This is a genomic window from Stenotrophomonas sp. PI_27, from assembly GCF_027854495.1.
GTDB lineage: Bacteria > Pseudomonadota > Gammaproteobacteria > Xanthomonadales > Xanthomonadaceae > Stenotrophomonas > Stenotrophomonas pavanii.
The window spans coordinates 1-114,636 of record NZ_JAJNOF010000003.1 but is presented as its reverse complement, the minus strand read 5'-3'; the positions used below and the strand labels follow the sequence as shown (position 1 = coordinate 114,636).

Genomic DNA, 114,636 nt, shown 5'->3' with positions numbered 1-114,636 from the left:
ACAGCCGGCCGCCGCGCCCCGGCGCCGGCCGGGCAGGGCGCTCCTCGCCGTAGCGATGCATGATGAACGACTCGCCATTGCTGCCCACGCCCACGTACAGGCGGTCGCTGTAGAACAGCAGCGCGCCGCCCACGGCACCGGGGGCGATCTCCATCTCCACCTCGAACTGGTAGGCCCGGTCGCCGGCGATGGTGGTCAGCGGTGACGCATCGCGCGGCGTGCTGCCCTTGCCCTGCAGGACCAGGCCGTTGCCGCTGAAACCCAGCCGCCGGTACTCGTCCTGCGCCGGATTGAAGAACGCCCACTGCGGGCCAAGCGTGCTGCCGCGGAAATCATCCGACAGCGCCATGCCATGCGGCGACAACGCCTGTCCGGCCGGCTTGCGCAGTGGCTGGCCGAGGTCGCCCCCGGTCGCGCGGAACCAGCCGTCGGCGGTCCATTCGATCGGCTCCAGCAGGGCCTGGCGGCCCAGCGTCCAGAAGCCGTTCTCGTACCCGTGGTACATCATCCACCAGCGCCCATCGGTCCCTTCGATCACCGTCGCATGGCCACGCGACCACCAGGGCTCGGCTGCCGACTGCGTGCGCGTGATCGGGTTGTTGGGCGCGTTCTCCCACGGTCCGTGGATCGAACGCGAGCGCGCGGTGATCACCATGTGGCCGGTGGGCGGCCCGGCCGTGCCGCCCACCGCCGTGGTCATGTAGTACCAGCCGTCGCGGAGGTGGATCTTCGGGCCTTCCTGCGCATAGGCCTCGACGTCCCAGTCCTGCGGATAGCGCCAGCCGTCGTAGACGTGCTTCGGCGTGCCGGCCACGCTCAGCCCATCGTCGGCCAGTTGCACGTAATCACCACCGCTGAGGAACAGGTAGCGCTTGCCGTCTTCACCCACCGCATGGCCAGGATCGATGTAGCCGCCCAGGCCGATGTCGATCGGTGCGCTCCATGGGCCCTTGATGTCATCGGCCCAGACCACGAAGTTGCTGCGGCGCTCGCCGGTCCGCGCCGGGAAGTAGATGAAGTAGCGCCCCCGGTGCTTGACGATGTCCGGCGCCCAGATCGAGCCCACGTTGCGGGTGATCGCATGGCCCAGCGGCTGCCAGTTCACCAGGTCGCGCGAGTGCCAGATCGGCAGGCCGGGATAGGCGTCGAACGACGACAGCGTGAGGTAGTAATCGTCTCCGTCCTTGAGCACCGAGGGATCCGGATGGTCGCCGGCCAGCACCGGATTGAGGAACGTGCCATCGCCACGGTCCGCCTGGCGCTGGTGTTCCAGCCCCCGCGCCCACTGCGCCGGGGCGCGCGCGGTCTCCGCCGCGGGTGCAGGCCATGCCGGCAGCAACACGGCGAACAGGGTGGCGGCGGCGACGATACGCAGTGCACGCATGGCAGTCTCCTTGCGGCTCAGCCGCGCAGCGCGGCCGGCAGCCACAGCGACAGGGCGGGGAAGAAGGTGACCACCAGCAGCACGCCCAGCGCGGCGAACCAGAACGGCCAGATGGTGCGCATGCTCTGGCCGACGCTGATCTTGCCGATGGAGGTGCCGATGAACAGCACCGAGCCGACCGGCGGGGTGACCAGGCCGAGGCCGCCGGTGAGCACCAGCACCAGGCCGAAGTGGATCGGATCGATGCCGTAGGCGCGCGCCACCGGCAGGAAGATCGGCGTGCAGATCAGGATCATCGGCGCCAGATCCATGAAGGTGCCCAGCAACAGCAGCATCACCACGATCATCAGCAGCACCATGAAGCGGCTGTGCGCGAACGACTGCAGGAACTCGACGGCGGCAGCCGGCACCTGCAGGTACGCCAGCAGCCAGCCGAACACCGCCGCGGTGGCGATCACGAACAGGATCACGCCGGTACTGCGCGCGGCATGGATGACGGTGTCGAAGAACTCGCGCCAGCGCAGCTGCCGGTACAGCACGGTGGTCACCAGCAGGGCGTAGACCACGGCGATCGCCGCGCTTTCCACAGCAGTGAAGATGCCGGCGCGGATTCCGACGAAGATCAGCGCGACCAGGCCCAGGCCGGGCAGGGCGGAGACGATGCGCAGGGCCACGGCACGCCAGCCGGGAAAGACCTCTACGCCATAGCCGCGGCGACGTGCGACCACATAGCCGGTGACCATCAGCGCCAGCGTCATCAGCAGCGCAGGGACAATGCCGGCGGCGAACAGGTCGGCGATGGACAGGCCCCCGCCGGCGGCAGCGGAGAACAGGATCAGGTTGTGCGACGGAGGCACCAGTAGGGCCACCAGCGCGGCGGTGATGCTGACGTTGACGGCGAAATCGCGGTCGTAGCCGCGCTTGACCATCTGCGGGATCATCGTGCCGCCGACCGCCGAGACATCGGCGATGGCCGAGCCGGACACGCCGCCGAAGAACAGCGAGGACAGGATCGACACCTGGCCCAGGCCACCGCGCAGGCGCCCGACCAGCGACGAGGCCAGTGCGATCAGGCGCTCGGAGATGCCGCCGCGCATCATGATCTCGCCGGCAAAGATGAACAGTGGAATGGCGATGAGCGAAGCGGAGCCGGTACCGGCCGAGATCTGCTGCACCAGCACGATGCTGGGGATATCCAGGTACAGCAGGGTGGCCAGCGCCGCAGCGGCCAGCGCATAGGCGACCGGCACGCCGAGCAGCAGCAGCACGGCGAATACGGAGAACAGGAGGGTGATGCCCATGGATCAACGATCTCCTTCAGCGTCTTCGGCGCCGGTGGCGCGGGCCTGCAGCGCGTTCCACGCGCGGTTCAGTGCAAACATCAGCATCAGCGCGCCCCCCACCGCCAGCGGCAGGTAGTTGATGCTCTGCGGCAGGTTGGCACCGGCGGTCTTGATGTCCAGTCCGTCGACCAGCAGGTCGGCCGACCAGAACGCGATGAAGCTGCCCAGCACCGCCACCACCAGCTGCACCAGCACGTCCACCGCGCGGCGCAGGCCGGCGCCCATGTAGGCATGCAGCAGGAAGAAGCCGAAGTGGCGGTTGGTGTGCACGCCGCAGGCCGCGCCCAGGCTCATCGCCGTGGCCAGCAGCAGCAGGGTGACCGGCTCGGTCCAGCTGGGCGAATCGTTGATCACGTAGCGCGCGAACACCTGCCAGCCCTGCACCACCACCAGCCCCAGCAGGGCGGCGACGGCGCCGTAGATGGCGATGTCGGCAATGCGGTCCAGCAGGCGCTGGCCGGGTCCGGTGGTGGACGTCGTCGTTTCGGTCATGGCGGTATCCTCAGGCGGCACGGATGCGGTCAACCAGCGCGGCGATGCCAGGCTGCTGCAGGTAGTGCTTCAGCAGCGGCTGCGCCGCATCGCGGAAGGCCGCCATGTCGACCTCGTTGGCTTTCACCCCGTAGGCCAGCACCGCCCGGCGCGCGGCATCCTCCGATGCGTCCCACTGCTCACGCATCACCGCCACCGATGCGCGGGCGGTGTGCAGCAGCAGCTGGCGGTCATCCGGGCTGAGGCGTTCAAAACGGGCGCGCGACATCAGCAGCACGTCCGGCGCATACGAATGGTCGCTCTGCGACCAGTAGTGCGCGGCTTCGAAATGGCGGCTGGAATGGAAGCTGCGCATGTTGTTCTCGGCGCCGTCGATCATGTGGGTCTCCATGCCGGAGAACGTGTCGCCCAGCGACATCGGCGTCGGGTTGGCGCCGAGCAGGCGCATCAGCTGGATGAAGATGTCCGACGAGGCCACCCGCAGTTTCAGGCCGTGCAGGTCGCTGGGCGAAACGATGGGGTGCTTGGTGTTGTAGAAGCAGCGTGCACCGGAGTCGTAGATCGCCAGGCCGACCAGATCGCGGCCTTCAAAGCCACGCAGCACCGCGTCGGCCACGCCGCCATCGAGTGCGGCGCGCTGCTGCGCGACCGACCTGAAGACGTACGGCAGGCACAGTGCCTGGGTCAGCGGAAATGCGTTGTTGAGTGCACCGGCATACACGCGGGTGATGTCGATGGCGCCAAAGCGCGCCATGTCGATCGCTTCCGACTCGCGGCCCAGCTGGCCCGAGTGGTACTGCCGCAGCCGCAGGCGGCCGTTGGTCTCACGCTGCAGGGTCTCGCCGATCCACTTCACCGCAGTGACGGTGGGGTAGTCGGCCACGTGCACGTCGGTCGCGGTCAGCAGGGTGCTGCCGTCCACGTCGCCGGCGGCCCCACGCCCGCAGGCGGCGAGCATCGGCGTCGCCAGCGCAGCGGCGCCGCCGGCCAGGAAATTACGTCGTGTGATCATCTGCGCCCTCCCGCGCGTGTTCACCAGGGCTGGCCGGCGGTCATCCCGCCGGCACGGCCCGGCAGGCAATGTCACCGAAGCCGGCAAAGCGCACCAGCGCCGTTTGTCCTGCCTCGATATCGTGGATGCCGGTAGCGTTGCCGGTGGCGATCAGGTCGCCCTTGCGCAGCGGCCGGCCACGCTGCGCCGAACGGGACAGCGCGAAGGCATAGGCCGCCCGCAGGCCGCCGGGCAGGCGGGTGGCGCCACCGGTGCCGACCACCTCACCTTCGATCAGTGTCTCGGCACGCAGCGAGTTTTCGTCGCGTGCGGTCCAGTCGACGATCTCCGGGCCCAGCACCAGGCCGTTGTTGTTGCCAAAGTCGGACACCACCACGCGCGGACCAAGTTCGTTGATGGTGGCCAGCGGGCTGCTGGCCACTTCCACGCCGATATAGAGGCGCGCAGGCAGCGCTTCGGCCTGTTCCGGGGACCAGTCCAGCTGTCCGGCCGGCGCGTCCTCCAACAGCTCCAGCACGTACTCTGCTTCGACTGCGCCGAAGCCCCCGACGAAGACCGGGATGTCGGTTGTTCCACCGGTATCATTCCAGAGCTGACGTTTGAAGATCGGCCCCAGCAGGCGCTCATCGCCGGAGCCGTCGCGGCGCCCGGCAGCGATGTAACCCACCTTCCAGCCGACCACCGTATCGCTCCACAGGCCAATGGCCTGGTCCTGCACGTGGTAGGCAGCCACCAGATCGACGGGGATATCTCCGGGGAACGCGGGCAGGGCCTTGCCTGCGCGGCGTGCATCGGTGAAGGCGCGGGCGATGGCGGCTGCACCGTCCGGCGCCGGCCTCTGCCCCTGTGTGCCGTGTTCGTTGCTCAAGAAGGGTCTCCCTCTGCGTTGTTGCACTGCCCATCGACAGCGTCTGCAGGAGGTGTATATGGTAAACCGGTGTCATCACGCAAGCCGCAGCGCATCACACCCGCTTCCGGGGCGCCTGCGGCACGCTGCCCACCCTTCGCTGGAGCCCGGTCCGCCATGCGTCTACCCCCTCTTGTGCTGTTCCTGTGCGTTCTGTTGACGCTTGCCCCGGCACGTGCCAGCGACGTCCCGCTGCGCGACGGCCAGCGGCTTGCCGGGGAGGTGGCCGGCGAACGCCTGCCGCTGTGGCCGGACGGCCAGGTACCTGGCCAGAGCGCTCCGGCACGGAAGGCGCGGGTGGTTGAGCGCAGCCCCGATCCGGCCCATCCGGACCGGTTCGTGGACGGGATCGATGCGCCATACATGATCGTGCACGCGCCGCCACGTCCGAACGGGCAGGCGGTGCTGGTCATTCCGGGCGGCGGCTACCAGCGGGTGGTAATCGACAAGGAGGGCAGCGCGCTGGTGCCGGACTGGGTGCAGCGGGCAGGCTTCACCCTGTTCGTGCTTCGCTACCGCCTGCCGCAGCCGGGCAGGGACCGCCAGGCGGCGCTGGCCGATGCCCAGCGTGCGCTGCGGGTCGTGCGCGACCAGGCCGCGCGCCGCGGCCTGGAGGCGGACAATGTGGCGGTCATGGGCTTTTCCGCCGGCGGCCACGTGGCTGCGCGGCTGGCCACCGGCTTCGATGCGCCGGTCTATCCCGCACGCGATGCGATCGATCAGCTGAGCGCGCGCCCGGCACGGGCGGTGCTGGTCTACCCGGTCATCGACATGGGCGCGCATGCGCACAGTGGTTCGCGCGGGCGATTGCTGGGCGAGCGCCCTGACCCCGCATTGGCGACGCAGTACTCGGTGCAGGAGCACGTGCGTGCGGACATGCCGCCGACGATGCTGATACATGCCAACGACGATCGCGTGGTCAGCGTGCACAACAGCGAGGTGATGGCTCAGGTGCTGGCCAGGGCGGGCGTCGAGCACGAACTGCATGTGTTCGCCCATGGTGGCCACGGCTTCGGCATGCGCCTGCAGCCCGGCTCCACCCTGGCGCAGTGGCCAGCGCTGGCGCAGGCATGGCTGACAGCAGGAAAGGATGCGGAGCGCAGCCGATGACGGGAGCACCCGACGATCTGCAGCGCCGCCGTTTCCTGCGCGACAGCGCGCGCTGGGCGCTGGCCACGGCCACGCTGGTGGCATTGCCGGCAGCGGCGATGCCCGGTGCACGCGACGAACGCCTGCCGATCGTCCGCGTGCGCGGGGGGCGCCTGCGCGGCCAGCATGAACAAGGCGTGCTGGTATTCCGCGGCGTGCGCTACGGCGCCGATACCGGCACCCATCGCTTCCAGCCACCACGCCGGGAAGCGGCATGGAACGGGATCGCCGATGCACTGGACTATGGCGCGGCCGCACCGCAGGGCGGCGCGGAAGGCCCCGGCAGCGAAGACTGCCTGTTCCTCAACGTCTGGACCCCCGCACTGGGGGATGGCGGCCGCCGCCCGGTGCTGGTCTACATACACGGGGGTGGGTTCAACAACGGCTCCGGCAGCGATCCGCTGTACGACGGCAGTGCGCTGTGCCGCCGCGGCGATGTGGTGGTGGTGACCCTCAATCATCGGCTGAACACCTTCGGTTACCTGTACCTGGGCGCACTTGGCGACGCACGCTACGCCGCGTCGGGGAATGTCGGCCAGCTCGACCTGGTACAGGCGCTGCAGTGGGTTCGCGAGCACGCGGCGATCTTCGGCGGTGACGCTGGAAACATCACCGTGTTCGGCCAGTCCGGGGGCGGCGCCAAGATCGCCACGCTGATGGCGATGCCGGCGGCACGCGGCCTGTTCCAGCGCGCGTGGACGATGAGCGGGCAGCAGGTCACCGCGGCCGGCCCGCGTGCCGCCGCGCAGCGCGCTGCCATCGCAATGGAGGCAGTGGGTGCAAAGGACCTGTCTGCCCTGCTGCGGGTCCCGGCCACCGATCTGCTTGCAGCCACCCGTGCCCGCGATCCATCGCGGGTGGAAAGCACGTCGCTGTACTTCGGGCCGGTACTGGACGAAGTCTCCCTTCCGGTGCATCCGTTCTGGCCGCAGGCGCCGCGGCAGTCGGCCAGCATTCCGATGGTCATCGGCAATACGCGCGACGAGACCCGTGCGTTCCTCGGCAACGATCCGGCCAACTTCACCTTGACCTGGGAGACGCTGCCGGCACAGCTGCAACGCCAGCAGTTCGTGGATCTGCTGCCGCAGACGGTGATCGCCGAGTATCGGCGCCTGTACCCGCATTACACGCCTTCGGAGGTGTTCTTCGCGGCCACTACCGCAGGCCGTTCCTGGCGCGGCGCAGTGGAGGAACTGGAAGCGCGTGCGCGCCAGCCCAGCGGGGCCGCGCCCACCTGGGCCTACCAGCTGGACTGGGGCTCACCGGTGGAGCAAGGCCGGCTGCGCGCCTTCCACACGCTGGACATCCCGCTGGTGTTCGACAACGCCGGCCTGCCCGGCGCACGCACCGGTGGCGGCGCGGATGCGCATACGCTGGCGGCGACAATGAGCGACGCACTGATCGCCTTCGCGCGCAACGGCGACCCCAATCATCGCGGAATGCCGCAATGGCCACCCTACGCGCTGCCCCGGCGGCAGACCATGCTGTTCGATCGCCAGAGCGGCGTGGTGGACGATCCTCGTGCCGGCGAACGTGCGCTGTATGCAAAAGTACCGTTCGTGCAGCGCGGCACGCAGTGATGACACCGCGGTGCAAACATTCTGTTAACCGCTCTCAGCTAGAGTCGGGACATGGGAACGATGTCCTTGCCACCGTCATTCACCGGCCGGGAGCGGCTGTTCGCTGCGATCGATGCCGCGGTGATGCTGGGCACGCCGGAGGCCATCACCGGTGCGCTGCAGCAGGTGCTGCGCGAGGCCATCGTCGATCCGTCCATCCAGCTGCCCCCCTGCGTGCGGCGCCCGGTCGAAGGGCATTACGCACGCCGTGAACTGCACCGCAGCCCGACCCTGGGCTACAGCGTCATCGCCATGTGCTGGGGCCCGGGCCAGGGCACGCCGCTGCACGACCACGATGCGATGTGGTGCGTGGAAGGCGTCTGGCAGGGCGAACTGATCGTCACTCCCTATGCGCTGATTGAACAGGATGGCGAACGTCATCGCTTTGCCGCCCAGCCCACGCTGTACGGGCACCGCGGTAGCGCCGGCAGCCTGATTCCGCCGCACGAGTACCACACGCTGTGCAACGCCAGCGACGCGGACGTGGCCGTGTCGCTGCATGTCTACGAGGGCGTGATGGAACGCAGCGCGGTGTTCGAGCCGTTGGATGATGGCTGGTACCAGCGCCGGATGAAACGGCTGGAGACCGAGGCGTCCTGACCCACGCCGGATCACGCCCGGCGTAATGCAGGCATCATCGCGGCACGCCGACCACGTTGTTGAGCCGGGTCACTTCCTCGCCACCGTCGGCCAGCGCCACGCGCACGCGCAGGCCGCTGCGGTCACCGGCCGGCAACGGCAACCAGACCTGCACGGTCTTCGGCTGCAGGTCACTGGGTGCCCCCAGCGCCGGCACGTCCGTGCGGGCGATCTCGCGACCGCGCGCGTCTTCCAGCATTGCTACGGCCACGCCGGTGCCGACATGGCCCAGGCTGTGCACGGTCACCTGCAGCTGGCTGCCGTCGATGCGTACGTCGCCGCGACCCACGCCCAGGTCCGGCCGTGTTTCCACCGGTGTTCCCTCGGACACGCGTTCGAACTCGAACACCTCGGTACGCCCGGGACGGAACTGCAGCGCCACCGAAGCGCTGGTTTCCAGCTGTACGCGGCGTTCGGCGGGCGTGCCGTCGATGTGGCCATCGCCATCGGCATCCACGCCGCTGCGTATCCGCCAGGTCCCGCTGGCCACGTTCCAGCCGGTCATGTCGGCGCCGATGGTGCGCGTGCCCAGGTTGTAGCTGGTAACGGTGAAACGTTCACGCGACGGCGCATGCACCAGCAGGGCGACCTGTTCGGCCGCTCCATCGCGGTCGAAGCGCCAGCTGACGGTGTGGCCGGGCCAACTCTGGTTGCGCTTCAGCGCGATCCCACCCAGGCGTGCGCGCTGGAGGAATTCACTGGGCGCTTCCACGCGGTCGGACCACCAGTGGCCGTCGGTGTTCATGTACGCGCGCTGCACTTTCGCCTGCAGGCCGTCGGCATGCATCGCGGCGATGTAGGCCCTGTCGCCGCTGGCCTGCCACGCCATCAGGCTGGCGAACCCGGTCTTTCCCGCATCGGCCTCGGCGCTCAGCAGCGGATACCAGTCCTGTTGCCGCCCCAGGATGTCCACCACGTTCTCGCCCAGGTTGGCCAGCGCGCCCGGGCCGCCACGGGCCACGCGGTAGTCCAGTGCCTGCAGGTACTTCGCATCGCCGGTCCAGCGCCACGCGGCCCAGAAGGTGTGCAAGGTGTCGCCGCCGCCGGAGCCATTGTTCAACTCGCCGCCCCGGGTGGCACCGCTGGCCCAGTTGATCTCGTTGGGCAGGGTGAAGCGCCCCTTGTCGTCCTTGCCTGCGTGGGCCAGGTAGCCATCGGCCAGGCCGATCACCAGCTTGCGACCGGTCGGATCGGCGTTGTACTGGCCCAGCAAGAACGCCGGGTGCAGCACCGGGAACGAATACGGCTTCTGCCACTGCCAGTTCGGTTCGCGGTACACCTTGTTGCCACCGAACCAGTTGCTGGAGAACAGCAGGTGGCCCTGCGGGTTGCGCAGGATGATGCGCTCGTCGAAGGCCTTCACTGTTTCCATCAGGCGTTCCAGCGTCAGCGGATCGCCCCAGTTGAGGTAGAGCATGGCGCTGTTGGTGTTGATGCCTTCCTCGTACGAGTGCAGTTCGTCGGTCTCGATGGTGCTCAGGCCATTGCTGAACATGCCATTGCGGTACACCGCGTCGGACAGCGCGGTCAGCGAGGCGTTCAATCGATCCGGCCGCACGCCCATCAGGGCCAGTCCCGGCCACTGCTGGGTCAGGTCGGAATCGTCGGAGATGCCGCCACCGAAGTCACCGTAGGCCACCTGCCGTTCGTCGATCCACCAGTCGACGAACTGCCGCACCTGCGCCAGGTCCTGCACCTGGTTGAATGCCCACGCCGGCACGCCCCTGGGCACGGCAGGCGCCGTGTAGGGCGGGCGGCCCTGGCTGTTGTAGCTGATGTAGTTCCAGTACAGGCGGCCGAGTTCATGGTCCGGATCCACCCGCAGCAGGTCGCTCAGGTCCGCGTACACGCGCGCGTACAGGCGCTGGCGCTTGGACGTGGTGTGCTCTTCCACCAGGAAGCCCCAGTTGTCGCGGACCTGGTTGAAGCGGTCGGCCACGTGCTCCTTCAGTGCCTCGGCGCGCGGCTTGAACACCAGCCGGACCTGCGCACCGTCCAAGGCGCCTGCATCGAAGCCCGGCGCGGCCGAGGCGATGCTCAGCCACAGGCTGTCCGGGGTGAGGATGCGATCGCGCAGGTCCAGCCACAGCGTGCGCGCCTGCCGTGGCGGCACCGACACCGATACATCGATCATGTCGCGCGCCGGCCAGATCGGATCCTTGATGCGGATGTTCAGCGGGATCAGCCCGTCATGGGTGGCCGGCAGGTCCAGCGCGGGGATATCGAGGGCCACGCCATCCAGGCCGTCGTGCATGTTTTCCCAGCTGTAGGCCCAGCTGCGGATCAGCGGCTGGTTGGCCGGCGCGTCACCCACGCCGGAAGGAATCAGCACGTGTACGATCGGCTGCGGATGTGCGGGCAGGGTGCCGGCATCCCGGCGGCGGGAACCGGCGCCCTTCGGCAGCGCCATCACCGTGCTGCGTTCGGCGGCCGGGAAACGTCCGTCAATGTAGCGGCGCAATGCGTCCAGGTTGGTGTAGTCGGGCAGCGCCTGGCTGTCGATGATGTAGGTCTGCTTCACCGTGCCTTCCGGCTCGGTGCCCTCGCTCACGTGGTAGGCCCAGATTTCCTGGATCGGTGTTTCCTGCTCGACGTTGCTGAAACGCAGCACGCCGCCGCGCTGCGCGGCAATGTCGTCGACGCTGCGCACCACGCTGCGGGGGCGCGTCGCCAGCACGTCAGTGGCATGTGCGGCGTCGGGCCCGTGGGCGAGGGTGCCGAAGGCCGCACCACGGATCTCCACGCGGTTCACCGTTTCAGTGGCCGGCAGGGTCAGGTCCAGGTGCTGGCCGCCTTCCACATAGGTGTTCCAGTCCGGAAGCTGGAAGTAGTCATTGCGGCCGGGCAGGCGCGAGCGGTTGTACACGCCCGGCCAGGTGGTTTCGGCGATGCCATCGGTGGCCTTCCACATCCACGCCTTCAGGTCGCGGGTGTCGGCGAATTCGATCTTGCGGATGCGGGTGCCGCCGGCCGCCAACGCGGGGGGTGCAGCCCCTTCCCAGCCGAAGCGGTGGCGCCAGGCGCGCGTGCCATCGCCGATCGCCACGGCGCTGGCCGGCTCGCGCCCGCGCGCCAGCGTTGCCACCGCCGGCGCATCCAGCATGCGATCGTAGACCCGGATGTGCTGGAAATCACTCCCACGCAGGAAGTTGTAGCGACTCTGCACCTGGTACGGTGCCATCACCCGCCCGGCAAGGCCGAGCTGGTCCAGCGCCGCATCGTAGTCGCCGGTGGTCTGCGCCCGCGCCACTTCGCGCCCGTCGACAAACAGGCGCACGCCCTGGTCTTCATCCCACGCGAAGGCCAGGTGCAGCCACTGCTCGGGGCGCGGTGGCGTGTCCATGTGGAACGACACGCGGGTGCGTGCGAGGTTGGCATCGGTGACGAAGGCATCGAAACCGTGGCCGTTCCAGTCGACGCGCAGCCAGGCCATGTCCCAGCTGCTGTGGTCGGCGTAGCCGACGCGGAAGATCACGAACGGGGCTTCGCCCACCGCATAGCGCGGACGCCAGTCGAAGGCGAGGGTGCCGCGCTGGGCCAGGATGTTGCCCGGTGCGTCCCAGGCCAGTACGCCGTCGTCTTCCCACTGGATGGCCTTGCCACCGGCACCATCGTCGACCACCGCCACCCTGTCGCGGAAGTTCGGTACGGCTTCACCCTGTGCGGTCACGGCCTGCAGGCCGTGGCGGGCATCGACGTGGAAGAGCAGGGCAGGGACATCGGCGGCGGCCGTCGCGGGGCCTGCGGCCAGCGCCGCTGCCAGCAGCAGGCAGCGGAACAAGGTCGTGCGGTGCGGCATGAAGACGTTTCCTTTCAACGGGCGACGGCCGGCGGTGGGCCGCCGGACCGTAGCAAGGCCATGCCACGACGGCACCTTGCGGCGCAGCAGCGGTCACGACGTGCGGCGGCGCGCACCGGTGCGCGCCGCCGGCATTGCTCAGAACTTGTAGCGCACGCCCAGCAGGAACTGGCGGCCGGTTTCGGTGTACTGCAGCGGCAGGCGGCCGGTCGCAGGCGAGTACACCCACTCGTCGGAGGCTTCGTTGGTCAGGTTGATGCCTTCCAGGCTCAGTTCCAGCTGGTCGCTGATCCTGTAGCGGAGTGACGCATCAATGACCGTGGTGCCGGTCATGCCGTGGTAGCCGTCCAGGTTGAAGCCGGTTTCCTGGCCCGGAACCTGGGTGAGGTAGTCATCGCGGTTGGTGGCCGAGATGCGGGCGGAGAAGGTCTCGCCTTCATAGAACAGGGTTGCGTTCCAGGACGACTTGGACAGGCCCAGCAGATCGTTCTTCATCACCGGCTGGCCGGACGCGTTGATGTACTGGATCTTCGATTCCACCCAGGTGTAGTTCAACTGCACGCCCAGGTTCGACCACTTGCCCGGCAGGAAGCTGAAGGGCTGCGTGTAGTTCGCTTCGGCGCCGTACAGTTCGCCACCGGGGGTGTTGACCGGGCGGGTGAAGGTGAAGTCGTCGGTGGGCGAGGCGCCGGTACCGGTCAGCAGTTCGGCGGGCAGGCCGCTGTCGGTGTACGGGCGGTTCTCGCGCAGGGTCTGCACCGAGGTCTCGATGTCCTTGTAGAACAGGCCCAGGCCCGCCATCGCGCCTTCGGCGAAGTACCACTCGAAGCCCAGGTCGACATTGGTGGCACGTGTCGGGTCCAGGTTGGGGTTGCCGCTGGAGATGGTGCGGGCACCGCCGGCCACGGCCACGGTTGCGCCGGGCGTCAGGCTGCCCAGCCCCGGGCGCGTCATGACCTTGGCCGCCCCCAGGCGGATCAGGAAATCGGGCGTGACTTCGGCCACCAGGTTGAACGAGGGCAGGGTGTCGTCGTAGGTCCGCGTGGCCGTGGTCGAGGTGGTGCCGCTGGCCAGCGTAGACAGGCCCGTGGACGACTGCCGGGTACGCACGTAGCGCACGCCGAAGTTGCCCGACAGCGGCAGCGCGCCGATCTCGGTGCTGAACTCGCCCATCAGGTAGGCGCCGCGATCCTTCTCTTCCACGCTGCGCACGTTGTTGGCGCGGGGGGCGACGGCGTAGATGCCGCTGTTGCTGTAGATGTCGAACTGGTCGGCGATCGCATCCAGGTCCGGCACCACCCAGTTGGACGGATTGCCGTCGATGCCCTTCAGGCCCGCCTGGCTGACCATGTCCACAGGCACGATCCTGCTGCCGTTGGCGAAGGTGGGCACGGCCAGTTCACTGGCGCGGCGCAGTTCGGTGGTCTTGAACGTATAGTCCTTGGCCAGCACGCCACCCTTCAGGCGGAAGCCGGGGCTGATGTTCCAGTTGAAATCGATCTGCCCGGTATCGAAATCGTTGTCCACGTACTGCGGGCGCAGGCGGATTTCCGCCAGCTCCCAACCATTGGGGCTGGTCGGATCAATGCCGTAGTTGAGGATCGGGAAGCGGCTGTTGCCACGATAGTCGTAGCTGTAGCCCTTGACGTCGTACTTGTCCATGATGACGGTGGTCTGCACCGGGTTCTCGTGCCTGGAGCGCGAGATGCCGAGCTTGCCGTACACGGTGAAGTCGTCGCCGAAGCGGTGCTGGCCGTTCAGGCTGATCTGCTTGAACTCGGTGCTCCACTCGTCGTGCCGGTTCTCCGAGCGGATGTCGACGTTGTCGAATTCACCGTACAGCAGCGCGCCGTTGCGGATCTCGCCGTTCCTGACGATGGTCGAGGGCTTGCCCACCAGGCGCGGCGTGCTGCTGCTGCCGCGGCTGAAGGAGATCGCTTCGATGTAGTGCTCGTCGCGGGTGGCATCGATCTTCGAATACAACACGTCCAGCGAGACGTCGGTGGCGTCGGTGGGTTTCCACTGCAGCGAGCCGGTCACGCCCAGGCGCTTCTGCTCGTGCTCCATCTGCACGTAGCGCGGGAAGCGCGGATGGAAGACATCCGCGGCGCGTGCTGCGGCAAACGGCGATGACGCAGCGAAGTTGCCGTTGCTGGGGCCGTTGGCCCAGCGGCCGGTGTTGGAGCCTTCCTCCAGTGCCTGGCGCTCGGAGTAGGCTACCGACAGCAGGGCACCGAAGGTGCCATCGGCGAAGGTGTTGGAGATCAGCGCGGCCACCCGCGGATCGGCTTTTTCAGCCATCTGGTTGTAGCCGGCCTGACCGCTGGCGGCGAAGGTGAAGCCGTCATAGTCGAACGGGCGCGCGGTGCGCAGGTCGACCGTGGCACCCAGCGATCCCTCTTCCACGTCGGCCGAGGCGGTCTTGCGCACCAGCAGCTGCGAGAACAGGTCCGAGGCGAAGACGTTGAAGTCGAAACCACGGCCACGGTTGGTGCCGCCACTCTGGTCTCCGGCGCCAACGGTGGTCAGCGCTTCCATGCCGTTGATGCGCACGCGGGTGAAGTCCGGGCCGAGGCCGCGCACCGAGATGTTGCGCCCCTCGCCGGCCTCGCGGGTGATCACCACGCCGGGGATGCGCTGCAGCGATTCGGCCAGGTTGAGGTCGGGGAACTTGCCGATGTCCTCGGCGACGATGGCATCGACCACGCCGGCCTCGCCGCGCTTGATGTCCAGCGCCTTCTCGACACTGGCGCGATAGCCGGTGACGGTCACCGTGTCCAGGTCGGTTGCGGTCTGCTGCTGGGCGGTCGCGTTTGCCGACAGGGCAAGCGCCACGCCCATCGCCAGCAAGGTAACCGGTGTCTTTTTTCCATGGATCCGAGATTGCATGCCTTTCCCTCTCCCAAAGGTCTGGTATCGCGGCTGTGTAGCGGAATGACACCGCTGGTCAAAGCCGACGTTAGCAGCACCACCGGGATCGGGCATCTTGCACCGCAACAGATCTGTAATGTCTCCAAGACGCTTGCAGGACAATGGTTTCGTCATGTCGATCGAGCACCTGCAAGGCGACTTCGGTCTAGAATGACACCGATGGTCAATGCCACGCCCCCTGCGTGGTCCACTTACATGCCATGCAGTGTCCCATGCCGGCGGCACGCGTGAAGGAGCTGAGATGGGTCGTATCGTGTGTTTCGGAGAGCTGTTGCTGCGCCTGGGCGCCCCCGGCCACGAACTGCTGCTGCAGTCGCCGCAGCTGCAGGTCCATGTGGGCGGCGCCGAGGCCAACGTCGGTGTCTCGCTGTCCCGGCTGGGACATCAGGTGAGGATGGTCGGCGCGGTGGCGGGCAACCCGCTGGGTGCGCACGCGCTGGGCGAACTGCGGCGGCACGGGGTCGATACCCGGCATGTGCGCGAAGTGCCGGATGCCCGCATGGGGCTGTATTTCCTCACCACCGGCGCGGTGCAGCGCGCCAGTGAAGTGGTCTATGACCGCGCGGATTCGGCGTTCGCACGCAGCACGGCGGCCGACTATGACTGGCCTGCGCTGCTGCAGGACGCACAGTGGCTGCATCTGTCCGGTGTCAGCCCGGCGCTGGGCCCTGACGTGGCTGCCGCCACGCTGGCGGCGGCGCGCGCGGCACGCCAGGCCGGTGTCCGCGTCTCCTTCGACGGCAATTTCCGGCCCCGCCTCTGGCAGCGCTGGGGCGGCGATGCCCAGGCGGTGCTGCGCGCGCTGTTCGCGCAGGCCGACATTGTGTTCGCCGACTACCGCGACATGGAGGTCGTGCTGGGTACGCGCTTCACGCAGCCGGACCCGGTGGAGCGGGTCGACGCAGCGGCGGCGGCCGCGTTCAGCGCCTTTCCGCAGCTGCAGTGGATGGCATGCACGCAGCGGCAGGTGCTGAGCGTGGACCATCATGCGATGGGCGCGCTGTTGCTGGGCCGCGGAGGGACGCGCGCGCAGGCCCCGGTGCGTCACCTGCAGGGCATCGTCGACCGCATTGGCGGCGGCGATGCCTTCGCGGCCGGCATCCTGCATGGCATCCTGTCCGGCCTTGATGCCGACGCCACCGTGCGTTTCGGCCTGGCCGCCGGGGCGCTGAAGCACTCCATTCCCGGCGATTTCAATCCTGTCAGCGAAGCTGACGTGCTGGCCCTGATGGGCGAGGAGCAACTCGATGTCCGCCGCTGATCCGCGCGTACGCGCGGTCCTGAAACTGGCACCGGTGATCCCGGTGTACACCCCCGACGATGTGGATGAAGCGGTCAACGTGGCCCAGGCATTGTTCCGCGGCGGCCTGCCGGTGATCGAGGTGACGCTGCGCACGCCGCGGGCGCTGGACGCGATCAGGGCCATGGTCGAAGCCGTACCGGACGCGGTGATCGGTGCCGGGACCGTGCTCACCTCCGCGCAGATGCAGGCGGCGAAGCAGGCCGGTGCGCGTTTCGCGGTGTCCCCCGGCGCCACGCCGGCCCTGTACGCGGCCGCGCGCGATGCCGACCTGCCGTACCTGCCCGGTGCGGCCACGGCCTCGGACCTGATCCTGGGCCTGGAACACGGCCATGACACGTTCAAGTTCTTCCCGGCCGTGCAGGCCGGCGGTGCCGCGCTGCTGGCGGCCTGGCACGGCCCGTTCTCCGAGGTGCGGTTCTGCCCGACCGGCGGCATCAGCGCGCAGACTGCGCCGCAGTTCCTGCACCTGCCCAACGTACTGTGCGTGGGCGGCTCGTGGCTGACCACCCCGGCGCTGCTGCAGACCCGCGACTGGGACGCCATCGAGCGCCTGGCCCGCGAAGCGTCGGTCCTGGCCAGCTGAACCCGGCGCACGGATCTTCAAAGGTTTGATCGTGATCAAAGCGCCGGCCTCGCGCCGGCGTCATTCTGTGGGCAAGCGCACTACGGAGATCCGAACATGAATTCGACCATGAAGGCCGCTGTCGTGCGTGAGTTCGGCAAGCCACTGGTGATCGAGGAAGTCCTGGTACCGCGCCCGGGGGCGGGCGAGGTGCTGGTCAGGATCGAGGCCTGTGGCGTCTGCCACACCGACCTGCACGCCGCCGAGGGCGACTGGCCGGTGAAACCGAACCCGCCGTTCATCCCCGGTCACGAGGGCGTGGGGCACGTCGTGGCCGTGGGTGGCGGGGTCGGGCACGTCAAGGAAGGCGACAGGGTCGGCATCCCCTGGTTGTACTCGGCGTGTGGCCATTGCGAACACTGCCTGGGTGGCTGGGAAACGCTGTGCGAGACGCAGCGCAACACCGGCTACTCGGTCAACGGCGGCTTCGCCGAGTACGCACTGGCCGATGCCAACTATGTCGGCCTGCTTCCGAAGGAAGTGGGCTTTGTCGAGATCGCGCCGGTGCTGTGCGCCGGCGTGACCGTCTACAAGGGCCTGAAGGTCACCGACACCAAGCCCGGTGACTGGGTGGCGATCTCCGGCATCGGCGGCCTGGGCCACATGGCGGTGCAGTACGCCCGCGCGATGGGCCTGAACGTCGCCGCCGTGGACGTGGACGACAGCAAGCTGGCGCTGGCGCGGCAGCTGGGCGCGCAGGTCACCGTCAACGCGCGCAGCACCGATCCGGCTGCGTTCCTGAAGAAGGAGATCGGCGGTGCACATGGCGCCCTGGTCACGGCGGTATCGCCCAAGGCGTTCGAGCAGGCGCTGGGCATGGTCCGCCGTGGCGGTACCGTGTCGCTCAATGGCCTGCCACCCGGCAACTTCCCGCTGGACATCTTCGGCATGGTGCTCAATGGCATCACCGTGCGCGGCTCGATCGTCGGCACCCGGCTGGACCTGCAGGAATCGCTGCAGTTCGCCGCCGAAGGCAAGGTCGCGGCCACGGTCAGCACCGACCGCCTGGAGAACATCAACGACGTGTTCGCACGCATGCATGCCGGCACCATCGAAGGCCGCGTCGTACTGGACTTCGCTGCCTGACCCTCCGTGCATGGCCGCCGTCGCTCCGTCCCCCTCTCCCACGGACGCGGCGGCCATGCCGATTCATCGGTAGTGCGACCGCTGGCCGGCAAACCCCAGGCGGTTCGGTAGTGCCGGCCGCTGGCCGGCAAACCCCAGGCGGTTCGGTAGTGCCGGCCGCTGGCCGGCAAACCCCGGGCGGTTCGGTAGTGCCGGCCGCTGGCCGGCAACGCGGGCACTCTGTGGCAGCCGTACAATGCGCGCATGCCCGCCATGCTCAAGATCCTGTTCCTGTCCATCGTTGCCCTGATCGGTGGCGTGCTGTCGCTTGCACTGGTCAGCAGCGTCGCCGGCTGGCTGCCGCCACTGCTGGGCATGGCGCCTGGCAACAACAGCGTGCAGCTGGGCTGGGATCTCGCCTTCAGCGTGCTCGGCGGCATCGCGGGGATCGCCTTTGCCACCTACTACGCGCCCTGCTGGCCGCGTTCGCACGGATTCTCGATCTGGTCGCTGATCGCGCTGGGCTGCGGCTACGCGATGTGGACCACGGGCGCGGATTTCCCGTTCTGGTTCGTCATTGCGCTGCTGGCATCGCTGCCGTTGCAGTTGCTGGTGGGCTGGTGGTTCGGCCGCCGCCCCTCGCGCGACCCGCGCTGAGCGCATGCAGGGAGTGCCGGCCGCTGGCCGGCAACCTCCCATCCTGCAGCGGCCGGTACTACCGTTTCAGCGACGGCAGCGTCTGCTTCACCTGCGCGATGCCCTGCCATGGGTCACTGTCCAGCCGTTTGGCGCGGGCCAGCGCCTTTTCCATCGGGAACGCATCGGCCGCTCTGACCCGGGCCAGCTCTTCCCAGCGCAGCGGCACCGCTACGCCGGCACTGTCGCGCGCACGCAGCGACCAGGAGCACACGCTGGTGGCGCCGCGCGTGTTGCGCAGCCAGTCGATGAAGATGACGCCACCACGCTTGGCCTTGCTCATGGTCGCCACGTAGCGGTCCGGTGCCCGCTCCGCCATCGCCCGCGCAAACGCCTCGCAGAACGCCTTGGCCTGTTCCCAGTCGCCCTTGGGCTGCAGCGGCGCCACCACATGCACGCCCTTGCCACCGGACAGCCGCACGAAACTCTCCAGGCCGACCTCCTGCAGGTGGTCACGGACATCGCGCGCGGCGGCTTTCACCTGTGCCCAGCTCACCCCTTCGCCGGGATCGAGGTCGAACACCAGGCGATCGGGATGCTCGGGATCGGCCACGGTCGCGCCCCACGGATGCAGCTCCAGGGTATTCATCTGCACCAGTTGCAGCAGGCCCCGCGCATCGTCGATGTAGACATAGTCCTCGCGGCCGCTTTTCTGCTGCAGGGGCACCGCATGCACGGCGTCGCCCAGCCCGGGGCCATGGTGTTTCTGGAAGAAGCAGGCCTTGCCGACGCCATCCGGGCAGCGCAGCAGTGACAGCGGCCGGCCGGCGATTTCAGGAAGGATCCAGCGTGCCATGCGCCGGTAGTAGCCGGCCACGTCACCCTTGCGCAGCTTCTGCCTGGGATACACGACCCGCTCGGGATGCGTGATCTGGACCCCGGACCCCGCGTCGGCCTCTGCTGCGTCCACGCCCAGGTCCTCCTTCTGCTTGTCGCTGCGCAGCCGCTTGAAGCTGGCCTGGCGCAGCAGGCCTTCCTTGCCCCAGCCACGGAAGGCCACCTCGGCCACCGCCACCGGTTTGACCCAGCGCACGCTCGCCGCGCGGAACGGGACGTGTGCCGGCAGCTGCAGTACCGGCGCCGTCACTGCCAATGGCTGCAAGGCCTGGGCCAGCGCGCGAAGGCTGTCATCGTCGAAACCGGTGCCGACCCGTCCCACGTAACGCAGCCCTCCCTTGTCCGGCGCCGCCAGCAGAAGCGAGCCGAATCCTACCCGTGAACCCTTGGGTGCAGTGTGGCCGACAATCACGAACTCCTCGGTGTCCTCGTGCTTCACCTTCACCCAGCTGCGTGCACGGGTGTTCACGTACGGGGCATCCACCTGTTTGCTGACGATGCCTTCGAAACCGGCCTTGCCGCTGGCGTCGAACACCTGCGGTCCATGGTCGATCACGTGTTCGCTGAACGCCAGGATGCCCGGCGCGGGCCCGATGAGATCCTTCAGCAGCGCCTTGCGTTCCAGCAACGGTGCACGACTGATGTCCGTTCCGGCCACGCCGGGCAGGTCGAACACGATATAGCGCAGTGGCTGCTTCGAACTGCCGTCGATCACCCGCTGCAGCGCGGCGAAGTCGCTGCGCCCCTGCTTGTCCAGCACCACCAGCTCGCCGTCCAGGCGCGCATCATCCACCGGCAGAGCCTGCACCGCCTGCGCCACTTCTGGGAAGTCGGCCGTCCAGTCCAGGCCGTTGCGCGAACGGAGCTTCACCTGTCCTTCGTGCAGGTCGGCCAGCAGCCGATAGCCATCCCACTTGATCTCATGCAGCCAGCGTTCGCCGTCCGGGGCACTGTCGCGGTGATCGGTCAGCTGTGGCTTGAAGTCGCGGGGATAGGCCGTATCACGCGCGCCTTCCAGCCTCAGCGCGCGGGTACGCCAGCGCGCGCCGGCCCTGTGGCCGCGGGCGCGCGCGGCCGGAGCGGCGCGAACCGCTTTCGTCGCAGCACGCTTCTTCGACGGTCGGGCTTTCGACGCGGGTACCTCCAGCAGGTCGTCCGCCTCCGCATCGCGTGCTGCATCGTCATCGCGCTTGATCAGCAGCCATTGCACCTGGCGCCCCTTCATCGCCGTGCGCACCAGCTTCCAGGCGCCTGCCAGGCGCTGGCCATGCAGCACGAAGTCGATCTTTCCTGCGGCGAGTGCCTCAAGCGGATCCCCTTCGCAGGCCCAGGTGCCCTGATCGAATACTTCGACATGGCCCGCGCCGTAGTGGCCTTCGGGGATATCGCCCTCGAACGTGGCGTAGGACAGCGGATGGTCTTCCACTTGCACCGCCAGCCGCTTCTCGCCGGCCCGAAGTGAGGGGCCCTTCGGTATCGCCCAGCTCTTCAGCACCCCCTCCATTTCCAGGCGGAAGTCGTAGTGGCGCGAACTGGCGTGATGCAGCTGGATGACAAAGGTCGGCCGGCGCTTCGGATCGCCGTGCGCGGGGATGTCGTCAGGCTCCGGCGTCTGCCCGGCGCCACCGCCGAGCCGGCGCTTGCGCCGGTACTGGTGCAGCGACATGGCTCAGCCTGCCTTGCGCCGGGGTGCGGACTTCTTTGCAGCTTTCTTCGTTGTCTTCTTTGCGGCCTTCTTTGCCGTCGGCTTTGCGGCTGCCTTGCGCGCCGCGGCCTTCTTTGCCGGCGTCCGCTTGTTCGCATCCAGGCTCTTCTGCAGCAGTGCCATGAAATCGACCACGTTGGTGCTGGCGTCCTCACGCGGTGCAGGTTCATCCTCCACCCGCGTGGTGCCGCCCTTGGACTTGATGCGCTTGTTCAGCACCTGCTGCAGGCGCTCGCGGAACTCGTCGTGGTACTGCGACGGGTCCCAATCACCGGACATCGACTCGATCAACTGCTCGGCCATCGCCGTTTCCTTGCTGCTGATGCGGTAGTCGGCGAGCTTTCCGGTGGGCAGCTTGTAATCTTCGGGATCCACCAGTTCCTGCGGATAACGCAGGATCATCAGCACCAGCGCGTCGGCATGTGGCATCACCGCGCACAGGTATTCGCGGGTACGCACCACCACCCGGGCAATGCCCACCTTGCCGGTGCTGCGCAGTGTTTCGCGCAGCAGCACGTAGCCCTTCTCGGCCTTCTTGCCGGGAACCAGCAGATAGGGCTTCTCGTAGTAGCGCGGGTCGATCTGCGCCGCGTCCACGAACGATTCCACTTCGACCGCCTCATGGCTCTCCGGTGCCGCCGAGCGGATGTCGCCTTCCTCCAGCACGACATAGCTGCCCTTGTCGTACTCGTAGGCTTTGACGATGTCCTTCCAGGGCACTTCCTCGCCGGTGTCGGCGTTGACGCGCTCGAAGCGGATCGGTTTGCGGTCGCGTGAATCCAGCATGCGGAACTGCAGATCGACCCGGCGTTCGCCGGACATCAGCGACACGGGCACGTTGAGCAGGCCAAACGACAGCGTGCCGGTCCAGATCGGGCGGGCCATGGACGCACCTTTGCTAGGGCAGGGTGCCCAGCGTGGCCCGACGGGCGTAAACCACCCGTGTCCGTGCCGTGCACGTGGGTTCTACACACATGCGGTAGTGCTGGGCGCTGGCCGGCGAGCTCGCGGCCTGAAGTTTCCTGGGGTTGCCGGCCAGCGGCCGGCACTACTGCAGCAACGGCCTCACCGCCGCAGCGGGGATGTGGTCGAGCGCGCGCCAGGCATCCTCCACCACCGGACGCGCCTGCGACCAGCCCAGCCGCGACTGGCCGCGCATCTGCTCCCAGTGCTCGGCCAGTTCCTCGCAGGTATCGGCGGCATCACCGCGCGGCCAGTCGGCCGCATGGGTGGTCAGCGCGAACGCATAGACCGGGCACAGGTCACGCCAGTTGCGATGGCCCTGGCCGCGGCGCTCCTCGTAATCGCTGAGCATGTACTGCAGGTAGTCCTGCGCCACCGCCTGCGGGTCTTCATGCCGGCGCGTGCGGCGTTGCGCGGTGCGCTGGCCGAGCGGATCGAGCAGGGCGTTGAACACGGACGGCGCGGGTCGTTCAAGACGGGGCATGGCCGGCTCCTGCAACGGGGGCGGGTGGGCAGGAATACGCGCGGTACCGTTACCGGGGGGTGAGCGAGATGTTCATGACGCCGGGTTCGCAGCCGCTTTACCTGCGGCGCGGTGTAGTGGAGGCCCCAGCGCAGGTAGCCAGACCATGAGCCGAGAGACCTCCCGAGACCCGTTGCGGGAAAATCACCCGCCCATTCCCGGCGAGCAGCGTGGCAAGCGCGACGCCGACAACGCGGACTACCGTGGCACCGGCGCACCGTTCTTCGATGCCGAGCACGGGAGCGACCATCTGCCGGTGAAGCACGAGGCTGAACAGGCGGCCCAGGACCGCAAGGATGGCGGCGACCGCCATCGGGGCGGCCAGGAAAGCCCGCTCAAGCGCCGCGAACGCAAGCAGCGCGCGAGTGACAACCAGGACGAAGCGCTGGAGGAGACCTTCCCGGCCAGCGACCCGACATCGCCGTTCGTGCCAGCCAAGGCACCGGACTGACCGGCAACCGCCAGACGTCCCGCGCAGCGCGCTGCCGTCCAAAGCCCCCAGATTTGCGAGGTAGTGCCGGCCGCTGGCCGGCAACCTCCAGACGTCCTGCGCAGCGCCTTGCCGTCCAAAGCCCCCAGATTTGCGGGGTAGTGCCGGCCGCTGGCCGGCAACCTCCAGAGGTCCTGCGCAGCGCGCTGCCGTCCAAAGCCCCTTCAGCGCCACGACCATTGCAGGCCGACGTTGGCGCGCCGTCCCGGGCCGGGTTCGTAGAAGCGCCCGTTGCCGTCGTTGACGATCACCGAGCCGATGTAGGCCTGGTCCAGCACGTTCTCCAGCCGGGCGAAGGTGCGCAGCTCGCCACCCGGCAGGCGCCAGCGGTGGCCGGCTTCCAGATTCAGCAGTGCGTAACCCGGTGCACGTTCGGTGGCCACGTCGTTGACCACGGTGTCGCTGCTGGCCGACGCCTCCAGCGCCCACTGCCATGGACCGGGGCTCCATTGCAGCCGCGCGAAGCCCTGTTGGCGCGGAACGCCAGGCAGGCGGCTGCCGGCGGCGACCACGCTGTTGGAGGTCCGATACGGCGATCGCACCTGGGCCTGCAGCCAGGTCCAGGCCAGCTGCAGTTCCAGCTGCTCGCCCAACGGCTGGCGATACTGCAGCTCCGCGCCCTGGCGGCGGGTGCGGCCGATGTTCCGATACGTGCTACGCCCTGCGCTGCTGCTCGCAACTGCCAGCTCGTTGTCGGTATCTGCGCGGAACACGCTGACATCAAGCTGGGTGCCCTGCTGAGTACGCCACTTGCTGCCGACCTCAACGTTGCGGCTGCGCGCTGCTGCCAGATCCAGCGCCAGCCCCGCCTGACCATCTGCGCGATAGCCCAGCTCATTGAAGGTGGGGGTCTCGAAGCCACGGCCGGTGGCCACGTGCAGCCGCCATTGCGGGCTGGCCTCGAAGCTGACGCCGGCGACCGGCGTGCTGGCCGGGTAGCGACGGTGGCCGCTGTCGTCCGGGTTGCGATCGGTGATGTAGCGATCGTCCGATTCGAAGCGCACGCTGCTGTGGCGTACGCCCGCCAGCAGCGACCAGCGCGGGCTCCATTGCCACCATGCCTGGGCGAACTGGTCCACGTTCTGCACGGTATCGATCTGGTCACGGCGCAGGCGCCCGCGCACCCCCAGGGCGCTGCCCACGAAGTTCTCGTAGCCGGTGCGGTGCTGGCGCTGGCGGTCGGCGCTGAGCCCGGCCACCAGGTCCAGCGGCCGGCCGGCAAGATCACCGTGCCAGCCCCAGCGCGCGTCCAGCCCGCCATAACCGCCCTCCAGGTCGATCACCCCACCGGCATGCAACGGGTTGGCCTGTGCGGTGGGCGGAATCGGCAGGTACTGGGTCACCGCGCGCTGCCCGGCATAGCCCATGACCTGCCAGCGCTGCGCCCCGGTTTCGCGGCTCCAGCGCAGGCCAGCCTGCTGCTGGCGCACTGATTTGCGCGTGTTGTACTGGTGTGCCACGGCGGTGGCCTGGCGCGGATCCGCCGCGACCTGGGCACGGCTCAGCCCCAGCGGGTCCTGCGCGTCCGGGGCATCCAGTGCATTGAGCAGCAGCTCCAGCCGGCCTCCGCCCAGCTCCCCGCCGATGCGCGCATTGAGCGATTCACGGCGCGCACGGCTGTGGTCGCGCCAGCCATCGGTACGGAAGTGGTTGGCGGCAATGTTGTAGTCCAGCGCACGGCCTGCGCCCTTCAGTTGCGCGCCGATGCTGAGCGTATTGTCGGCACCGGCGTTGAGCCGCAGCCGCCACGGATCCCCGGCCTGGCCCTGTGCACTCCAGACCTGCAGCACGCCCCCGGAGGAATTGCCGTACAGCGCCGAGAACGGTCCGCGCAGCACCTCGATGCGCTCGGCACCCAGCAGGCTGGCGTGCGACAGCTGGCCCTGGCCGTCCGGCATGGTCGCCGGCACGCCGTCGATCAGTACCCGCACCCCGCGCACCCCGAACGTCGAGCGCGCGCCAAAGCCACGGATCGACAGCTGGGTGTCCTGGGCGAAGTTCTGCCGGTCGCGCGCGACCAGCCCCGGCACGCCGGCCAGCGCCTCGGACAGCTGCACGCCGGTGCCGGCACGGCTGGCGTCGATCCATACCGTGTCCTGGCTGGCCGGCAGCGCGAACGGGTCGATGCCCGGCACCCTCGCAGCCTGCACCTGCACGCTGGGCAGGGTGGTCGGCGCGGGCGCGGCCACCACCGCCCAGGGCGGCAGCAGCAGGACGGACAACGGCAGGCAACGGCGGCGTGCGGCAGCATTCATGATTCAGGTTGAGGGATCCGGTGGCAACGCACGCCATGGTACGGGGCCGTGGATGACGATGGCGGCGGCCAGCCCCGGCAGGCTTTGTTACGATGGGCTGTTTCCGGCCGAACGGCCGCAAGCCGCGTAGCGCACTTCCTCCCCCTTTCCGTCTACCGAACGAGTACCGCCGTGTCCTTCTTTGCAAACGTGGAACTGGTCCCAGGCGACCCGATCCTGGGCCTGACCGAGGCGTACAACGCCGACAGCCGCCCGACCAAGGTCAACCTGGGTGTGGGCATCTACTACGACGAGAGCGGCCGCATTCCGCTGCTGCGCGCCGTCAAGCAGATCGAGCAGCAGCTTGCCGCCGAAGCCAAACCGCGCGGCTACCTGCCGATCGATGGCCTGCCGGCCTATACGCAGGCCACGCGTGAGCTGGTGTTCGGCAAGGACTCGCCGCTGCTGGCCGCCGGCCGCGTCACCACCGCGCAGACCGTCGGTGGCAGCGGTGCGCTGCGCGTCGGCGCCGACGTGCTGAAGAAGCTGCTGCCGCACGCCACCGTTGCACTGAGCAACCCGAGCTGGGAAAACCACCGCGCCGTGTTCAGCGCCGCCGGTTTCGAGGTGCTGGATTACACCTATTTCGACCCGACCACCCATGGGGTTGATTTCGACGGCATGCTGGCCGACCTCGGCAAGCTGGAAGCCGGTACCGTGGTGCTGCTGCACGCCTGCTGCCACAACCCCACCGGGGCCGACCTCACGGTCACCCAGTGGACGCAGGTCGCCCAGCTGCTGAAGGACAAGCAGCTGTTCCCCTTCATCGACATGGCCTACCAGGGCTTCGACAAGGGCATCGAGCAGGACGGCGCAGCCGTGCGCATCATCGCCGAAGCCGGCATCGACAGCTTCATCGTCGCCAACTCGTACTCCAAGTCGTTCTCGCTGTATGGCGAGCGCGTGGGTGCGCTGTCGATGGTGGCGCCGACCGCCGCTGACGCCAAGGCGGTGCAGTCGCAGGTCAAGCGCGTGATCCGCACCATCTACTCCAGCCCGTCCACCCACGGTGCTGCGCTGGTGGCCGGCGTGCTGACCCACCCGGAACTGCGCGCGATGTGGGAGCAGGAACTGACCGAGATGCGCGAGCGCATCCACGCACTGCGCCAGGGCCTGGTCGAGAAGCTGGCCGCCGCCGGCGCGCCGCAGTTCGGTTTCATCAACGAGCAGGCCGGCATGTTCTCCTACTCCGGCCTGAGCCGCGAGCAGGTCGAGCGCCTGCGCGACGAGTTCGGCATCTACGCCGTCGGCACCGGGCGCATCTGCGTGGCCGCGCTGAACCAGAACAACCTGGAATACGTCGCCAAGGCCGTGGCCACCGTCGCCAAGGGCTGAAACAACGCTCCAGTGGTTTGAAGACAAAGGCGCCGAAAGGCGCCTTTGTTTTTTGAGCCCTGGTCTCTGTAGAGCCGAGCCTACGCTCGGCTTGTGCGGCATGAAGGACGAAGCGCAGCCGAGCGCGGGCTCGGCTCTACAGAAGCAGCGCGCCCCGCTTCTGCGGCGCAACGCATCTGGAAACGATTACGCCTTCCCGCGCTCACGCACGCCCCCGCCAGACGGGCGACAATAGGCGTTTTCCCGCTGCCGAGACCTGCCCGCCCATGTCCCGTACTTCGTTGACCCGCTTCCTGATCCAGGAACAGCACGCCGGCCGCATCAATGCCGACCTGCGCCAGCTGATCGCCGTGGTCGCCCGCGCCTGCACCAGCATCTCCATCGCCGTCAGCAAGGGCGCCCTCGGTGGCGTGCTCGGCGACGCCGGCACCGGCAACGTGCAGGGCGAAGCGCAGAAGAAGCTGGACGTCATCAGCAACGAGATCCTGCTGGAGGCCAACGCATGGGGTGGCCATCTCGCCGCGTGTGCCTCGGAGGAAATGGACCACAGCCAGCCGGTGCCGGACATCTACCCGCGCGGCGACTTCCTGCTGCTGTTCGATCCCCTCGACGGCAGCTCCAACATCGACGTCAATGTCTCCGTCGGCACCATCTTCTCCGTGCTGCGTTGCCCGACCAACGTCGAACTGCCGGGCGATGACGCGTTCCTGCAGCCGGGCAGCAAGCAGATCGCCGCCGGCTACTGCATCTACGGGCCCAGCACCCAGCTGGTGCTGACCGTCGGCCACGGCACCCATGCCTTCACCCTGGACCGCGAGAAGGGCGAGTTCGTGCTGACCACCGAGAACATGCAGATTCCGGCGGCCACCCAGGAGTTCGCCATCAACATGTCCAACCAGCGTCACTGGGAAGCGCCGATGCAGGCCTACGTCAGCGACCTGCTGGCAGGCAAGGAAGGCGCGCGCGGCAAGAACTTCAACATGCGCTGGATCGCCAGCATGGTGGCCGACGTACACCGCATCCTGACCCGCGGCGGCATCTTCATCTACCCGTGGGACAAGAAGGATCCGTCCAAGGCCGGCAAGCTGCGCCTGATGTACGAAGCCAACCCGATGGGCCTGCTGGTCGAACAGGCCGGCGGCGCCGCCTCGACGGGCCGTGAGCGCATCCTCGACATCCAGCCTGATCAGCTGCACCAGCGCGTGCCGGTGTTCCTCGGTTCGCGAGAAGAAGTGGCCGAAGCGGTGCGTTACCACCACGCGCACGACGAAGCGAAGGGCTGACGGCTCGACGCCTGACGGCGGTCATGGCAGTTCGATGACATGACCGCAGGGTGACACCGCGGGCGGCAAACGGCACCATCAAGCCGTTGCCGCCGAAGGAATGCACGCATGCACGAGCAGGGCCCGGTCGATTTCATCGAAGTCATCCACAACGCCGTCCCCAGTGAGGTCTGCGCGGCCATCGTCGAGCGCATGCGTGCCACGCGTGGCCTGCTGCCCGGTGCGGTGGGCAGTGGCGTGTTCCCCGAACTCAAGCACAGCAAGGATCTGCGCATCAGTGGCCTGGACGGCTGGCAGGACGTCGACCAGCAACTGCAGATCGCCGTGTTCAACGGCCTGCTGACTTATCTACGCCGTTATCCACAGGCCTTGATCGCGCCGCTGATGTTGCAGATCCAGGACAGCAACGGCCAACCGCGACGCCTGTCTGCCGAGGACTTTCCCGACATGCCGCCGCAGCAGCTGGCCGACCTGGCCCGCACCTGCCTGCGCCCGGGCGCGATCAACCTGCAGTGGTATGCGGCAGGCGAGGGCGGCTACCCGTACTGGCACTGCGAGCTGTACCCGAAGGATGCGCAGGCCGAGACCCTGCACCGGCACGTGCTGTGGACGCTCTACCTCAACGACGACTTCGACGAAGGCGAAACCGAGTTCCTGTTCCAGGGCCGCAAGATCGCGCCACGCACCGGCAGCCTGCTGATCGCCCCGACGGCGTTCACCCACACGCATCGCGGGAATCGGCCACAGGGTGGTGACAAGTTCATTGCGACGAGCTGGATCCTGTTCCAGAGTGCGCAGAGGTTGTTTGGAGCGTGACGCCGAGCTGCTCGTCGGCCTCGATGTAGAGTCGAGCCATGCTCGACTGATGGCCTCAGAACAACGACCCCTGCGGCGACTCCTTCTTCGGCGGCAGCGGCTTCTGGAACCGGCTGCAATCCAGCTTCGGCCAATGGCTGTTCTGCGCATTGAACCCAAGGCGCTTGCGCGCCAGCTTGAAGCGGTTGCTCAACAGATCGGCATACACGCCCTGGCCCCGCATGCGCGTGCCGAACTGGCTGTCGTAGTCCTTGCCGCCGCGTAGCTGCTGGATGGTGCTCATCACATGCGCGGCGCGATCAGGATGGTGCGTATCGAGCCAGTCGCGGAACAGCGGTGCCACTTCCAGCGGCAGGCGCAGCAGCACGTAGCCGGCGGTGCTCGCACCTGCGTCGTGTGCGGCCTCCAGCACGGCTTCCAGTTCGCTGTCGTTGATCCAGGGAATCACCGGCGCCACCATCACGCCGACCGGAATGCCGGCTTCATGCAGCCGCTTCATCGCACGCAGCCGTGCGTGCGGTGCCGATGCGCGTGGTTCCAGCTTCGCGGAGAGATGCGGGTCCAGCGAGGTCACCGAGAAGTGCACGCTGACCAGGTTTTCCGCCGCCAGCGGCGCAAGCAGATCGATATCGCGCTCGACCAGTGCGTTCTTGGTGATCAGCGAGAACGGATGCCTGGTCTCCAGCATCACTTCAATCAGCTGGCGGGTCAGCTTGAACTTGCGTTCGATCGGCTGGTACGCATCGGTGTTGATGCCCAGTGCGATCGGTTGCGGCACGTAACCGGGTTTCGACAGCTCCTTGCGCAGCAGCTGCGGCGCATTGGTCTTGGCGAACAGCTTGGTCTCGAAGTCCAGGCCCGGCGACAGGTTCAGATAGGCGTGCGAGGGACGCGCGAAACAGTAGGAACAGCCATGCTCGCAACCGCGATACGGATTCACCGACTGGCTGAAGCCGACGTCCGGCGAAGTGTTGCGGGTGATGATGCTGCGCGCGGTCTCGGCGCGTACCTCGGTGCGCAGGCGCGGGGCGAGGAACTCTTCGCTTTCGTCGACCGCCCAGCCGTCGTCCACCGCCTCGCTGGCGGTGCTTTCGAAGCGCCCGGCAAGGTGGGACGTGGAACCTCGGCCCTTGATCGCAATACCCATTGCGGCAGGGTACGTCGTGGCCGTCTCAATGGCTGCGACGGCCGCCTGAAGGGTTCAGGGCTCGGCCCTACAAGTCACCCGTGTCCCTTGCATCCGTCGGTCACAGCAGGGCCAGATAGCCCCGCACCGTGGCATCCAGCCCGTCATACAGCGCCTCGCCGATCAGCGCATGACCGATCGATACCTCCAGCACGTCCGGCACATGGGCCAGGAAATCGCGCAGGTTGTCCTGCGACAGGTCGTGCCCGGCGTTGACGCCCAGGCCCACCGCCTGCGCCCGCCGCGCCGCAGTGGCGAACAGTTCCAGCATCGCCGCAGCGTCGCCCGCCGCGTGCGCCTCCGCGTAGGGGCCGGTATACAGCTCGATGCGATCGGCACCGACCTCGGCCGCCTGCTCCAGCAGCGGGTTGCCCGCGTCGACAAACAGGCTGACCCGGCAGCCCATCGCTTTCAGCGCCGCCACCAGCGGACGCAGGCGCCCGGCGTCCCGCTCGAAATCGAAGCCGTGGTCGGAGGTGATCTGGCCGTCGCCGTCGGGCACCAGGGTGGCCTGCGCGGGCCGGGTCTGTTCGCACAGCGCCAGCAGCCCCGGGTAGCCCTCGCGCGGCGGCGCGAACGGATTGCCTTCGATGTTGAACTCGACCCCACGCGCGCGGGTCAGCGTGGACAGGGCCAGCACGTCCTCGGCGGTGATGTGCCGGCGGTCCGGCCGCGGATGCACGGTGATGCCATGCGCGCCGGCATCCAGGCAGGCCTGGGCGGCACGCACCACGTCCGGTTCGGCGCCGCCGCGCGAATTGCGCAGGACGGCGATCTTGTTGACGTTGACGCTGAGCTGGGTCATGGAACGGAACTACTTGGAAAGAGGGGACGGGTCGTGGTCGTTGTGGTCGTCAGTGCGGCGAGCCTGGGCCTGTTCGCGCAGGCGGCGCAGTTCCTCGGCATCGATCAGCGTGGCCGGGTCGCGCTGCAGGTCGCCGAAGCGGGCCACATAGCGGCCGCGCACCCAGGCCAGCAGGAAACCGAGCGCCGCCAGCAGGCACAGGGTCATCAACCCCGCGCTCGGGGTCTTCAGCGCGAAGGCAAAGCAGCCCAGCGCCAGCAGCAGGTACAACCAGTACATAGTCGGGCTCCCCGGATGATCGCCGCAGTGTAGCGCTGCGTCACAGCAGCGGCGAGGCCAGCCGGGCGAAGGCCTCGGGCAGGCGGTGCAGCCACAGCGAGCGACCGGCCTGGTCATGCACCCGGGTGGCGCGGTCGAACTCGCCCTGCAGCAGCTCAGCCAGGGCGGCAACGCGGCCGCGGTCGCTGATCATCATCGACAGCTCGAAATTCAGCCGGAAGCTGCGGTGGTCGAAGTTGGCGCTGCCGACGATGCAGACATCGTCATCGGCAATGAAGGCCTTGGTATGCAGCATGCGCGGCCCGTACTCATAGATCTTCACGCCGGCGTGCAACAGCTCATCGAAGTAGGAGCGTGCGGCCTGGGTCACGAACCAGGAATCGCTCATCTTCGGTACCAGCAGGCGCACGTCCAGGCCGCCCAGCGCGGCCGAGGTCAGCGCCATGCGCGCCGCTTCACCCGGCACGAAATAGGGCGTCACCAGCCACACCCGCTCGTTCGCTTCCTGGATCGCCGCCACATGCAGGCGGTGGATGGTCTCCCAGCCCGAGTCGGGCCCGGAGACCAGCACCTGCGCGTTGATCGGTCCATCCGCGCGCATCGGCACATCGGCCGGCCACAACCGGGCGATGTCGAATCGGGAGTGGTCCTGGCCGCTGGCGTACAGCCAGTCCTCGGCGAACACCAGCTGCAGGCTGCGCACCACATGGCCGCGGATACGCATGTGCAGGTCGCGGTAGGCGTCGGGCCTGCGGCGCTCGTCCTCTTCGTCGGTGATGTTGATGCCACCGGTGAAGGCCACGCGGCCATCGACGATCACCAGCTTGCGGTGCGTGCGCAGGTTCAGCCACGGACGCTTGAACGGCTTCAGCAGTTGCCGCGGATGGAACCAGATCGCCTCGCCACCGGCGTCCAGCAGCGGTTGCAGGAAGCGGCGGGGCAGGGCGGACGAGCCGACCGCATCCAGCAGCAGGCGCACCTGTACGCCGGCGCCGGCGCGTTCGACCAGCGCGTCGCGCACCGCGGTGCCGGCGTGGTCGGGGTTGAAGATGTAGTACTCCAGGTGCACATGGTCGCGGGCCTGCGCGATGGCGTCGAGCAGCGCGTCATAGGTCGCGGCGCCGTCCACCAGCCAGGTCACTTCGATGGCGCTGCTCGGTGCCAGCCCGGTGGTGGCCTGGGCGACCTTGGCCAGCTCGGTGCAGTCCGCATCGGGCGGGCAGACATCGCTGTAGTGCTCCATGCCCGAGCGCGCGCGGCCGCGACGCAGGCGCTGCCGCTTCACCTTCTGCGGGCCCAGCAGGTAATAGATGAAGAGCCCCAGGTAGGGCAGCAGTGCCAATGACAGGATCCAGCTCAGCGTGGCCACCGGCTCACGCTTCTGCAGCATGATCCAGCCCGCCAGCGCGAACAGGTACAGCAGGTAGGCCACCGCCAGGATCGAGCCAAGGTGGGCGATGCCGTCAAGCCAGTGGCGCAGGGAGTCGAAGAGGGCGAGCATCCGCCGATCATAGCGGCGCGTGCTGCCGGATGGGGTCAGATCCCTTTTTGCTCAGGAAAAGGGATCTGACCCCAAGCCGTGCGCCACGACGAAAACACAAAAAAACGCCCCTGTCTCCAGGGGCGTCTGCAGTCGCGTCATGACTGTTGTGTTGCGGTGTAGCGATTACTGCTGCACAAAACCGATCTTCTTCATCTGAGCGTTCTTCGCGGCGGCCAGAACCTTGGCCATCACGTCGTACTCGGAATCCGGGCTGGCGTCGATGCGCAGTTCCGGCTGGTTGGTCGGGTCACGCTGGACCTCCTGCTCCATCCGCTGCTGCAGCTCGCTGGTATTGATCGGGCTGTTGTTCCACGAGACCTGGTTGCTGGCGTCGATCTTCAGCTCGATCGGCGGCGGCGGTTCGACCAGCTGCGGCGGTGGGTTGAGCACGCGCTGCGGCAGGTCCACGGCGATCGGGTACGTCATGATCGGCGCGGTCACGATGAAGATGATCAGCAGAACCAGCATCACGTCCACGAGGGGCGTGACGTTGATGTCTGCCATGGGGCCCTTGCCACCACCACTACTGAATGCCATGGCTTATTGCCCCTTTTCTTTGGTTGCAACGAAGCCGACGTCCAGCATGCCCTGTTCCTGCGCGACCTTGGTCAGGTCGTTGATGACGCGCATCTTGGTGGTGCGGTCACCACGCAGGTTCAGCGGCGGCTGCGGGGTCTGCTGTGCGGCGGTCGCCAAGCGGGACTCGAGAGTCTGCTTGTTGATTTCTTCGTCGTTCCAGTAGATCGAGCCGTCTTCCTTGACTGCCAGCGTGATCGGGTTCGGACGCTTTTCAGCATCTTCCGGCTTCTGGATCAGGTTGGCTTCCGGCAGATCCACCTTGACCTTGTGGGACATCAGGGGCGCCGTGATGATGAAGATGATCAGCAGCACCAGCATCACGTCCACGAGGGGCGTAACGTTGATGTCGGCCATGGGGCCGCCGCTGTTACCACTACTGAAAGCCATAACGGGCTCCGTCTAGATCTTGGTGACTACTTACTTCGTCGCTGGGTGACGCGCGCCGCAATTAGCGGACGCGCGAACCGGTGGCGAAGAAGTCGTGCAGGTCGTGCGCGAAGGTATCGAACTTGCTGATGGTCGCGCTGTTGATCTTGCTGAAGAAGTTGAAGGCGAACACGGCCGGGATTGCGACGAACAGACCGATCGCGGTCATGATCAGCGCTTCACCCACCGGGCCGGCAACGGCGTCGATCGAAGCGGAGCCGGTGGCACCGATCTTGATCAGCGCGCCGTAGATGCCCCACACGGTACCCAGCAGACCGACGAACGGAGCGGTTGCACCGACGGTGGCCAGCAGGGTCATGCCCGACTGCAGCTTGTTGCTTTCGCGGGTCACGGCCTGGCGCAGGGCGCGGTCGACGAACTCCGAACGGCTCAGGTTCTCACCGACGCCGCCGGTAGCACCGCCTTCAGCGCGCTGGTGGTGGGCAGCGGCCTGGGCAGCGTCCAGGGCGATCTTCGAGAACGGCTCCGAAGCCGGCTGCTCTTCCATCGCACGGATGGCGTCCTGCGCGTTCGGGGTGTCCCAGAACAGGCTGACGACGCGGTCAGCGGCGCTCTTCAGGCGGGTAGCACGGAAGATGTTGATGACGGTCCAGTACCAGGACATGGCCGACATTGCGATCAGGGTCAGCAGCACGACCCAGGAAACCGCGAAATCACCCGGCTTGGTGGTCATTTCGTGGATCAGGTGCTCGAAGCCCATCTGCGACAGGGCGTTGGACGGATTGCCCCCGGCAGCAGCGGCGATGAAAATTTCCTGCAGCATGACGCTTACCTTTGTTGTGTGTGGTGATAAAGGGTGTAGCTAAGCTAAACAATCGAACCGGGAGCGGGGGTGGCCGGAGGGCCACCCGGACGCATCAGTTCAGCGCAAAGTTGACCGGGACGCGAACGCGACCTGCCGCCTTCTTACCGCCAGATTCAGCGGCGTTGAAGCGCCACTTGCGAGCTGCTTCCATCGCAGCACGGTCCAGGTCGCGGTTACGGCTGGACTTTTCCACCGTGACATTGGTGACGTTGCCGTTGGCATCGACATCAATGATCAGGATCACTTCGCCCTGGATACCGGCGCGGAAGGCGGCCGGCGGGTAGCGCGGCGGATTCATGGCCTTCGACGAGATGTCCACGCTGGCCTCGATCGAGGTCGGCGGAGCCGGCGGCGACGGGGGCGACGGCGGGGTGACGATATCGTTCGGGCGCGGCTCCGGCACGTCCACGACCGGCGCCTGCGGCGGCGGCGGTACGGGCGACGGCTTCGGCGGCGACAGATTCTTCACCGGCGGTGGCGGAGTATCCTGCGGCGGCGGCGGCGGCGGCGGCGGTGGGGGCGGCGGCGGCGCGTCGACGATGGTCACCATGACGTTGCGCTCCTTCTCCGCGACGGCCTTGGGAGCCACGGCGGGAATGAGGAGCATCATGAAGGCGGCCAGATGCAGGGCAATTACAAACGCGATGCCGACGATGCGAGGCCAGCTCAGCCCCTTGTCATCGGGTTGTTCGTACCGGTGAACGACTAGTTGTTCCGTCATGCGCCAAGAGCTCAATAGTGGGGCCGGGATGCCGGGGGCGGAATCCCTGATCAGCGGTGCATGACACCGCAGGAACCTCCAAGCTTATACCAATCCTGAGCGCCTGCGCATCAACTGAGCAGGCGTTCAGGCGTTATTCCTACTTACTTCAGGTTGATGATTTTCTTGGCATCAGCCTGGTTCTTCACACCCTTCGCCAGCGCCTGCTGGGCGGCCTGCTTGGCCTCCGGGATGCGACCTTCGGCATGCAGGACGCGTGCCAGGTTCAGGTAGGTCTCACCGTCCTTGGAGAGCGGGGCGGCCTTCTGCCACGCGTCGATCGCCTGCGGCACCTGGTCGGAGTAGTAGTAGGACTGGGCCAGCGCCAGGTAGACCTGGTAGTCCGGCTTCAGGATGCCCTTCTGCAACCCTTCGTTGATGACCGCGATGACGTCCTTTTCCTTGTTCTCGGTGTTGGCATAGATCGAGTACAGCTGCTTGTACTCGCGCTCGTCGGTGAGCTGGCCGCTGCTGCGCAGCTTGTCCATCACCGCGGCGGCCTTCGGCATCTGGTCAGCCTGCATGTACATGTTGGCCAGGTTCAGCTGGGCCTTCTTGTCATTCGGGTTCTTGGCCGCCAGCGCTTCTGCGGCCTGCACCGCCTCACCGGTCTGGCCGGCTTCGGACAGGGCAGCCATCAGCAGCTGGTTCCAGTTGTCCTTCGGCTCGGTGGCACCGGCAATGGCCTGCTTCAGCACCGGGATCGCTTCCTGGTAGCGCTCCAGCTGGTACAGCGCCTGGCCCTTGGCGATCAGCTCTTCCGGCTTGGTCGACTTGCTCTCGGCGAAGTACTTGTCCAGGGTGGCCAGGCCTTCGGCGGTCTGGTCTTCCTGCAGCTGCAGCTGGCCGAGCATCAGCATCGACTGGAAGTGACCGTTGTTGTCCAGGCCGTTGAACTGGATCGCCTGCTTCAGGTACGCGATCGCGCCCGGCACGTCGTCGGTCTGGTACGCCGCCTGCGAGGCCAGCTGCGCGGCCAGCGACTTGTCGTACTCGTTGGACGCGCTGTCGGCCAGGATCGCGTCGGCCTGCTCACGCGTTTCCGGGAACTTTTCCTTGTTGTAGCTGTCAATCATTTTCTGCAGCTTGCTGCCCATCTTGGCCGAGGCCTTGGCGGTCGGCTCCTGGCGGGTCGCATTCGGGTACAGCGGTTCGGCCTTGGCCTGCTTGCTGCTGCCGCCGCGGCTGCCACGGTCGGAGGAACGCGAGGACTGCGCAAAGGCATCGGTGACCACGGCGCCGGTCAGGGCGGTCGCGACGAGGACGGAAAGCACAGCTTTGTGGTTACGGAAAATCATCGTTCACCTCGATCGAACCGCCGGATAGCGGCAAAGTCGGACTGTCAGAAAAATCTGAGCCGCCAAACGTATCAGAAACAGATGGCGTGAGAAATCGTTTTATGTGCTGCAATACAGCATAGAACTGCGCACTCATCCGCACTTTGGCCGCAGCCCGGCCGCCTGCGCCTGCTGGTACACCGGCGTCAGGCCCGGTGCATCACGGCGCAGTTCCTGGATCCGGTTGGCCGGATCGGGGTGGGTGGACAGCCACTGCGGGCTGCGACCACCGCTGGCCGCCATCATGTTCTGCCACAGATCGACCGCCTGCGCCGGGTTGAAGCCGGCCTGGGCCATCAGCCGTTGGCCGATGACATCGGCCTCGCTTTCCTGGGTCCGCGAGCCTGGCAGCAGAAACGCCGCCTGCGCACCCATGCCACCGAACTGGTTCAGTGCGTTGGCTGCCGACTCACCTGCATAAGCTCCAACCAAGGCACCGGCAACAGCCAGGCCGGTCTGCGCGCTCATCTGGCGCGTAATGCGCTCTTCGTGGTGGCGGGCGATCACATGGCCGATTTCGTGGCCGATCACGGCAGCCAGCTGATCCTGGTTCTTGGCGACGGTGAAGATGCCGGTATTGACGCCCACCTTGCCGCCGGGAAGGGCGAACGCGTTGGGTTCCTTGTCGACAAAGACCGCCGTCTCCCACCGTACGCCACGGTACTGGGGCGGCAACTGCGCCACCAGCGCGTTGACCACGCACTGCACGTAGCCGTTCTGGCGGCCATCGGTGCTGATCTTCTCTTTCTGCTTGGTCTCGGCAAACGCCTGCGCGCCGAGCTGGTCCAGCTGTGCCTGCGACACGCCGCCCACCATCTGCCGTCGTCCGGTAGGCGAGGTCGTGGTCGCGCAGGCACTGACGACGGTGGTGATGACTAGAGCCAGCAGCAGTTGTTTCATGGGTCCGCCCCCGTGTTCATGTGCGCAGTGTGTAGCGTACCTGCTTAATCTTTCGTCAAGCGGGCACAGCGTTACGTTGACCCCAGGAACACCATTGCGGCCAGCGCCACCGCGTTGTTCAGCGCATGCGCGGCGATGGCCGCCCACAGGGTGCCGGTACGCCGGTACAGCCAGCAGAAGGCGGCGCCCATGCCGCCGTAGACCAGCCACAGCTGCGCCATGCCCAGCAGCGAGTTCTTGCTGACACCGGGCACTTCATGGACCAGCGCGAAGGCCAGGCTGCTGAGGACCAGGCCCAGCCAGGGGCGGCCGGCCTGCCACAGGCGCCCGAACAGGACGCGGCGGAACAGCAGTTCTTCGTACGCCGGCGCGAGGACCACCGCAAACAGCACCAGGAACAGTGGGAAGCGCGCGATCGCGCTCTGCATCAGTTCCACGTTGGTCGGCACCGGCTCGATCCCGAACTGCCTGGAAAGGAAGGCGATGCCGTTGCTGCCGAGTACGATCAGGGTCGCCATCAGCAGGGTCCACCCCCACGTGGACGGCCTCAGCAGCGCCTGCCGCGAGGCCTGGCGTTCACTGACGCTTGCCGGACGCCGCCAGAAGTACAGCAGCAGTGCCGCGCCGCCGGTAGCGATCAACGCCATCAGGATCTGCGCCAGGGCACCGGGCTGGCCGACCGCTGCGCCGACGGCATCCGGCGACAGCGCGCCGCCGTTGGCATCCGCATTGGCACGGCTGACCATGATCGCGCGGTAGAAGCCCCAGAACAGGCCACTGACCATGCTCAGGCCGATCACGGTGATCGCGGCAATACCCAGGTCGATGAAGAAACCTGCCAGCGGGGCCACGGCACGCGGCGGGACAGACGCGGGCGGAACCGGAGGCGGAGCGGAAGCCGGGGCGGAAACGGACATCAGATACCTGCGTTCAAGGGACAGAGGCCGGTGCGCCTCCCCGCGCACCGGCCGGCTGCCGATTGTGTCAGATATCCAGGTTGGCGACCTTCAGCGCATTGTCTTCGATGAAATCGCGACGCGGCTCGACGACATCGCCCATCAGGGTGCTGAAGATCTGGTCAGCTGCGACGGCGTCTTCGATGCGCACCTGCAACAGCCGACGGGTTTCCGGATTCACGGTGGTGTCCCACAGCTGCTCCGGATTCATTTCACCCAGACCCTTGAATCGCTGGATCTGGCGACCGCGCTTGGCTTCCTCGAGCAGCCAGCTCTGCGCCTTGGCAAAGCTGTCGACTTCGATCGACTTGGCGCCGCGGGAAATCGTCGCGCCCTCGCGGACCAGGCCGTGCAGCAGCTTCGACGCCTGGTGGATGGCGCGCAGTTCACCACTCTCGAACGCCGACATCGGCAGCACCTGGATGTGCTGCTCGCCCATGTGGCGACGGGTCACCAGCACGGCGGCCGGACGCTCATCGTTGGCTTCCTGCAGCTCCAGGCTGAAGCGCGGGCTGCCCAGGCTGCCCTGGTTGAGGCGCTTGGCCAGTGCATCCAGGCCTTCACCGTCGCCGGCACTGCGCAGGCTCTCCATGTCCATCGGCACGAAATCAACCAGCGCCTCGAGCAGGTTGCGGTCGTAACGGTGGGCGTTGCGCTCGATCGAATCCTGCGCGGCGGCGTAGGCCAGCAGCAGTTTTTCCAGCGCCAGGCCTTCGATGCCTGGTTCGCCGGTGGCCGGCACCAGCGTGGCGTTTTCCACCGCACTGCTGGCCAGGTAGCTGTCCAGCGCGGGGTCGTCCTTCAGGTACAGCTCCTGCTTGCCCTGCTTGATCTTGTACAGCGGCGGCAGGCCGATGTAGACGTAACCGCGCTCGATCAGCTCCGGCATCTGACGGTAGAAGAACGTCAGCAGCAGGGTGCGGATGTGGGCGCCGTCGACGTCGGCGTCGGTCATGATGATGATCTTGTGGTAGCGCAGCTTGTCCGGGTTGTACTCGTCACGGCCGATGCCGGTGCCCAGCGCAGTGATCAGCGTACCGACCTGGTCGGAGGACAGCATGCGGTCGAAGCGGGCACGTTCCACGTTGAGGATCTTGCCGCGCAGCGGCAGCACGGCCTGGTTCTTTCGGTTGCGGCCCTGCTTGGCCGAGCCACCTGCCGAGTCACCCTCGACGATGAACAGTTCGGACAGCGCCGGATCCTTTTCCTGGCAGTCGGCCAGCTTGCCCGGCAGGCCGGCGATGTCCAGTGCGCCCTTGCGGCGGGTCAGGTCGCGGGCCTTGCGCGCGGCTTCACGTGCACGCGCGGCGTCAACGATCTTGCCGGCGATCGCCTTGGCTTCGTTGGGGTTTTCCTGCAGGAACTCTTCCAGGCGTGCACCGAAGGCGTTTTCCACTGCCGGGCGCACGTCGGAGCTGACCAGCTTTTCCTTGGTCTGGCTGGAGAAGCTCGGGTCCGGCACTTTCACCGACAGCACCGCGATCATGCCTTCGCGCATGTCGTCGCCGGTCAGGTTGATCTTGGCCTGCTTGGCGATGCCGTTCTGCTCGATGTAGTTGTTGAGCACGCGGGTCAGCGCACCGCGGAAACCGGCGAGGTGGGTGCCGCCGTCCTTCTGCGGAATGTTGTTGGTGAAGCAGTACATCGTCTCCTGGTAGGAGTCGGTCCACTGCAGCGCCACATCCACGACGATGCCGTTGTGCTCGCCGGTGACCGAGATGACGTTCGGATGCAGCGGGGTCTTCAGCTGGGCCAGGTGCTCCACGAAGCTGCGGATGCCGCCTTCGTAGTGGAAGTCGTCGCGACGGCCATCACCGCGCTCGTCGGCGAGGACGATCTTGACGCCGGAGTTCAGGAACGACAGCTCGCGCAAGCGACGGGCCAGGATGTCGTAGTGGAATTCCACGTTGTCGTGGAACGCAACGGTCGACGGCCAGAAGCGCACGGTGGTGCCGCGCTTGGTGGTGGTTTCCAGCTTGGCCAGTGCAGTCACGGCGGCGCCGTTGCTGAATTCCTGCTGGTAGTGGAAGCCGTTCTGGAACACATCCACCAGCAGCTTCTGCGACAGCGCGTTGACCACGCTGACGCCGACGCCGTGCAGGCCGCCGGACACCTTGTAGCTGTTGTCGTCGAACTTGCCACCTGCGTGCAGGACGGTCATCACCACTTCGGCGGCGGACACCTCGCGACCCAGCTTGGCGCTCATCTGCTCGTGCTTGCCGGTGGGGATACCGCGACCGTTGTCGGATACCGAAACCGAGCCGTCGGCGTGGATGGTCACTGCAACGTGGTCGGCGTGGCCGGCCAGCGCTTCGTCGATCGAGTTGTCGACGACCTCGAACACCATGTGGTGCAGACCGGTGCCGTCATGCACGTCACCGATGTACATGCCGGGACGCTTGCGGACAGCCTCCAGGCCTTCCAGGGCGGTAATGCTGTTGGCGTCGTAATTGCCGTTGTTTGCCGGGGTGTTCTGTTCGTCGCTCATTGCGCTTGCCGTAGGCTCCGCAGGTCGGCCACCGCCGGGAGCGATGTGCCGAGAATGAAAGGATTCCAACCCGAATTATACCAGCCGGGGTCGAGCGGCCCTGGTGTGCCCACTATGGCACAGCCACGATCTGTGCATGTTCCACGTGGAACCGGGCAATATGGGTCAGCTCCTGCAGCGCTGCCGGGGTTTCGGTGGCAGTGACAAAGATCTGTGCCGGTCCGCTGAGCAGGCGCTCCAGTACCCGCGCCTGGTGGGTCCGATCCAGCTCCGAAGCCAGATCGTCGAGGGCAATCACCGGCCACTCGCCGCGCTGCTCCGCGTAGTCCTCGGCCTGTGCCAGCAGGCACGCCAATGCCGTCAGCTTGGCCTGGCCGCGAGAGAGCGCGTCACGACCGGGAATGCTGTGGAAATCCACGCTCCAATCGGCCCGGTGCGGCCCGACCGAGGTGTAACCGGCCTGGCGGTCACGTTCCCGTGCCAGAAGCAGGGCATCGGCCAGAGGAAGCTCATGCCGACGCCACCCCGCACTGAGTTCCAGGCCCTGGATGCCGAGCTGCGGCGCCAAGCTGGCAGCCAGCGCCACGGTGCGCTGCTGCAAGCGCTCCAGGTAGTGCTGGCGACGACTAGTCAGAGGTTCTCCGGCCTCGGCGAGCTCATGATCCCAGGTATCGAGCATCCGTGGCGGCCCGCCTTGCTTGAGCAGGGCGTTGCGCTGCTTCAGCGCACGCGAATAGCGGCGCCACAGGGACAGGAAATCAGGTTCCACGTGGAACAAGCCCCAATCGAGGAAACGGCGACGGGGTTCACCGCCTCCACTGACCAGCGCGTGGCTGCCGGGCTCGAACGTCACGACGGCCAGCGCTGCGCATAGATTGCCCAGCTGGGCCACGTCCTCACCGTCCAATCGTCCCTTCCAGTCCTGGCCACTGTGGCGCAGGCCGGCCTTCCGGCGGTGCGGCGGGTGGTTCGCGCGTTGTTCGTCCCATTCGACGAAGATTTCCAGGGCTTCCTGGCCCTGGCGCACCAGACCATCGCGTACCCGGCCTCGGAAGCTCCGCCCGTACGCCATCAGATGCAGGGCCTCCAGCACGCTGGTCTTGCCGGCACCGTTGTCGCCAGTCAGCAGGTTCAGTCCCGGCTGGGGCGAAAGGTCCACCGCACTGAAGCGACGCAGTTGGTGCAAGGCGAGGCGGCGGATAAGCATGGGGCGCGAAAGACCATCCGCACGGGGCGGTAGAGGGGGCGGGGAATCCATCAGCTTACTGCATCGGTCAAGCCGGGGCCGACGGCACCACGTACCGCGTGGAGCGGGGTAGTCCAGAACGATGCCCTGTTCCACGTGGCGGCAATGGCGTGCGGGTTACCTCGAAATCCTTCGATTCTGCACCGCGATGGCGGGAGCAGCCGCCCAGATTTCAGCGAAATCAGCGCGTCTACGGAGAGCGGTTCGTGATAACGGACGGAGAGCCCGCGACCGTTCCTGCAGATTGCTTCAAATCTGAGACCCAAGGTCCTGGAGGGTTCCACAGATTTCAAGAAATTCGCGCCGATCGTTTCACGCTGTCCACAGCGGCACTGTATGACTTATACACAAGGTATGGGCAATCTGTGGATAAAAAAGCGGCTTTGCACCGGCCTCGAAACTATCCACAGGTTCCCCCCCAGGCTGTGGGGCCTATATACAGGGGGTTTCAGCCCTAAAAAGATCTTTTAAATCATAAACATAGCCTGTTTTTCCACCAGATCTGGAGCTACCATCACCACCATGCTTTAGATTTATACCCAGATTTAGAAGCTAGGCGAGCCCCGATCTGCCGGAAATGCAGCCTGTGGACAGGGTCGTTTCGCAGAGGCGCGAGCACCGCGATGTCGGCTGCCTTCACCTGCGTCAGCGCCTTCCGCTGGGAAACCCGCCCGGCTGAGGAAAGAGCACTGAGTTCCTGATCGGGCGGCCGTCCGACGAACCGGAGTCCTGGCCAGGGGCAAGCGATTGCCTGGGACACCTACCGCCTGTTTCACTCCGATCCGAAGCTCGATAAACCGGCCGCACAGACCGGCCCAGCGGAAGCACGTTTCGATGCTCCACGTGGAACCAAAAAAAACACCCGGGAATATCCCGGGCGTCGTCTGGTTCCACGTGGAACAGGACCGCTGTCAGAGCCGCAGCGGCATCACCACGTGGCGCGATTTCTCGCTGCTGGATTCACGTACCAGGGCCGAAGAGTTGGAATCGCGCAGCTGGATGATGACTTCCTCATCGCGCAGGGCCGAAAGGGCATCCAGCAGGTAGTTCACGTTGAAGCCAATCGCCAGGTCGCTGACGGTGGTGTCGGCTTCGATCTCTTCCTGCGCCTCTTCCTGTTCCGGGTTGTGCGCACTGATCTTCAGGTTGCCCGGCGAGACTTCCACGCGGATGCCGCGGTACTTCTCGTTGGAGAGGATCGCCGCACGCTGCAGCGACGCGCGCAGCGCCTCGCGATCGACCTTCACTTCGCGGTCGGCACCGATCGGGATCACCGCTTCGTAATCCGGGAAGCGACCGTCGATCAGCTTGGAGGTAAAGGTGACATCGTCGCGCTTGACGCGGACGTGGCTGCGGCCGACTTCCAGCTCGATCTCGCGATCGCCGCTTTCCAGCAGGCGCTGCAGTTCGGTCACGCCCTTGCGCGGCACGATGATCTGTCGCTTGGAACCGCTCGGCTTGGCCAGATCGGTTTCACACAGTGCCAAGCGATGGCCATCGGTCGCCACGGTGCGCAGCGCATCCCCGCGCAGGTCGAACAGCAGGCCGTTGAGGTAATAGCGCACGTCCTGCTGCGCCATCGCGAACGCGGTGCGCTCGATCAGCTCCTTCAGGGTCGCTTCGCCGATGGCGACGCGCTCGGTGGCTTCCACTTCATCCACCGACGGGAAGTCGTTCGAAGGCAGCGTGGCCAGGGTGAAACGGCTGCGACCGGCCTGCACGGTGATCTTGTCACCGGTCTGCGAGACGGTGATCCGGCTGCCGTCGGGCAAGGCGCGGATGATCTCGAACAGCTTGCGGGCGGGAATGGTGGTTTCGCCGTCCTGGGCATCTTCAACCGCGATCCGCGACACCATCTCCACTTCCAGGTCGGTACCGGTCAGCGACAGCTGGCCGTTCTGCACCTGGACCAGGAAATTGGCCAGAACCGGAAGGGTCTGGCGGCGTTCGACCACGTTGACGACCTGTGCCAACGGCTTGAGAAAGGCTTCGCGCTGCAGTGTGAAACGCATGTGGTTCCGTGCCCCTATGCTTTAAAAAATGTGGAATAAATCAAAAGCTTGGTGGTGCTGGTAGAGACAGAATCGCTGGAAAACAATGCTAAGTCTTTGTAATTAAAGGTATTTCAGACCTCGAAACCCTCTGCATTACCGACCCCCAAGGGGTGGGGAAAGCTGTGGATAAATCTGCTGCGATTTCAAACGGCATTTTTATCCACAACGTGTCCCGCGCTTGCTACCGGATTCTGCACCGTTTTGTGCGATGACGCCTCATCGGCATCCGTGCATCATTCGCTCAGCTTCCGGATCAGCTTGTCCCAGTCCTCACGGAGCTTGCCGTCGGTTTCCATCAGGGTCCGGATCTGGCGGCAGGCGTGCAGCACCGTGGTGTGATCGCGACCGGCAAAGGCGTCGCCGATCTCGGGCAGGCTGTGCTCGGTCAGTTCCTTGGTCAGCGCCATGGCGACCTGACGGGGGCGGGCCAGCGAGCGGGTCCGACGCTTCGACAGCAGATCCTTGATCTGCAGGCCGTAGTAGTCGGCAACGGTTTTCTGGATGTTGGGAATGCTGATCGCCTGCTGCTGGGCGCGCAGCAGGTCGCGCAGGGTTTCCTGGGCGAACTCGGTGGTGATCGCGCGGCCGGTGAAGTTGGCGCGGGCGGTCAGGGTATTCAGCGCGCCCTCGAGGTCGCGCACGTTGGAGCGCATCTTCTTGGCGATCAGGAACGCAACATCATCGGGAATCTCAGCACCACGTTCGCGTGCCTTGGCCAGCACGATCGCGGCGCGGGTCTCGAAGTCCGGCGGTTCGATCGCGACCGACAGGCCCCAGGCAAGACGCGACTTCAGGCGCGCTTCCAGGCCCTCGACTTCGCGTGGATAGCGATCGCAGGTCAGGATGATCTGCTGCTTGCCATCGAACAACGCGTTGAAGGTGTGGAAGAACTCTTCCTGCGTGCGGTCCTTGCCGGCAAAGAACTGGATGTCATCGATCAGCAGCGCGTCGACCTGCTGGAACTGGCGCTTGAACTGATCCATGGTCTTTTCCTGCAGGGCCCGGATCATCGCGCTGAAGAACTGTTCCGAACGCAGGTACAGCACCTTCGCACCTGGATTGGCCTGGCGCATGGCGTTGCCGGCGGCGAACATCAGGTGGGTCTTGCCCAGGCCGGTGCCTCCGTACAGCAGCAGCGGGTTGTGCGCGCGATCGCCCGGTTTCTGCGCTGCCTGGAAGGCAGCAGCCAGACCCAGCTGGTTGCTGCGGCCTTCAACGAAGTTGGCGAACGTGTAGTGGCTGTCCAGATTGCCGGCGAACGGCACCTGCGGCTCACTGGCGATGTGCGCCGACGGCGCGGAAACGGCCGCGTTCTGCGCTTCCACCGGCCGTGGGCGCGAGCCGATTTCAAGAAAAACGTCGCTGAAGCCGGCGAAATGGGCCAGCAGCTCGCGGATACGGGCCAGGTACAGCTCGCGTACCTGGTCGACGATGAAGGCATTCGGTGCATACAGCACCAGGCTGTCCGCGCGCAGATCGGCCTGCAGCGGCTTCAACCAGGTGTGAACGTCTTCCGGCGGGAACTCCGCTTCAAGGCGCTCGAGACTACGGGACCAGGCATCCATCAGCAATAATCGTCCGGTGGCCGGGGCATGGACGCGACAAGGCGCCCAGACACAGGCCGGAAAGGGGGGAAATGGATGGCTCAGACTACCACCGAGCGCCCGCCTTCGGAATGCTTGTCCCCTACTTATTCACAAAAACATCCACAGCTATTGCACAGCCCGGTGAATTCGCGTAGCTGTCAGGGCTTGACGCGGGGCAGGGTACCTCTCTAGAATTTCCGGTTCTTTCCGTCCCATTCATACGAGAGGCCCCCAATGGCCACGAAGCGCACCTACCAGCCCAGCAACCTCAAGCGTAAGCGCGACCACGGTTTCCGTGCCCGTATGAAGACCGCTGACGGCCGCAAGATCCTGTCGCGTCGCCGCGCCAAGGGCCGCAAAGTCCTGAGCGCCTGATTGCCATGCCGCACCTCGCGGCAGACGCAATCCCTTCGACAGTGAATACTGCAGACCCGCGCAAGCGATTCCCTCGCTCTGCGCGGGTTCGCACGCGTGCCGAATATTCAACGGTCTTCAACGGCGCCCGCCGTGTGTCCGATCCGCTGATGACCCTGCACTGGCTGCCGGCTGACCGGCCGGCCAGGCTGGGTCTGGCGGTTTCCCGCAAGGTCGATCCGAACGCCGTGGGGCGTAACCGGATCAAGCGCGTCCTGCGCGACATCCTGCGTCAGACACGTACCGAAATCCAGCCAGGCGACTTCGTCGTCGTGGCCCGTAGTGCTGCGCGTTCCGCCAGCAACGACGAGATCCGCCAGGCCTTCCTGCGCCTGCTGCGTCGCCTGCGTGCATTGCCCGCGCCGGGCGTGGACGGCACAATGCCGCCGCCTGATGGCATCGCAACTCCTTCTTTGACCGAGCCGGCATCGCGTCCCGGCCCCGCCGAGCCTGTCCGCTGATGAACCAGACCCGCGTATTCCTCATTTTTGCCTGGCTGATGGTGGCCGTGCTGCTGTGGATGGAGTGGAGCCGTGAAAAGGCTGCCCCCACCCCGGCACCGACGACCACGTCGGCCCCGGCCGCCGCACAGAGCGTTCCGGGCGCGACCCCGGGCAGCATCCCCAGCGCCCAGGTCCCGGGTGCCCCCGGCCAGGCGGCGGTGCAGGCGCAGGCCAGCGCGACCCCGGCCAGCCAGCGCGTGACCGTCACCACCGACGTGCTGCGCCTGGTGCTCGATGGCGGCCGCGTGCTCGACGCCGAGCTGCTGCAGTTCCCGCAGACCAAGGACGAAGGCAGCCCGCCGGTACGCCTGCTGACCGAGGACCCCGCGCATCCGTACAGCGCGATCAGTGGTTGGGCCAGCGAGGACAAGAACACCCCGGTTCCCGGCGCTGACGGCTTCAAGCTGGTGGGCGACACCAAGGACTTCGTGCTGGCCAAGGGCCAGAACGAGCTGCAGATCCCGTTCGTGTGGACCGCTGACAACGGCGTGACCATCAAGCGCACCCTGACCGTGTCGCGCAACGAGTACGCCGTGCGCTTCAAGGATGAAGTCAGCAACGCCGGCACCGCCCCGTGGAACGGTTACGTCTACCGCACCCTGGACCGTACCCCGACCATCCTGTCGCGGAGCATGACCAACCCGGATTCCTTCAGCTTCAACGGCGCCACCTGGTACGACAACGACAAGAAGTACCAGCGTCGTGCGTTCAAGGACTACCTGGAAGACGGCACGCTGAACCAGAACATCACCGGCGGCTGGCTGGCGATGCTGCAGCACCACTTCTTCACCGCCTGGATTCCGCAGAAGGACCAGACCGCGCACTACGTGCTGTCGCAGGTGGCCGGTCGTGACCTGATCGAAGCGCGTGGCCCGGCCTTCACCCTGGCCCCGGGCCAGTCCACCAGCACCGAGGCCCGCCTGTGGGTCGGCCCGAAGCTGGTCAACCTGATCGCCAAGGAAGACGTGCCGGGCCTGGACCGCGTGGTCGACTACAGCCGCTTCTCGATGATGGCGGTGATCGGCCAGGGCCTGTTCTGGGTGCTGAACCAGGTGCACAAGCTGGTCGGCAACTGGGGCTGGGCGATTGTCGGCCTGGTGGTGCTGCTGAAGCTGGTGCTGTACCCGCTGTCGGCGACCCAGTACAAGAGCGGCGCGAAGATGCGTCGTTTCCAGCCGCGCATCGCGCAGTTGAAGGAACGCTATGGCGATGACCGCCAGAAGTTCCAGACCGCGATGATGGAGCTGTACAAGAAGGAAAAGATCAATCCGATGGGCGGCTGCCTGCCGATCCTCATCCAGATGCCGATCTTCTTCGCCCTGTACTGGGTGCTGGTGGAATCGGTCGAACTGCGCCAGGCGCCCTGGTTCGGCTGGATCCAGGACCTGACCGCACGCGACCCGTACTTCATCCTGCCGGTGATCAACGTGGCGGTGATGTGGTTCACCCAGAAGCTGACCCCGGCGCCGGGCATGGACCCGATGCAGCAGAAGATGATGCAGTTCATGCCGCTGGTGTTCGGCGTCATGATGGCCTTCATGCCGTCCGGCCTGGTCCTGTACTGGGTGGTCAACGGCGGCCTGGGCCTGCTGCAGCAGTGGTGGATGACCAAGCGCCATGGCGGCGAGCCGGTGGCGGCCACCACCGCGCCGGCCCCGGTCAAGAAAAAGTAATCCCGACCGCAGGTCACCTGCTTTGTAGAGTCGACTGTTAGTCGACTGGCGGACGAGCAGTCGACTAACAGTCGACTCTACCGCCCCGATCGACGCGAGAAGCCCGCCGCAAGGCGGGCTTTTCGCATGCGGCGTTAGAATCGCCTGCACACCGTTCCTCCCACCTTCGAGTCCGCCATGCCGCGTGCGTCGTCGTTCCGCCTGTTCCTGCCCTCGCTGTTGTTGACCCTGGTTGTTGCCGGCTGTGGCGACCAGGACGCGAAGGCGCCGGCGACCACCGTCACCCAGGCGAGCGCGCGGGCCGCGGCCGCCGCCGATCCCGCGGCCGCACCGTTGCTGGCGGCCCTGCAGAAACAGCTCGACGGCTACCGCCGGATCATCGTGCTGCTGGCCGACGAGGCGCAGCAGTCGGCCGCCGACCGCGGCACTTCCACGCGCGTGGGCCAGCAGCTGTTCCACGATGGCCTGGAACAGCGCACGGCCATCGCCGCGCAGTTCGACACGCTGCTGCGCGGCGGCAGCCCGCAACGCTTCGCCACGCTCGGCACCGTGCTGGACTACATCGAGTCCGCGCCGGAGCTGTTCGACGCCGACCGCCTGGCCTTCCGCGAAGTGCTGCGTGATCTGCATGAGCGTGTCGGTACCGATTCCTCGCTGCCGGCGGTGAAGCTGCACCAGCGCATCGGCGAGGACCTGGAAGCGCTCGACGAGATCGAACGCAACTACAATCAGGAACTGACCCGCATCTTCAGCCGCTTCGAGCGCACCCGCGCCATCGAGCTCAAGCGCGAGAAGTGGGACGATTACATCGCCCACCTGCACAAGGACTACAGCCGCGAAGCGATCCTGCGCGACTACGGGGTGATCGAGCCCTACCCGATGTCGATGAAGGACAGCGACCGTGAGATCTTCGGCCGCGACCTGCCGGCCAAGACGGTGGTGCTGACCTTCGACGATGGCCCGCACAAGGCCTACACCGACGAAGTAGTGGCCATCCTCAAGCGCTACGACGTGCCGGGCGTGTTCTTCGAGGTGGGCCGCAACCTGGGCAAGGTCGAGGCCGATGGCAAGGTCAGCCTCGGGCCGATGGCGAAGATCAGCCGCAACCTGATGGAAGAAGGCTATGCGGTGGGCAACCACAGCCTGACCCACGCCCAGCTGTCGCGCACCACCGGCGACGCGCTGCGCCAGCAGGTGCTCGACACCGACACGCTGCTGAAGGACGTCGACACCAAGCGCGCACCGCTGTTCCGCTTCCCGTATGGCGCGCGCAATGCTGAAGGCCTGCAGCTGCTCAACGAAGCCGGGCTGAAGTCGATCATGTGGAACATCGACTCGATGGACTGGGCAGACCCGGTGCCGGAGTCGATCGTGCAGCGCGTGCTGGACCAGGTGAACAAGGAACAGCGCGGCATCATCCTGTTCCATGACATCCACGATCGTGCAGTGAAGGCACTGCCGCAGATCCTCGACCGGCTGATCGCCGATGGCTACCAGTTCGCCGGCTGGAACGGCCGCGACTTCACTGTCGCCCGTGCGCGCAAGGGCGATACCGGTGCCGCCACCGTCACCACCGGCTACGAGAAGTCGTGGGCGATCGTGGTCGGCATCGACAACTACGCCAAATGGCCGAAGCTGGAGTACGCCAGCCATGACGCGCAGGCGGTGGCCGATACCCTCACCGGGCAGTTCGGCTTCCCGTCCTCGCAGGTGATCGTGCTGAAGAACGAGCAGGCCACCCGCAACAACATCCTGGCCGCGTTCCACGACCGCCTGGCCGATGACCGCACCGGCAAGAACGACCGCGTGTTCGTGTTCTTCGCCGGCCATGGCGCGACCCGCCAGCTGGCCTCCGGGCGCGATCTCGGCTACATCATCCCGGTCGATTCGGATCCGAAGGAATTCGCTACCGACGCCATCGCGATGACCGACATCCAGAACATCGCCGAGAGCATGCAGGCCAAGCACGTGATGTTCGTGATGGACGCCTGCTACAGCGGCCTGGGCCTGACCCGCGGTGGCCCCTCGTCCTCATCGTTCCTGCGCGAGAACGCGCGTCGCAGCGCGCGGCAGATGCTGACCGCCGGTGGTGCCGACCAGCAGGTGGCCGACGCCGGCCCGAACGGCCACTCGGTGTTCACCTGGGTGCTGCTGCAGGCACTGGCCGGCAAGGGGGACCTCAACGGCGACGGCCTGATCACCGGTACCGAGCTGGCCGCCTATGTGGCGCCGGCGGTGTCGGCGGTCTCGCACCAGACCCCGGCCTTCGGCAGCCTGCCCGGTTCGCAGGGCGGCGAGTTCGTGTTCCAGGTGCCGGACAGCCAGGAATTCCTCAACGCCGGCACACGCCAGCTGACTGCCGATGCGATCGCGTTGAACAACAAGGTGGATGCTGCCAGCGAGGCCAAGGACAGCCAGGCACCGGTGACCGTGGCTGACCTGCAGGGCGGCAAGGCCAAGCTGGTGGTGCCCACCGCCGGTCCGGCCTCCGACCGCCAGCGCGCGCAGCAGGCCAACGACCGTGGCCTGCAGCTGTATCGCGAGAAGCAGTACGACGAGGCGGCCGCGCAGTTCACCGAAGCGCTGAAGCTGCGTCCTGATTTTGCCCAGGCGGCCAACAACCTCGGCTTCGTCTACTACCGCCAGCAGCGCTATGCAGAAGCTTCGCGCTGGCTGGAGAACACGCTGAAGATCGACCCGTCGCGCGCCGTGGCCCACCTGAACCTGGGCGATGCCTACTTCAACGCCGGCGACAACGCCAAGGCCAAGCAGGCCTACACCACCTACCTGGCACTGCAGCCGCAGGGCAGCGGTGCGGCCCAGGCGCGCGCGCAGCTGGAGAAACTCTGAGCGATGAACGAGGCGATCCACACCGACACCATCGTCGCCATTGCCAGCGCGCCCGGCGCTGGCGGCGTCGGCCTGCTGCGCCTGTCCGGTCCGCGTGCCGCGGCCATCGCCCACGCGCTGGGTGCACCTGCGCTGCGCCCGCGCCACGCGCACTACGCGCGCCTGCGCGATGCCGAGGGCGAAGTCATCGACGACGGCATCGTGCTGTGGTTCCCCGCACCGAACAGTTTCACCGGCGAAGAGGTGGTGGAACTGCAGGGCCATGGCAGCCCGGTGCTGCTGCAGCAGCTGGTCGCGCGCTGCATCGCGCTCGGTGCGCGCCAGGCGCGGCCGGGTGAGTTCAGCGAACGGGCGTTCCTCAACGGCAAGCTGGACCTGGCCCAGGCCGAGGCCATCGCCGACCTGATCGCCGCCGGCGACAACCGTGCCGCGCGCGCGGCGCGTCGCTCGCTGGACGGCGTGTTCTCGCGCCGCATCGAGGCCGTGGTCGAGCAGCTGGTGCTGCTGCGCATCCACGTCGAAGCGGCCATCGACTTTGCCGACGAACCGCTGGATACGCTCGGTGGCGCACAGGTGCGGCGTGGGCTGGAACAGGCGCGCAGTGATCTGGCCTTGCTGCGCCGCGATGCCGAACGCGGTCGCCGCCTGCGCGATGGCCTGCATGCGGTGCTGGTCGGTCCACCCAATGCCGGAAAGAGTTCATTGCTCAATGCGCTGGCCGGCAGCGAGCGTGCCATCGTCACCGACATCGCCGGCACCACCCGCGACACCCTGCGCGAAACCATCCGCCTGGATGGCCTGGAGCTGACCCTGGTCGACACCGCTGGCCTGCGCGACGGCGGCGATGCCATCGAACGCGAAGGCATGCGCCGCGCCCACGTGGAAATCGAGCGCACCGACCTGGCGCTGATCGTGCTGGATGCGCGCGATCCGGCGGCCGGCGAAGCCGCGCTGGGCGAGGCCGTGGCGTCGGTGCCGCACAAGGTCTACATCCACAACAAGTCGGACCTGCTGGCGGCGTTGCCGTCGCTGGACGATCCGGACCGCGTGTTCGTCTCGGCCGCCACCGGTGCCGGGCTCGAGGATCTGAACGCGCGCCTGCGTTCGATTGCTTCGGCCGGTGCAGGGGAGCAGGTGGACGGTGAGTTCTCGGCGCGCACGCGGCACGTGGATGCAATCGAGCGCGCGCAGGAACACGCGCAACTCGCCTACGGCGAGCTGGCGCACGAGCACCTGGAACTGGCCGCCGAGGAACTGCGGCTGGCCCATGATGCGCTGGGTGAGATCACCGGGCAGATGAGTGCCGATGATCTGCTGGGAAGGATCTTCTCGAGTTTCTGCATCGGCAAGTAGGCCTTGGCAGTGCCGGCCGCTGGCCGGCAACCCAGCCGAACGAGCTCCTCGGGATCGCTACGGGGTCGGAGCCCCTGCGGCGATCCGACCCCGGTTCCCCCACCTGTCACATTGCCGCCGCATACTGACGGCCATCACATACCGCTTGGGGAAGTCGCAGTGAAGTCGTGGGGTTGTGCATTGCTGTTGTCGCTGGCCATGGCACCATCGGTGGCCATGAGTGCTGAATCCTCCACCCCGGCTGCACCCAAGGTGTCGGTCTACGGCCATCGCGGGGCAAGCGCGCTGCTGCCCGAGCACACCCTGGCGTCGTACGCGCAGGCCATCGCCGATGGCGCCGACTACATCGAGCCGGACCTGGTGATGACCAAGGACGGCGTGATGGTGGCCCGGCACGAGAACGAGATCGGTGGCACCACCGACGTCGCCTCGCATCCGGAGTTCGCCAGCCGCCGCACCCGCAAGGTGATCGATGGGCAGCAGGTCGAGGGCTGGTTCACCGAAGACTTCACCCTGGCCGAGCTGAAGACCCTGTACGCCCGTGAGCGCCTGCCGGAACTGCGCAGCACCGCCTACGACGGCCAGTTCCGCATCGCCAGCCTGGACGAGATCCTGGCATTCCTGGTGCAGCAGGCCGGGCGTGCCAACCGCGGCATCGGCCTGGTCCCGGAGATCAAGCACCCGACCTACTTCCAGTCCATCGGCCTGCCGATGGAAGACAAACTGCTGGCTGCGCTGCGCGGCAATGCGTACACCAACGTCGGCCCGGTCACGATCCAGTCGTTCGAGACCGCCAACCTGCGCTACCTGCATGGCAAGATCGGCCGCGGCAGCAACATCCGCCTGCTGCAGCTGCTGTGGAAGGGCGATACCCAGCCGGCTGACATCGCCAAGGCCGGTGGCACGCTGACCTACGCGCAGATGATGACCCCGGCCGGACTGAAGGACATTGCCGGCTACGCCGATGGCATCGGCCCCGAACTGCGTTCGATCATTCCGCTGGATGCCAAGGGCGCGCTGGGCACGCCGACCTCGCTGGTACGTGATGCGCATGCCGCCGGGTTGATGGTGATTCCGTACACCTTCCGCCCGGAAAACCACTTCCAGCCCAGCAACCTGCGCAAGGGCGCCGACAGCGCGCGCAATGCCGAGGGATCGATCGCCGAGATGCGCGTTTACCTGGCGACGGGCATCGATGCGTTCTTCACCGATGACCCGGCGCTCGGCCGGCAGGCGGTGGATGGAATGGGCGCGGCGGGGAACTGACCGTCCCGGTAGTGCCGGCCGCTGGCCGGCAACGCGAGGATTGCCAACGAAGGTTCATGAGGTTGCCGGCCAGCGGCCGGCACTACCGCCGCTTCAACCGCGCGGCTCATCCGGGCGGCGGAATGGAATCACCACGTGGTCCTGGCCCTCGCGCGGCGTCGTCGGCCAGCGGCTCTGCCTCGTCATGGGATGGGCGCGGCGGGGAACTGAATTTCCCGGTAGTGCCGGCCGCTGGCCGGCAACGCGCGCACTGCCAACGAAGGTTCATGAGGTTGCCGGCCAGCGGCCGGCACTACCGCCGATTCAACCGCGCGGTTCGTCCGGGCGGCGGAACGGGATCACCACGTAGTCCTGGCCCTCGCGCGGCTGCCACAACACCGGCACGCGCTGCGGCGACGGCGGCTCCAGCTCGTCGTCGGGCAAAGGCTCGACGTCTTCTTCTTCGTCTTCCCAGCTGTAACGCTGGCGCGGCGGCAACGGGTCGGCGTTGCGGAACAGCAGCGCGGCGATGATGCCGGCGAAGGCGCCGCCCATGTGCGACTGCCAGGACACGCCATCGGCATGCGGCAGGATGGTCATCAGCATGCCGCCATAGAACAGCATGCCGATCAGGCCGGTGGCGATCGCCGCGCGGTCGCGGCGCAGCAGGCCGAGGCTGGCCAGCAGGAACATCAGGCCATGGGTGACGCCACTGGCGCCCAGGTGCACGCTGCCCGGATTGCCCAGCATCCACGCGCCGAGGCCCGAACCCAGCCACAGCAGGGGCAGGGCACGCACGGTGGCTTTCGGATACACGCTGCCGGCGAGGGTGCCGAGGATCAGGATCGCGATGCTGTTGGCGGCGATATGCTCGACCGAGGCATGCAGCATCGGGCCGCCGATCAGGCCGAGCAGGCCCTTGGCTTCCAGCGGCGCGACCGCCCACGGTCGCCAGTCGAACGTGCCCTGCAGGGCGAACACGGCCACCAGCACCAGCACGGCCGCCAGGCTGACATTGAACGCCCGCAGGATGCGCGAGCGGTCATTGCGGGGGGCCGGCACGTCGCCGGCGGGCAGGGGCGTGTTGTTGTCCATACCTCAGCAATGGCGGTGGCTGGCGCGAAACCAAGGCCACCGCAACGGGAGAGTGGAGGCGGCCGGCGGGACAATCCCACCGGCCGCGCTGTTCAGCCGGTCAGGCTCAGGCCTGGCCTTCGCCTTCCTTCGGCGGGTACTTCAGGCTGAGCACCACGGTGGCGGCGATGATCACCGCGACCACGCCCAGCGACACCGGCGTCGGGATCTTGAACAGGTCGATGATCATCATCTTGATGCCGATGAAGCCCAGCACCAGTGCCAGGCCATACGGCAGCAGGTGGAAGCGGTCGGCCATGCCGGCCAGCAGGAAGAACATCGCGCGCAGGCCCAGCACCGCGAACACGTTGGAGGTGAGCACGATGAACGGGTCGGTGGTGATCGCGAAGATCGCCGGGATGCTGTCCACGGCGAAGATCACGTCGGTGACCGCGATCAGGATCAGCACCGCGAACAGCGGGGTGAACCAGCGCACGCCATCGCGCTTCACGCTCAGCGCGTTGCCGGCGTAGTCCGGCAGCAGGCGCAGGTGCCTGCGCATCCAACGCAGGGCAGGATTGGTCTCCAGGTCCGGCTCCTGGCCGGCGGCGAACCACATCTTCCAGCCGGTGAACAGCAGGAAGGCACCGAACACGTAGAGCAGCCAATGGAACTGGCTGATCAGCACGCTGCCGGCGAAGATCATGATCGTACGCAGCACGATCGCGCCCAGGATGCCGATGATCAGCACCTTCTGGCGCTGCTCCTCCGGCACCGCGAAGTAGCTCATGATCATCAGGAAGACAAAGATGTTGTCGACCGCCAGCGCCTTCTCGACCAGGTAGCCGGTCAGGAATTCGAGCCCGACCTTGTTGGCCACCACCTGGCCGGCGGTCTCATTCAGGTAGTACCAGAGGCCCGCATTGAACAGCAGGGCCAGCACGACCCAGCCGATGGACCACCACAGGGCTTCCTTGAAGGTGACCTTGTGCGGTCCACCGTGGCGCATCAACACGAGGTCGACCAGCAGGGCGATGACCACCACCGCCGCGAAGCCGCCCCACAACCACACGTTACCGATCGTCTGCATTGGGAATGTCCGTTGGAAAGATGAATGCCAGGCCGGACGGCGAGGATCTGCAACGGAGGATCGGGAGGGGGATCCAGGGACAGAGCTTCGCCAGTACGGCGAAGGTCTCGCTCGCAGTCCCAGTCGGCTGGAACTGCCGTTGCACCGGAGCCTGCGGGCTCGAAATGACGGCGACAACGTCTGGGAGCTACTCCCCTTCTGGCGCCGATTCTGCCGTCTGGCCGGGCCGCCGTCAAATGCCGGTTTGCCGGGGTCGGACCCCAACGGGGCTCCGACGCCGGGGCCGTCGCCACACTGGGGTCAGAGCCCCTGCGGGGATCTGACCCCGGCGCCCGGTTTACAATGGGTAGATGAATACCCCCCTTCCCGTTGTCCGCCTCAAGAATGCGTGGCGCTCCAGCCACCCGTGGATCTTCCAGAAACTGGTCGAGAAGCCGACCGTCCGGCCCAAGCCCGGTTCCATCGTCGACGTGGTCGGCATTGATGGCGAATTCATCGGCCGCGGGTTCTACAACGGGCACTCGCGCATTGCCGTGCGCATCCTTGAAACCGACCAGAACGTGCCGGTGGATGCCGGCTGGTTCTCGCGCAAGATCGCCCAGGCGGTGTCGCTGCGCCGTGAGGTGCTGAAGCTCGATGCGGTCTCCGATGCCTGGCGCGTGGTGCACAGCGAAGGCGACGGCCTGTCCGGCCTGGTGGTGGATCGCTACGGAGACCTGGTGGTGGTCGAGTTCTTCGCCGCCGGCATGTTCCGCCACCGCGAATGGATCTACGACGCCCTGCGCGAGCAGTTCCCCGGCTGCCGCTTCCACAGCTTCGCCGACGAGCACGTGCAGAAGCAGGAGAGCTTCGACTTCCACGGCAACACCACCACCGAAGCGGCGGTGATCACCGAGTACGGCATCAAGTTCCGCGCCGATCCGGCCGGTGCACACAAGACCGGCTTCTTCGCCGACCAGCGCGAGAACCGCGAATGGCTGAGCCAGCAGGTGGAAGGCAAGAGCGTGCTGGACCTGTGCTGCAACACCGGCGGTTTCGCGGTGTACGCAGCAGCACGTGGCGCTTCGGAAGTGGTCGGCATCGACATCGATGAGGACGTCATCCAGATCGCCAAGGGCAATTCGCGCCTGAACAACGTGCGCCCGAAGTTCATCCAGTCCGACATCTTCCCGTGGCTGCGCGACGCCGCCAACCGCGGTGAGCAGTACGACGTGGTGATCCTGGACCCGGCGAAGATGACCCGCGACCGCGACCAGGTCATCACTGCGCTGAAGAAGTACCTGGACATGAACAAGCTGGCGCTGGGCGTGGTCAAGCCGGGCGGCCTGTTCGCCACGTTCTCCTGCACCGGCCTGGTGGCCGAGGACCAGTTCCTCGACATGCTGCGCCGCGCGGCGTATTTCTCCGGCCGCACGATCCAGATCCTCAAGGTGGCCGGCGCCGGTCCGGACCACCCATTCATGGCCCACGTGCAGGAATCGCGTTACCTGAAGGCCGTGTTCTGCCGCGTGGTGGACTGACCGCGTGACGCTGTAGAGCCGAGCCGCGCTCGGCTCTACAAATCAGCAGGCCGCAGCGCTATGGTCGGGCTCTTCCCAATGCCGGTGAGAGCCCATGCCTTCGTTGCGCCCCCTGTCCGTCGTGCTCGCCCTGGCGCTGTGCGCGCCGCTGTCGGCCCACGCCATCGAGTTCAGCGCCGAGGAACTGGCCCGTGCCAAGGCGCTGCAGCAGCGCCTGGTCACGCTCGACAGCCATCTGGATACACCGGCCAATTTCGGCCGAACCGGTTTTGACATCGAGCAGCGCCACGACCGCAACGCCCTTTCGCAGGTGGATTACCCGCGCATGGTCGAAGGCGCGCTGGATGGCGGCTTCTGGGCGATCTACACCGACCAGGGCGACCGCAGCGCCGCCGCGCATCTGGCCGAGCGTGACCATGGCCTGCAGCGGTTGATGCAGATCCGCGAAATGCTGGCGGCCAATCCCGAGCGCTTCGCGCTGGCACTGACCGCCGATGATGCCGCGCGGATCAAGGCCGCCGGCAAGCGCGTGGTGTACATCAGCATGGAAAACGCCAGCCCGCTGGTGGACGACCCCAGCCTGCTCTCGTTCTACCACCGTGCCGGGCTGCGCCTGCTCAGCACCGTGCACTTCGCCAACAACGAGTTCGCCGATTCGGCCACCGACCCCAAGGGCGCGGAATGGAAGGGACTGAGCCCGGCCGGCAAGGAACTGGTGCGACAGGCCGTGAAGCTGGGCATCGTGATCGATCAGTCGCATGCCTCGGACGCGGTGTTCGACGATCTGCTGGCGATGATGCCGGTGCCGTTCGTGCTGTCGCACAGCTCGGCCAAGGCGGTCTACGACCATCCGCGCAATCTGGATGACGCGCGCCTGCGCAAGCTGGCCAGGGCCGGCGGCGTGATCCAGGTGAACGCCTATGGCGGCTACCTGATCGACACGGCGAAGACGCCCGAGCGCAAGCAGGCCGAAGAAGCGCTGAGCAAGCAGCTGGGCGGCTGGGAAGGCATGGGCATCGAGCAGGGTGTTGCCCTGCTGAAGGCCGAGCAGGCACTGGACCACGAGCACCCGGTGCGCCACGCCAGCCTGGATGATTTCTTCGCCCACTTCGAGCACATCCTCAAGGTGGTCGGCCCCGAGCACGTGGGCATCGGCCTGGACTGGGATGGCGGCGGTGGCCTGAGCGACCTGCCCGATGTCAGCCAGCTGCCGAAGATCACCGCCTGGCTGCTGCGCAAGGGCTATACCGAGCAGCAGATTGCCGGCATCTGGGGCGGCAACCTGCTGCGGGTGATGCGCCAGGCGCAGGATTACGCGGCAAAACAGGGCGGTTGACCGCCCTTCGGTCGTGCCGGCCGCTGGCCGGCATTGCCCGCATCAACAGGATGGGAGGTGCCGGCCAGCGGCCGGCACGACCGGCGAGCCGGTTACTTCGCGATCAGTGCGTGGCGGCGGCTGTACAGGAAGTACAGCACCAGGCCGGCCACGTTCCACAGCAGGAAGTACAACTGCGTGGTGTGCGGCAGGCTGATGAACAGGTAGATGCAGCCCAGCGCGGCCAGCGGGCCGACCACGAAGGCCAGCGGTGTGCGGAAGGTTCGCTCGCGGTTCGGCTCGCGCAGGCGCAGCACCACCAGGCAGATACCCACTGCAGTGAACGCGGCCAGGGTACCGGCATTGGCCAGCGCGGCGATCTCGTCCAGGCGGGCCACGCCGGCCAGCGCCGACACCACCACGGCGGTGAACAGCGTGGTCGCCACCGGCGTGCCGGTGCGCGCATTGACCTTGGACAGGCCACGCGGCAGCAGGCCATCGCGGCTCATCACGAAGAAGATGCGGCTCTGGCCGTACAGGAAGGCCAGCAGCACGGTCGGCAGCGCGATGATCGCAATCACGCCAATCACCATCGCGGCGGTCGGATGGCCGAGCTGGCGCATGATCAGCGCCAGCGGTTCGGCGCTGTGGCCGAACACCGCGTAGCTCATCGCACCCACGGCGGCCAGCGCCACCAGCACGTAGACGATGGTGCAGCCGATCATCGACCCGATGATGCCGATCGACAGGTCGCGGCCGGGGTTCTTGGTTTCCTCGGCGGCGGTGGAGATCGCATCGAAGCCGTAGAAGGCGAAGAAGATGATCGCCGCTGCCGCCATCACGCCGTGCTCGACGCCATCGGGGCCCATCGACTTGGCAAAGCCATACGGCATGAACGGCTGCAGGTTGGCGCTGTCGAACGCAGGCAGGGCCACGGCCACGAAGATCGCCAGCGCGATCAGCTTGAACACCACCAGGATCGCATTGAGCGTAGCGCTCTCCTTGGTGCCGGCCATCAGCATGCCGGCTACCAGCCAGGTGATGATGATCGCCGGCAGATTGATCATGCCGCCTTCCACGTGCGGGCCGGCCGCCAGCCAGGCTGGCAGGTGCACGTTCCAGCCGAACTGGGTGTGCACCCATTCGAGGAAGCCGACGAAGTAGCCGGACCAGCCCACCGCCACCGTACTCACCACCAGCGAGTACTCCAGGATCAGGCTCCAGCCCACCACCCAGGCGAACACCTCGCCGAGCGCACTGTAGCTGTAGGTGTAGGCGCTGCCGGCGGCCGGCATCATCGTCGACAGCTCGGCATAGGACAGCGCCGCACAGGCGCAGACCGCACCGGCGATGGCGAAGGAAATCAGTACGGCCGGGCCGGCCAGGTTGGCACCGACGCCAATCAGCGTGTAGATGCCGGTACCGACGATGGCACCGATGCCCAGCGCGATCAGGTGCGGCCAGCTGAGCGTCGGGATCAGGCGCCTGCCGGCTTCGTGGACGGTGACGGAATCTAGGGACTTGCGCCGGAACAGGGACATGCAGGCCTCGGAAGGGGTGACTGAGAACGACAAGTTCCCGAGTGTGACCGAACGCAGCGCAGCATTGCCACTGACGGGGGTCATACCCGACGTGCCGCGCGCTGCACCGCGATCAGGCTGCCGGAATCGGCATAAAGCAGGCCGGACCCCCGCGCCGAGCGACGTCAGGGCAGGGCGGGCCAGTGGCAGCCGTCTTCCTGCCAGGCCTCGACGTCATCGTGGAAAGAGGTCCTGCGCCCGTCACGGGCACGCTCATAGCTCAGGTCCAGCACCAGCGCGCCCTGGGTACTCAGCAGGTAACGGCCGTTGAGGCGGCCGTCGATGCGCTCTTCCCACACGCTGTCGAACTGGTAGGGACGATCCTCTGCCAGCACCGTGCTCTCCATCGAGACCCGGCGCAGGGGCAGGCGCCCGCGCTGGCCGGCGTAGCGCACGTCGGCCACGCCGTCATCCAGCCAGCGCCATTCCAGGTGGATGCTGTCGTTGCGGCCGCCCGTCAGGCAGCGATGGTCCTGCACGGTGGCGCCAGAGGCGGTGCCGGCGAACAGCAGGGTCAGGGCGAAGCCGGCCAGGCGGACCATCCACGCGCATCCATTGCAGAAGGGGGGCCAGCATAGCCCGCCCTGCCTGCCATGCCCTCAGCGCCCGCGCGGCCGCAGCTGGGTGCCGCCGCTCATCAGCATCCGCGGCAACGGCATCCGCAGGAAATCGTGCGGGAACGACGGTGCCACTGCACTGATCGCATCGAGGTGGGCCAGGGCCTCGGCAGGCAGCACCAGCTGCAGCGCGTCCAGGTTGTGCTCGAACTGCGCCAGGGTGCGGGCGCCGATGATCGGCAGCGCGCCGGCGCCGGGGCGCTGCAGCAACCAGGCGAGTGCAACCTGCGCAGGCGAATGCGAAAGATCGGCAGCGATGGTTGCGACGTCCCCGGCAATCTGCAGCGAACGCGGCGTCAACGCACCATTGATCAGGGCCACGCTGCGGCGCGACCCGCCGGGTGTGGCTGGCAACGCCTCGGCGCTGGCGAGGTCGGCCGTGCTGTACTTGCCGGTCAGCACGCCGCTGCCCAATGGCGACCACGCCACCACGCCCAGCCCCAGCGCATCGGCCATCGGCAGCAGTTCATGCTCGACGCTGCGCTGGATCAGGCTGTACTCGATCTGCAGCGCCACCAGCGGCGACCAGCCACGCAGGTCGGCCAGGGTCTGCATGCGCGCGATCTGCCAGGCTGGCGTGTCCGAGATGCCGGCGTAAAGCACCTTGCCGCTGCGGACCAGGTCGTCGAAGCCCCGCATGACTTCGTCAACGCCGGTGGTGTCGTCCCAGGCGTGCAGGTACAGCAGGTCGAGGTAGTCGGTGCCCAACCGCCGCAGACTGTCCTCCACCGAGCGCAGCATGCTCTTGCGGTGGTTGCCGGCGTTGTTGGGGTCACCGGGGACGGTGGCGAGGGTGTACTTGCTGGCGATCACCAGCCGGTCGCGCTGGCCCTGGGCGAACCGTCCAAGCAGGGTTTCCGCACTGCCGTTGGTGTAGTTGTTGGCGGTATCGATGAAGTTGCCGCCACGTTCGACGTAGGTGTCGAAGATGCGGCGAGCCTCGGTTTCGTCCGCGCCCCAGCCCCAGTCGGCGCCGAAGGTCATCGTGCCCAGTGCCATCGGGCTGATGCGAAGGCCGGAGCGGCCGAGCAGGCGGTAGTGGTCCAGCGACATGGGGGGTCTCACAGGGAGGCGGCGGTACCGCCGGGAGGCACAGCATCGGCCGACCGTTCCTGTGGATAAACTGGATGGCACCGGACTCACCATGAAGAGTGGCTTCACAATGGATCCCTCCGCACCGTTGTCGGCGGTGGTCGCCTTCGTTCACGTCGCCGACCATGCCAGCTTCACCCGCGCCGCAGATGCGCTGGGCATCTCCACCTCGGCACTGTCGCAGAGCGTGCGCGCGCTGGAGGCGCGGATGGGCGTGCGCCTGCTGCAACGGACCACGCGCCGGGTCGGCCTGACCGAACACGGTGCGCGCTTCCTTGAACGTGTACGCGGCGGACTGGAGCAGATCGATTCGGCGTTCGCCGACCTCGACAGCGCGCGTGCGGTTCCGGCCGGGAAGCTGCGCATCACCCTTCCACGCATCGTGGCCGAGCGCCGGGTGCTGCCGGCACTGCCTTCGTTCCTGGCGCGCTATCCGCAGGTGGACGTGGAGCTGTGCGTGGAGCCGGCGTTGACCGATCTGGTGGCCGAAGGCTTCGATGCCGGCATCCGCCTCGGCGAATCGCTGGCGCGCGGCATGATCGCAGTACCGATCGGGCCGCCGGAACGGCAGGTGGTGGTGGCCACGCCCAGCTACTTCGCGCAGCACGGCATTCCGGCCAGCCCACACGATCTGCAGGGCCATGCATGCATCGTCCACCGCCGCGCCAACGGCCGGCTGATGCCCTGGGAGTTCAGCCGCGATGACCATGACCTGGAGGTCGAGGTCAACGGCCGGCTGGTGTTCAACGATGCCGAGCTGGCCCACGGCGCCGTGCTGGCCGGGCTCGGCATGGCGCAGGGGTTCGCGTCACTGGTGGCCGATGACCTGGCATCCGGGCGCCTGCAGGCGGTGCTGCAGGACTGGCAACCGCCGTTCCCCGGCTTCCACTTGTATTACCCCGCGCGCGAGCACATGGCACCGAAGCTGCGGGTGTTCATCGACCATCTGCGCGCAGGACTGCACGGCGGGACGGGGCCCACCTAGGCCGGCAGGCGTAGCGTCGAGCCTGCGCTGTCAGCCGTTCAGCCCCAGACGGATGCCGAACCCGACCAGGAACAGGCCGGCCACGCGGCGCAGCGCATCGCTGATCCGCGGGTGCTGGATCAGCCGGCGACGGGCCAGGTTGCCCACGCCGATCAGCATCGAGCAGTAGGCGATGCTGACCACCAGGATGATGCCGGCCAGCGCGGCGAAGGTGGCGATGCCCTGGTGCGCCTTCGGATCGATGAACAACGGCAGGAACGCCATGTAGAACAGGATCGCCTTCGGGTTGAGCAGGCTGACCAGGATCGCCTGCTGGAAGTAGCGGCCCGGCTGCATGCGGATCGGGCCGGCATCACTGCCCTCGTGCTTCGGCGTGCGCAGCAGGCCGATGCCGACCCACACCAGGTAGGCCGCACCCAGGTACTGCACGGCGTGGAACACCAGCGGGTTGGCCTTGAGCAGCGCGGCCACGCCGGCCAGCGCCAGCCACATCAGGATCTGGTCACCGACCAGCAGGCCGGCCAGTGCGGTGTAGCCGCCGCGCACGCCGCCACGGCCGGTGGCGGTCAACAGGGTGAAGGTACCGGGACCGGGCAGGGCGAGAAACACCAGCACGGCGACCAGAAACGTCCACAGGTCCTGGATGCCCATCCACGGCATGGCGGTGCGCTCTTGTTACGGGGGGCCGCCATTGTCGGCCAGCGCCCCGGCAGGCGACAGGGGGCCGGTGGGGCCAACCGGCATCCCAGACAGCAACGGTTGCAGGTGCTGGCGCAGCTGCGCATGCAGCTGCCTTACCGCGGGCGAGAACTGCTTGCGGTGCGGGCACACCAGCTGCAATGGGATGCTGCTGCCAACGCCGTCCAGCAGCACCTGCAGGCGCCCGGCCAGCACGTCCTCGCGCAGGTCCAGCCAGGACTTGTAGGTGATGCCTTCACCGGCCACGGCCCAGCGCCGCACCACGTCGGCGTCGTCGCAGACCAGCGGGCCGCGCACGGGGATCACGCTGCGGCGCCCCTCGACCTCGAACGACCAGCGATCGTAGGCGCGGCCACTGAGCTGGTAGACCAGGCAGTCGTGCTCGCGCAGCTCATCCAGCCGCGTGGGCATGCCGCGCCGCTGCAGGTAGCCGGGCGAGGCGGCCAGCACGCGCCGGTTGCCTTCCAGCAGGGGCAGGGCCACGTAGTTGGCATCGTCGAAGTGGCCGATGCGGATGGCCACGTCGACCGGGTCGCGGAACACATCGGCCACTTCGTCGGACAGGCGCAGATGCAGGCGCAACCGCGGGTGGGCCGCGCGGAACGCGCTCAGCCAGGGCAGCAGCAGGTTGCGGCCGAAGTCCGACGGCGCCGACAGTTGCAGGGTGCCATGCAGCTCGGTGTCCTCGCCCTGTACGCGGGCCTGGCCCTCGCGCAGGGTGGCCAGCACTTCCTGCGCATACGGCAGGTACAGCGCGCCCTCGCCGGTCAGGCGCAGGCTGCGGGTGGTGCGCACGAACAGGCGCAGGTCCAGCTCACGTTCCAGCCGCGCCACCGCCGCGGCAACCTGGCCGGGCAGCAGGTCGGCCTCGCGGGCGGCCTGCGAGAAGCTGCCCAGCGCGGCGGTACGAACGAACAGCTGCAGGTCGTCGAAGCGGATCATTTTCATTGCTGGAGTGAAAGTCCTGCCCGATTCTGCGCCTTTCTGCCGGCGCGCGCGCGGCGCAACCTGTCGCCTCCTTCCCCACTGGACCGCTGCCATGCGCGCCATTGCCTACACCCACGCCGGCCTGCCGATCGATGATCCGCAGGCCCTGATCGATATTGAACTGGACCTGCCGCAGCCCCGCCCGCGCGACCTGCGGGTGGCGGTGCGCGCGGTGGCGGTGAACCCGGTCGACACCAAGGTCCGCCGCGGCGTGGCCACCGACGGCCCGCGCGTGCTGGGCTGGGATGCGGTCGGCATCGTCGACGCGGTGGGCAGCGAGGTGACCCTGTTCCAGCCCGGTGACGCGGTCTACTACGCCGGCGTCATCGATCGCCCGGGCAGCAATGCCGAGTACCAGCTGGTGGATGAGCGCAGCGTCGGCCGCAAGCCGGCCAGCCTCGACGATGCCGCCGCCGCCGCGCTGCCACTGACTGCGATCACCGCCTGGGAGCTGCTGTTCGACCGCCTGCGCATCCCCGAGGGCGGTGGCGAAGGCCAGACCCTGCTGGTGATCGGTGCTGCCGGCGGTGTCGGCTCGATCCTGGTGCAGCTGGCGCGGAAGCTGACCCGGCTGACCGTGATCGGCACCGCGTCGCGCCCGGAGACCCAGGATTGGGTGTATGCGATGGGCGCCCACCATGTGATCGACCACCGCCTGCCGCTGGCCGAGGGCCTGGCGCGGCTGGGCATCAGCGAGGTGCAGCACGTGGCCAGCCTGACCCATTCCGACCAGCACTACGCGCAGATCGTGGAACTGCTGGCGCCGCAGGGACAGTTCGGCCTGATCGATGACCCGGGCCAGGTGGACGTGATGGCGCTCAAGCGCAAGGCACTGTCGCTGCACTGGGAGTCGATGTTCACCCGGCCGCTGTACCGCACCGCTGACATGCAGCGCCAGCACGACCTGTTGAACCGGGTGGCCGAGCTGGTCGATACCGGCGTGCTGCAGACCACGCTGGGCGAGCACTTCGGGCGCATCGACGCGGCCAACCTGCGGCGCGCCCACGCGCTGCTGGAAAGCCACCGTGCCAAGGGCAAGATCGTGCTGGAAGGCTGGTAAGGCCGGGTCGTTCCCGCGCCCTTGGGGTAAGAGCCCTTTCCGCCCGGGAAAGGGCTCTGACCCCCGCCTCAGGCCACGCCGTTGTCGACGTGTTCGGCGAAACCGGGCTGCTGGCGCAGGCGCTCGAACCAGGCGCCCACGTGTGCCAGCGCCGGCGTGTGGCCCGGTGTGCTGCGCCAGCGCTGGGTCGACAGCCCGAGCACGATGTCGGCGAGGGTGAAGGTGCTGCCAGCGGCGTAGCCGCCAGCGGCCAGCTGGGCATCAAGCACGCCCATCAAGCGGTTCCACTGGGCCAGGCTGGCCTCGGCGCGGGCATCGTCCGGGTAGTCCGGATGCTGGCGCACGCGTGCCATGAACACGTGCCGCCAGGCACTGTTGAGGTCGCTGGCCTGCCAGTCCATCCACTGCTCGACCCGCGCCCGATCCTGTGCCGCGCGGGGCAGCAGGTCGTCACGGCCCGCGCGGGACGCCAGGTAGCGGCAGATGCTGTTGGACTCCCACAGCACGAACTCGCCATCACGCAGGACCGGCACCTGCCGGTTCGGGTTCAGGGTGGCCAGCAGGTCCGCGGGTGGCGCAGGCTCGTGGTGCAGGGGCAGGTCGAGGCCGGCGCACAGCCAGAGTACCTTGCGCACGTTGATGGAGGTGGGCTTTCCGTACAGGGCAAGCATGGTCCTGGCGCAGCAGTTGAGACTGGGCCAGCCTACACTTGCCGCATGCAAACCGAATCCCTGCTCATTGCCGGCCTGCTGTTGGCCGTGCTCATCCTGCAACTGGTCGCCCTGCTGCGCCGCCCCCCGCATGACCGCCTGGAACAGGCGGTGCGCGAGGAGGCACGGTCCGGGCGCAGCGAGCTGCGCGAACAGCTCGATGGCTTCGCCCGCGCGCTGACCGATCTGTCCACCCGTACCGACCAGCGCCTGGACCTGCTGCGCGAGGCGCTGGGCGAAGATGCGCGCAAGGCGCGTGCCGAGGCTGCCGACAGCCAGCAGCGCGGCGCCGCGCTGACGGGACAGCGCCTGCAGGAGCTGCGGGGCCAGCTGGAGGCCTTCGGCCAGCAGCAGGAGGCGCGCATCCATGCGTTTGGCCAGCAGCTGCAGGAACTCACCGGGCGTACCGATACCCAGCTGGGTGCGTTGCGCCAGACCCTGGTCGATGACGCGCGCAAGGGCCGCGAGGAAGGCGCGCAGTCGCAGCAGCGCCTGACCGAAAGCCTCGGCCTGCGCCTGCAGGAGCTGACCCAGCGCAACGAACAGCGCATCGCCGAGATGCGCGCCACGCTGGAAGAGCAGCTGCGCGCGCTGCAGAACGACAACGCGCAGAAGCTGGAGCAGATGCGCCATACCGTGGACGAGAAGCTGCAGTCCACGCTGGAGACGCGCCTGGGCAATTCCTTCAAGCTTGTCTCCGAGCGCCTGGAACAGGTGCAGCGTGGCCTCGGCGAGATGCAGCAGCTGGCCACCGGCGTCGGCGACCTCAAGCGCGTGCTGACCAACGTCAAGAACCGCGGCAGCTGGGGCGAAGTGCAGCTGGAGAACATCCTTGAGCAGACACTCACCCAGGAGCAATACGCCCGTGCGGTGAAAGTGCGGCCGGACAGCGGCGAGATGGTCGATATCGCGGTACGCCTGCCGGGACGCAGCAGCGGCGATACTCCGGTGTGGCTGCCGATCGACTCCAAGTTCCCGCGCGAGGACTACGAGCGCCTGCTGGACGCGCAGGAGCAGGGCGACGCCGAGGGCGTGCGCCTGCAGGGCATCCAGCTCGAGCGCGCGGTGCGCGTGCAGGCCAAGTCGATCTGCGACAAGTACATCGCACCCCCGCATACCACCGATTTCGCAGTGATGTTCCTGCCCACCGAAGGGCTGTACGCCGAAGTGATCCGGCGCCCGGGACTGGTCGATCTGCTGCAGCGCGAGCACCGCGTGGTCGTGGCCGGGCCGACCACGGTCACCGCGCTGCTCAACAGCCTGCAGATGGGGTTCCGCACGCTGGCCATCGAGCAGCGCTCCAGCGAGGTCTGGAGCCTGCTGGGCGCAGTGAAGAGCGAGTTCGGCAAGTTCGCCGGCATCCTGGAGAAGGCCGAGAAGCAGATCACCACCGTCGGGCGCAGCATCGGCGAGGCCAGCCGCAAGACACGCACCATCGAACGGCGCCTGCGGGGTGTCGAGTCGCTGGCCGCCGAGCAGGCACAGTCGCTGCTGGGCGACCTGGCCGAGGGAGATGCCACGGCCGAGGAAGAGGCGAGCGACGGCGAGGAGGCCTGACCGGCGCCGACACGCCGCCTGCATCGCCGGTGCGTATGCTGGCGGCCTGCCCGCCCGATCCGGTACCACGATGCGCCTGCCCCTTTGCACCAGCCTTGTCCTGACCGCACTGCTTGCCGCCTGCAGCAGCGCGCCACCAAGCGTGGACACGACCGCGCAGGCCACGGCCACCAGCCCTGAAGCCGCCGAGGCCTATCGCGAAGCGCGCGACGTCGACTGCCAGGCTGCCGGTGGCACCCTGCAGCGGCTCGGCCGGTTGCAGCGCGAGCAGTGCGTGATTCCCTATGCCGATGCCGGCAAGGCCTGCAGCCGCAAGAGCGACTGCACCGGCCAGTGCCTGGCGACGGGCGAGGGGGTGGCCGGCGCCGTGGCGACAGGCACCTGCCAGCGTGATGCCAGCCAGAACTTCGGTTGCCGCCAGCGCATCGACGACGGCAAGGCGCAGGGCACGCTCTGCGTGGACTGATCCTCGCGCCGGCCGCTGGCCGGCAGCCTCATGAACCCATGCGAACGGTCGCACGATCGCCGGCCAGCGGCCGGCACGACCGGCATCGCGCGGCGCTATGCTGGTCGGCCATTTCCCGACGTAGCCGGAGCCCCCGCGTGAGTACCCCGATCCAGGACATTCCCCTCACCACCATCGACGGCCAGCCGTCCTCGCTTGCCGACTACCAGGGCAAGGTGCTGCTGCTGGTCAACGTCGCCTCCAAGTGCGGCCTGACCCCGCAGTACGAAGGCCTGCAGGCGCTGTATTCGGAAAAGCACGCCCAGGGCCTGGAAGTGCTGGGCTTCCCCGCCAACAACTTCCTCGGCCAGGAGCCGGGCAGCGAGGCCGAGATCCAGCAGTTCTGCCAGCTCACCTATGACGTCAGCTTCCCGATGTTCTCCAAGATCAGCGTGGCCGGCGAGGATACCCACCCGCTGTACCAGCAGCTGACCGCCGCGCAGCCGCAGTCGATCGGCGAAGGCCCGCTGCGTGAGCGCCTGGCCAGCAAGGAGATCCCGATCCATCCGGCACCGGCGGTGCTGTGGAACTTCGAGAAGTTCCTGGTCGGCCGTGATGGCAAGGTCGTCGCACGCTTTGCCCCGGACGTGGCCGCCGACGATGCACGCCTGCGCGAGGCCATTGAGGCCGCGCTGGCGGCCTGAGCAAGGCGTGCCAGCCGCGGTTGGCACCCAGCGGAAAAGAAAAACCCCGCCAAGGCGGGGTTTTTCATGCGCCGATGCAGGGCTTCAGTGGGTCCACTGCGGCATCGGCATCGCATCGACCGGGATCGGCGAATTGGCATCGTCATGGCCGCGGTCGCGCTTGCTGCGCAGATCGTTCTCGATCTGGTAGTTGCGGCGCTGCATCCACGCATCGCGGACCAGGGCGTATTCGTCCACTGCGGTGTCGCGCAGATCGTCGATCGCCAGCAGCTGTGCGCGGGTGTCGACCAGCTGCAGGCCCTGCAGGCCGATGCGGATCTTGTCTTCCTCGACGCGCCGGATCGGCGACAACGGGATGTCACCGGCCAGGCCGAACACGTCGCGCACGGTGCGCGGGCCGAAGAACGGCAGCTCCACGTAGCGCGAACGACGCCAGCCCCAGGCACCCAGGGTCTGGCCGAAGTCTTCATTGCGACGCGGCACCATCGCCTTGCTGGCCGGATCGAACAGGCCACCGATGCCCAGCGTGCTGTTCATCAGGAAGCGGCCGAGGCTGTCCCACGCGTCGGCACCGCGGCCCTGCAGCAGCTGGTTGGTGATGGTCACCGGCGCACGCAGGTTGCTGAAGAAGTTGCTGATGCCGGTGCGCGCGAAGCGCGGCACCACATGGGTATAGGCGGTGGCCAGCGGACGGGCCACACCGCGGTCGACCGCATTGTTGAACGTGTGGACCTTGCGGTTGAACGGTTCCCACGGATCGTAGGCCGCAGCGCTGCTGGTGGTGCCGGTGCCGCCATACAGGGCGTCGAAATCATCGTCGCCCCCGGCGGCGGTGGCCGTTGCCGTCTTCGCCGCGCTGGTCTCTGCGCCGTGTGCCGACGCAGCCGGCGACGGTGCGGAAGGCGCCGGTGGAGTGGCCGCGGCTGCAGCCGGCGTCGCGTCGGCGCCGCCGGTATCGGCGGTTGCCGCCGGTGCCTCGGCCACCGTGCTGGCCGCGACCACGGTGCTGGCGACCGGTGCATCGCTGCGCGCGGGCTTGCCGGCACAGGCGGTCAGGGCGGTGGCCAGGAGGATCAGGGGGAAAGTGCGTACGACGTTCATGTCAGCTCGCAGCAGAAGTAGCGTTGAAATCCAGGTCGGGCGACAGCCGGTAGGCTGCGCTCAGCTCGTTGTAGCCGGCCGGCGCGCCGGCAATTGCCAGCAGGTGGCCCGCCTTGCGCGCACGGGCCGCCAGTTCGGCCAGCAGGGCCAGGCCGGCGCTGTCCACGCGCTCCACCTCACCCAGCTCCAGCCGTGCCAGCTTGGCCGGCAGGGCCTGCAGCTGCGGCCACAGCGCGATCACCGCGGCACGGTCGAGCACCCCGCGCAGGCGCAGGGTGTCGCCTTCCAGCAGCGCCAGTGCGTTACTTGCCATTGCCCGCGGGCCCGGCCTGCATGCTGCCGCTGTGCAGTTCGCTGGCCACCTGCTTGATGCCCTTCTGGCGCAGCGGAGTATCGAACTGGTTGCGGAAGGTCTGCACGTAGGAGATGCCTTCGATGTTGACGTCGAAGATCTTCCACTGGCCGTTGACGTTGCGCATCCAGTACTCGACCGGGGTCGGTTCGCTGCCGGCGCGCACCAGTTCGGTGCTCACGCGCACGCCACGGTTGCCCGGCAGCGGGCTCTCACCCTTCAGGCGGAAGCTCGGCTTGCCCTGGATGTTGAGCAGGGTCGAGCCGTAGCGCTGCATCAGGCTGTCGGCCATGGCATCGGCAAACAGCTTGATGTCCGCGTCAGAAGCACCGCGGGCGTGCGGGCCCAGCACCAGGCGCGCGGCATAGTCGCGGTCGAAGGTGCGGTTCAGCTCGCTGTCGATGTAGCTGCGCAGGCTGGCCGGGTTGCTGCCGAACTCGCTCCGGCGCTGCTGCAGGGTGTTGAGGATGCGCGTGCTGGCATCGATCACCACCTTGCCGGCCTGGCCCTGCGTCGCAGCGGCAGCGGGGGCGGCGGCCTGGGCCTGGGCGAAGAACGGCGTGGCCAGCAGCAGCGCCGAGGCGAGCAGGGCCGGGATCAGTTTCGTTTTCATGGTTGCGGTTCCGTTGCAGGCGCCTGCGCGCCATCGTTGGGCTTCTGAGCAGCGCCGCCACCGGCGCCGCCACTGAACATGTACTTGCCAACCAGCTGGATCAGGTCCACCGCCGGCTGGGTGAAGACGATCTCGTCGCCAGCCTTCAGCACGTCCGGGTCACCGCCCGGCTGAAGACCGATATAGCTCTCGCCAAGCAAACCACTGGTGAAGATGCCGGCCGAGGTATCTGCCGGCAGGTCCTTGACCTTGCTGTCCATGCGCAGGGTCACGATGGATTCGAACTTCACCGGATCCAGGTCGATCGCGGCGACCTGGCCCACGGTGACACCGCCGATCTTCACCGGCGCCTGCTTGCGCAGCTGCCCGACCTGGGAGAAGCGCGCCTTCAGCTCGTAGCCCTGGCTGCCCCAGCTCCAGCGCTGGTTGGTCGAGGCCACGGCCAGCACCAGCAGCGAGGCCAGGGCCAGCAGCAGGAAGGCGCCGACGGAAAATTCGAGTCTGGGACCGCGGATGGCCATGTGGAATACCTGATCGAGTCGTGGTGGCCGCGCGCGCCTGCGCACCGCCGGTGGAGGGGTTAGGTGAACAACATTGCCGACAGCACGAAGTTGAACATCAGTACCAGCAGCGAGGCGTTGACCACCGCACGGGTGGTGGCCACCGAGGTGCCCTCGATGGTCGGCTCGGCATGGAAACCGACGTAGGCGGCCACCAGCGCAGCGGTGCCGCCGAAGATCGCCGACTTCAGCATCGCCACGCCGAAGTCGTCCCAGAAATCGACGCTGTTGCGCAGCGCCGACCAGAACACGCCATTGTCCAGGCCCAGCACGTGCACGGCCTCGAAGTAGCTGGCACTGATCGCCAGCGAGCAGAAGATGCCGGTCAGCAGCGGCACGGTCAGCACCGCCGCCCAGAAGCGCGGTGCCACTGCCTTGGCCACCGGGTCGATGGCCATCAGCTCCAGCGCCTTGATCTGGTCGGTGGCGCGCATCAGGCCCAGTTCGGCGGCGATCGAGCTGCCGGCGCGGCCGATGAACAGCAGCGCGGTCAGCACCGGTGCCAGTTCGCGGTACAGCGACAGGCCGAGCAGGGTCGACAGCGCGTCGGCCGCACCGAAGGTGGTCAGCGTGCGGTAGCCCTGCAGGGTCAGCACCAGGCCGACGAAGGCGCCACCGACGGCGATGATCGGCAGCGAGCGCGCGCCGATCTTGTAGATCTCGCGGGTCAGCTCGGCCAGGAAATCACGGGTCGGCAACGAACCGCGCAGCACGGTCAGCGAGAACAGGCCGGCGCGGCCCAGCGAGCGGGTGGCTTGGACGAACGGCATCAGGCGACCCTCGCGCGCGGCGCGGCATCGAACGGGATGGGGCCATCGGGCTGGCCGTGCAGGAACTGCCGCAGCAGCGGGTCCTGGCTGGACTGCAGCGCCTCGGGCGTGCCCTGGAACACGATGCCGCCGTTGGCGATCGCGATCACCTGGTCGCAGATCGGCAGGGTCTCGTGCACGTGGTGGCTGACGATGATGCTGGTCAGGCCCAGACTGTGGTTGAGGCGCTGGATCAGACTCATGATCACGCCGGAGGCGATCGGGTCCAGCCCGGTCAGCGGCTCGTCGTAGATCATCAGCGGCGGGTCCAGCGCCAGCGCGCGGGCCAGCGCCACGCGGCGTGCCATGCCACCGGACAGCTCGCGCGGCCAGGAATCGGCAGCGGCCAGCAGGCCCACCGCATGCAGCTTCATTTCCACCAGCCGGCGCAGCACGGCGGCCGGCAGGCGGGTATGGGTACGCAGCGGCAGCGCGACGTTCTCGGCCACGGTCAGGTCGGTCAGCAGGCCATTGCCCTGCAGCAGCACCCCCACGCTCTTGCGCATTTCCAGCAGTGCGCCGCTGTCCTGCGGGATCGGCTTGCCGAACAGGGTGACCTCGCCGGCGACCGGGCGCAGTTCACCGGTCAGTGCCGCCAGCAGGGTCGACTTGCCGCTGCCGGATGGGCCCAGCACCGCAGTGATGCTGCCCTTGGGCACCTGCAGCGACACGTCACGCAGGATCGTGCGCCCGCTCCGGTCGATGCGGACGTTGGATAACTGCACCAGACTGGACGTGGAAGCCGACATGGGCACCATTAACGTTTTTTAGACATCGAAGGATCGGGCCCGTCGGCTGAACATAAGCAGACTGGACGGTCCAGTATTGTGGCACGGCAAGGCCGCTGCCAGGCCGGGACAATCGGCCGGCAGCGCGGAACAATCCGTACCGGCGATGAGCCAGCCATTGAATACGGCCTGCTCTGCTGCACACTGTGCATGATGAGTGACCCGGGCAGCGATTTCCGCCTCTACCATTCCAATTCCCTGGACGTGCTGGCCGCGCTGCTGGCGCGCAACGTGCGTGCGCCGGTTCCGGGCCAGCCGTTGCTGACGCCGGACGTGGTGCTGATCCCACAGGTGGCGATGCGGCGTTGGCTGCAAGCGACACTTGCTGCCGAATATGGCGTTGCCGCCAACCTTGAGTTCCTGACCCCGGGCGAGTTCGTGGCCCGTGCACTGAACGCCAATGTGCCGGGGGAACGCGACGACCTCGACGCGGCCGGCCTGCACTGGAAGCTGTACCAGGCACTGCGCGACCCGGCGTTGCTGGCGCAGCCAGCACTGCGCGCGCTGCAGTCCTATCTTGCCGGTGGCGACGCGCTGAAGCCCTGGGCACTGGCCGGCGAACTGGCCTCGGTGTTCGAGAAGTACCAGGCCTGGCGGCGTGACTGGCTGCTGCGCTGGGAGGCCGGCGCCGACCCGGCCGATCCGCAGGCCATCCTGTGGCGCACCATTGCCGGTGGCCACGACTATCGTGCGCGGCGCATCCAGGCCTATCTCGATCGCTTCGAGGGCGCTGGCCAGCCGCTGCCGGAAGGCCTGCCGCGGCGCATGTCGGCGTTCGCGACGCTCAACATTTCGCCCGACGTGCTGCGGGTGATGGCCACCCAGGCGCGGGTGGGCGAACTGCATTTCTACATGCCCACGCCCGTGCAGTCGTACTGGGGCGACCTGCAGACCCTGGCCGAGCGCCTGCGCAGTGGCGCGCCGGATCCCTTCGGCGAAGCAGCGGGCGAGAACCGGCTGCTGGAAGCCTGGGGAGCAGCCGGGCGCGATTTCATGGCGGTGCTGGGCAGCTACGAGGTGGTGCACCCGGCCGGCGAGATTGCCGCGTATTCGGATCCGGAGGACGACACCCGGCCGACGCTGGCCGAAGGCGGCCTGTCCGACAGCCTGCTGCATCGCCTGCAGCGCGATCTGTTCCACCGCCGTGCGCTGCCCTCGGGCGAGCTGCGCGACGGGCTGCGCAGCGACGATCCCAGCCTGCAGGTGCATGCCTGCCATACCCGCCTGCGCGAACTGCAGGTGCTGCACGACCAGCTGCGCAGCCTGCTGCAGGACCCGCGCTTCGACCCGCCGCTGCAGGCGCGGGAGATCGCCGTGCTTGCACCGGACATCGACCCCTATGTGCCGTATCTGGAAGCGGTGTTCGGCGGCCGTGGGGGCGAGGACGAGCACATTCCCTATGCACTGGCCGACAGCAGCCCGCTCGCCGGCGAGCCGCTGGCCGACGTGTTCGTGCACCTGCTGGGCCTGCCGGTCTCGCGCTTCGGCCTGAACGAAGTGCTGGACCTGCTGGCCAGCGCCCCGTTGGCCGAGGCGGCGGGCCTGGAAGCGGTGGACTTCGACCGCCTGCATGGCTGGCTGCAGCAGGCCGGCGCACGCTGGGGCCTGGATGCGAAGCACCGCAACCAGCACCAGGCGCCGGCCGACGATGCCTACACCTGGCAGTTCGCGCTGGACCGGCTGGTGCTGGGCCATGCCACCGGCAGCGAGGCCGATGTGGCCGGCGTGGCGCCGTGGATCGAACTGGAAGGCGGTGCGCTGGAAGCGCTTGACCGGCTGCTGCGCCTGTTGCGCGTGCTGGCGATCTATCAGCGCCGCCTGGGTGAGCTGCTGACGCCGGCGCAATGGCGGCAACGGCTGCTGTCGTTGCTGGATGCGCTGCTGCCGACCGCACCCAGCTCGCCCAACAGCCAGCGCGCCCTGGAACGCCTGCGCAAGCTGCTGAACCAGTTCGCCGACGGTGCGGCCAAGGCCGGCTTCGACGAAGGCGTGCCGCCGGAGGTGGTGCGCGCGCACTTCGCCGCCGTGCTGGGCGAGGCCGATACGCGCGCGCCGTTGTTGACCGGTGGCATCAGCTTCGGCCGCATGGTGCCGATGCGGCTGCTGCCGTTCCGGGTGATCTGCGTGCTGGGCCTCAATGACGGTGACTTCCCCCGGCGTGACCCCGCCGCCGGTCTCAACCAGCTCACCGCCGAGCTGGACACGCCGCGCCGCCGACCGGGCGACCGCTCCACCCGCGAAGACGACCGCTTCCTGTTCCTGCAGTTGTTCGCGGCCGCGCAGGAGGTGTTCTACCTCAGCTACCTGGGCGCCGATCCGCGCGATGGCAGCGTGCGTGAGCCGTCGGTGCTGGTCAGTGAACTGATCGATGCCGCCGCGGCGTATCACCTCGACCCGCCTGCGGCCGCCCGCGACTTCACCGTGCGCCATGCCCTGCAGCCGTTCTCACCGGCCGCTTTCGGCGATGGCGATCCGCGTCGCTTCAGCTATCGGCGGCAGTGGCACCCGGCGGCCGGTCGCCTCAGCGGCCAGCGGGGCGACCTGCAGCCGTGGTTCGATGCACCGTTGCCGCCGCCGCTCGACGATGCGGTGGAAGACGACGTCGCGCTGGATACCCTGCGTCGTTTCCTGTGCGATCCGGCCGGGCAGTTCCTCGCACAGTCGCTGGGCCTGCGCCTGGCCGACGACGTCGAGGAAGTCGATGACCTGGAACCGCTGGTGCTGTCTTCGCGCGGCCCGGAGAAGCGCAGCGTGCAGGCGGCGGTGGTGCGTGCCACGCTCAGCGGCGATACCGAGCCGTTGTACCCGCGGCTGCGCGCGCGTGGCCTGTTGCCGTCGGGTCCATTGGGCGAGCGCCAGTTCGACGCCGAACAGCTGAAGACCCGCCCGTATGCCAGCGCGCTGCTGGGCTGGATGCAGGGCGAACCGCTGGAAAGCCGCCGCTACGAGGTAGAGATCGACGGCGTGCGCCTGCATGGCCGCGTGGCCGATCGTCACCCCGCAGGGCTGGTGCGCCTGCGCGCCGGCCCGCTCAATGGCAATGCGGTGATCCGCCAGGGCCTGGACTGGCTGCTGGCCAACGCGGCTGGCGACGCCCTGCCGCTGGTGCAGTTCTACGATGGCGGCGACAACGGCCCGGGCCCGCACGTGCTGCCGGCACTGAATGTTCCTGCAGCACGTGCGGCCTTGCGCGCGCTGCTGCAGCTGCGCCGGCGCGGCCTGCGCGAACCGCTGCGCTTTGCCCCGTATACCGGCTGGGTGCTGTACACCACGGCGGGTGAGAAGCAGCGCAGCGAAGGCTGGAAGCAGTGGCACGGCAGTGACCGCACGTGGGGCGAATCGCGCAGCGACGCCTGGCAGCTGCTGCTGCGCGGTGCCGACCCCTTCGCCACCGACGCGGGCTACGCTGACCTGCTGCGCAACAGCCAGGTGGTCTTCAGCGCCGTGCGCGAAGGCCGCGCGCTTGGCGCCAGCCAGGAGGGCAGCGAATGAGTACCTCCATGGCAGACGAAGGACTTCAGCGCATGGCGGGCGATCCCTACCTGGCCCTGCCGCTGGACGGCATCCGCCTGATCGAAGCCAGCGCTGGCACCGGCAAGACCTTCACCCTGGCGACGTTGTTCACCCGCCTGGTGGTGGAGCAGGGTCTGCGCATCGGCCAGATCCTGGCGGTCACCTTCACCGATGCCGCCACCCAGGAGCTGCGCAAGCGCATCCGCGAGCGCCTGGCGCTGGCTGCGCGCCTGGTCGATCTGGAACCGGCCGAGGGCGAAGCGCCGGACGTGCGGCTGACCCGTGAGGTGCTGCAGCGCCACCTGCGGAGTGGCAGCGAGAGCCCGGCCGCGCTGAAGCGGCGGCTGCAGGTGGCGGCCGACGAGATCGATCTGGCCGCGATCTTCACCATCCACGGTTTCTGCACCCGCGTGCTGCGTGAGCACGCGCTGGAAAGCGGCCACACGTTCGATCCACCGGAGCTGCTGGCCAGCGACCGCGAGCTGCTGGAAGAGCTTGCGGCCGACCTGTGGCGCGTGCATGCCAACGATCCGGCCACGCTGGAGCCGCTGACCTGGCTCTGGTCCAACCCGGACGCGCTGGCGGCCGACCTGCGCGCGCTGCTGGGCGCGCCGCCGCTGCACCCGTTGCCACAGGCAGTGGCGCTGGCCGACCCGCAGGCCGCCCTGCAGCACGCGGCGGCAGCGCTGTCCGCAAGCGTGCGCGAGCACGGCGAGCAGTTCTTCATCGACCTCTGCGATGCGGTCGACAACAAGTGGATCAACGGCGTGTCCTACAAGCTGGGCTGGTTGCACCCGCTGGGCCGGCAGCTGCTGGCCTGGGCCGAGCGCGACGATCCCCGCGAACTGCTGGCCAGCGAACGCCTGCCGGCACTGCTGCCGGACGCGCTGGCCGACAAGACCAACAAGAAGTTTGCCGATCGGACACCGTCGTCGCCCTTGCAGGCACCGTTGGCGCGTTATGTCGCGCTGCTGGCCGAACGCGATGCCTGGCTGCGGGACAGCGCGCTGGCCTTCCTGCACGGCCTGCGCGAAGAAGCCGCGCAGCGCCTGCAGGCGCTGAAGCGAACGCGCCGGGTTCAGACCTACGACGACCTGATCGATGGCGTGGCCGCAGCCCTGGAAGGCCCGCAGCGGCTGGCGCTGGTCAGGCAGCTGCGCGCGCAGTACCGCATCGCGCTGGTCGACGAGTTCCAGGACACCGACGATCGCCAGTGGGGCATCTTCCACAGCGTGTTCGGCGATTCGCCGGAGGTGCGCGAACTCGGCCTGGCGTCGGCGCTGTTCCTGATCGGCGACCCGAAGCAGGCGATATACGGCTTCCGCGGCGGTGATGTCCACACCTACCTGAAGGCCAAGCAGGTCGCGCAGCAGGCGCCGGTGCTGGATCAGAACTTCCGCTCGCGACCGGCCGTGCTGCGTGCGCTGCAGGCGCTGTACGACAACGGTGGCGACGACGCCTTCCTCGAACCCGGCATCCAGTTCGAGCCGGTGCGTCCCGGCGGCGTGCGCACCGATTCGGACTACCTGCGCCACGGCGATGCTGCGGTGGCGCTGACCCTGCGCGTGCTGCGCAGCGGGTCCGACAAGGCGATGAGTGCCGACGCCTCGCGCGACGCTGCGACGCGGGCGTGCGTGTCAGCGATCCACCAGACCCTGGTCGATGCGCGGGCCGGCAAGGCGCTGCTGCGCGGGCGGCCGGTACAGCCGGGCGACATGGCCGTGCTGGTGCGTTCGCACCGTGAGGCCACCCTGGTGCAGCGCGCGCTGGCGGCGGTCGGCATTCCTGCGGTGGCGGCCGGCAAGCAGAGCCTGTTCGCCACCAGCGAAGCGCGCGATCTGCGTGCGTTGCTGCTGGCACTGCTGCAACCGGCCGACGAGGGCCGCCTGCGCGCGGCGTTGGCCACCGTGCTGCTCGGCCAGCGGGCCAGCGCGATCGCGGCGATGGAGCGCGAGGGCGACCTGCAACGCGGGTTCCAGGCGCAGCTGCTGCACTGGCGTGAGCGCTGGCAGCGCGGCGGACCCTTCGCGGTGATTGCCGATGTCTGTGCCGCACAGGGCGAACGGCTGCTGGCGCTGATTGACGGTGAGCGCCGCCTGACCAACTACCTGCAGTTGGGTGAACTGTTGCAGGAGGCCTCGGCGCAGGCGTTGGGCATGCATGGCCTGCTGGACTGGCTGCAGGGCCAGATGGCCAGCGCCGACCAGGATGACGAGCAGCAGCTGCTGCGCCTGGAATCGGATGCACGCCGCGTACAGATCATCACCCTGCACAAGAGCAAGGGCCTGGAGTATCCGCTGGTGTACCTGCCCTTCGTCGGCATCGACGGCGGTGCACCAAACACCGCGTCGCACTGCACCGTGCATGTCGATGGCCAGCGCCAGCTGCACTGGAAGCTGGGCAAGGACGACGCCTGGGAAGCAGCCAGCAGCCAGCGCGAGCGCGAGCAGCGCGCCGAGGATGCGCGCCTGCTGTACGTCGGCCTGACCCGTGCCGAGCACGCGCTGTGGATCGCCGTGGGCGATCTGGCCGGGCTGCGAAAGACCCGGCTGGCACCGCTGCTGGGCGACCTGCAGGTGCTGCGCTCGCATCCCGACGTGCACATCGACGACAGCGAGGTCCCGGCCACGCTGCCGCAGCTGGCGGCTGAAGTGGAAGGCGACCTTCCGGCAGTGCGGGCACTGACCCGGCGCGTGCCGCACGACTGGTGGGTATACAGCTTCACCCAGCTGGCGCATGCCGATGCCGGCGCTGGCGGTGATATCGAAGCGGCGGCCACCGAGCTGCCGGCGCCCGCCGCCGACGAACCCGCGGGCGCGGAACTGCCGCTGGAACCGGCACTGCCGGAGCCGGCCGTCGCCGCCGAGGACAGCACGCCTGTGGACCCGCGCTTCATGGGCAGCCGCTTCGGCAACGTGCTGCATGAGGCCATGGAGAACGTTGACTTCGCCGCATGGGCCGGCTGGCAACCCGGCCTGCCGGCGCCGGAAGGCCAGTCCGAGGTGCTGCGCAAGGCGCTGCACGACGAGGGCTACGCCGATGCCGATCTTGAGGAGGGCGTGGCCGTGCTGGTGCCCCTGGTCGGCCACACGCTCACCGTGCCGCTGCCCGAAGGCGGAGCCCTGCACAGCCTTGGCGAAGGCGAGCGCCGTGCGGAGATCGACTTCCATTTCGCCATCGAACCCACCACGGTGCCGGCGCTGCTGCAGGTGCTGCATGCACACGGCGTTTCCAGTGGCCGGCGCGGCTTCGGCCAACGCCGCCGCCTGGAAGGGCTGATGACCGGCATGATCGACCTGACCTACGTGCGCGATGGTCGCTGGTATGTGCTCGACTACAAGTCCAATCGCCTGCCCGGCTACAGTCCGGACCTGCTGGCCATCGCCATGCGCCACAGCGAGTACGACCTGCAGGCGCTGATCTATACCGTGGCGCTGCACCGCTGGCTGCGCTTCCGGCTGGGCGCGGCCTACGACTACGAGCGCGACATGGGCGGCATCCGTTACCTGTTCTGCCGTGGCCTGGACGGCACCGGCAACGGCGTGCACGTGGATCGCTTCCCGTTCGCGCTGGTGGATGCGCTGGATGCGCTGTTCGCCGGTGGCGGGCAGGCCCAGGCCGAACTGGCCGCACGTGCGCGGGGGGGCAGCGCATGAGCCTGCTGCACGAGCTGTATCGCAACGGCCAGCTGCGCACGCTCGATCACGCACTGGCGACCAGCCTGCAACGCTTGCGGGCGGATACCCCTGACAGCGTGGCAGTGGCGGCCGCGCTGGCCTCGCTGGCAGTGTCGCAGGGCCATGCCGGGTTTGATCCGGCACAACCGCAGCGGTTGCTGGACGGCGTGCCCGAATGGCCTGCCGCGCAGGACTGGCTGGCACAGTTGCGAGCATCACCGTGGGTAGCGACGCCGCAGCAGGCCGATGCCATCGCCGAGGACGCGCCGCTGGTGCTGGAAAACGGCCTGCTCTACCTGCGCCGCTACCGCGAGTACGAGCGGCAGCTGGCGGCCGGGCTGCAGCGCATCGGCCGGCATCCGCTGCCGCCGCCGGACATGGCCGCGCTGGCACCGCTGTTCGCGCAGCTGTTCCCGCAGGCATTGGGCGGCGAGGACCACCAGGCACGCGCAGCCGGCGTGACCCTGCGCCATCCGCTGGCGCTGGTCACCGGCGGCCCCGGCACCGGCAAGACCACCACCATCGCACGCCTGTTGCTGCTGCTGGCGGCGCAGGCCCGGCATGCCGGCCAACCGCTGCCCGAGGTGGCGTTGGCCGCGCCGACCGGGCGCGCCGCCGAACGCATGGCCGAGAGCCTGCGGCTGGCCGTGCAGCGCCTGCAGGAGCACGGCGTGGACCCGGCGCTGTGCGCGGCACTGCCCAGTACCGGCACCACCCTGCATCGCCTGCTTGGCGTGATCCCGGATTCGCCGCGCTTCCGCCACCACGCCGACAATCCGCTGCCGGTGGACGTGGTGGTGGTCGACGAAGCGTCGATGATCGATCTGCCGATGATGGCCAAGCTGGTTGACGCGGTCGCCAGCGGCACGCGGCTGATCCTGCTCGGCGATCCCGACCAGCTGCCGTCGGTGGAAGCCGGCGACGTGCTCAGTGCGATCCTGCGTGCCAGCGGTGATGGCATCGGCACCCGCGCCGATGACGCGCAGGCGCTGCGTGGATTGCTGGCGCCGTCCACGCTGCAGCCCCAGGCCGAACCGCGCGCCTTCGCCGGCCGCCGCGTGCAGCTGCAACGTGGGTACCGGCAGAGCGATGCACTGGTGCTGGCCCCGTTGGCAGACGCCGTGCGCGAGGGTGAGGCCGGCGCCGCCTTGCAGCTGCTGCGCGGCGGTGAACTGGCCGGCGTGCATTTCCACGAAGGTGAGGCCGACCCGCTGCGCGGCCAGCGCGAGCACCTGCTGGGCCATTGGCGTGCGTTGGCCGACGCCGCCGATCCGGTGCTTGCCCTGCAGCAGGCCGGGCGACTGCGCGTGCTGACCGCGCTGCGCGAAGGCCCGCAAGGCGCGCGTGGCCTCAACAGCCGTATCGAGCAGCTGCTGGCGGGCAACACCCCGGGCTACTTCCAGGGCCGCCTGCTGCTGGTGACCGAGAACAGCTACCGGCACCGCCTGTTCAACGGCGATATCGGCATCTGCCTGCGCGACAGCAGCGGCGCGATGGTCGCCTGGTTCCCCGGCGACACCGTCGAGCAGCCGCGCGCCTTCCACCCCGCAGCACTGCCCGCGCACGAAAGCGCCTTTGCGATGACCGTGCACAAGGCACAGGGCTCGGAGTTCGATGAAGTGTGGCTGCAGCTGCCACGCCAGGACAGCCGCGTGCTGTCGCGCGAACTGGTCTACACCGGCCTGACCCGTGCTCGCCAGCGCCTTCACGTTGCCGCCAGTGAGGCGGTGCTGAAGGTGGCGCTGGCACGCCATGCCGGTAGGCTGGGCGGGTTGGCATGGCGGTTGGGTGCCATCGACGCAGGTGAGACCGATACCACGTTTTCAACGGTGCAGGACATACCGGCACAGGGCCAGTTGTTCTGATCGAGCTGAAGTCGTGATGACAAAGCCAACTGCGGTGCAGACCTCGTGAACACAGTGAGGCGCATCACAATCGCCCGGCGTCGGGGACGCCGCTAATCCAGCAGGAGCGGTGCGCTGCCGATACGACAGCGCACTGCAACGTCCTGTCAAACATCTGCAACGTGATGCCAAATCCGCGCAGACGCCGCCAGTTACACCGGTAGCAGGATGCTGCGGTGTCGTTCCCGACTTTCCGCAGCGGGGGATCCTGAGCCATCGCCACCGTCATGCCGGCAGCACTGCCGGCGGTCTGCGGGCGGGATCCGTTGATGCATCGGACCGGCATTTCAGCAGAAGGAGGTGGCACGGCTATGGAGTTTTTCCAGCGAAGTCTCGACTTCATCCCCCCACACAGTGGACCTTTGCCCGAAGGCGCCGATGGCCATGACGACGGTGATGGGCCGCGTCTGGCATGGAGTCTGGCCCTGTTCTCGCGCATGCACCACTGCAGCTGCGCTGAGATGGACGCCGCTTCAGCCGACGACGCCTGGGATGCGCTGCTGGCGCGCACGCGCATCCGACCGCATGGCACCGCTGCGGCGCGGCTGGTTGAACGTGCGCGGCACTGGATCGAGCGGCATGCCGATGATGAAACGCTGTCGGTGGACCAGCTGGCGTCGGCCCTGAACATGTCGCGCACCAGCCTGCACCGCAAGCTGGTGGCCAGTATTGGCCACCCACCGGGTGAACTGATCCGGCTGGTGCGCCTGCAGCTTGCGCGGCGCCTGCTGTGCGAAGGCGAAGGCAATGTATCGGATGTGGCCTACGCGGTGGGCTTTGTCAGCCTGTCCGGCTTCAGCCGCGCTTACCGGCACCACTACGGCGAACCGCCGTCGAGCATGCGCGGCAACCCGCCGCGCACGCCTGCAACCCGGCGCTAAGCCGCTGCAACACCACGCCGGATGGCCGCATTGCCGTCCGGCTATCAATGACCGCGTGGCACCGGGCACATCGCCGCCCCGCGGCAGGCATACCCATCACCAGGAGCGCAGGCGACATGAGCGGCACCATGACTTTCCACAGTTTGATCGAAGCACTGGCCGGGGCCGTCATCGAGGCCCAGGACAGCATCGAGATGCATCAGCTTTCAAACCTGCGCGACTTCTTCGATGAAGACAACCGGCCCAGGAGCGTCACCATCCGCCTCCCCTCGCAGCACCCCCAGGCCGAGGAAGGTGATGAAGACCTCTACCGCGCTCCGCTGTTGCCCCTGGTCTCCACCAACAACCTGCGCATCCGGGAAGTGGAGATCAGTTTCGACGCGGACCTGGCGGACCTGGGAGCCGAGGATCCGGATGTGCCTGCGCCGGGCGCAGCGGATGCCTGGGAGTCGCCGCGGCCGGCGGCGCGACACGTAGGACTGGACACCGGCCGCGGCAAGGGCGTGGGCAACGTACACGTGCAGCTGCGCGTGGAAGGAACCGAGCCGACCGATGGCGCGGCCCGGTTGATGAACCACCTGGCGCAAAGCCAGGGGGTCTTCAAGACCATCAAGGCGACCTGATCCACCCCGGCTGTTGCACCCCCGCGTATGCCCCGCGCCGCATCCGGCGGCCGGCGGCACGCCAACCCACAGGAGTAACGCGCAATGAGCGAATTGGTCAATATCTCCAGCCAGTTCAAGGGCCTGCCGATGAGCGATCTCATCGGTGGTCCGTTGACGGCCGCCTGCGATTCACAGATCAAGCTGGCCCAAGCCACCGCCAGCTTCATCCGCTCTGTCGGCTTCCTGCCGCCGGACCCCGCCAACGCCGATCCCAACGCGGTCGGTGCCACCCGCACCGCGCTGTTCCGCTTCAAGCGCCCTGTCGACAACCTCGATCCGGCGACCAAGGCGGCCCAGCCCTTCGCCGAAGAAGAAGTGGAACTGGAAGTGCCACTGCTGGCCATCGTCAAGGTGCCGAACCTGAGCATCCAGAGGGTCGACATCAATTTCGAGATGGAAGTGAAGTCCTCGTTCTCGGCCAAGGAATCCAGTGACTACTCGGCCAGTCTGCAGGCCGAGATGAAGGTCGGCTGGGGAATCTTCTCGGCCAAGGTGAACATCCAGGGCTCGGTGGCCTCGCACAAGGAAAATGCCCGCAGCTCGGACAACTCGGCCAAGTACACCGTGTCGGTGCTGGCCGAGGATACCGGCATGCCTGAAGGACTGGCCCGGGTGATGGACATCCTGCAGACCGCCACCGCACCGCGCAAGGTCAGCGCACCGGTGCCGGTGGCGGCGTAAGCCGGTCCATCGCATCGCAGCACGGACCGCCGCGCCGGCCTGGCGTGGCGGTTCCGGACATCCAACGCAGGGGAGCGCTTCATGTTCGATCTCAACGACGTAAAGTTCGTCAGACGGATTGTGGTGGGCAGCAACAACCCGACACAGATGCTGACCGACGATGATCTGGCCCAGGCCCAGTCATTGCTCAACCGCTGCCTGAGCGACACGCCCAAGGGGGCGATCCTGGGCATCGAGCGCAGCTTCACCATCCTGCAGATCGGCGAGCACCAGGTGGTGCTGCAGTGGCTGGCCTACCACGTCGGCTTCCCGCGGCGGCCGGTGTGGATGAGCGAGTGAACCATGGTACCGGCAGGCGGGGCCATGCCGACCCGCACCTGGACGACCTGATCGCGACCCTGGCCCGCGCCCTGGCGCGTACGCGCCAGTCCTGCGCACAAGCCCACCTGCAACGCCTGCAGGCACGCCTGTATCGCGGGCAGGCCCTGTGCGTGCAGCATTGGCAGGACGGACGCTGGCAGGCGATGGACGTGCCGCTGCATGAACTGGTCGCGCCTGGGCGCATTCTGGCGTCCACGCTGGAAGTGCAGATTGACTGCGACGTGGAGGAAGCCGAGCCAGACCAGGACGGGCAGCCGCCGGCACTGGCCCTGCTGCCCACCCACCGTGACGCGCCGCACCGGCTGACCATCGTGCTGCACGGCGGCAACCCGCTGCGCGGCGAACTGCTGCTGGATGGCCAGCTGCTGAGGCCCCTGCTGATCGATCCCATCACTGGCCGGGAGGCATGACCATGGTCCGACGCGCGCGCCTGCGCCTGTGGTTGTCCGATGAAGATGCACGCCAGGTCCGGCTCTGGCTGGCCCCGGTGCTGGCGCAGCGCCGCCAACAGGCGGCCGAACGCCGCCGCCGCCGCCGGCGTCAGCTGCTCACCACCCTGTGGTTGCTGGTGTTCGCCATCGCCTTGTTGAACCGCCATCTCTGAGCGGCTGTGGCCGCCCCAATGACAGGAGATTCCGATGCATGCCCCACTTTCCCTCCGCCGCTCGCCGACGCTGCTGCTGGCCCCGCTGCTGGCCTGGGCCGGCCCATACCCGGATAGCGCCGTGGCTGCAATGCGCCAGCCCGACGCCACCACGCCCACCGCAGCAGCCACCTGGGTAGGCAGCAATGCCGGCAGCGGCCGACCCTGGTCACTGCGCCTGAGTGACGGCGCGGATGGGCGCCAGGCCACGCTGGAATTCGGTGGACCCTACAACTGCAGGGTCAAGGCCGCACGTAACCTCGCCGAAAATGGCCAGGTGCGCCTGACCATCAACGATGCCAACGGGGGCTACCGCTGCAACGCGCTGGTGGGCCAGATCGCCACGCTCGAAGTGCAGGGCCCGCAGGCGACGCTGCACGTGCCCGGCACCACACCGGTCGCAGTCGCGATGTGGAAACCCGGCCAGGCCACCGATGGGGGTGCCGATGCCGTGCAGGGCCGCTGGGTGAGCACGGTGACCAGCAATGGAAGGCCGATTGCCCTGCGCCTGCGGCTGGCGGCGCGTGACCCTGGCGACCGGGGCAGTGAACTGGCCTATGACAGCCCGCGCAGCTGTCGTGCTCCGCTGCGCTATGAAGGCACCACTGCACAGGGCAGCTGGTTCAGCGCACTGCCGGGGCCGGGAGGGCAGGCCTGCGACCGCCTGATCGGCCACTGGCTGCGGGTGCAGGCCGATGCGGATGCCACCCGGCTGCAGATCGAACCGGGCATCGGGGAATGCGTGCCCAACTGCAGTCTGCAACGCACGCCCTGAGCCTGCCGCGTACCCACCCGCGCCCCGCGATGCCCGACCAGGCATCGCGGGGCGTTGCCGTTACCAGTGGTCGTAGCTGCCGCTGCTGTACATGCGCCACTCGGCGCCACGGCGGTTGACCAGTCCCTTCATCACTTTGCCCTGCGACCGTGTCCATGCCATCCAGGCCGCCTCCAGGTTGGCGTAGGGCGTGGCCACGTGCGGATCGTTGACCAGCTTGAGCACCGAGGAACGGCCGAAATTGCCGCTACCGATGTTGAAGCACAGGATCACCAGGGCATCGAACTGGTGCTGGGCCAGGCTGGGTTTCACGCTGCGGACGACCATCTGCTCGAAGGGCGCCAGGTCCTTGAGCAGCAGCCGTTCGGCTTCGGCCAAGGTGACGCCCCGGCCCAGTGCCGCCCATTCGTCGCGGGTGATCAGGTGCCCGTAGCCGACGGTCGCACCGGCCACCCAATGGTCGATCGCCTTGCCTGTCTGGTCATCGTAGGGTTGCAGCCGCTGTCCTTCCACCCGCTTGAGCCAGTCGATGCCCTGTGGGCTCAACGTCATTGCGTTCATCGTGCTTCCTCGTTGGTCTGGGCGCATCCAGGAGAGGTCGCCGTGCCATGTGAGCATGGCCGGGCATCGGTGGCCTTCATCGCCGCTCGGGCAGCTTGAAGCCGATGTAGGTACCCGAACTGAGGCCCATCAGGCCCAGCAGGGTCGGGCTGAGCTCGGGCATGCTCAGGTTGTTGTAGACACCGGACAGGAACACCACGCCGAGGATCAGGGTGAAGGCGAAGATCTGGAACCGGTCGAAGCGGTAGCCGTGCGCATCGGACAGCAGATCGTGCAGCAGCCCGTGCGAGGCGTTGTGGCCGCTTTCAGCGTCCGGCCCGGCACCGCCGTGCTCGGCCAGCTGACGGCGGGCGGCATGCAGGCGGCTGCGGCTTTGCCCGATCGAGGTGCGTTGGGCCGGCCACTGCCCGCGCGCGTCGGCGGCAGGCGCATCCACGAGCGGTGGGAAAGTGCCGGGCGCGGGGCCGCCAGCATCGATCACCGCGTCGCTCAATGCCGTGCCGGCGCTGATGCCCAGCAGCGCCAGCAGCGAGGGATGGATGGTGTCGGTGTCGTCGGTCACGAGCCAGATGGCGGTGTAGGAGAGGTAGATCAGGAAGAACCACACCGCCATCTGGAAACGGCCGAGATCGTAGGGCCCCAGCCCGTAAGGGATCGGCTTGCGGATGATGCTGGTGGTGCGCGCCAGGTGCACGAATACCAGCAGGGTGACCACCACCACGGCCAGCGCGATACCGCCGTAGATGGGCGAGATCACGGTCAGCTGCACCCGCCCGCGCTCGTCGTGCACGCTGGCGAACGGCGAGCCGTCGACCGGGCCGACGCTGAAGGTGACCGCACGCCGCATGCCATCCGGCGCGCCGAGTAGATCCGTCCACACGCTGCGGCTGTCGTTGTTGATCCGTGGGTGGTAGACCAGCAGGCCGTTGCCCAGGTCGATCGATTCGGGAAACGTGCCGGGCAGCGCGCGGCCATCGATGAACGGCACCAGCCGTCGCGCGTCGTTGCGTGCCGCCCAGACCGCCAGCCCCTGCACGCGCACGGTGATGCTGTAGTCCAGCTCCAGGTGGCCGTGCAGGCCGAGTACGCGTGGTGCCTCCGGTTCGGCCGCCGGCAATTTCGGTGACAGCAGGCTGCCCAACAGTGCGGCCAGCAGCAGGGCCACGATGCGCAGCAGCGCGGCGCGCCGGAAATGGCGGCGCCGCCGGGCCTGTGTGGGAGGGCAGGCAGGTGCGCGCGGCGCGGGGCGGGGGCAGGGCATCGGTGGACTCCGTGCAGGTGGCGCGGGGCTCATCGTCCCCGCCACACAGGTATAGGGCGCTCGCATGCGCCCCATCGCGCGCGGTGTTTCAGTGGTTTGCCGAGCCCTGCCAACGCCGCGCTCGGTGTGCCGGCCCATGCTCGGCCACGGCACGGCCGGCGCCGGGCACCATGACCGTGGTCGCGGCGGTGTAGGGGTACACGCCCAGATCGGAGATTACGTTCATGCCCGATTCTTCCGATACGTGGCGGATACGGCCGGCGACCACGCGCTCGACGGTCATTTGCTCGCCCATCGCGGCCATGCGCAGTGGTTGGGTAAACACCTCGGCACGAATGCCCAGCCGCCCATGACCCAGCAATGGCTGGGCGAATACCAGGTCGACCGAACGCCCCGGATCGATCACGTGCCAGCCCGCGGTCTCGGTGCGGAAGCTGAAGCGCGCACTGCGCCTGTCTCCGGCCACTTCCATATGGAACGGGCGCAGGCCGATCGGCAGCACCGCTGGGTCCTGCAGCAGCGTGTTGCGCGACCAGGGCACGCGTAGCCCCTCCTGTGCCGACAGCTCCAGCTGGATGTCCAGCACGGCAAAGCTCAGTTCGCCGACATTGGTGATGGTCAGCGTGTGCAAACTGTCCGCGTTGCGCTTGCCTTGGCTGTCGACGTCGCTGCTGATGGACAGCGAAGCCAGCGCCCGCTGGTGTTCCCACTGCATCGGTCGGGCCGACAGCCAGGCATCCAGTGCGATCACGAACGACACACCGGCAATGGTCAGCGGCAGTGCCTGCTCGGCCACCATGTGCACCAGTTTCACCAGCCGTTCGCGCCAGCCTGAGGGGGGGGACGATAGCCTACGGCGGGTACCGTGTCGGCGGCGCAGGCTCATGCGGCACCTGCTGGCAGCACATGGATGTCCAAGCCGAGGATCATCCGTTCGCCGCCGGCGTCGCTGTCGGCGTGGATGGCAGTCACCTCATGCCACAGCGGCGAGCGCGCGTCGGGCTGGAACAGGCCCTGGCCCTCGGCCAGCGTGTGCGAGAGCAGCAGGCGTCCGCCGCGGCCGAGGTAGACCCGCGAGTTGCCGCCACAGACGTTGTGGCGGCGGATCACCAGGGCCGACACGATGTAGTCGGCGCCGTCCTGGTGCACGCCCTCCGGTGCCGGTTCGGCCGTGCAATGGGGTCGCGCGAGGGTCAGCATCTGATGCAGCGATACCGCCAGCCGGGTCGCACCACAACGCTCGTGCACGGTCTCGGCGATGCCGGCCAACAGCCGCAGCAGATCGGCATCGCAGGCCAGTTCGGGCGGCAGCAACGCGAAGGTTCGGCGTGGAGCGCGGTCGCCGCTGGCGGGCTGCTCGAAGTGCGGGTCGTCCAGTGGCTGTATGTTCCAGCAGGCAGGTGCCACGCGGTCCAGCCCATACTTCCGCAGGGCGCGTCGGCGATGGGGTGCCACGCGCAGCACCGCCGCGCGCAGCATTGATGGCAATGCGTCCAACAGCGGCAGCCAGGCCGCATCCTGTTCACTGCCGTCCCAGCGGTCCAGCAGGGTGCGTACCGGTGCCTGCAGGATGCCGTGGTGACGCTTGATCAGGCGCCGGCGCCGCTGGGCCACGTCGTAGGTATCCCAGCACAGCGCATCGGTGTGGGTGGCCAGCGTATCCAGCAGACGCGATGAAAGGCCCAGCTGGTCGAGTTTGAACAACTGTGGCCACGGGCCGCGCTGGCGCTGTGGGGGCAGCGGTTGGCCGAGGCAACGCTGGGCGTGCAGTGTCGGGGGCGCATCCGATGCGGGCAGCGCATCGGACGCAGCGGCAGGAATGGCCATGGTGGTCTCCAGGAACGGAAAGCAGCGCGCCGTCAGTGGCGTGTGCGTGTCCTGTATAGCCAGCACCTGCCCGCGCCGCGGTGCTTGGTGTTGCGGCTGCTTGTCCGCGTGGCGCAACCGTGTGCAACGTGCAGCATGCTGCAGAGACAGCACGGCCACCGCAGGGCATGCGGTGGCCGTGAGGCAACGTAGCGTGCGGCCGAAGTTGCGGCCCGCGGTCAGTCCTGGGTGCCGGCCAGCGTCTGGTCCAGACGTGCATGCAGCGCCTGCATCTGTGCCTGTTCCAGCCCGGTCAGCGTCTGGCAGGTATCGGCATCGACCGCATGGCCGAAGTAGTTCAGAGCGTTGAGCAGGCCGATGATTTCGTCGTGGCTCAGTGGCGGCAGGGGGGACATGGCAGGCTCCGGAGATCTGCGGCAGCAGGAACTTACTTCAGCGCAGTGTAGTACGCCTGCCCGTTGGTAGGACGAAAGGCAGTGCCGCAGTCGCTGGCACCCGGATTGAAGATCACCACCGTGCCGGTGGACGTATCCCAGAACGCATGGCGGTTGCTGGACAGGGCCTTGTTGGTCGCGCCACTGCTGACGATCGGTTGCAGGAAGGTGGCAAAGGCGCCCTTGCTGGCAATGGTGGCGTTCGGGAAGGCCAGGCCGGCGATCACCACACCATTGATGAACTCACCGCTGTGCTTGGTATACGCATGGCCGTTGCTGATGCTCGTGGCAATGGTTGCGGCATTGGTTGCCGACGGCGGGCCGGCCACGGTGCAGGCCATCGTCGGCAGAGCAAAGGCAAGCGATAGCGACAGCGCCGACAACAGGGCCAGCAGGGGGCGGCGCAGGCGATGCAGGGTCTGGAACATGGCTGTTCTCCAGGAAGCGATGCAGGACGGCAGCGCGGTGTGCGTGCCGGCGGCATGGCATGCCGCGCTCCCTGTATAGGAGCGCACGTGCGGCGGCCCTGGTCCGTACGTGCCCGATCTGCGGCCACGTGTTGCAGATGGAGCATGCGGTAGCCGAAGCATCGCATCTGCTCAGTCGGGAATCAGTACCAACCCATCCGGGAACACGATCGCCGCTTCATCCGCACTCACGTCGAAGAAGCCCACGCCGTGCTTCTCGGCCAAGTCCTGCACGCGCCCGTGCGCGCGCTCAGCCACCGAGTAGGCGAACGCGCCGTAGATCACCTGGCGGCCGATGCTGTACTCGGTCACTTCGTCACGATCGTCATCGTCGTTGCTGAGTGGTCCGTCCAGCGGCGGGAAGTCCTGCGCCATCTCCGCGAACCACGCCTGCAGCGCCGGGCTGCTGACCGCCGGGTCGTCATACTCGTGGCGCTCGTTCCACTGCGTCTGCTTCTCGAACCAGGCGATGAAGGCTGCCGCCTCGCGTGGTGCGGCGCTGGCCTCGAACACCATCATGTCGTAACTCATTGGAGCTTCCTGTGCAGAGCAGGGGTCAGCGCCTTCGCCTGCGGCGAAGGATCCGACCCCGGCAACGGGGACTGTGGACGCACAGGGTATCGCGCTAGGGCTGTTCGGCCGCACTCATGGCCAAGCCCGGCGCCAACGCCTTCGCCTCCGGGAACAGCGCGAAGCGCAGGCCGATCAGGCCCATCAGCGCCTCGTCGCGCGCCTTGCAGGCGGCCACGCTGCCGACCCGTGCCAGCGAGGTATCCAGCCGCTCGCGCAATGCGTCGGCTGCCACCATCGGCCTGCGCGCGGCGATCTGCCGGCGGTAGTGCACGGCGACCTCTTCCAGAATGTGCTCGACCGCCTCACGGCTGCGCTCGGGCAGTTCCAGCCGGGCGCGGCGCAGCTGCAGGATGTTCAGGCCGATGCGTGCTTCGTTGAGCATGTCCACCGAGGCGATGTCGCTGCCCTCCGGCGTCGCCGCCAGGCGCGGCGCGAGCAGGCCCAGCAGGTCGAGCATGCGCGCGGCGAAGCGCTGCCGGTCCTGCTGGCCACGTCCTTCGGCGGCCTCGGCGAGCGTGGTCCAGCCCTGCCGCACCAGGCGGCGCGCGGTCCACTCGGCACCCACCGAGCGGAACAGGCGGGTCATCACCACCGCAAAGCCGATGCCGATGAACATCGCGATCGACGAATTGAGGAAGGTCTGGATGTTGGCGCTGTAGGTGTTCTGCAGGCTCAGCAGTGCGGCCAGGTTGACCGTCAGCGGCAGCGCGAACAGCGCGCTCTTGGGGTGATGCAACAGCAGCCCCAACGGCAGGAACGCCACCGCCAGCACCAGCGCCAGCAGGCCGAAGTCGTGCACGGCCGGGAACACGCCGAACAGGTACACGCCGGCCACCACCGAGGCGACCATCGCCCACACCAGGAACTGCACCATGCTGGGGGCCGGATCGTCCTGTGCGGCGAAGAATGCGGCGGTCACTGCCGCCATCATCGCGCCGTTGCCACCGCCCTCCCAACCGAGCGCGATCCACAGCACGCAGTAGCTCATCAGCGCCACGCCGGCACTGAGCGCGGAGAACAGCGCCATGCCGTAGTCGACGTGCCTGTCGGCGGCCACCCGTTCGGTGCGGATGCGGTAGTGCGCGCGGTCCAGCGGCGCCGTGCCCTGGTCGATCGCGTGCTGCAGGGTGCGGCAGTCCTGCCACAGGTCCACCAGCTCCTCCAGGCGCAGCAGCAGGCTGGCCAGCTGCAGGTGCTGCAGGTCGCGGTCCACCTGCGGCTTCAGCGCGCTGATGCGCGCGCGCAGCCGCGCGTACTCACTGGCGTTGGTCGGGCCATCCAGCCAATCGCGGATGTCGTCGACCAGCGCCGGCAGCCCATCCGGCAGGGCCTGGCCATCGCTGCGCAGCGCGCTCAGGCGATCGGCAATCGAGGACAGCACCGGCAACAGCAGCAGCATGCGCTCGCGCAGGCGCTCCATCGACACTGCCGAACCGGCATGGCGTGGATCATCGCGGCGCAGGAATTCGATCAGCGCCTCGAACTGCACCAGGTCCGCGGCCAGCCGGTTGCGCGGCGCGTGCGCGCGGCCGCGTTCGAGGATCTGCCGGCACCACTGCGCGGCGTCCTCCATCCAGTTGCCGATGCGGGCGCGCAGCATCGGGCGTACCGAGGCCGGGAACAGCAGCGAAGCAAACAGCACCGCCACCACGGTGCCGAGGATGATCTCCTCGCTGCGCGCCACCACGGTGTCGAAGATGGTCTCCGGCGAGGTCACTGCCGGGAAGCCGATGAAGGCGGTGGTGTAGCCGGCCAGCAGGAACGCGTAACCGCGCGGGCCGCGGTTGAGCAGGGCCATGAACAGGCACCCGGCCAGCCAGATCGACATCGCCGCGCTCAGTACCAGCGGCGTTTCCACCAGCGCCGGCAGCACCAGCAGCGTGGCCAGGCCGGCCACCAGCGTGCCGACGATGCGGTACACGCCCTTGGCGCGGGTCGGCCCCAGCAGCGGTTGGCTGACGATGTACACCGTGCCCATCGCCCAGTACGGGCGCGACAGGTTGCCGGCCATGGCGATGTACAGTGCGGCCACCGCGGCCAGATAGGTCTTGATCGAGAACAGCCACGCCTGGCGGTCGGTCAGCGCGTTCATGGCCTACTTCGCTGCGGTTGCGGCATCGGGCGCGGCGGCGCTGGCCTGCCAGCCACCGCCCAGCACCAGGAACAGGTGGATCTGGTCGCGCGAGACCTGTGCTTCGGCAGCGGCCAGGGTGGCATCGCTGCTGGCCAGGCTGCGGTCGGCATCCAGGCTGGACAGGTACGGCGTGCGGCCCCCCTGGTACAGCCGGCGGTTCTGCTCGGCGGCCAAGGCGGCCTGTTCCTGCGCGGTGCGCAGCGACTGCAGCCGGCGCAGGTCCTGGGCGTAGCGGTCCAGCGCGGTCTGGGTCTCGCGCAGCGCCTGCAGCACGGTGTGGTCGAACTCGGCCAGTGCCGCGTCGGCACCGGCTTCGGCGGCGTGGATGCGCGCGTGGGTACCGGACGACGGCAACGTCCACGAGATCAGTGGGCCGATCGACCACTGCTGGGTCATCGGCGTGCCGAAGTCTTCCAGCAGGCCGGCGGCACCGAGCGAGGCGCCCAGGCGGATGTCCGGATACAGCTCAGCGGTGGCGACGCCGATCCGCGCGGTGGCCGAGGCCAGCTTGCGCTCGGCCTGGCGCACGTCCGGGCGGCGTTGCAGCAGTGCCCGGCCGTCACCGACCGGCAGCGGCTGCGCCAGGCCGGGTGCGTGCGCACAGTCGATCACGCCGGCTGGCAGCTGGCCCGGGGTCTTCCCAAGCAGCGCGGCCAGCGAATAGGCGGCAGCCGAACGCTGCGCGCGCAGCGGCGGCAGCGCGGCTTCCAGCAGTGCCACCTGCGCATTGGCGCGGGCCAGCTCCGGCGGCGTGCCGCGGCCGGCCGCGATCAGGCGCTCGGTGACGCTGCGGCTGCGCTGCTGCAGCTGCAGCGAATGCTCGGCCACGTGCAGTTCGTGGTTGGCGTGGCAGATTTCCAGGTAGCTGTCGGCGACCTGCGCGACCACGCTGACTTGGGCCAGGTCGCGCGCCGCAGCAACGGACTGCTCGTCGGCACGCGCCGCCTCGGCGCCGCGCTTGAGCTTGCCGAACAGGTCGAACTGGTAGCTGACCGCGAACTTGCCATCGGCCAGGTTGATCACCGGCAGTTCGTGCTCCTGCAGGAACGATTCGGCCGACAGCTGCGCGCGGCTGACCCCGGCCTCGGCTTCGTACTCGAAGCCACCGGCGTCCAGCGCCTGTTCGTATACCGCCGCCGCACGGCGCAGGTGCGCATCGGCGGCCTTCAGTTCGACGTTGTCTCGCAGCGCCTGGGTGATCAGGCCATCCAGCACCGGGTCGTTGTACAGCGACCACCAGCGGTCGGGCAGCGCCTGGTTGGCGGCAATCTGCGGGTTCTGCGTATCGATGAACGCCGCATTGGCCTCCGGGCGCTTGAAGGCCGAGCCTTCCGGCAGTGCATAGTCGGGGCCAACGGTCTTGCACGCGGCCAGGCTGGCCAGCGCGACGATCAGGCCGAGACGGGGCAGGGCGGCGTTCACAGGCCCGCCTGTGTCGGCGCGGTGCCGGCCTTGTCGTTGTGCGGGTGACGGCCGGTGTCCACGGTCACCGTCGCGGTGCGGCCGGCAATCAGTTCCACGCCCTTGGGCACCTCGTCGATGGCGATGCGCACCGGAATGCGCTGAGCCAGGCGTACCCAGTCGAAGGCCGGGGTCACGTTCGGCAGCAGGGAGCTGCCATTGCTGCGGTAGCGATCCTCGATGCCGGCAGCAATGCTCTCCACATGGCCACGCAGCGGGGTCGATTCGCCCATCAGGCGGATGTCCACGCGCTGCCCCGGCGCCACGCCGCGCAGCCGGGTTTCCTCGAAGTAGCCATCGATGCGGAACGAACCGGTGTCCAGCAGCGCCAGCACCGGCTTGCCGGCCACCACGTAGTCGCCCACGCGCATCGTGCGGTCGTTGACCCGGCCGTCGGCCGGCGCGCGCACCTCGGTGCGGCCCAGGTTGAGCTCGGCCAGGTCCACGGCGGCCTGTGCCGTGGCCAGCGCGGCCTGTGCGGCCTGCAGCTTGGCGCGGCGCACTTCGGCGTCCTCGGCGGCAACCAGGTCCTGCAGGCTGCGGTCGCGGCCGATCTCGCGGCGCAGCTGGGCCACCGAGGCCTGGCGCTCGGCCAGGCTGGCCTTGGCCTGTTCCAGCGCGATGCGATAGCGCGCGCGGTCGACCACGAACAGCAGGTCGCCCTTGCTCACCGCCTGGTTGTCGGCCACCTGCACCGTTTCAACCAGCCCGGAGACATCCGGCGCCACCTGCACCACGTCGGCGCCGACATGGGCGTCGCGGGTCCACGGCTCATCCATGTAATAGACCCACAGCTGGCGCAGCACCAGCAGGGCGACGATCACGGCTGCGCTGGTGAGCAGCACCGGCAGGGTCTTCTTCACGATCTTGTTCACGATTGCATCCAACGCAGGAGGTGGAACAGCAGGCCAAGCACGATCCCGTACAGCGCCAGGTTGAACAGCGCCGGGTGCCAGACATGGCGGTAGGCGCCGGCACGCTGCAGCAGCGCGTGCAGGCCGCTGTTGACCAGATAGGCCAACAGCATCAACCCGAGCAGGGTCGGGACGAACACTCCGTGGAGACTGAATTCACCGGGCATCGGTAGGGGCGGGGGCGAGGAGGGAGGGGGAGGGACAACAGAACAACGACAACGGGCAAACGCCGCTGGCGTGTGCACGGCAGCGGCAGCGTCCGGCAGCAGCGGTCTTACGTGATGCGGTCGGCGGCCTCGGCCAGCAGGCGCCATGCCTTCAGCACGGCGTGCAGTTCATCCATGGAAAGTTCGCCGAACACGTCCTGGCGCAGGCCGATCAACTGGTCTTCCAATTCGCTGACCAGCGCATGGCCCTCGTCGGTCAGCCACAACAGGTTGGCGCGGCGGTCGCTGGCGTCGCTCTCGCGACGGACCAGGCCGCTGGCGCACAGCTTGTCCAGCAGGCGTACCAGCGAAGGCCCTTCCATGCCCAGCTGCTGGGCCAGCGCCACCTGGCGGATGCCACCGCCGGAGCGGCCGATCATCAGCAGGGGCATGGTGCAGGCGGTGGAGATGCCGTAGCTGCCGAGCCGGCTGTCGGCCAGGCGCTGCCACTGCCGCCCTGCATAAAGCAGGCCGGAGCTGAGCTGCATCTGCAGCACGGTGCGCTCGTCGAGGGGTCGGTCCATAAGAGATAGATAGGATACTACTAATTTCATTCCTATCAATAGGTTTTTCTGAATGGGTGGGGTGTAGTGAGGAAAGCGTTGCGCCCGCCTGGTGTCGGTGGGGCAGCGGGCGCCGGACGGTGCAGGACACGCCGTGAACCCCCCTCCGGGGTCCGGCCCAGCCGCTGGCGGCTGTGCGTTCGGGCGCTTGCGAGGCATGCCTCGCAAGCAAAGCGCCCTCACCCTTGGGGGCTCGGCCGCGGCATCCATGCCGCGGACGGTCCTGCCCCGCCCGGCCCCCGCTGCCTTCCCATTCCCCGCGAGCGCGGTGGGTTGGCTCTTAGAAGCAAGAGCAGAAGCAGTGCGGACCAACGGTCCGCACCCACCAGGGCAGTGGCCAAAGCAGCGGCGCGCCGCTTCCGAAGCCATGAACCCCCGCTTTTGCCCCCGCTTTCGGGGGGCAGGCCGCGCCCGCGGGACACCGCCAGGGAGTGGGAGAGGGGGCTGCGCAGGACCGTTGGCGCCATGGATGGCGCCATCGAGCCCCCATGGACGGGTTTACGGCGTGTCCTGCGCAGCCCCCTCTCCCACTCCAAACCGATAGCAACGACGCGTCAACAACGCCCCCCGATGAATCGTCCCCACAGGACGACCCACCCCCCGGTCGGGTACGATGCTCGCCCCCCGTTCGGGACGCTGTACGCAATGAGCAAGAACAACGAAAAGGCCGCCCCGCAGGGCGACGTGACCCAGGACCAGGCCGAGGATGCCGTGCGCACCCTGCTGCGCTGGGCCGGTGAGGACCCGTCCCGCGAAGGCCTGCTGGATACCCCCCGCCGTGTCGCCGAGGCCTATGGCGACTGGTTCAGCGGTTACCGCGATGACCCGCGCGCCTACATGGAGCGGACCTTCGAGGAAGTGGCTGGCTATGACGAACTGATCGTCCTGCGCGACATCGAGTACGAAAGCCACTGCGAACACCACATGGCGCCGATCATCGGCCGCGTGCACGTCGGTTACCTGCCGGCCGGCAAGGTGGTGGGCATCAGCAAGCTGGCCCGCGTCGTCGAAGCCTACGCCCGCCGTTTCCAGGTGCAGGAGAAGATGACCGCGCAGATCGCCCAGTGCATCCAGGATGTGCTGCAGCCGATCGGTGTCGGCGTGGTCGTGGAAGGCGCCCACGAATGCATGACCACCCGCGGCATCCACAAGCGTGGCGTCAGCATGGTCACCTCCAAGATGCTGGGCAGCTTCCGCGACGACGCGCGTACCCGCGCCGAGTTCCTGCGTTTCATCGAAGTGGGCGGCAAGCGCTGAGCCGCTTGCCTGCACCCCGCCGGCCCCGTGCGGCCGGCATGCCCACGGCTGTCCGCGCGGCCGCCGCGGGTGGCTGTTCGTCCCCGCCAGCCCTCATGACTCTTTTCGCTGCATGAAGCATCGCGAACGCATCTCCCGTTACCGCCATCTGCGCGAACAGCCCCAGTGGAAGCTGCTTGCCGCCGACCACGCTCCGGAAATCATCGGCCTGCTGCAGGGCCTGTTGATGGATGGTGAGCGCACGCTGCCCTCCTCGGTGCTCAACGAGCGCCTGCAACGGGCGCTGGACCAGCTCAATGGCGATGAACTGTCGCGCGAGCTGCCGCGTACCGCGCAGGCCTACATCGCGCACTGGCTGGCGCAGGGCTGGCTGGAGCGCCGCCTGCCCGAAGGCGCCGACCAGGAACAGTACGAGCTGTCGACCGCAGCGCTGCAGGCGATCCGCTTCGCCGACGGCCTCGAGCAGGCCCGCGTGGCCGCCACCGAGAGCCGCCTGGCACTGGTCATCGAGCAGCTCTCGCAGCTGGCCGCGCAGACCGAGTCCGACCCCGACGCCCGCCTGTCGGCGCTGCGCGACGAGCGCGACCGCATCGATGCCGAGATCGCCCGCGTCGGCGCCGGCCGCGTCACCGCGCTGGACGGCAAGCGCGCGCTGGAACGCGCGCGCCAGATCATCGGCCTGGCCGACGAGCTGACCGAGGATTTCCGTCGCGTGCGCGACGACTTCGAGCAGCTCAACCGCGAGTTCCGCGAACGCATCATCGACGACGAAGGCGAGCGCGGCGACGTGCTGTCGCAGCTGTTCGAAGGCGTGGATGTGATCGGCGAAAGCGATGCCGGGCGCAGTTTCCAGGCCTTCTGGCGCCTGCTCAACGATGCCGAGCAGAGCGCCCAGCTCGATGCCGCCCTGGAAGCGGTGCTGGCGCGTGGCTTCGCCCGCCGCCTGGACCGCAACGAACGCAACTTCCTGCGCGGCTTCACCAGCACCATGCTTGAGCGTGGCGGCCAGGTACACGATGTGCTGCAGAACTTCGCGCGCAGCCTGCGCGGTTTCGTGCAGAGCCGTGGCTATCTGGAACAGCGCCGCCTCAACCAGCTGCTGAAGCAGGCGCAGTCCGAGGCGCTGGCACTGCGTGACGAGTTCCCCGCACAACGCGGCATCGGCCGTGACCTGCAGCTGACCACCAGCCGCCTGCGCTCGTGGTCGCAATGGAAGCTGCACGATCCGCGCAGCGCCCAGGTCGATGGCAACGTCGAGTACAACGATGCCGCTGCCATCAGCCTGGAAAGCGTCGGCGACCTGGTCGCTTCGTCCGAAATCGACTTCCGTACCCTGCGCCGCGACCTGCACGACCTGCTCGACGCACAGCCGCGGCTCAGCATCGCCCAGGCCCTGTCGCAGCGCGAAGCGCCGCAGGGCCTCGGCAGCGTCATCGGCTACCTGTCGCTGGGCACGCGTTTTGGCAACGTGGTTGCCGGCGAGCAGGAGCTTGCGCAATGGCGAGGCGGCGACGGCCAGATCCGTCGCGCCCGCATCCCGCTGGTTTGGTTCACCCAGGAGAGACGCCATGAGCTGGCATGAAGATCCCATCGAAGCACCGCAGGCCGAGGGGGCGGAAGACGCCTACGACGCCGAACCGGTGGCGACCGTGGCGCAGCCCCGCCGTGGCAACGACGTGTATTACCTGGGCGACACCGGGCGCCTGCCGCTGGATGCGCGCCGCGCGCTGTGCCAGCTGCTGATCGGCCCCAGCATCGACCAGCTGCGCCACGCCAAGCTGTGGCCCGCGCTGATCCGCAGCGAGGCGGCCATCCGCTCGTCGCTGGCGGACCTGTTCCTGGAACTGGTGCTCGACCGCGACAGCGGCGTGGCGTTCACCCGCCAGGCCGACACCGAAGACGTGGATGCGCCGGTGCTGCTGCGCACCTCGCCGCTGACCTTCATCGACTCGGTGCTGCTGCTGTACCTGCGCCAGCAGCTGGCCGAGGCCGATGCGCGCGGCAACCGCGCGGTGGTGGCCGACGCCGAGATGGCCGAAGCGCTGGCCATCTACGAGAAGAACCTGTCCACCGACCGCGCCGGTTTCAACCGCCGCGTTGCATCGGCGGTGCAGAAGATGAAGGACAACCACATCCTGACCCGCCTCAGCGGCCAGGACGACCGCCACGAAGTCTCGCCGGCGCTGAAGCTGCTGTTCTCCGCCGAAGACGTGTCCCAGCTTTCGGCGGTCTACCGCCAGCTGCGCGAAACCCCGGCCGCCGAGGCCTGAGAGACCCGACCATCGCATGGCTATCTCCAAGCACACTCCCGCCCTGTTCAACGAAGGCCTGCCGGACCCGCGCCTGCAGCAGTTCCGCATGCGCCGCCTGCAGGTGCACAACTGGGGCACCTTCAACGGCCTGACCGAAGTGCCGATCGCCGAGCGCGGCTTCCTGTTCGTCGGCCGCTCCGGCTCGGGCAAGTCGACCCTGCTCGATGCCATGTCCGCGCTGCTGACGCCGCCGGCCATCGTCGACTTCAACGCCGCTGCGCGTGAAGCCGAGCGCAGTGGCCGCGACCGCAACCTGGTGTCCTACGTGCGTGGCGCCTGGGCCGACCAGCAGGACAGCGGCACCGGCGAGATCGCCACCCAGTACCTGCGCAAGGGTGCCACCTGGACCGCACTGGTGCTGGAATACCGCGCCGGCGATGGCCGCGTGGTCAGCCTGGTGCGCCTGCTGTGGATCTCCGGCAACGGCACCTCGGCCGGCGATGTGCGCAAGCACTACATGATCGCCGAACGTCCGTTCGACATCGCCAAGGATCTCGGCGGCTTCGACCTGGACCTGCGCAAACTCAAGCAGAAGCTGCCCGACCTGCACCATTTCGACACCTTCTCCGGTTACGCCGAGCGCTTCCGCGACCTGCTCGGCATCGACAACGAGATGGCGCTGCGCCTGCTGCACAAGACGCAGTCGGCGAAGAACCTGGGCGACCTGAACGTCTTCCTGCGCGACTTCATGCTCGACACGCCGAAGACCTTCGACGCCGCCGAGCGCCTGGTCAGCGACTTCGCCGAGCTCGATGGCGCGCACCAGGCGGTGGTCACCGCCCGCCGCCAGGTGGAAACCCTGCTGCCGGCGCGTGCCTACTACAACGACCTGAAGGAAATGCACCGCCGTCGCGGTGACGACGAAGCGCTGAAGCTGGGTGTCGACAGCTTCCGCGAAAGCCGCCGCCAGGCACTGATCGAAGCGCGCCTGCGCGAGATGGATGTACGTGATCGCGGCCTGCTGGGCGAAGAAGCCCAGCGCCGCGCGGCGCTCGACAACCACACCGAACGGCTGGCCGAACTGGAACTGCAGCGCCGCCAGCAGGGCGGCGAACGCATCGAGGAACTGGAACGCGAGCAGGGCCGTGCGGAAGCGGAGCGCGATCGCCGCCAGGCCAAGCGCGAACAGGCCCGCCAGGCCGCCCAGCAGCTGCAGGCGGAACTGCCCGACGACGCCCATGGATTTGCCGAACTGGTCGAGCGCGCGCAGAACGAACTGCAGGATCGCCAGCGTGCCTCCTCGGCACTGGACGATGCGATCAGCGAGCGCCTCGGCGGCAAGCGCGATGACGAGCGCCGTTTCGGCGAAGTCCGTGCCGAACTCGAAGCGATGCAGCGCACGCCCTCCAACATCCCGGCACCGATGCAGAAGCTGCGCGCGCGCCTGGCCGAGGAAACCGGCATTGCCGAGGCGGCGCTGCCGTTCGTCGGCGAGCTGATCCAGGTCCGCTCGGAAGAGCAGGGCTGGCAGGGTGCGATCGAGCGCGTGCTGGGCGGCTTCGCGCTGTCGCTGCTGGTCGATGACAAGCACTACAACGAGGTTGCCGAGTGGGTGAATCGCACTCACCTCGGCATGCGCTTCACGTACTACCGTGTCCGCCGCAACGATGAAGCGTTCGCGCGCGAGCCGTCGGCGAAGTCGCTGCTGCACAAGCTGGAACTGCGCGAGCACGTGTTCGAAAGCTGGCTGCGCCGCGAGCTGGGAAAGCGGTTCGACTACGAGTGCGTGGATGCCAAGCAGCTGCGCAACGTCGACCGCGGCATTACCCGCGAAGGCCAGGTCAAGCATCCGGGCGACCGCTTCGAAAAGGACGACCGCAGCGCGGTGGGCGACCGCCGGCGCTGGATCCTCGGCTTCAACAACCACGACAAGGTCGGCGCCTTCGAGCGCGAAGCCCAGGAACTGGCCAAGCGAATCGCCAGCTGCGAGACCGATATCGCGCGCCTGCGCGGCCAGCGTGACCGCGACAACGAACGCCGCCTGGCCTGCCACGAGCTGGTCAGCATCAGCTGGAACGAGATCGATGTCGCCGCGCCGCAGCAGCGCCTGACCGATATCGAGGCCACCCTGCGCGACCTGCGCGAAGGCAACGCCGATCTTGCCAGGCTGGCCAAGCAGATCGACGCCGTGCGCGCCGACATCGAGCAGGCCCGCCGCACGTACGAAGACGTCCGCGTCGAGCGTGGCCAGCTGGTCAGGGAGCGCGATCGCCTCGACCGCGCACGCCAGCAGAGCCGTGCGCTGGTGCTGCCGACCCTGGCCCAGGAGCAGGAGGCCGGCCTCGCCGAGCGCCTGCAGGAGCAGGGCCCGCTCAGCCTGGAAACGCTCGAAGCGCACATGCGCCAGGTCAGCAACGCGCTGAACGAGCAGCTGTCGTCCTCGCAGCAGGACCTCAACCGCATCGAGAACCAGCTGATCGGCTGCTTCCGCCGCTTCATCCAGCAGTGGCCGGAGGAATCGGGCGACTTCACCGCATCGGTGGCTTCGGCCGAGGACTTCCTCGCCCGCCTCGAGCGGCTGGAGCGCGATGGCCTGCCGCAGCACGAGGAGCGCTTCTTCGATCTGCTGCAGAACCAGAGCAAGAACAACCTGCTGGCCCTGCAGCGCCACAGCGCAGAGGCACGCAAGTCGATCGGCCAGCGCCTGGATGAAGTGAACGCCAGCCTGGAACAGGTACCGTTCAACCGCGGCACGCTGCTGACCATCGAACTGAGCGACCGCCGCCTGCCGGAAGTGGCCGAGTTCCATCAGCAGCTGCGCGAGGTGCTGTCGCAGCAGCAGACCGAGCAGCGCGAGCTGGCCGAATCGCAGTTCACCGTGCTGCGCCAGCTGGTCAACCGCCTGGGCTCGCAGGAAGGCGAGGACAAGCGCTGGCGCGAACTGGTGCTGGACGTGCGCATGCACGTGGAATTCATTGGCGTCGAGCTGGATGCGGAAACGCGCCAGCAGGTCGAGATCTACCGCAGCGGCGCGGGCAAGTCCGGTGGCCAGCGCCAGAAGCTGGCCACCACCTGCCTGGCCGCGGCGCTGCGCTACCAGCTCGGCGGTGCCGACAGCCAGCTGCCCAGCTATGCCGCCGTGGTGCTCGACGAAGCCTTCGACAAGGCCGACAACGAGTTCACCGCACTGGCGATGAACATCTTCGACAACTTCGGCTTCCAGATGGTGGTCGCGACCCCGCTGAAGTCGGTGATGACGCTGGAACCGTTCATCGGCGGCGCCTGCTTTGTCGAGATCAGCGGCCGCCACGACTCCGGCGTGCTGTTGATCGAGTATGACGAAGAAGGCAAGCGCCTGAAGCTGCCCGAGCGCAGCCGCCAGCAGGCCAACGAACCGGAAGAAGCCGAGGCCTGACCCGGCCGATCGAAGGGGGAATGCCGGCCAGCGGCCGGCACTACCCACGGGCGGGGTTCATGACCCGATCGAATGGGAATGCCGGCCAGCGGCCGGCACTACCCATGGGCGGGGTTCATGGCCCGGTAGTGCCGGCCGCTGGCCGGCAACCGCATTCACGCACCGCGGAACGTATCCCACGCCATCCGCGCGATCAGCACCACCACCAGCCCCACGAACAGCTTGCGGATGAACGGCGTACCGCCCTTCAGCGCCAGACGCGTGCCCACCACCGAACCGATGATGTTGGCTGCGGCCATCGGCAGCGCGAACAGCCACAGGATGTTGCCGGTCGGCACGAAGAACGAGATCGCTGCCACGTTCGTCGCCAGGTTCACCACCTTCGACGCCGCCGAGGCGCGCAGGAAATCCAGGCCGAAGAAGCGCACGAACAGGAAGATCAGGAAGCTGCCGGTGCCCGGCCCGAAGAAGCCGTCATAGAAGCCGATCGCCGCACCGATCGCCAGCGCGATCACCAGTTCGCGGCGGCCGATCTCCTGTGGCCGATGCAGCGCACCGAAGTCCTTCTTCCACAGCGTATAGGCCAGCATCGCGACCAGCAGCACCAGCACCAGCGGGCGCACCGCGTCCTTGGGCAGCAGGCTTACCGCGGTGGCACCGGCAAAGGAGAAGACGAAGGCCGTGCCGGCTGCGAACAGCACCGGCTTCCACGGGAAGCGCACGTTGCGCGCATAACGCCAGGCGGCCGCACCCGTGCCGAACATCGAACTGAATTTGTTGGTACCGAACAGCATCGCCGGCGTCTGCTGCGGCAGCACCGTGAACAGGCCCGGCAGCTGCACCAGGCCACCGCCACCGACGGCGGCATCCACAAGACCGGCGATGAAGGCGATCACCACCAGCCACCACAATTCGGGGGGAACCAGGTCCAGCACGGCGATCCATCAGGTGGGGGGGCGCGACAGCATACGCCTGTCCCGCTCCAGGCGGCGCCCGCCGCGCGCGTGGATCAATGCCTGCAACCCGGCGACAATGCCGCCATGAGCCGAAAATCCGCCGATCCCTGCCCCTGCGGCCTGCCCGCCGACTACGCTGCCTGCTGCGGCCGTTTCCATGCCGGTGACGTCGCGCCCGATGCCGAGCACCTGATGCGTTCGCGCTACAGCGCCTATGTGCGGGGCCTGGCCGGCTACCTGCGCCAGACCTGGCACCCGAACACGCGTCCGGCCGAGCTGACGCTGGACGATGCGCCAGGGCAGCGCACGCATTGGCTGGGCCTGACCGTGCACGAGCACACGGTCACCGGCGCCGACCGTGCCGAGGTCCGCTTCACCGCGCGCTACCGGGTGGGCGGCGGCAGCGCAGTGAAAATGACCGAGCACAGCCGCTTCCAACGCATCGACGGCCGCTGGTACTACCTCGACGCGGTCTGAATCCTACCCGCCACGCACGGCCAGGCCGCGCTGTCCGCGGTGTGTCCGCACCTGGTTGCGGCCCCCGTCCTTGGCCACATACAGGGCCTGGTCGGCCGCCTTGACCACCGCCATCGGCCGGCGATCCACGTCACTGTCGGCCAGCCCGATGCTCACCGTTACCTGCACCACCTGGCCGTTACCGCCGCGTCCGCGCTGCTGCCGGCCGGTTTCATCGTCACGGCTGCGGGTGCTGCGGTCGCGCAGCTGCATGCGCGTGTCTTCGATGCGCTGCCGCAGCGCTTCCACGGCATCGACACAGGCCTCCGCCGGGCGGTCCAGGAACACGACGGCGAACTCCTCGCCGCCGTAGCGGAACGCACGGCCTCCGTCACCGACCCGGGCCAGCCGCGACGCCACCAAGCGCAGCACATCGTCACCGGTATCGTGGCCGTGGGTGTCGTTGAACGATTTGAAGTGGTCCACGTCCACCATCGCGATGCTGTAGGTACCGCGCGCCCGCTGCAGGGTCTCGTTGAACGCCCGTCGCCCCGGCAGGCCGGTCAACTCATCGCGGAAGGCCATGTGGAAGGATTCCTGCAGCATCGCGCTGAGCATCAGCAGCAACGCGGCGCTGCTCAGTGCAGGCAGCAGCACCGGCTGCAGGAAGACCCGCGGCAGCATCCACCACAGGCACAGCAGGGCCAGCAGCATGGCCGTGTGCAGCGGCCGTGGATGCCGCCAGGCCTGCCAGCCCAGCGCTGCGGTCGCCAGCAGGAACAACAGTGCCGGCAGCTGTGCCAGCGCGTTCCAGTCGGCGGGAATCCAGCGCCAGTGACGGTTCGACAACAGATCGTGCATGCCCTGCGGCTGCTGTGCCGCCAGCAGCAGGAAGACCAGCAGCGCCGCACCCCACACCACGCTGCGCAGCAGCAGGTCCTGGCGGCGGCGTCCACGTTCCGGCCACAGCGCCAGCCCGGCGAACAGCAGCGGCAGCCACGCCGAGATCGCGTGGAAGCGCAGCGGAGTCAGGGCGTCCACATGGCCACTGTGCAGGTAACCCGCAACGTCGCGGTGGAGCAGGGCGAACGCCACCGCCGCCACCAGCAGCAGGCACAGCGTTCGCATCTGGTGGTAGAGCAGGGCCAGGCCCGCGCCGAGGCAGGCCAGCAGCCAGGGCAGGATGCGCTGCGCCGGGCTGGCCACATCCTCGGTGCCCAGTGCCATCCACAGCACCAGAACGACCAGCACGGCGGGCAGCACGAACAGGTAATGCGCAGGCTGGCGGAGCGGATGCAGGGGCACGCGGGAAGTCCAGTGCGGTGACGATGCGGCCGCAACATTGCCGTTAGCGGCGTCCCTGCGTGCTTCTTGAATACGTCACCGTGTGAACGGTGCGGTGCACGGCCATGACGTCGCACTCACCGCACTGCGCCGATGCTGTATGCATGGACAGCGTACCCGTCGCCGTCGCTGCCCCGCAGCGTGATCTCGCCCGCCACTTTGCCCGGGTGCGGGCGCGCAGCCTGCAACTTGCCGCCCCGCTCAGCGCCGAGGACGCCATGCTGCAGAGCATGCCCGACGCCAGCCCCAGCAAATGGCATCTGGCCCACACCACCTGGTTCTTCGAACGCTTCGTGCTGGCCGGTTTCGCCACTGCGGCGGCGCATGATCCGGCCTGGGATTACCTGTTCAACAGCTACTACAAGAGCCTCGGCCCGGCGCATGCCAGGCCACAGCGCGGCTTGCTGTCGCGGCCCTCGCTGCAGCAGGTGCAGGATTACCGGCACCAGGTCGACGCCCAGGTGCAGGCGCGGTTGGCCGCCGGTGACCTGGATGAGCGGGCGCTGCAGCACCTCCAGCTGGGCCTGCAGCACGAGCAGCAGCACCAGGAGTTGTTGCTGACCGACATCAAGCACGCATTCTGGTGCAATCCGCTGCAGCCGGCCTACCGCGATGACCTGCGGCCCGTCGCCAGCGTCGCGACGGCGCAGGGCTGGATCGAATCGCCCGAACGCATCGTCACCGTCGGCGCCCCGGCATGGCCGCAGCACGCCGACTTCGCCTACGACAACGAATCGCCCCCTCACCGCGTGCTGCTGCCGGCGCATGCACTGGCCGAGCGCCCGGTCAGCAATGCCGAGTACCGCGCGTTCATCGAGGCTGGCGGCTACCGCGAACCGCGCTGGTGGCTCAGCGAAGGCTGGGCGCTGCGCGAGGCAGAAGACTGGCAGCACCCCCTGTACTGGGACGCGACCCTGCAGCGTGAGTACACCCTTGGCGGTTGGCGCGAGCTGGATCCCCATGCGCCGGCCTGCCATCTCAGCTACTACGAGGCCGACGCCTGCGCCCGCTGGGCCGGTGCGCGCCTGCCCAGCGAGTTCGAGTGGGAAGCCGCCGCCGCGTCGCAGCCCCTGCATGGCCATTTCGCCGATGACGACCACCTGCACCCGCGGGCGGGGCAGGGAAGTGGGCTGCGGCAGCTGTTTGGCGATGTCTGGGAGTGGACCGCCAGCGCGTATGGCGCCTACCCGCGGTTCCGGCCCTTCGCCGGCAACCTCGGCGAGTACAACGGCAAGTTCATGTGTGGTCAGTGGGTACTGCGCGGCGGCAGCTGCGCCACGCCTCGCGACCACGTGCGCGCCAGTTACCGCAACTTCTTCATGCCGCCGGCGCGCTGGCAGTTCTCGGGCCTGCGCCTGGCCAGGGACCTGGCATGAGCACGGTGCAGGACGCGCTGCAGGCGCTGACCGACCTCACGCCCAGCCGGCAGCAGATCCTGGCCGATGTGCTCGCCGGCCTGTCAGGCCCGTCGCGGCAGCTGCCCTCCAAGTACTTCTATGATGCGCGCGGCTCGCGCCTGTTCGAGCAGATCACCCAGACCCGCGAGTACTACCCCACGCGCACCGAGCTGGCGCTGTTGGATCGGGTGTTGCCGGACGTCGCGCGCGTGGTCGGCCCGCGCCTGCACGTGGTGGAACTGGGCAGCGGCAGTGGCCGCAAGACCGCTCTGCTGCTGGCCGCACTGCAGGACCCGGTGGCGTACACCCCGATCGAGATCTCGCGTGCCGCGCTGCTGTCCAGCATCGACCACCTGGCGCCGGCGCTGCCCGAGGTCGAGATGCTGCCGGTCTGTGCCGACTTCACCCGCCCTGTCGCCGTTCCCGCACCGGAACGTGCGCCGGCGCGCCGCCTGTTGTTCTTTCCCGGGTCCACGCTGGGCAACTTCGTCGAAGAAGAGGCGATCGCGCTGCTGCGCGCGATGCGCCAGACCATGGGGGCTGACGGCCTCGCCCTGGTGGGCATCGACCTGCACAAGGACCCGGCAGTGATCGAAGCGGCCTACAACGATGCGCAGGGTGTCACTGCGGCCTTCACCCTCAACCTGCTGGACCGGCTCAACCGCGAGATCGGCAGCGACTTCGATCTCGACGGCTTCCGCCACCGCGCCCGCTACAGCACCGCGCGGCTGCGCATCGAAACCGATCTGGTCAGCCGCTGGCCACAGGACGTCCATCTGGATGGCCACACGTTCCACTTCGCTGCCGATGAGCCGATCCGCGTGGAGTACAGCCACAAGTACACCGACGACAGCTTCGAGGCGCTGCTGCTGCAGGCCGGCCTGCAGGTCTCGCAGCGCTGGGACGCCGAAAGCCCCGCCTACGGCCTGCGCCTGCTGCGCGCGCGCTAGGGCGGAGCGGCCGCGCCCGCTTCAGGTTCGCCGGCGGCGCTGCCTCTAAGATGGCCGTGCAACGGCAACACGGAGGACGCCATGCCCATCCTGACCACGCTCGGCCTGGTGGCCGCGCTCGCCTCGGCACCGACGCCGCCTGCGGCACCTGCTGCCGATGGTGATCCCGCTTTCAGTCGCTGCCTGGCGGGTATCCAGGCCAGCGCCGCAGCCCAGGGCATCAGCGTCGACCGATTCAACGGAATCACCGCTGGCCTCACCCCGGACCCCAGCGTGCTCGGCCTGCTCGATGCGCAGCCGGAATTCACCACACCCATCTGGGACTACCTGGCCGCGCTGGTCGATCGCCAGCGCGTCGAGGATGGACGCCTCCAGCTGCGGCAGCACCGCGATCTGCTCGATCGGGTATCGGCGCAGTACGGTGTCGATCCCGCCACCATCGTCGCCGTCTGGGGCGTAGAGAGCGACTATGGCCGCGTGTTCGGCAAGCGCCCGTTGCTGCAGTCGCTGGCCACGCTGTCCTGTGCCGGCCGCCGCCAGGCCTTTTTCCGCGGCGAGCTGCTGGCGCTGCTTACCCTGATCGACCGTGGCGACCTGCAGGCGCAAGGGCTCACCGGGTCGTGGGCCGGCGCCTTCGGGCATACGCAGTTCATGCCCAGCACCTATGCACGCATCGCCGTCGACGGTGATGGCGATGGACGCCGCGACCTGGTCGGCAGCATTCCCGACGCCCTGGCCTCCACCGCCAACTACCTCAAGCGTGCGGGGTGGCGCAGTGGCGAGCCGTGGGGCATGGAAGTTCGCGTTCCGGCCGGGTTCAATGCCCGCCAGGCGGGCCGCACCCAGCGCCGTGCGCTGGCCGACTGGCGCGCGCAGGGGGTGACGGCGCTGGATGGCAGTGCCCTGGCCCCGGCCAACCTGCCCGCCGATGCACGTGCCGCCCTGCTGCTGCCCGCTGGCAACAAGGGGCCGGCGTTGCTGGTGTTCCGCAACTACGATGCGATCTACAGCTACAACGCCGCCGAAAGCTATGCGCTGGCGATCGCCACGCTGGCCGACCAGCTGCGCGGTGGCGCCGGGCTGGCCACGGCCTGGCCGACCGATGATCCCGGCATCGGCCGCGACGAGCGCCGTCAGCTGCAGACGCTGCTGCTGGCCCGTGGCCACGACATCGGTGCCGCCGACGGCATGATCGGTAACGCCACGCGACGCGCGATCCAGGCCGAGCAGCAGCGCCTGGGCTGGGCCAATACCGATGGGCGGGCCGGACAGCGTATCCTGCGCGCACTGCAGGACGCGCCGGCTACCGCGCCGGTGCCCACCCGTTTCACGCTTCCCAGCAACTACAGCGCCGCGCAGTCGCCGGCCATCAGGAGTCGATCCAACGTGCAGCAGATCCAGGGCCTGCGCAGCGGGCAGTACCAGGGGCTCGATGCCTGGCTGGTGGACACCGACGACGCCAGCGCGGCCATCAGCGTCTTTGGAGGCCAACTGCTTTCCTTCGTGCCCAAGGGCCAGCAGGACCTGATGTGGCTGTCTCCCCGGCGCGCCGAACTGCCCACGCCGATCCGCGGAGGCAGCCCGGTCTGCTGGCCGTACTTCGGCCGTCAGGGCCAGGGCAACGACGTGCCCGCGCACGGGTTCGTGCGCACCTTGCCCTGGGAGCTGCAGCAGGCCCGTCGCCTGGACGACGGAAGCATCGAGCTGACCCTGGCGCCACCGGTCCTGCAGCGCCTGGACCTGCGCCTGCGCATGATCGTCCGCGTGGGTCGCCAGCTCACCCAGCAGCTGATCACCGAGAACACCGGCAGTACCCCTGCCAGCATCACCCAGGCGCTGCACAACTATTTCCGCGTGGGTGACGCCAGCGCGGTGGACGTGGATGGCGTGGACGGGCTGGAATATCTGGACAAGTTCGAGAACTATGCGCAGCCGCGCCGGCAGCAGGGGCCCTGGTCGTTGCGTGACCCGCGCGACCCCGGCCGCAGCGACCGCATCTACACGCAGGCCAACGGCCACTATGTCCTGCGCGATCCGGTGCTGAAGCGCCGCATCGACATCCGTACCGAGGGAAGCCGCTCGCTGGTTGCGTGGAACCCGGGGGCCGAGGCCGCAGCGAAGATGGCGGACGTCGGTGCAGGCTGGCGCGACTATGTGTGCCTGGAAGCGGCCAACGCGGGGCCCGACGTGGTGACGCTGCCGCCCGGCGGCAGGCACGTGCTGTCGCAGACGCTGTCCGCAGCGCCCTGGACGCCAGTCAACAAATAACGGATCAACGCGACAGGGACGTTTTCATGCAGGACGCGCAGTGGTGGTACGCCAACAGCAGGCAGAGCGAGGGACCGGTGGATCTGGCCGGGCTGCGCCGCCTGCAGCAGGACGGGACCGTAAACGCCCGCACACTGCTGTGGCGCGAGGGGATGGCATCGTGGCGGCCGCTGGCCGAACTGGATCCGTCGTTAGCGCCGGATCGCCCGTCCCCGCCGCCGGTTGAACCGGTGCACGCCGATGCCGGCACCGTCGCTGCGGTCATCGATCCGTCCGACCTCTACCGTGCGCCCGCTGCTGCGCCGGCAATTGTGGCGGCACCTGCGGCAGCGCCAGCGCTGGAAGGTGACATCGCCCTGTACGCCGCCGTGGTCGGCGGCAACTTTCCGATCTATCGCCAGCGCTGGCGGCTGGACCAGGGCGTTGCCGGAGGCAGTGGCACCTGGCACTGGCCGGCCTTCCTGATCGGCGTCATCTGGATGGTGTACCGGCGGATGTACACGCTGGCGGCGATCTGGGCCGGCATGCTGGTGTTCTTCAGCATCGCCGAGGCGCTGCTCGGCGTACCGGAAGGCGTCTCGATGGTCATCACCCTCGTGATCAACACCCTCGCTGCGGTGTATGCCAACCGGTGGTACCTGGCGCATTGCCAGCGTGAGATCGCCCGTGCGCGCGCGCTGGCGGGAAACGACCAGGCGCGCCTGCGCAGCGAGCTGGCCGCGCGGGGTGATACCAACGCACCAGGGGCGGCCATGGTCGCCATCGTGGTCGTTGCGATGATGCTGGTGGGCCAGGCGATGGCGGGCTGACGCCTGCGCGGCTTCAGATCTGCCCGCACCTGCCGCTACCGCAGGTTCGTCCCGGGCAAGGAATCGCCGACATGATGCATCTGGATACCCCGCCGGTTGCCCCGGCCGATGACAATCCCTATCTGGCGCCTGCGGCAGAGGTGGACGCCACGACGGCTCCGTCCGATGCGGACCATCTGAACCTCCTGGTGGGGCCCAACGCGGCGCTCTACCGGCAGCGCTGGCACCTGGACAGCCCGGTGCCGAAGCCGCCGCGGCCGTGGCACTGGCCCGCGTTCCTGGTGCCGATGTACTGGCTGCTGCACCGGAAGATGTACCTGGCGGCCATCCTCTTCGAGCTGGCCATGTTCGGCATCGCGTTGCTGGCGGCCCGCGCCAGCCCGCTGCTCACGGTGGTGTTGCTGGCGGTGCCCCGCTTTGCCATCGCGGTGACCGCCAATGCGCTGTACCTGCGCTATTGCACGCGGCTGCTGGGCAAAGTGAAGGCTGCCCATGCCGGGCAGCACAACCGCATCCGCACTGAGCTGCAGCGGCGCGGTGGCACCAGTGTGTGGGCGGTAGTGATCGGCATGGCGTTCGTCGCGGTGATCAACAGCGTCGCCCGCCTGGCGGCCTGATCGGGTGGATCAGGCCGGTGTCCGCGCGCGCAGCACCAGCAGGCACAGCGCACCGGCCACCAGGCCCCAGAACGCCGAACCGATGCCCGCCAGCGAGACGCCGGAGGCGGTGGTCAGGAAGGTGACCAGTGCCGCCTCGCGATCGCGTTCCACCGCCAGGGCGCTGGCCAGGCTGTTGCCGATGGTGCCGAACAGCGCGATGCCGGCCACGCACGCCACCAGCTCCCTGGGGAAGGCCGCAAACAGCGCCGCCACCGTGGCGCCGAACAGCCCGACGACAATGTAAAAGGCGCCGGCCGCCATGGCCGCTGTATAGCGGCGTGCCGGATCCTCGTGCGCATCGCGGCCCATGCAGATGGCGGCGGTGATCGCCGCCAGGTTCAGTGCATACGCACCGAACGGCGCCAGCAGCGTATTGACCACGCTGATCCAGCCGATCAACGGCGACACCGGGGCGTCGTAGCCGGACGCGCGCATCACCGCCACGCCGGGAATGTTCTGCGAGGCCATGGTGACCACGAACAGGGGCAGGGCAATGCCGGCCACGGCCGTCCACGACAGTGAAGGCGTCACCCACTGTGGCACTGCCAGTTGCAGGTGTACCTGCTGGGCATGCAGCAGGCCGCGGCTGGCGGCAACCGCAATGCCGACCAGCAGCGTGGCGATCACCGCATAGCGTGGAAACAGCCGGCGTCCGGCCAGCCACGTGGCGAACATGGCCAGTGCCAGGATCCATTGCGTGTTCATGGCCACGAATACGTCCAGGCCGAAGCGCAACAGCACACCGGCCAGCATGCCTGCGGCCAGCGCCATCGGTACCCGCTGCATCAATCGGGCGAAGATGCCGGAGAAGCCCGCCAGCGTGCCCAGCAAGGCAGCGAGCAGGAACGCGCCGGTCGCCTCAGACAGTGAGGCACCGCCTGCACCCACCACCAGCATGGCGGCGCCCGGGGTCGACCACGCGGTCACCACTGGCACGCGATAGCGCAACGACAGGCCGATGCAGGTCACGCCCATGCCCAGCCCCAGCGCCCACATCCAGGAGGCGATCTGTGCCTGGTCGGCGCCGACGGCCTGTGCCGCCTGGAACACGATCACGGCCGAGCTGGCAAAGCCGACCAGCACCGTGATGAAGCCAGCAACGATTGCCGGCATCGAAAGATCGCGCCACCACGCGCGCTGCAACTGCATGCTCATTGCTCTCTCCACTTCGCATCCCTGCATTGATAGCGGTTGCGGCGTTGCCCGCGCAACGCGCGGGCAACGCCGCAGTGATCTTCGAGCGTACGTCATGGGTGGTGGGATGGTGATTCCGTCATCACCCTGCAAGAAAAGCCTTGACGAAATCCGCAGGATCTCTAGAATTCGCTCCCTTGCTGCAACGCATCGCTTCCCCGGAAACGACACGCGCTCAGCAACGCCATCGCCGACGGACGAGTTGATCGAACGAAGGTGTTGACGGACTCGAAAAGTCCGGCATAATAGGCGGCTCGCAACGACGAAAGGCCCTCGGGTCCAAC

Annotated in this window: 99 protein-coding genes (1 of these 99 only partly in view); 44 read left to right on the top strand and 55 right to left on the bottom strand. The window is 67.9% G+C overall.

Going from position 1 to position 114,636, the window contains the following annotated elements; translation table 11 throughout:
• The 5 genes from LRM18_RS04705 to LRM18_RS04685 all read right to left on the bottom strand — a co-directional run.
• Positions 1 to 1,339, bottom strand: the 5' portion of a protein-coding gene (locus tag LRM18_RS04705; RefSeq protein WP_336297078.1) for a family 43 glycosylhydrolase. It extends 206 nt beyond the left edge of the window; 1,339 of the gene's 1,545 nt are visible here — the first part of the coding sequence; the start codon lies at positions 1,337 to 1,339; its stop codon lies beyond the left edge, outside the window.
• Positions 1,340 to 1,401: 62 nt separating this feature from the next.
• Positions 1,402 to 2,685 (bottom strand): TRAP transporter large permease, encoded by a 1,284-nt coding sequence (locus LRM18_RS04700; RefSeq protein ID WP_053461759.1) that lies wholly within the window; start codon positions 2,683 to 2,685, stop codon positions 1,402 to 1,404.
• A 3-nt stretch (positions 2,686 to 2,688) separates the two neighbouring features.
• Positions 2,689 to 3,219 carry a TRAP transporter small permease gene (locus tag LRM18_RS04695; protein ID WP_270951793.1) on the bottom strand — a complete coding sequence of 177 codons (531 nt, stop codon included), beginning with the start codon at positions 3,217 to 3,219 and terminating at the stop codon, positions 2,689 to 2,691.
• Between the two features lie 10 nt (positions 3,220 to 3,229).
• Positions 3,230 to 4,231, bottom strand: a complete 1,002-nt coding sequence (locus tag LRM18_RS04690; RefSeq protein WP_053461757.1) for a TRAP transporter substrate-binding protein — start codon at positions 4,229 to 4,231, stop codon at positions 3,230 to 3,232.
• Between the two features lie 40 nt (positions 4,232 to 4,271).
• Positions 4,272 to 5,099 (bottom strand): 2-keto-4-pentenoate hydratase, encoded by an 828-nt coding sequence (locus tag LRM18_RS04685; protein WP_270951790.1) that lies wholly within the window; start codon positions 5,097 to 5,099, stop codon positions 4,272 to 4,274.
• A 174-nt stretch (positions 5,100 to 5,273) separates the two neighbouring features.
• On the opposite strand from LRM18_RS04685, the gene LRM18_RS04680 reads away from it, so the two are divergent.
• The 3 genes from LRM18_RS04680 to LRM18_RS04670 are packed head-to-tail and all read left to right on the top strand — an operon-like array spanning position 5,274 to position 8,506.
• Entirely contained in the window at positions 5,274 to 6,248 is a 975-nt protein-coding gene (locus LRM18_RS04680; protein WP_270952431.1) for an alpha/beta hydrolase, read from the top strand.
• The gene (locus LRM18_RS04675; RefSeq protein ID WP_206633135.1) at positions 6,245 to 7,867 is read left to right on the top strand and encodes a carboxylesterase family protein; all 1,623 of its coding nucleotides are present in this window, start codon (positions 6,245 to 6,247) and stop codon (positions 7,865 to 7,867) included. The genes LRM18_RS04680 and LRM18_RS04675 overlap by 4 nt, the downstream gene beginning before the upstream one ends.
• Positions 7,868 to 7,918: 51 nt before the next feature.
• Positions 7,919 to 8,506: a cysteine dioxygenase family protein gene (locus LRM18_RS04670; RefSeq protein WP_019658826.1), complete on the top strand. Its 588-nt coding sequence runs from the start codon at positions 7,919 to 7,921 to the stop codon at positions 8,504 to 8,506.
• A 34-nt stretch (positions 8,507 to 8,540) separates the two neighbouring features.
• Here the strand turns inward: LRM18_RS04670 and LRM18_RS04665 are convergent, their stop codons facing one another.
• Positions 8,541 to 12,344 carry a LamG-like jellyroll fold domain-containing protein gene (locus LRM18_RS04665; protein ID WP_206633133.1) on the bottom strand — a complete coding sequence of 1,268 codons (3,804 nt, stop codon included), beginning with the start codon at positions 12,342 to 12,344 and terminating at the stop codon, positions 8,541 to 8,543.
• A gap of 138 nt (positions 12,345 to 12,482) precedes the next feature.
• A complete protein-coding gene (locus LRM18_RS04660) occupies positions 12,483 to 15,233 on the bottom strand; it encodes a TonB-dependent receptor (RefSeq protein WP_270951784.1) in 2,751 nt (916 codons plus the stop codon).
• A 283-nt stretch (positions 15,234 to 15,516) separates the two neighbouring features.
• On the opposite strand from LRM18_RS04660, the gene LRM18_RS04655 reads away from it, so the two are divergent.
• From LRM18_RS04655 to LRM18_RS04640, 4 genes are all read left to right on the top strand, one after another.
• Positions 15,517 to 16,536, top strand: a complete 1,020-nt coding sequence (locus LRM18_RS04655) for a sugar kinase (protein WP_080375592.1) — start codon at positions 15,517 to 15,519, stop codon at positions 16,534 to 16,536.
• Positions 16,523 to 17,161, top strand: coding sequence for a bifunctional 4-hydroxy-2-oxoglutarate aldolase/2-dehydro-3-deoxy-phosphogluconate aldolase (eda, locus tag LRM18_RS04650; RefSeq protein WP_049468449.1), 639 nt, complete (start codon positions 16,523 to 16,525; stop codon positions 17,159 to 17,161). Before LRM18_RS04655 ends, eda begins: the two co-directional genes overlap by 14 nt.
• Before the next feature lie 96 nt (positions 17,162 to 17,257).
• Complete coding sequence (gene adhP, locus LRM18_RS04645; protein WP_049468447.1) at positions 17,258 to 18,286, top strand: alcohol dehydrogenase AdhP; 1,029 nt, start codon at positions 17,258 to 17,260, stop codon at positions 18,284 to 18,286.
• Between the two features lie 243 nt (positions 18,287 to 18,529).
• Entirely contained in the window at positions 18,530 to 18,922 is a 393-nt protein-coding gene (locus LRM18_RS04640) for a hypothetical protein (RefSeq protein ID WP_053506096.1), read from the top strand.
• Positions 18,923 to 18,980: 58 nt separating this feature from the next.
• Here LRM18_RS04640 and ligD read toward each other — a convergent pair whose 3' ends face one another.
• The 3 genes from ligD to LRM18_RS04625 form a co-directional block, all read right to left on the bottom strand.
• Entirely contained in the window at positions 18,981 to 21,464 is a 2,484-nt protein-coding gene (ligD, locus tag LRM18_RS04635; protein WP_270951777.1) for a DNA ligase D, read from the bottom strand.
• Between the two features lie 3 nt (positions 21,465 to 21,467).
• Entirely contained in the window at positions 21,468 to 22,388 is a 921-nt protein-coding gene (locus tag LRM18_RS04630; protein ID WP_049468443.1) for a Ku protein, read from the bottom strand.
• Between the two features lie 163 nt (positions 22,389 to 22,551).
• Positions 22,552 to 22,950 carry a hypothetical protein gene (locus LRM18_RS04625; protein WP_049468440.1) on the bottom strand — a complete coding sequence of 133 codons (399 nt, stop codon included), beginning with the start codon at positions 22,948 to 22,950 and terminating at the stop codon, positions 22,552 to 22,554.
• A gap of 145 nt (positions 22,951 to 23,095) precedes the next feature.
• On the opposite strand from LRM18_RS04625, the gene LRM18_RS04620 reads away from it, so the two are divergent.
• Entirely contained in the window at positions 23,096 to 23,440 is a 345-nt protein-coding gene (locus LRM18_RS04620) for a hypothetical protein (RefSeq protein ID WP_049408878.1), read from the top strand.
• A 203-nt stretch (positions 23,441 to 23,643) separates the two neighbouring features.
• Here LRM18_RS04620 and LRM18_RS04615 read toward each other — a convergent pair whose 3' ends face one another.
• Positions 23,644 to 25,734, bottom strand: coding sequence for a TonB-dependent receptor (locus LRM18_RS04615; RefSeq protein WP_270951773.1), 2,091 nt, complete (start codon positions 25,732 to 25,734; stop codon positions 23,644 to 23,646).
• A gap of 171 nt (positions 25,735 to 25,905) precedes the next feature.
• Here LRM18_RS04615 and LRM18_RS04610 point away from each other — a divergent pair, with 171 nt between their 5' ends.
• The 3 genes from LRM18_RS04610 (at position 25,906) to LRM18_RS04600 (ending at position 29,207) form a co-directional block, all read left to right on the top strand.
• Positions 25,906 to 27,108 carry an amino acid aminotransferase gene (locus LRM18_RS04610; RefSeq protein ID WP_053461746.1) on the top strand — a complete coding sequence of 401 codons (1,203 nt, stop codon included), beginning with the start codon at positions 25,906 to 25,908 and terminating at the stop codon, positions 27,106 to 27,108.
• A 266-nt stretch (positions 27,109 to 27,374) separates the two neighbouring features.
• Positions 27,375 to 28,391: a class 1 fructose-bisphosphatase gene (locus LRM18_RS04605; protein ID WP_049438869.1), complete on the top strand. Its 1,017-nt coding sequence runs from the start codon at positions 27,375 to 27,377 to the stop codon at positions 28,389 to 28,391.
• A 108-nt stretch (positions 28,392 to 28,499) separates the two neighbouring features.
• Positions 28,500 to 29,207, top strand: coding sequence for a 2OG-Fe(II) oxygenase (locus LRM18_RS04600; protein ID WP_154329782.1), 708 nt, complete (start codon positions 28,500 to 28,502; stop codon positions 29,205 to 29,207).
• 55 nt (positions 29,208 to 29,262) lie between these two features.
• Here LRM18_RS04600 and LRM18_RS04595 read toward each other — a convergent pair whose 3' ends face one another.
• From LRM18_RS04595 to dnaA, 15 genes are all read right to left on the bottom strand, one after another.
• Positions 29,263 to 30,354: a PA0069 family radical SAM protein gene (locus LRM18_RS04595; protein ID WP_270951763.1), complete on the bottom strand. Its 1,092-nt coding sequence runs from the start codon at positions 30,352 to 30,354 to the stop codon at positions 29,263 to 29,265.
• A 100-nt stretch (positions 30,355 to 30,454) separates the two neighbouring features.
• Positions 30,455 to 31,198 (bottom strand): pyridoxine 5'-phosphate synthase, encoded by a 744-nt coding sequence (locus LRM18_RS04590; protein WP_057495286.1) that lies wholly within the window; start codon positions 31,196 to 31,198, stop codon positions 30,455 to 30,457.
• A gap of 9 nt (positions 31,199 to 31,207) precedes the next feature.
• The gene (locus tag LRM18_RS04585) at positions 31,208 to 31,477 is read right to left on the bottom strand and encodes a hypothetical protein (RefSeq protein WP_014645412.1); all 270 of its coding nucleotides are present in this window, start codon (positions 31,475 to 31,477) and stop codon (positions 31,208 to 31,210) included.
• Positions 31,478 to 31,517: 40 nt separating this feature from the next.
• Entirely contained in the window at positions 31,518 to 32,978 is a 1,461-nt protein-coding gene (gene cls / locus LRM18_RS04580) for a cardiolipin synthase (RefSeq protein ID WP_206633257.1), read from the bottom strand.
• A gap of 165 nt (positions 32,979 to 33,143) precedes the next feature.
• Positions 33,144 to 33,557 (bottom strand): biopolymer transporter ExbD, encoded by a 414-nt coding sequence (locus LRM18_RS04575; protein ID WP_005411740.1) that lies wholly within the window; start codon positions 33,555 to 33,557, stop codon positions 33,144 to 33,146.
• 3 nt (positions 33,558 to 33,560) lie between these two features.
• Complete coding sequence (locus LRM18_RS04570) at positions 33,561 to 33,986, bottom strand: biopolymer transporter ExbD (protein ID WP_005421196.1); 426 nt, start codon at positions 33,984 to 33,986, stop codon at positions 33,561 to 33,563.
• Positions 33,987 to 34,047: 61 nt separating this feature from the next.
• On the bottom strand, positions 34,048 to 34,809 hold the full coding sequence (gene exbB / locus LRM18_RS04565) for a TonB-system energizer ExbB (protein WP_005411738.1): 762 nt from the start codon (positions 34,807 to 34,809) through the stop codon (positions 34,048 to 34,050).
• 94 nt (positions 34,810 to 34,903) lie between these two features.
• A complete protein-coding gene (locus LRM18_RS04560) occupies positions 34,904 to 35,461 on the bottom strand; it encodes an energy transducer TonB (protein ID WP_172601398.1) in 558 nt (185 codons plus the stop codon).
• Between the two features lie 254 nt (positions 35,462 to 35,715).
• Positions 35,716 to 36,909, bottom strand: coding sequence for a tetratricopeptide repeat protein (locus LRM18_RS04555; RefSeq protein ID WP_053461734.1), 1,194 nt, complete (start codon positions 36,907 to 36,909; stop codon positions 35,716 to 35,718).
• A gap of 132 nt (positions 36,910 to 37,041) precedes the next feature.
• Positions 37,042 to 37,848, bottom strand: coding sequence for a M48 family metallopeptidase (locus tag LRM18_RS04550; protein ID WP_057494890.1), 807 nt, complete (start codon positions 37,846 to 37,848; stop codon positions 37,042 to 37,044).
• A 71-nt stretch (positions 37,849 to 37,919) separates the two neighbouring features.
• Complete coding sequence (locus LRM18_RS04545) at positions 37,920 to 38,765, bottom strand: CPBP family intramembrane glutamic endopeptidase (protein ID WP_064237344.1); 846 nt, start codon at positions 38,763 to 38,765, stop codon at positions 37,920 to 37,922.
• Between the two features lie 67 nt (positions 38,766 to 38,832).
• A complete protein-coding gene (gene gyrB, locus LRM18_RS04540) occupies positions 38,833 to 41,292 on the bottom strand; it encodes a DNA topoisomerase (ATP-hydrolyzing) subunit B (RefSeq protein ID WP_049468406.1) in 2,460 nt (819 codons plus the stop codon).
• 112 nt (positions 41,293 to 41,404) lie between these two features.
• Complete coding sequence (gene recF, locus LRM18_RS04535) at positions 41,405 to 42,499, bottom strand: DNA replication/repair protein RecF (protein WP_150828582.1); 1,095 nt, start codon at positions 42,497 to 42,499, stop codon at positions 41,405 to 41,407.
• Between the two features lie 950 nt (positions 42,500 to 43,449).
• Complete coding sequence (gene dnaN / locus LRM18_RS04530; protein WP_005411731.1) at positions 43,450 to 44,550, bottom strand: DNA polymerase III subunit beta; 1,101 nt, start codon at positions 44,548 to 44,550, stop codon at positions 43,450 to 43,452.
• A 275-nt stretch (positions 44,551 to 44,825) separates the two neighbouring features.
• Complete coding sequence (dnaA, locus tag LRM18_RS04525) at positions 44,826 to 46,157, bottom strand: chromosomal replication initiator protein DnaA (protein ID WP_049468402.1); 1,332 nt, start codon at positions 46,155 to 46,157, stop codon at positions 44,826 to 44,828.
• 255 nt (positions 46,158 to 46,412) lie between these two features.
• Here dnaA and rpmH point away from each other — a divergent pair, with 255 nt between their 5' ends.
• The 6 genes from rpmH (at position 46,413) to LRM18_RS04495 (ending at position 54,237) form a co-directional block, all read left to right on the top strand.
• Positions 46,413 to 46,553, top strand: a complete 141-nt coding sequence (gene rpmH, locus LRM18_RS04520; protein WP_005411729.1) for a 50S ribosomal protein L34 — start codon at positions 46,413 to 46,415, stop codon at positions 46,551 to 46,553.
• Positions 46,554 to 46,558: 5 nt separating this feature from the next.
• Positions 46,559 to 47,053, top strand: a complete 495-nt coding sequence (gene rnpA / locus LRM18_RS04515; RefSeq protein WP_074725861.1) for a ribonuclease P protein component — start codon at positions 46,559 to 46,561, stop codon at positions 47,051 to 47,053.
• Complete coding sequence (gene yidC / locus LRM18_RS04510) at positions 47,053 to 48,768, top strand: membrane protein insertase YidC (protein WP_049468400.1); 1,716 nt, start codon at positions 47,053 to 47,055, stop codon at positions 48,766 to 48,768. Before rnpA ends, yidC begins: the two co-directional genes overlap by 1 nt.
• Positions 48,769 to 48,945: 177 nt before the next feature.
• Positions 48,946 to 51,618: a polysaccharide deacetylase family protein gene (locus LRM18_RS04505; RefSeq protein WP_270951665.1), complete on the top strand. Its 2,673-nt coding sequence runs from the start codon at positions 48,946 to 48,948 to the stop codon at positions 51,616 to 51,618.
• Between the two features lie 3 nt (positions 51,619 to 51,621).
• Entirely contained in the window at positions 51,622 to 52,971 is a 1,350-nt protein-coding gene (mnmE, locus tag LRM18_RS04500) for a tRNA uridine-5-carboxymethylaminomethyl(34) synthesis GTPase MnmE (RefSeq protein ID WP_270951663.1), read from the top strand.
• Positions 52,972 to 53,130: 159 nt separating this feature from the next.
• Positions 53,131 to 54,237, top strand: a complete 1,107-nt coding sequence (locus LRM18_RS04495) for a glycerophosphodiester phosphodiesterase (RefSeq protein WP_270951661.1) — start codon at positions 53,131 to 53,133, stop codon at positions 54,235 to 54,237.
• A 303-nt stretch (positions 54,238 to 54,540) separates the two neighbouring features.
• Here LRM18_RS04495 and LRM18_RS04490 read toward each other — a convergent pair whose 3' ends face one another.
• Both LRM18_RS04490 and LRM18_RS04485 read right to left on the bottom strand, forming a co-directional pair.
• Positions 54,541 to 55,311, bottom strand: coding sequence for a rhomboid family intramembrane serine protease (locus LRM18_RS04490; protein ID WP_049468391.1), 771 nt, complete (start codon positions 55,309 to 55,311; stop codon positions 54,541 to 54,543).
• Positions 55,312 to 55,417: 106 nt separating this feature from the next.
• Entirely contained in the window at positions 55,418 to 56,380 is a 963-nt protein-coding gene (locus LRM18_RS04485; protein ID WP_057494898.1) for a TerC family protein, read from the bottom strand.
• Positions 56,381 to 56,730: 350 nt separating this feature from the next.
• On the opposite strand from LRM18_RS04485, the gene LRM18_RS04480 reads away from it, so the two are divergent.
• Together LRM18_RS04480 and LRM18_RS04475 are read left to right on the top strand one after the other, a co-directional pair.
• A complete protein-coding gene (locus tag LRM18_RS04480) occupies positions 56,731 to 57,900 on the top strand; it encodes a class I SAM-dependent rRNA methyltransferase (RefSeq protein ID WP_049468387.1) in 1,170 nt (389 codons plus the stop codon).
• Between the two features lie 94 nt (positions 57,901 to 57,994).
• Complete coding sequence (locus tag LRM18_RS04475) at positions 57,995 to 59,236, top strand: dipeptidase (protein ID WP_049468384.1); 1,242 nt, start codon at positions 57,995 to 57,997, stop codon at positions 59,234 to 59,236.
• Between the two features lie 92 nt (positions 59,237 to 59,328).
• On the opposite strand, the gene LRM18_RS04470 is transcribed toward LRM18_RS04475, so the two are convergent.
• From LRM18_RS04470 to LRM18_RS04460, 3 genes are all read right to left on the bottom strand, one after another.
• The gene (locus tag LRM18_RS04470; RefSeq protein ID WP_049417155.1) at positions 59,329 to 60,756 is read right to left on the bottom strand and encodes an amino acid permease; all 1,428 of its coding nucleotides are present in this window, start codon (positions 60,754 to 60,756) and stop codon (positions 59,329 to 59,331) included.
• Between the two features lie 164 nt (positions 60,757 to 60,920).
• Positions 60,921 to 61,337, bottom strand: a complete 417-nt coding sequence (locus LRM18_RS04465) for a hypothetical protein (protein ID WP_154331440.1) — start codon at positions 61,335 to 61,337, stop codon at positions 60,921 to 60,923.
• Between the two features lie 57 nt (positions 61,338 to 61,394).
• Positions 61,395 to 62,477 carry an aldo/keto reductase gene (locus tag LRM18_RS04460; protein ID WP_202969452.1) on the bottom strand — a complete coding sequence of 361 codons (1,083 nt, stop codon included), beginning with the start codon at positions 62,475 to 62,477 and terminating at the stop codon, positions 61,395 to 61,397.
• Between the two features lie 97 nt (positions 62,478 to 62,574).
• On the opposite strand from LRM18_RS04460, the gene LRM18_RS04455 reads away from it, so the two are divergent.
• Entirely contained in the window at positions 62,575 to 63,489 is a 915-nt protein-coding gene (locus tag LRM18_RS04455; protein ID WP_270951650.1) for a LysR family transcriptional regulator, read from the top strand.
• Between the two features lie 30 nt (positions 63,490 to 63,519).
• Here the strand turns inward: LRM18_RS04455 and leuE are convergent, their stop codons facing one another.
• Both leuE and LRM18_RS04445 read right to left on the bottom strand, forming a co-directional pair.
• Complete coding sequence (gene leuE, locus LRM18_RS04450; RefSeq protein WP_049468378.1) at positions 63,520 to 64,149, bottom strand: leucine efflux protein LeuE; 630 nt, start codon at positions 64,147 to 64,149, stop codon at positions 63,520 to 63,522.
• 15 nt (positions 64,150 to 64,164) lie between these two features.
• Complete coding sequence (locus LRM18_RS04445; protein WP_150828576.1) at positions 64,165 to 65,136, bottom strand: LysR family transcriptional regulator; 972 nt, start codon at positions 65,134 to 65,136, stop codon at positions 64,165 to 64,167.
• Between the two features lie 91 nt (positions 65,137 to 65,227).
• On the opposite strand from LRM18_RS04445, the gene LRM18_RS04440 reads away from it, so the two are divergent.
• Positions 65,228 to 66,235, top strand: coding sequence for a zinc-binding alcohol dehydrogenase family protein (locus LRM18_RS04440; RefSeq protein ID WP_270951647.1), 1,008 nt, complete (start codon positions 65,228 to 65,230; stop codon positions 66,233 to 66,235).
• 68 nt (positions 66,236 to 66,303) lie between these two features.
• Here the strand turns inward: LRM18_RS04440 and LRM18_RS04435 are convergent, their stop codons facing one another.
• On the bottom strand, positions 66,304 to 66,906 hold the full coding sequence (locus LRM18_RS04435) for a glutathione S-transferase N-terminal domain-containing protein (RefSeq protein ID WP_088476165.1): 603 nt from the start codon (positions 66,904 to 66,906) through the stop codon (positions 66,304 to 66,306).
• Between the two features lie 45 nt (positions 66,907 to 66,951).
• Between LRM18_RS04435 and rmuC the strand changes: the two genes are divergently transcribed.
• From rmuC to LRM18_RS04420, 3 genes are all read left to right on the top strand, one after another.
• The gene (rmuC, locus tag LRM18_RS04430) at positions 66,952 to 68,502 is read left to right on the top strand and encodes a DNA recombination protein RmuC (RefSeq protein ID WP_049468370.1); all 1,551 of its coding nucleotides are present in this window, start codon (positions 66,952 to 66,954) and stop codon (positions 68,500 to 68,502) included.
• A gap of 70 nt (positions 68,503 to 68,572) precedes the next feature.
• Positions 68,573 to 68,968: a hypothetical protein gene (locus LRM18_RS04425; protein WP_049468367.1), complete on the top strand. Its 396-nt coding sequence runs from the start codon at positions 68,573 to 68,575 to the stop codon at positions 68,966 to 68,968.
• Positions 68,969 to 69,105: 137 nt separating this feature from the next.
• A complete protein-coding gene (locus tag LRM18_RS04420) occupies positions 69,106 to 69,651 on the top strand; it encodes a glutathione peroxidase (RefSeq protein ID WP_053461715.1) in 546 nt (181 codons plus the stop codon).
• 84 nt (positions 69,652 to 69,735) lie between these two features.
• Here LRM18_RS04420 and LRM18_RS04415 read toward each other — a convergent pair whose 3' ends face one another.
• Genes LRM18_RS04415 through LRM18_RS04390 form a run of 6 tightly spaced genes read right to left on the bottom strand, consistent with a single transcriptional unit; the run spans position 69,736 to position 73,835 of the window.
• Positions 69,736 to 70,752, bottom strand: coding sequence for a VacJ family lipoprotein (locus LRM18_RS04415; RefSeq protein ID WP_150828575.1), 1,017 nt, complete (start codon positions 70,750 to 70,752; stop codon positions 69,736 to 69,738).
• A 1-nt stretch (position 70,753) separates the two neighbouring features.
• The gene (locus LRM18_RS04410) at positions 70,754 to 71,065 is read right to left on the bottom strand and encodes an STAS domain-containing protein (RefSeq protein WP_049468361.1); all 312 of its coding nucleotides are present in this window, start codon (positions 71,063 to 71,065) and stop codon (positions 70,754 to 70,756) included.
• Positions 71,055 to 71,717: an ABC transporter substrate-binding protein gene (locus LRM18_RS04405; RefSeq protein WP_049468359.1), complete on the bottom strand. Its 663-nt coding sequence runs from the start codon at positions 71,715 to 71,717 to the stop codon at positions 71,055 to 71,057. The genes LRM18_RS04410 and LRM18_RS04405 overlap by 11 nt, the downstream gene beginning before the upstream one ends.
• The gene (mlaD, locus tag LRM18_RS04400) at positions 71,714 to 72,238 is read right to left on the bottom strand and encodes an outer membrane lipid asymmetry maintenance protein MlaD (RefSeq protein ID WP_049468358.1); all 525 of its coding nucleotides are present in this window, start codon (positions 72,236 to 72,238) and stop codon (positions 71,714 to 71,716) included. Before mlaD ends, LRM18_RS04405 begins: the two co-directional genes overlap by 4 nt.
• Before the next feature lie 59 nt (positions 72,239 to 72,297).
• A complete protein-coding gene (locus tag LRM18_RS04395) occupies positions 72,298 to 73,047 on the bottom strand; it encodes an MlaE family lipid ABC transporter permease subunit (RefSeq protein WP_005414955.1) in 750 nt (249 codons plus the stop codon).
• A complete protein-coding gene (locus LRM18_RS04390; RefSeq protein ID WP_270951606.1) occupies positions 73,047 to 73,835 on the bottom strand; it encodes an ATP-binding cassette domain-containing protein in 789 nt (262 codons plus the stop codon). Before LRM18_RS04390 ends, LRM18_RS04395 begins: the two co-directional genes overlap by 1 nt.
• A gap of 189 nt (positions 73,836 to 74,024) precedes the next feature.
• Between LRM18_RS04390 and recC the strand changes: the two genes are divergently transcribed.
• From recC to LRM18_RS04340, 10 genes are all read left to right on the top strand, one after another.
• Positions 74,025 to 77,366, top strand: coding sequence for an exodeoxyribonuclease V subunit gamma (gene recC, locus LRM18_RS04385; protein WP_270951604.1), 3,342 nt, complete (start codon positions 74,025 to 74,027; stop codon positions 77,364 to 77,366).
• The gene (gene recB, locus LRM18_RS04380) at positions 77,363 to 81,043 is read left to right on the top strand and encodes an exodeoxyribonuclease V subunit beta (RefSeq protein ID WP_270951602.1); all 3,681 of its coding nucleotides are present in this window, start codon (positions 77,363 to 77,365) and stop codon (positions 81,041 to 81,043) included. The genes recC and recB overlap by 4 nt, the downstream gene beginning before the upstream one ends.
• A complete protein-coding gene (gene recD, locus LRM18_RS04375; RefSeq protein WP_270951600.1) occupies positions 81,040 to 82,929 on the top strand; it encodes an exodeoxyribonuclease V subunit alpha in 1,890 nt (629 codons plus the stop codon). The genes recB and recD overlap by 4 nt, the downstream gene beginning before the upstream one ends.
• Before the next feature lie 500 nt (positions 82,930 to 83,429).
• Positions 83,430 to 83,849, top strand: coding sequence for an AraC family transcriptional regulator (locus LRM18_RS04370; RefSeq protein ID WP_162272199.1), 420 nt, complete (start codon positions 83,430 to 83,432; stop codon positions 83,847 to 83,849).
• A gap of 116 nt (positions 83,850 to 83,965) precedes the next feature.
• Positions 83,966 to 84,472 (top strand): DUF2589 domain-containing protein, encoded by a 507-nt coding sequence (locus tag LRM18_RS04365; protein ID WP_188238370.1) that lies wholly within the window; start codon positions 83,966 to 83,968, stop codon positions 84,470 to 84,472.
• A gap of 84 nt (positions 84,473 to 84,556) precedes the next feature.
• Positions 84,557 to 85,195 carry a DUF2589 domain-containing protein gene (locus LRM18_RS04360; protein ID WP_270951595.1) on the top strand — a complete coding sequence of 213 codons (639 nt, stop codon included), beginning with the start codon at positions 84,557 to 84,559 and terminating at the stop codon, positions 85,193 to 85,195.
• An 81-nt stretch (positions 85,196 to 85,276) separates the two neighbouring features.
• A complete protein-coding gene (locus LRM18_RS04355) occupies positions 85,277 to 85,534 on the top strand; it encodes a hypothetical protein (protein ID WP_064239559.1) in 258 nt (85 codons plus the stop codon).
• A complete protein-coding gene (locus LRM18_RS04350; protein WP_270951593.1) occupies positions 85,531 to 85,986 on the top strand; it encodes a hypothetical protein in 456 nt (151 codons plus the stop codon). The genes LRM18_RS04355 and LRM18_RS04350 overlap by 4 nt, the downstream gene beginning before the upstream one ends.
• Positions 85,983 to 86,180 carry a hypothetical protein gene (locus tag LRM18_RS04345; protein WP_270951591.1) on the top strand — a complete coding sequence of 66 codons (198 nt, stop codon included), beginning with the start codon at positions 85,983 to 85,985 and terminating at the stop codon, positions 86,178 to 86,180. Before LRM18_RS04350 ends, LRM18_RS04345 begins: the two co-directional genes overlap by 4 nt.
• Before the next feature lie 34 nt (positions 86,181 to 86,214).
• Positions 86,215 to 86,994, top strand: coding sequence for a hypothetical protein (locus tag LRM18_RS04340; RefSeq protein WP_270951589.1), 780 nt, complete (start codon positions 86,215 to 86,217; stop codon positions 86,992 to 86,994).
• A gap of 60 nt (positions 86,995 to 87,054) precedes the next feature.
• Here the strand turns inward: LRM18_RS04340 and LRM18_RS04335 are convergent, their stop codons facing one another.
• The 12 genes from LRM18_RS04335 to LRM18_RS04280 form a co-directional block, all read right to left on the bottom strand.
• On the bottom strand, positions 87,055 to 87,555 hold the full coding sequence (locus LRM18_RS04335; RefSeq protein WP_270951587.1) for a lysozyme: 501 nt from the start codon (positions 87,553 to 87,555) through the stop codon (positions 87,055 to 87,057).
• A gap of 76 nt (positions 87,556 to 87,631) precedes the next feature.
• Positions 87,632 to 88,816, bottom strand: coding sequence for a hypothetical protein (locus tag LRM18_RS04330; RefSeq protein WP_064239554.1), 1,185 nt, complete (start codon positions 88,814 to 88,816; stop codon positions 87,632 to 87,634).
• An 88-nt stretch (positions 88,817 to 88,904) separates the two neighbouring features.
• Positions 88,905 to 89,630, bottom strand: a complete 726-nt coding sequence (locus tag LRM18_RS04325) for a hypothetical protein (protein WP_270951585.1) — start codon at positions 89,628 to 89,630, stop codon at positions 88,905 to 88,907.
• 68 nt (positions 89,631 to 89,698) lie between these two features.
• Positions 89,699 to 90,643, bottom strand: coding sequence for a 2OG-Fe dioxygenase family protein (locus LRM18_RS04320; protein ID WP_064239552.1), 945 nt, complete (start codon positions 90,641 to 90,643; stop codon positions 89,699 to 89,701).
• Positions 90,644 to 90,861: 218 nt separating this feature from the next.
• Positions 90,862 to 91,038, bottom strand: a complete 177-nt coding sequence (locus LRM18_RS04315) for a hypothetical protein (RefSeq protein ID WP_154803416.1) — start codon at positions 91,036 to 91,038, stop codon at positions 90,862 to 90,864.
• Between the two features lie 32 nt (positions 91,039 to 91,070).
• Complete coding sequence (locus LRM18_RS04310; RefSeq protein ID WP_064239551.1) at positions 91,071 to 91,505, bottom strand: hypothetical protein; 435 nt, start codon at positions 91,503 to 91,505, stop codon at positions 91,071 to 91,073.
• 171 nt (positions 91,506 to 91,676) lie between these two features.
• Positions 91,677 to 92,075, bottom strand: coding sequence for a hypothetical protein (locus tag LRM18_RS04305; RefSeq protein ID WP_064239550.1), 399 nt, complete (start codon positions 92,073 to 92,075; stop codon positions 91,677 to 91,679).
• Between the two features lie 94 nt (positions 92,076 to 92,169).
• Positions 92,170 to 94,209 (bottom strand): FUSC family protein, encoded by a 2,040-nt coding sequence (locus LRM18_RS04300; RefSeq protein ID WP_049468347.1) that lies wholly within the window; start codon positions 94,207 to 94,209, stop codon positions 92,170 to 92,172.
• Between the two features lie 3 nt (positions 94,210 to 94,212).
• On the bottom strand, positions 94,213 to 95,673 hold the full coding sequence (locus LRM18_RS04295; protein WP_074725875.1) for an efflux transporter outer membrane subunit: 1,461 nt from the start codon (positions 95,671 to 95,673) through the stop codon (positions 94,213 to 94,215).
• Complete coding sequence (locus tag LRM18_RS04290; RefSeq protein ID WP_049468342.1) at positions 95,670 to 96,587, bottom strand: HlyD family secretion protein; 918 nt, start codon at positions 96,585 to 96,587, stop codon at positions 95,670 to 95,672. The genes LRM18_RS04295 and LRM18_RS04290 overlap by 4 nt, the downstream gene beginning before the upstream one ends.
• On the bottom strand, positions 96,584 to 96,793 hold the full coding sequence (locus LRM18_RS04285; protein WP_010487502.1) for a DUF1656 domain-containing protein: 210 nt from the start codon (positions 96,791 to 96,793) through the stop codon (positions 96,584 to 96,586). The genes LRM18_RS04290 and LRM18_RS04285 overlap by 4 nt, the downstream gene beginning before the upstream one ends.
• 107 nt (positions 96,794 to 96,900) lie before the next feature.
• Positions 96,901 to 97,356 carry a MarR family transcriptional regulator gene (locus LRM18_RS04280; RefSeq protein WP_005421298.1) on the bottom strand — a complete coding sequence of 152 codons (456 nt, stop codon included), beginning with the start codon at positions 97,354 to 97,356 and terminating at the stop codon, positions 96,901 to 96,903.
• Positions 97,357 to 98,040: 684 nt separating this feature from the next.
• Between LRM18_RS04280 and folE the strand changes: the two genes are divergently transcribed.
• From folE to LRM18_RS04260, 4 genes are all read left to right on the top strand, one after another.
• Positions 98,041 to 98,652, top strand: a complete 612-nt coding sequence (folE, locus tag LRM18_RS04275; RefSeq protein ID WP_004141296.1) for a GTP cyclohydrolase I FolE — start codon at positions 98,041 to 98,043, stop codon at positions 98,650 to 98,652.
• A 112-nt stretch (positions 98,653 to 98,764) separates the two neighbouring features.
• The gene (locus tag LRM18_RS04270; RefSeq protein ID WP_049466319.1) at positions 98,765 to 100,234 is read left to right on the top strand and encodes a DUF3375 domain-containing protein; all 1,470 of its coding nucleotides are present in this window, start codon (positions 98,765 to 98,767) and stop codon (positions 100,232 to 100,234) included.
• Positions 100,221 to 100,922 (top strand): DUF4194 domain-containing protein, encoded by a 702-nt coding sequence (locus LRM18_RS04265; protein WP_049466320.1) that lies wholly within the window; start codon positions 100,221 to 100,223, stop codon positions 100,920 to 100,922. Before LRM18_RS04270 ends, LRM18_RS04265 begins: the two co-directional genes overlap by 14 nt.
• A 16-nt stretch (positions 100,923 to 100,938) precedes the next feature.
• Complete coding sequence (locus tag LRM18_RS04260; RefSeq protein WP_049466323.1) at positions 100,939 to 104,319, top strand: SbcC/MukB-like Walker B domain-containing protein; 3,381 nt, start codon at positions 100,939 to 100,941, stop codon at positions 104,317 to 104,319.
• A 155-nt stretch (positions 104,320 to 104,474) separates the two neighbouring features.
• Here the strand turns inward: LRM18_RS04260 and LRM18_RS04255 are convergent, their stop codons facing one another.
• Positions 104,475 to 105,254: a TSUP family transporter gene (locus LRM18_RS04255; protein ID WP_049470705.1), complete on the bottom strand. Its 780-nt coding sequence runs from the start codon at positions 105,252 to 105,254 to the stop codon at positions 104,475 to 104,477.
• Positions 105,255 to 105,359: 105 nt separating this feature from the next.
• Between LRM18_RS04255 and LRM18_RS04250 the strand changes: the two genes are divergently transcribed.
• A complete protein-coding gene (locus LRM18_RS04250; protein WP_270951469.1) occupies positions 105,360 to 105,752 on the top strand; it encodes a YchJ family protein in 393 nt (130 codons plus the stop codon).
• A 3-nt stretch (positions 105,753 to 105,755) separates the two neighbouring features.
• On the opposite strand, the gene LRM18_RS04245 is transcribed toward LRM18_RS04250, so the two are convergent.
• A complete protein-coding gene (locus tag LRM18_RS04245) occupies positions 105,756 to 107,036 on the bottom strand; it encodes a GGDEF domain-containing protein (protein ID WP_270951467.1) in 1,281 nt (426 codons plus the stop codon).
• A 143-nt stretch (positions 107,037 to 107,179) separates the two neighbouring features.
• Here LRM18_RS04245 and egtB point away from each other — a divergent pair, with 143 nt between their 5' ends.
• From egtB to LRM18_RS04220, 5 genes are all read left to right on the top strand, one after another.
• Positions 107,180 to 108,451, top strand: a complete 1,272-nt coding sequence (egtB, locus tag LRM18_RS04240; RefSeq protein ID WP_074725878.1) for an ergothioneine biosynthesis protein EgtB — start codon at positions 107,180 to 107,182, stop codon at positions 108,449 to 108,451.
• Positions 108,448 to 109,422, top strand: coding sequence for an L-histidine N(alpha)-methyltransferase (gene egtD / locus LRM18_RS04235; protein ID WP_053506815.1), 975 nt, complete (start codon positions 108,448 to 108,450; stop codon positions 109,420 to 109,422). Before egtB ends, egtD begins: the two co-directional genes overlap by 4 nt.
• An 81-nt stretch (positions 109,423 to 109,503) precedes the next feature.
• Positions 109,504 to 111,690, top strand: a complete 2,187-nt coding sequence (locus tag LRM18_RS04230; protein ID WP_270951459.1) for a lytic murein transglycosylase — start codon at positions 109,504 to 109,506, stop codon at positions 111,688 to 111,690.
• 26 nt (positions 111,691 to 111,716) lie between these two features.
• On the top strand, positions 111,717 to 112,499 hold the full coding sequence (locus LRM18_RS04225; protein ID WP_270951457.1) for a DUF2628 domain-containing protein: 783 nt from the start codon (positions 111,717 to 111,719) through the stop codon (positions 112,497 to 112,499).
• 71 nt (positions 112,500 to 112,570) lie between these two features.
• Entirely contained in the window at positions 112,571 to 113,116 is a 546-nt protein-coding gene (locus tag LRM18_RS04220; protein WP_154331425.1) for a DUF2628 domain-containing protein, read from the top strand.
• Positions 113,117 to 113,125: 9 nt separating this feature from the next.
• Here LRM18_RS04220 and LRM18_RS04215 read toward each other — a convergent pair whose 3' ends face one another.
• The gene (locus tag LRM18_RS04215) at positions 113,126 to 114,313 is read right to left on the bottom strand and encodes a benzoate/H(+) symporter BenE family transporter (protein ID WP_154331424.1); all 1,188 of its coding nucleotides are present in this window, start codon (positions 114,311 to 114,313) and stop codon (positions 113,126 to 113,128) included.
• Positions 114,314 to 114,636: the final 323 nt, after the last annotated feature.

Excerpts from the sequence above, each read along its gene's own strand:
- LRM18_RS04425 (WP_049468367.1), top strand. The coding sequence starts at position 68,573 with ATGCGCCTGCCCCTTTGCACCAGCCTTGTCCTGACCGCACTGCTTGCC.
- LRM18_RS04665 (WP_206633133.1), bottom strand. The coding sequence starts at position 12,344 with ATGCCGCACCGCACGACCTTGTTCCGCTGCCTGCTGCTGGCAGCGGCG.
- recD (WP_270951600.1), top strand. The coding sequence starts at position 81,040 with ATGAGCCTGCTGCACGAGCTGTATCGCAACGGCCAGCTGCGCACGCTC.
- LRM18_RS04335 (WP_270951587.1), bottom strand. The coding sequence starts at position 87,555 with ATGAACGCAATGACGTTGAGCCCACAGGGCATCGACTGGCTCAAGCGG.
- LRM18_RS04410 (WP_049468361.1), bottom strand. The coding sequence starts at position 71,065 with ATGGCAAGTAACGCACTGGCGCTGCTGGAAGGCGACACCCTGCGCCTG.
- LRM18_RS04585 (WP_014645412.1), bottom strand. The coding sequence starts at position 31,477 with ATGTACTGGTTGTACCTGCTGCTGGCGCTGGGCTGCTTTGCCTTCGCG.
- LRM18_RS04305 (WP_064239550.1), bottom strand. The coding sequence starts at position 92,075 with ATGAGTTACGACATGATGGTGTTCGAGGCCAGCGCCGCACCACGCGAG.
- LRM18_RS04670 (WP_019658826.1), top strand. The coding sequence starts at position 7,919 with ATGGGAACGATGTCCTTGCCACCGTCATTCACCGGCCGGGAGCGGCTG.
- LRM18_RS04600 (WP_154329782.1), top strand. The coding sequence starts at position 28,500 with ATGCACGAGCAGGGCCCGGTCGATTTCATCGAAGTCATCCACAACGCC.
- LRM18_RS04360 (WP_270951595.1), top strand. The coding sequence starts at position 84,557 with ATGAGCGAATTGGTCAATATCTCCAGCCAGTTCAAGGGCCTGCCGATG.
- LRM18_RS04605 (WP_049438869.1), top strand. The coding sequence starts at position 27,375 with ATGTCCCGTACTTCGTTGACCCGCTTCCTGATCCAGGAACAGCACGCC.
- LRM18_RS04655 (WP_080375592.1), top strand. The coding sequence starts at position 15,517 with ATGGGTCGTATCGTGTGTTTCGGAGAGCTGTTGCTGCGCCTGGGCGCC.
- LRM18_RS04285 (WP_010487502.1), bottom strand. The coding sequence starts at position 96,793 with ATGCCCGGTGAATTCAGTCTCCACGGAGTGTTCGTCCCGACCCTGCTC.
- LRM18_RS04445 (WP_150828576.1), bottom strand. The coding sequence starts at position 65,136 with ATGAAAATGATCCGCTTCGACGACCTGCAGCTGTTCGTTCGTACCGCC.
- LRM18_RS04395 (WP_005414955.1), bottom strand. The coding sequence starts at position 73,047 with ATGCCGTTCGTCCAAGCCACCCGCTCGCTGGGCCGCGCCGGCCTGTTC.
- LRM18_RS04250 (WP_270951469.1), top strand. The coding sequence starts at position 105,360 with ATGAGCCGAAAATCCGCCGATCCCTGCCCCTGCGGCCTGCCCGCCGAC.
- dnaA (WP_049468402.1), bottom strand. The coding sequence starts at position 46,157 with ATGGATGCCTGGTCCCGTAGTCTCGAGCGCCTTGAAGCGGAGTTCCCG.
- folE (WP_004141296.1), top strand. The coding sequence starts at position 98,041 with ATGAGCAAGAACAACGAAAAGGCCGCCCCGCAGGGCGACGTGACCCAG.
- LRM18_RS04415 (WP_150828575.1), bottom strand. The coding sequence starts at position 70,752 with ATGAACGTCGTACGCACTTTCCCCCTGATCCTCCTGGCCACCGCCCTG.
- LRM18_RS04690 (WP_053461757.1), bottom strand. The coding sequence starts at position 4,231 with ATGATCACACGACGTAATTTCCTGGCCGGCGGCGCCGCTGCGCTGGCG.
- LRM18_RS04640 (WP_053506096.1), top strand. The coding sequence starts at position 18,530 with ATGCCCGCCATGCTCAAGATCCTGTTCCTGTCCATCGTTGCCCTGATC.
- yidC (WP_049468400.1), top strand. The coding sequence starts at position 47,053 with ATGAACCAGACCCGCGTATTCCTCATTTTTGCCTGGCTGATGGTGGCC.
- LRM18_RS04630 (WP_049468443.1), bottom strand. The coding sequence starts at position 22,388 with ATGGCCCGCCCGATCTGGACCGGCACGCTGTCGTTTGGCCTGCTCAAC.
- LRM18_RS04370 (WP_162272199.1), top strand. The coding sequence starts at position 83,430 with ATGGACGCCGCTTCAGCCGACGACGCCTGGGATGCGCTGCTGGCGCGC.
- LRM18_RS04225 (WP_270951457.1), top strand. The coding sequence starts at position 111,717 with ATGCAGGACGCGCAGTGGTGGTACGCCAACAGCAGGCAGAGCGAGGGA.
- LRM18_RS04230 (WP_270951459.1), top strand. The coding sequence starts at position 109,504 with ATGCCCATCCTGACCACGCTCGGCCTGGTGGCCGCGCTCGCCTCGGCA.
- LRM18_RS04555 (WP_053461734.1), bottom strand. The coding sequence starts at position 36,909 with ATGATTTTCCGTAACCACAAAGCTGTGCTTTCCGTCCTCGTCGCGACC.
- LRM18_RS04320 (WP_064239552.1), bottom strand. The coding sequence starts at position 90,643 with ATGGCCATTCCTGCCGCTGCGTCCGATGCGCTGCCCGCATCGGATGCG.
- LRM18_RS04310 (WP_064239551.1), bottom strand. The coding sequence starts at position 91,505 with ATGTTCCAGACCCTGCATCGCCTGCGCCGCCCCCTGCTGGCCCTGTTG.
- LRM18_RS04265 (WP_049466320.1), top strand. The coding sequence starts at position 100,221 with ATGAGCTGGCATGAAGATCCCATCGAAGCACCGCAGGCCGAGGGGGCG.
- rmuC (WP_049468370.1), top strand. The coding sequence starts at position 66,952 with ATGCAAACCGAATCCCTGCTCATTGCCGGCCTGCTGTTGGCCGTGCTC.
- LRM18_RS04355 (WP_064239559.1), top strand. The coding sequence starts at position 85,277 with ATGTTCGATCTCAACGACGTAAAGTTCGTCAGACGGATTGTGGTGGGC.
- LRM18_RS04435 (WP_088476165.1), bottom strand. The coding sequence starts at position 66,906 with ATGCTTGCCCTGTACGGAAAGCCCACCTCCATCAACGTGCGCAAGGTA.
- cls (WP_206633257.1), bottom strand. The coding sequence starts at position 32,978 with ATGCTCGCCCTCTTCGACTCCCTGCGCCACTGGCTTGACGGCATCGCC.
- LRM18_RS04480 (WP_049468387.1), top strand. The coding sequence starts at position 56,731 with ATGAATACCCCCCTTCCCGTTGTCCGCCTCAAGAATGCGTGGCGCTCC.
- LRM18_RS04695 (WP_270951793.1), bottom strand. The coding sequence starts at position 3,219 with ATGACCGAAACGACGACGTCCACCACCGGACCCGGCCAGCGCCTGCTG.
- LRM18_RS04330 (WP_064239554.1), bottom strand. The coding sequence starts at position 88,816 with ATGCCCTGCCCCCGCCCCGCGCCGCGCGCACCTGCCTGCCCTCCCACA.
- LRM18_RS04315 (WP_154803416.1), bottom strand. The coding sequence starts at position 91,038 with ATGTCCCCCCTGCCGCCACTGAGCCACGACGAAATCATCGGCCTGCTC.
- LRM18_RS04470 (WP_049417155.1), bottom strand. The coding sequence starts at position 60,756 with ATGTCCCTGTTCCGGCGCAAGTCCCTAGATTCCGTCACCGTCCACGAA.
- egtD (WP_053506815.1), top strand. The coding sequence starts at position 108,448 with ATGAGCACGGTGCAGGACGCGCTGCAGGCGCTGACCGACCTCACGCCC.
- LRM18_RS04215 (WP_154331424.1), bottom strand. The coding sequence starts at position 114,313 with ATGAGCATGCAGTTGCAGCGCGCGTGGTGGCGCGATCTTTCGATGCCG.
- recC (WP_270951604.1), top strand. The coding sequence starts at position 74,025 with ATGATGAGTGACCCGGGCAGCGATTTCCGCCTCTACCATTCCAATTCC.
- LRM18_RS04625 (WP_049468440.1), bottom strand. The coding sequence starts at position 22,950 with ATGCCCCGTCTTGAACGACCCGCGCCGTCCGTGTTCAACGCCCTGCTC.
- LRM18_RS04575 (WP_005411740.1), bottom strand. The coding sequence starts at position 33,557 with ATGGCATTCAGTAGTGGTGGTGGCAAGGGCCCCATGGCAGACATCAAC.
- LRM18_RS04405 (WP_049468359.1), bottom strand. The coding sequence starts at position 71,717 with ATGAAAACGAAACTGATCCCGGCCCTGCTCGCCTCGGCGCTGCTGCTG.
- LRM18_RS04340 (WP_270951589.1), top strand. The coding sequence starts at position 86,215 with ATGCATGCCCCACTTTCCCTCCGCCGCTCGCCGACGCTGCTGCTGGCC.
- LRM18_RS04345 (WP_270951591.1), top strand. The coding sequence starts at position 85,983 with ATGACCATGGTCCGACGCGCGCGCCTGCGCCTGTGGTTGTCCGATGAA.
- rpmH (WP_005411729.1), top strand. The coding sequence starts at position 46,413 with ATGGCCACGAAGCGCACCTACCAGCCCAGCAACCTCAAGCGTAAGCGC.
- LRM18_RS04545 (WP_064237344.1), bottom strand. The coding sequence starts at position 38,765 with ATGTCCGTTTCCGCCCCGGCTTCCGCTCCGCCTCCGGTTCCGCCCGCG.
- leuE (WP_049468378.1), bottom strand. The coding sequence starts at position 64,149 with ATGCCGTGGATGGGCATCCAGGACCTGTGGACGTTTCTGGTCGCCGTG.
- LRM18_RS04615 (WP_270951773.1), bottom strand. The coding sequence starts at position 25,734 with ATGAATGCTGCCGCACGCCGCCGTTGCCTGCCGTTGTCCGTCCTGCTG.
- rnpA (WP_074725861.1), top strand. The coding sequence starts at position 46,559 with ATGCCGCACCTCGCGGCAGACGCAATCCCTTCGACAGTGAATACTGCA.
- LRM18_RS04490 (WP_049468391.1), bottom strand. The coding sequence starts at position 55,311 with ATGGACAACAACACGCCCCTGCCCGCCGGCGACGTGCCGGCCCCCCGC.
- dnaN (WP_005411731.1), bottom strand. The coding sequence starts at position 44,550 with ATGCGTTTCACACTGCAGCGCGAAGCCTTTCTCAAGCCGTTGGCACAG.
- LRM18_RS04220 (WP_154331425.1), top strand. The coding sequence starts at position 112,571 with ATGATGCATCTGGATACCCCGCCGGTTGCCCCGGCCGATGACAATCCC.
- LRM18_RS04700 (WP_053461759.1), bottom strand. The coding sequence starts at position 2,685 with ATGGGCATCACCCTCCTGTTCTCCGTATTCGCCGTGCTGCTGCTGCTC.
- LRM18_RS04675 (WP_206633135.1), top strand. The coding sequence starts at position 6,245 with ATGACGGGAGCACCCGACGATCTGCAGCGCCGCCGTTTCCTGCGCGAC.
- mnmE (WP_270951663.1), top strand. The coding sequence starts at position 51,622 with ATGAACGAGGCGATCCACACCGACACCATCGTCGCCATTGCCAGCGCG.
- LRM18_RS04280 (WP_005421298.1), bottom strand. The coding sequence starts at position 97,356 with ATGGACCGACCCCTCGACGAGCGCACCGTGCTGCAGATGCAGCTCAGC.
- LRM18_RS04260 (WP_049466323.1), top strand. The coding sequence starts at position 100,939 with ATGGCTATCTCCAAGCACACTCCCGCCCTGTTCAACGAAGGCCTGCCG.
- LRM18_RS04595 (WP_270951763.1), bottom strand. The coding sequence starts at position 30,354 with ATGGGTATTGCGATCAAGGGCCGAGGTTCCACGTCCCACCTTGCCGGG.
- LRM18_RS04570 (WP_005421196.1), bottom strand. The coding sequence starts at position 33,986 with ATGGCTTTCAGTAGTGGTAACAGCGGCGGCCCCATGGCCGACATCAAC.
- LRM18_RS04475 (WP_049468384.1), top strand. The coding sequence starts at position 57,995 with ATGCCTTCGTTGCGCCCCCTGTCCGTCGTGCTCGCCCTGGCGCTGTGC.
- LRM18_RS04270 (WP_049466319.1), top strand. The coding sequence starts at position 98,765 with ATGAAGCATCGCGAACGCATCTCCCGTTACCGCCATCTGCGCGAACAG.
- LRM18_RS04485 (WP_057494898.1), bottom strand. The coding sequence starts at position 56,380 with ATGCAGACGATCGGTAACGTGTGGTTGTGGGGCGGCTTCGCGGCGGTG.
- LRM18_RS04620 (WP_049408878.1), top strand. The coding sequence starts at position 23,096 with ATGAGCCGAGAGACCTCCCGAGACCCGTTGCGGGAAAATCACCCGCCC.
- LRM18_RS04560 (WP_172601398.1), bottom strand. The coding sequence starts at position 35,461 with ATGATGCTCCTCATTCCCGCCGTGGCTCCCAAGGCCGTCGCGGAGAAG.
- LRM18_RS04550 (WP_057494890.1), bottom strand. The coding sequence starts at position 37,848 with ATGAAACAACTGCTGCTGGCTCTAGTCATCACCACCGTCGTCAGTGCC.
- egtB (WP_074725878.1), top strand. The coding sequence starts at position 107,180 with ATGGACAGCGTACCCGTCGCCGTCGCTGCCCCGCAGCGTGATCTCGCC.
- LRM18_RS04465 (WP_154331440.1), bottom strand. The coding sequence starts at position 61,337 with ATGGTCCGCCTGGCCGGCTTCGCCCTGACCCTGCTGTTCGCCGGCACC.
- LRM18_RS04505 (WP_270951665.1), top strand. The coding sequence starts at position 48,946 with ATGCCGCGTGCGTCGTCGTTCCGCCTGTTCCTGCCCTCGCTGTTGTTG.
- gyrB (WP_049468406.1), bottom strand. The coding sequence starts at position 41,292 with ATGAGCGACGAACAGAACACCCCGGCAAACAACGGCAATTACGACGCC.
- LRM18_RS04390 (WP_270951606.1), bottom strand. The coding sequence starts at position 73,835 with ATGTCGGCTTCCACGTCCAGTCTGGTGCAGTTATCCAACGTCCGCATC.
- LRM18_RS04590 (WP_057495286.1), bottom strand. The coding sequence starts at position 31,198 with ATGACCCAGCTCAGCGTCAACGTCAACAAGATCGCCGTCCTGCGCAAT.
- exbB (WP_005411738.1), bottom strand. The coding sequence starts at position 34,809 with ATGCTGCAGGAAATTTTCATCGCCGCTGCTGCCGGGGGCAATCCGTCC.
- mlaD (WP_049468358.1), bottom strand. The coding sequence starts at position 72,238 with ATGGCCATCCGCGGTCCCAGACTCGAATTTTCCGTCGGCGCCTTCCTG.
- LRM18_RS04440 (WP_270951647.1), top strand. The coding sequence starts at position 65,228 with ATGCGCGCCATTGCCTACACCCACGCCGGCCTGCCGATCGATGATCCG.
- ligD (WP_270951777.1), bottom strand. The coding sequence starts at position 21,464 with ATGTCGCTGCACCAGTACCGGCGCAAGCGCCGGCTCGGCGGTGGCGCC.
- recF (WP_150828582.1), bottom strand. The coding sequence starts at position 42,499 with ATGCTTATCCGCCGCCTCGCCTTGCACCAACTGCGTCGCTTCAGTGCG.
- recB (WP_270951602.1), top strand. The coding sequence starts at position 77,363 with ATGAGTACCTCCATGGCAGACGAAGGACTTCAGCGCATGGCGGGCGAT.
- LRM18_RS04365 (WP_188238370.1), top strand. The coding sequence starts at position 83,966 with ATGAGCGGCACCATGACTTTCCACAGTTTGATCGAAGCACTGGCCGGG.
- LRM18_RS04660 (WP_270951784.1), bottom strand. The coding sequence starts at position 15,233 with ATGCAATCTCGGATCCATGGAAAAAAGACACCGGTTACCTTGCTGGCG.
- LRM18_RS04300 (WP_049468347.1), bottom strand. The coding sequence starts at position 94,209 with ATGAACGCGCTGACCGACCGCCAGGCGTGGCTGTTCTCGATCAAGACC.
- LRM18_RS04455 (WP_270951650.1), top strand. The coding sequence starts at position 62,575 with ATGGATCCCTCCGCACCGTTGTCGGCGGTGGTCGCCTTCGTTCACGTC.
- eda (WP_049468449.1), top strand. The coding sequence starts at position 16,523 with ATGTCCGCCGCTGATCCGCGCGTACGCGCGGTCCTGAAACTGGCACCG.
- adhP (WP_049468447.1), top strand. The coding sequence starts at position 17,258 with ATGAATTCGACCATGAAGGCCGCTGTCGTGCGTGAGTTCGGCAAGCCA.